The following is a 93,196-nucleotide window of genomic DNA, read 5'->3' as shown; positions in this document are numbered from 1 at the left end:
GGGGGTTTCCGAATGGGGAAACCCGGCAGTCGTCATGGGCTGTCACCCGCTGCTGAACACATAGGCAGTGTGGAGGGAACGAGGGGAAGTGAAACATCTCAGTACCCTCAGGAAGAGAAAACAACCGTGATTCCGGGAGTAGTGGCGAGCGAAACTGGATGAGGCCAAACCGTATGCGTGTGATACCCGGCAGGGGTTGCGCATGCGGGGTTGTGGGAGTTCTCTTTCATAGTCTGCCGGCTGTGAGACGAGTCAGAAACCGTTGGTGTAGGCGAAGGACATGCGAAAGGTCCGGCGTAGAGGGTAAGACCCCCGTAGCTGAAACATCAACGGCTCGTTTGAGAATCACCCAAGTAGCACGGGGCCCGAGAAATCCCGTGTGAATCTGGCGGGACCACCCGCTAAGCCTAAATATTCCCTGGTGACCGATAGCGGATAGTACCGTGAGGGAATGGTGAAAAGTACCGCGGGAGCGGAGTGAAATAGTACCTGAAACCGTGTGCCTACAAGCCGTGGGAGCGTCGCTGTATGTGCTTGCACATGCAGTCGTGACTGCGTGCCTTTTGAAGAATGAGCCTGCGAGTTAGCGGTGTGTAGCGAGGTTAACCCGTGTGGGGAAGCCGTAGCGAAAGCGAGTCCGAATAGGGCGTTTGAGTTGCACGCTCTAGACCCGAAGCGGAGTGATCTAGCCATGGGCAGGTTGAAGCGGAGGTAAGACTTCGTGGAGGACCGAACCCACCAGGGTTGAAAACCTGGGGGATGACCTGTGGTTAGGGGTGAAAGGCCAATCAAACTCCGTGATAGCTGGTTCTCCCCGAAATGCATTTAGGTGCAGCGTCGTGTGTTTCTTGCCGGAGGTAGAGCACTGGATAGGCGATGGGCCCTACCGGGTTACTGACCTTAGCCAAACTCCGAATGCCGGTAAGTGAGAGCGCGGCAGTGAGACTGTGGGGGATAAGCTCCATGGTCGAGAGGGAAACAGCCCAGAGCATCGACTAAGGCCCCTAAGCGTACGCTAAGTGGGAAAGGATGTGGAGTCGCAGAGACAACCAGGAGGTTGGCTTAGAAGCAGCCACCCTTGAAAGAGTGCGTAATAGCTCACTGGTCAAGTGATTCCGCGCCGACAATGTAGCGGGGCTCAAGCGTACCGCCGAAGTCGTGTCATTCACACACATAGGGCCAACGCCTGTGTGGATGGGTAGGGGAGCGTCGTGTGCCGGGTGAAGCAGCCGCGGAAGCGAGTTGTGGACGGTTCACGAGTGAGAATGCAGGCATGAGTAGCGATACACACGTGAGAAACGTGTGCGCCGATTGACTAAGGGTTCCTGGGTCAAGCTGATCTGCCCAGGGTAAGTCGGGACCTAAGGCGAGGCCGACAGGCGTAGTCGATGGACAACCGGTTGATATTCCGGTACCCGCTTTGAAACGCCCAGTACTGAATCAGGCGATGCTAAGTCCGTGAAGCCGGCCCGATCTCTTCGGAGTTGAGGGTAGTGGTGGAGCCGATGAACCAGACTTGTAGTAGGTAAGCGATGGGGTGACGCAGGAAGGTAGTCCAGCCCGGGCGGTGGTTGTCCCGGGGTAAGGGTGTAGGACGCACGGTAGGTAAATCCGTCGTGCATGAAGTCTGAGACCTGATGCCGAGCCGATTGTGGTGAAGTGGATGATCCTATGCTGTCGAGAAAAGCCTCTAGCGAGTTTCATGGCGGCCCGTACCCTAAACCGACTCAGGTGGTCAGGTAGAGAATACCGAGGCGTTCGGGTGAACTATGGTTAAGGAACTCGGCAAAATGCCCCCGTAACTTCGGGAGAAGGGGGGCCATTCCTGGTGATCCGATTTACTCGGTGAGCTGGGGGTGGCCGCAGAGACCAGCGAGAAGCGACTGTTTACTAAAAACACAGGTCCGTGCGAAGCCGTAAGGCGATGTATACGGACTGACGCCTGCCCGGTGCTGGAACGTTAAGGGGACCGGTTAGTGCACTTTCGGGTGTGCGAAGCTGAGAACTTAAGCGCCAGTAAACGGCGGTGGTAACTATAACCATCCTAAGGTAGCGAAATTCCTTGTCGGGTAAGTTCCGACCTGCACGAATGGCGTAACGACTTCTCGACTGTCTCAACCATAGGCCCGGTGAAATTGCACTACGAGTAAAGATGCTCGTTTCGCGCAGCAGGACGGAAAGACCCCGGGACCTTTACTATAGTTTGATATTGGTGTTCGGTTCGGCTTGTGTAGGATAGGTGGGAGACTGTGAAGCGGCCACGCCAGTGGTTGTGGAGTCGCCGTTGAAATACCACTCTGGTCGTGCTGGATGTCTAACCTGGGTCCGTGATCCGGATCAGGGACAGTGTCTGATGGGTAGTTTAACTGGGGCGGTTGCCTCCTAAAGAGTAACGGAGGCGCCCAAAGGTTCCCTCAGCCTGGTTGGCAATCAGGTGTTGAGTGTAAGTGCACAAGGGAGCTTGACTGTGAGACCGACGGGTCGAGCAGGGACGAAAGTCGGGACTAGTGATCCGGCAGTGGCTTGTGGAAGCGCTGTCGCTCAACGGATAAAAGGTACCCCGGGGATAACAGGCTGATCTTCCCCAAGAGTCCATATCGACGGGATGGTTTGGCACCTCGATGTCGGCTCGTCGCATCCTGGGGCTGGAGTCGGTCCCAAGGGTTGGGCTGTTCGCCCATTAAAGCGGTACGCGAGCTGGGTTTAGAACGTCGTGAGACAGTTCGGTCCCTATCCGCTGTGCGCGTAGGAATATTGAGAAGGGCTGTCCCTAGTACGAGAGGACCGGGACGGACGAACCTCTGGTGTGCCAGTTGTCCTGCCAAGGGCATGGCTGGTTGGCTACGTTCGGAAAGGATAACCGCTGAAAGCATCTAAGCGGGAAGCCTGCTTCGAGATGAGTATTCCCACCCTCTTGAGGGGTTAAGGCTCCCAGTAGACGACTGGGTTGATAGGCCAGATGTGGAAGCCCTGTAAGGGGTGGAGCTGACTGGTACTAATAGGCCGAGGGCTTGTCCTCAGTTGCTCGCGTCCACTGTGTTAGTTCTGAAATAACGAACAGCCGTGTCAACACCGGTTTTGTTCAAATTTTCATAGTGTTTCGGTGGTCATTGCGTTAGGGAAACGCCCGGTTACATTCCGAACCCGGAAGCTAAGCCTTTCAGCGCCGATGGTACTGCAGGGGGGACCCTGTGGGAGAGTAGGACGCCGCCGAACAATTATTGTGGGAAAGCCCCGTGCCTTATGGCACGGGGCTTTTCTGCGTTCCGGGCCCCTGGCAACCTCAGCCCCCTGCCCACCCCTGTGCTGGTGCCGGCGGAGGCTGAGGGTAAGGTCGGGGGGCATCATTCGCACGTTCTTCACAGGAGGCTCCCGGGTGGAGGTCCAGGAGACTCGGGTCCAGACGGACCGGGTCCTCACCATCCCCAACATCCTCAGCATGGCTCGCCTTGTCGGGGTACCGCTCTTCCTGTGGCTGATTCTCCGCCCCGTGTTCGGCGGCCCCAACAGTGACGGCTGGGCGCTGCTGGTGCTGATGCTCAGCGGCATCAGCGACTATCTCGACGGCAAGCTCGCCCGGCGTTGGAACCAGATCAGCAGTCTCGGCCGGCTCCTGGACCCGGCCGCCGACCGTCTCTACATCCTCTCGACGCTTCTCGGCCTCACCTGGCGCGAGATCCTGCCGCTCTGGCTCACCGCTGCTCTGCTGGCCCGTGAGCTGATGCTGCTCGTGATGGTGGCCATCCTGCGGCGCCACGGCTATCCGCCGCCGCAGGTCAACTTCCTCGGGAAAGCTGCAACTTTCAACCTGATGTACGCGTTCCCCTTGTTGCTGCTCAGCGACGGGAGTGGTTGGCTGGCTACTGTGGCCGCCATTTTCGGATGGGCGTTCGCAGGATGGGGTACAACGCTGTATTGGTGGGCAGGGATCCTTTACGTGGTCCAGGTCCGCCAGCTCGTCAAGGCGGATGCAGTAGCCGATTGAGCTCGTTGACGCGGTGCCGTGCAGTGTGGCCGGCCCGCGGTGTGATGTCTTGAACGTGATGCCCCGACGGGCGAACTCGGCTGACCGTCGCTTCTTCTAGGAGGACGTTTCCGACATGAAGGCCGTCGTGATGGCTGGTGGCGAAGGCACGCGCCTGCGCCCCATGACCTCGAGCATGCCCAAGCCGCTCCTGCCCGTGGCCAATCGGCCGATCATGGAGCATGTACTGCGGCTTCTCAAGCGGCATGGGCTCAATGAAACAGTAGTGACCGTCCAGTTCCTCGCCTCCCTCGTCAAGAACTATTTCGGGGACGGCGAAGAGCTCGGGATGGAGCTCACCTATGCCAACGAGGAGAAGCCACTCGGCACAGCGGGGAGCGTGAAGAACGCCGAGGAGGCGTTGAAGGACGACACCTTCCTCGTCATTTCCGGTGACGCGCTCACCGACTTCGACCTCACCGACCTCATCGCCTTCCACAAGGAGAAGGGGGGCCTCGTCACGGTCTGTCTGACCCGGGTCCCCAATCCGCTGGAATTCGGCATCACCATCGTCGACGAGAACGGCCAGGTCGAGCGCTTCCTGGAGAAGCCGACCTGGGGCCAGGTCTTCTCGGACACGGTGAACACGGGCATCTACGTGATGGAGCCCGAGGTCTTCGACTACGTTCAGGCCGATACCTCCGTCGACTGGTCGGGTGACGTCTTCCCGCAGCTGATGAAGGAAGGCAAGCCGATCTACGGCTATATCGCCGAGGGCTACTGGGAAGACGTCGGTACGCACGAGAGCTATGTGAAGGCCCAGGCGGACGTCCTGGAGCGCAAGGTCGACGTGGAGCTCGACGGCTTCGAGATCTCTCCCGGTGTCTGGGTGGCCGAAGGTGCTGAGGTCCACCCGGACGCCGTGCTCCGCGGGCCGCTGTACATCGGTGACTACGCCAAGGTCGAGGCGGACGTCGAGATCCGTGAGCACACCGTCGTCGGGTCCAACGTGGTCGTCAAGACCGGCGCCTTCCTCCACAAGGCCGTGGTCCACGACAACGTCTACATCGGGCAGCACAGCAACCTCCGGGGCTGCGTGGTCGGCAAGAACACCGACATCATGCGCGCCGCCCGGATCGAGGACGGCGCTGTCATCGGTGACGAATGCCTGGTCGGCGAGGAGTCGATCATCCAGGGCAACGTGCGGGTGTATCCGTTCAAGACCATCGAGGCCGGTGCGTTCGTCAACACCTCGGTGATCTGGGAATCCCGCGGGCAGGCGCATCTCTTCGGCGCGCGCGGCGTCTCCGGGATCCTGAACGTCGAGATCACCCCCGAGCTGGCGGTGCGGCTGGCCGGCGCCTACGCCACGACCCTCAAGAAGGGGTCGACGGTCACCACCGCCCGTGACCACTCCCGAGGTGCGCGTGCTCTCAAGCGGGCGGTCATCTCGGCGCTTCAGGCCAGCGCCATCGACGTACGCGACCTGGAGAACGTACCGCTGCCCGTGGCCCGGCAGCAGACCGCGCGAGGCAGTGCGGGCGGCATCATGATCCGTACGTCGCCGGGGGTGCCGGACTCGGTGGACATCATGTTCATCGACGAGCGCGGCGCCGACCTCTCCCAGGCGCAGCAGCGCAAGCTGGACCGCGTCTACGCCCGCCAGGAGTACCGCAGGGCCTTCCCCGGCGAGATCGGGGACCTGCACTTCCCGTCCAGCGTCTTCGACTCGTACACCGGCTCCCTGCTCCGCAACGTCGACATCGCGGGGATCGCCGACTCCGGGCTCAAGGTCGTCGTGGACGCCTCCAACGGCTCCGCCGGCCTCGTCCTACCGAGCCTCCTCGGGCGGCTCGGCGTGGACGCGCTGACGATCAACCCGGGGCTCGACGAGTCCCGGCCCACCGAGTCCGCCGAGACCCGCCGCGCCGGCCTCGTACGGCTCGGGGAGATCGTCTCCTCGGCGCGGGCGGCCTTCGGCGTGCGGTTCGACCCGGTCGGTGAGCGGCTCTCCCTCGTGGACGAGCTGGGCCGGATCATCGAGGACGACCGGGCTCTGCTGGTCATGCTCGACCTCGTCGCCGCCGAGCGGCGCAGCGGACGCGTCGCCCTGCCGGTGACGACCACGCGCGTCGCCGAGCAGGTGGCGGCCTACCACGGCACCCAGGTGGAGTGGACGACCACCTCGCCCGACGACCTGACCCGGGTGGGCCGCGAAGAGACCACCATCTTCGGAGGAGACGGGCGCGGAGGGTTCATCGTTCCCGAATTCAGCAGCGTCTTCGACGGGACGGCCGCTTTCGTCCGGCTCATCGGTCTCGTCGCACGGACCCAGCTCACCCTGAGCCAGATCGACGCCCGCATCCCACGGGCCCATGTCCTGCGCCGCGACCTCGCGACGCCGTGGGCGGTCAAGGGCCTCGTCATGCGTACCGTCGTCGAGGCGGCCGGGGACCGCAGCGTGGACACCACGGACGGCGTCCGCGTGGTCGAGGCGGACGGACGGTGGATCATGGTGCTGCCCGACCGTGCGGAGGCCGTCACCCATCTGTGGGCGGAAGGCCCGGACGACGCCTCGGCTCAGGCGCTGCTCGACGAGTGGTCGGCAGTGGTGGAGAGCGCGGGCGAGTGACCTCATGAGGCGGGTGCGCCGGAACTCCCTGTCAGGGAGTTCCGGCGCACCGGCCTCACCGGTGGGGCCATTCGGCGGTAGCTGTGGTGACGTGCGACGATGTGCGGCATGTCGCAGCAGCCCCCCGATCGGAGCACATCCTCGCCGCCCGCACGTCCCGACGCCTCCATGTCGCTGCTGAACAACGTGATGGACCACAGCCTCGACGAGGGGTACGCGGAAGCCTCGGCCCGCCGCAAGGCCGACGGGAGCGCCGGGCTGCCCCGTACGCTCAAGTCGAAGCTCTGGCTCGCCGCCGGTCTCGTGGTGGCCGCCCTCGTGGTGACCCTGGGTGCCGCCGAGGCGCGAGTGTCGGCGCCGGTCGTCGCCAAGGAGCGCGAGGAGCTGATCGACCGGATCAACGCCGAGACCCGGGCTGCCGACACCTTGGAGTCGGATGTCGACAAGCTCCGCAGCGATGTGAGCGAGCGGCAGCGCAAGGCCCTGGAAGAGCACGGCGGGGACCAGGGAGAGCTGGTGGCCCTGCTGTCCGGGGCGACGCCGGTCGAAGGGCCCGGGGTGAAGCTCGTCGTGGACGATGCCAAGAACACCGACCAGGGCGGCGGCGGGCCCCGTGAGTCGTCGAGCTTCTCCGACACGGGCCGGGTGCGCGACCGGGACATGCAGCGGGTCGTCAACGGCCTGTGGGAGTCCGGCGCCGAGGCCATCGCCATCAATGGGCAAAGGCTGACGGCACTGTCGGCGATCCGCGCCGCGGGCGACGCCATACTGGTCGACAACCGACCGCTGGTGCCGCCCTACACGGTGCTCGCGGTGGGCGACGGGAAGAACCTCGCCGCCGCGTTCCGGGACAGCGCCGACGGCCAGTACCTCAACGCGCTCAAGGAGAGCTTCGACATCCGCACCAGCTTGTCCGATCAGGCGAAGGTGCGGCTGCCTGCCGCGCCGAGCCTGATCGTCCGTACAGCAGAGCCGAAGGCCGCCGGCAGTGATGCGGCAGAATCAGGGAAGGGCACATCGTGATCGCCGTACTGGGCCTCGTCGTGGGAGTCGTGGTCGGACTGTTGGTCCGGCCCGAGGTGCCGGCGGTGGTCGAGCCCTATCTCCCGATTGCCGTGGTCGCCGCGCTCGACGCGGTCTTCGGAGGCCTGCGGGCCATGCTGGACGGCATTTTCGTCGACAAGGTCTTCGTGGTGTCGTTCCTCTCCAACGTCGTCGTCGCCGCGCTGATCGTGTTCCTCGGCGACAAGCTGGGTGTCGGCGCGCAGCTCTCCACCGGTGTGGTGGTCGTGCTCGGTATCCGGATCTTCTCCAACGCCGCCGCGATCCGCCGGCATGTCTTCCGGGCTTGAGGCCGATGAACAACGACGAGAACCAGAGCCGGTCCCAGCCGCTGCCCGAGCCTCAGCCGATGCCCGAGCCGGAGAAGCCGCACGCCCCTGTGCAGCCGCCCGCCGCCGAGGAGGCATCGGGGCGCCGGAGGCTGCTGGCGGGCCTGTGGCCGCCCCGGCTGAGCCGGGCTCAACTCATCGTCGCCGTCCTGCTGTTCGGGCTCGGTCTGGGCCTGGCGATCCAGGTGCGGTCCACCAGCGACGACAGCACGCTGCGCGGAGCGCGCCAGGAGGACCTGGTCCGGATCCTGGACGAGGTCGACGACCGGACGCAGCGCCTCGCGGACGAGAAGCAGCGGCTGGACGACCAGCGCACCGAGCTGGAGAACAGCTCGGACCAGGCCGAGGAGGCCCGGAAGCAGACGCTGGAGAAGGAACGCCAGCTGGGGATCCTCGCGGGTACGGTGGCGGCCCAGGGGCCTGGCATCACGCTGACGATCAGCGACCCGTCCGGTGCGGTCGCGGCCGACAAGCTGCTCGACACCGTCCAGGAGCTGCGCGCGGCCGGGGCCGAGGCCATCGAGGTCAACGGCGTGCGGGTGGTGGCCAATACGTACTTCTCCGGGGAGGGCGGTGACATCCAGGTGGACGGCAAGAAGATCGAGGCACCGTACGAGTTCCAGGTGATCGGCAAGCCGCAGGATCTGGAGCCCGCCCTCAACATCCCCGGCGGTGTGGTGCAGACGTTGGAGAAGGAGCAGGCCACGGCGGTGGTGGAGCGGTCCGACGACATCGTCGTCGACGCCTTGCGACCGGCGGAGCGGCCTGACTACGCTCGGTCGTCGTCCCCGTGATCGCGCCGGGCCGTAGGGCCGGTGGACGAGGGTACGAGGTTGCGGGGGGTCGGCGCACCGGATTGGTGGTGCGTGGTGGAAACTGTCGGGTGGATACGGACGTTGTGAAGATGTCCGGGTCGGCAGGTGTGTTCATTCAGGGTTCGTCCTGCCCCACGGGCGGGTCTATGTCGGTCAAGGGGAATCGCCCGTGAAGTTTTTTGCGAAGTTGTTCGGGAAGAGCGCGCGCGAGGACAGCAACAGTGCTGCCCGCCACCGTGCTCCGCGCCATGGCCAGGGCGCGGAGCAGGAGGCGGAGCGTCCGCTCTTCCGCGATGAGGTGTCCGGTGACGCCACTCAGACGGGTATCGACGTGTCGTCCATTGACCCTGCCGGTGCCGGCCGCATAGGTTTCGGCGAATCATCAACCTCAGGTTCAGGTGGAGGGTTCACCCCGGAGGGCTCGTCGATGCCGGTCTGTACGAGGTGCGGCCACCGCAATGCGGCGGACAGCCGGTTCTGCTCCAACTGCGGCGCGCCGCTGCGGGGCGGTGTCCCCGAGCGTGCCTCGGAGACGACGTCCACGATCTCGATCTCCGGTCTTGAGGCGTACGAGGCCGAGGCGACGGGCCAGACGGCTGCGCCTTCGCTCTCCCCGGAGGCCCAGGCCGCCGTCGACGCGCTGCCCGGAGGTTCGGCGCTGCTGGTCGTGCGCCGTGGCCCCAATTCCGGCAGCCGTTTCCTGCTGGACAGTGATCTCACGACCGCCGGCCGTCACCCGCAGAGCGACATCTTCCTCGACGACGTGACCGTGTCGCGGCGTCATGTGGAGTTCCGCAGGGGTCCGGACGGTAGCTTCACCGTGGGTGACGTCGGCAGCCTCAACGGCACCTATGTCAACCGTGAGCGCATCGATTCGGTCCTGCTGTCCAACGGCGACGAAGTCCAGATCGGAAAGTACCGCCTGGTCTTCTATGCGAGCCCGCGGGGCGTGTGACCAGCCCCGGATCCGTCCGGGGGGACCCCCAGGAAGGCCCATGCTGCGAACACCGACAGGCGGTGCCGGTGACGGTACCGCCACCGCGGACGCGCGCTGGGTGAGCATCGGTACGGTGCTCACCCGGCTGCGCGAAGAGTTTCCGGAAGTCACGATCTCCAAGATCCGTTTTCTGGAGGCCGAGGGGCTCATCGAGCCGCAGCGGACCCCCTCCGGGTACCGGAAGTTCGCTCCCGGCGATGTGGAGCGCCTCGCGCAGGTGCTCCGCATGCAGCGGGACCACTATCTGCCGCTCAAGGTCATCCGGGAGCACCTGGACGCCGTGGCCCGGGGAGAGCAGCCCGCGCTGCCCTCGCCGGGCGGTCAGCGCGACCTCGGCGACGGTGTGTGGGAGTCCGGCCCGGGTGCGGCGACCGCCGCGCGGATCGGGCGCGCCGAGCTCCTGGCGGCCGCCCAGGTCGACGAGGAGCAGCTGGAGGAGTGGGAGTCGTACGGACTCATCGTCCCGGCTCCTGAGGGCGGCTACGACGCCGAGATGGTGACCGTCGCCAAGCTGGTGGCGGATCTGGGGCGATTCGGCCTGGAGCCGCGTCATCTGCGCGCCATGCGTGCCTCCGCCGACCGGGAGGCGGGGCTGGTCGAGCAGCTGGTCGCGCCGCTGCGACGGCACCGCAATCCGCAGACCAGGGCCCATGCCGAGGCCACCGCGAACGAGCTGGCCGAGCTCTCCGTACGGCTCCACGCGGCACTCGTCCAGAGCGCTCTGCGCAGCCGTCTGCACTGAGCTCGGCGGAGCCCGACTACCCAAACATGGCGAGCACGTCCTAGGGTTGCTGTGTGAACGAGCTCGACGTTGTCGGTGTCCGGGTGGAAATGCCCTCCAACCAACCGATCGTTCTCCTGCGTGAAGTGGGAGGCGACCGGTACCTCCCCATTTGGATCGGTCCTGGGGAGGCGACCGCCATTGCCTTCGCCCAGCAGGGCATGGCTCCGGCCAGGCCGCTGACCCATGACCTGTTCAAGGATGTGCTCGAGGCCGTGGGCCAGGAGCTCACCGAGGTCCGCATCACGGACCTTCGCGAAGGGGTCTTCTACGCGGAGCTCGTCTTCGCCAGCGGGGTCGAGGTGAGCGCCCGGCCGTCCGACGCCATAGCGCTCGCCCTGCGGACCGGAACGCCGATCTACGGCAGTGACGGCGTGCTGGACGACGCGGGTATCGCGATCCCCGACGAGCAGGAGGACGAGGTGGAGAAGTTCCGCGAATTCCTCGACCAGATCTCACCGGAGGACTTCGGTACCAACAGTCAGTGACCGTCCCGCAAAGGGGCACCGTCAGCGCATCCGACAAGCCTTTCCCGGAAGCGAGACACGGGAAACCACCCTCAGGGTGATTATCACTCGGCGTGCCGAGTGTGGCGATCGTTGACGCACCCCCAGTGACTGCCTACCTTCGAGTGGGCAGGTCAAGGACGGAGGTCGGCGTGAGAAGCAGCGGCGACGGTACGGCGGCGGGTGGGCCGTATCCGCAGCACGGCAGTGGAGCCGACCACGCCATCAGGCAGCCGGTTCAACCGGCAGCGGTGGCAGCGGGCGGCGTGGCAGCGGCGAGCGATGCCGGCGACATCGGCTATCGCGGACCGACGGCGTGCGCGGCGGCGGGCATCACCTACCGCCAGTTGGACTACTGGGCGCGTACGGGGCTGGTCGAGCCGAGCGTGCGGCCGGCCTACGGGTCGGGTACCCAGCGTCTCTACAGTTTCCGGGACGTGGTCCTCCTCAAGATCGTCAAGCGGTTCCTGGACACCGGGGTCGCTCTGCAGAACATCCGCACCACGGTCCAGCACCTGCGGGCCCGGGGGTTCCAGGACCTTGAGCGGATGACGCTGATGAGCGACGGCGCGACGGTCTACGAGTGCTCGTCGCCGGACGAGGTCGTCAGCCTCCTCCAGGGCGGACAGGGCATCTTCGGGATCGCCGTCGGAGTCGTCTGGCGGGATGTGGACGCGGCGCTCTCCCAGCTCCACGGCGAGCGGGTCGACACCGGTGAGACCCTCATCGGCAACAACCCGGCCGACGAGCTGGCCCGGCGGCGCAACCGCGCCGGATGAGCGGCTGAGCGCACAAAGGCGGTTACCGACAACGGGGCGGCCCGGCACTCCACGGAGTGCCGGGCCGCCCCGTTGTCAGTGGCGTAGGGCAGCATCGGAGGTGTGAGACCCGCGCCGACCATCCTCCACCTGGACATGGATGCCTTCTACGCCTCGGCGGAGCAGGCAGCCAAGCCCAGCCTGCGCGGAAAGGCGGTCGTGGTGGGCGGCCTCGGCCCTCGCGGGGTCGTCGCCACCGCCTCGTACGAAGCACGGATCCTCGGCGTGCACTCCGCGATGCCGACGGCCCAGGCCCGGCGGCTCGCGCCGAACGCCGCCTACCTGGTGCCCCGCTTCCCGCTGTACCGGTCGGTGAGCGAGCAGGTGATGGAGCTGCTCGGGCGGCTCTCGCCGCTGGTGGAGCCGCTGAGCCTGGACGAGGCCTTCGTCGACCTGGAGGCGGGCGGGGTGGCGGACGACTCGGTGTCGGCCCAGGTGACGGGGGAGCGGCTGCGTACGGCCATCCGGGAGGTGACCGGGCTCAGTGGGTCCGTCGGGTTGGCCGGGTCCAAGATGCTCGCCAAGATCGCTTCCGAGCAGGCCAAGCCGGACGGGCTGGTGCTGATAGAGCCGGGCACCGAGCGCGAGCTGCTGGCCCCCATGTCCGTACGGACGCTGCCCGGCGTCGGACCCGCCACCGGCGACCACCTGCGGCGCGCCGGCATGACCACCGTCCACGACCTCGCGGAGGCCGGCGAGGCGGAGCTCGTACGGCTGGTCGGCAAGGCCCACGGCCACGGGCTCTACCGGATGGCGCTGGGGCTCGACGACCGGCCGGTGGTCGCCGAGCGGGACGCCAAGTCCGTATCGGTCGAGGACACCTTCGACGTGGACCTGCACGACCGGGTGCGGGTGCGCGCGGAGGTGGAGCGGCTGGCCGTGCGGTGTGTGGAGCGGCTGCGGTCCGCCGACCGGTCGGGGCGCACGGTGGTGCTGAAGGTGCGCCGGTACGACTTCTCCACCCTGACCCGCTCCGAGACCCTCAGAGGCCCCACGGACGACCCCACGGTGGTCCGTGAGGCGGCGGCGAGGCTGCTGGAGGCGGTGGACACCACCGGCGGCGTACGGCTGCTCGGCGTGGGCGTCACGGGGCTGGCGGACTTCACGCAGGAGGACCTGTTCGCGCAGGCCGCGGACGCCCGGGAGCTGGCGAAACGGGCGGAGGCGCCCGAGAAGCCGGTCGCGGACGAGGACAGGAAGCCGGTCGACGAGGAGCCCGAGAGCGCCGAGCAGCTCGCCGCCCGGCGCTGGCCCGCCGGACACGACGTCCGCCACGCGGCGCACGGCCACGGCTGGGTGCAGGGGAGCGGGGTGGGGCGGGTGACGGTGCGGTTCGAGGAGCCCGGCGGGCCGGTCGGCCGGGTCGTCACGTTCCGGATCGACGACCCGGAGCTGAGCCCGGCCGACCCGCTGCCGCTGGTCCGCGACCCGGTCGACTACTCCTCCTGGCCCGCCAGCCTGCCGAAGTCGCGGTCGGGGGCGGTCTCCGCGGCGGGCGGGGAGTCCAGCCCGTAATGGCGGTAGAGCTGCAGCTCCTGCTCCGGGGAGAGGTGCCGGCCGACGCCGAAGTCCGGGGCGCCCTTGATCAGCGCGCGGTCGAAGGGGACCCGCAGCGTGTCCTCGACGAACTCGCTGGGTTCCAGCGGGACGAAGGCGTCCCGGCTGAAGAGGCCGGTGCGTACGGCCGCCCACTCGGGGACGCCCGTCGCGTCGTCGAGATAGACCTCATCCACCGTTCCGATCTTGGCGCCCTTGCGATCGAACGCCTTGCGGCCGATCAGGCGGCGCGGATCGATATCGGTCTGCACGGTGCCTCCCACTGGTCGCTTCTGCTCAAGGGGTTTCCCCGGTCGCGTCACGAGGGTCCCTCTCGCTCCACCAGCACCAGACAAGTGCAGATCCGTGGCGTCGGCCACTCGAGGACTCCACGGGGATGGCCGCTGGTAGGCTGGCAAGTGGCTGCTGACCCCGTGCGGGAGAGTCCTCCGGTGCAGAATCCGGAGGCGCCGAAGGAGCAAATCCTCCCCGGAATCTCTCAGGCCCCCGTACCGCACGGACGAGGTCACTCTGGAAAGCAGGGCGGGTTCGTGCGGGCAGATGCCGGGACGGATCCGACCCTCACCGACGGTGAAAGTCGGCACGCCTCCGGGCGCGCCGGTGAAGCTCTCAGGTTGAGATGACAGAGGGGGAGGCCGTTCGGGCACCCGCGCCGTGGTGCCCCTCGCAGGTCGTGACAGACCAGGAGGCCTCCACCATGACCCCCCGTCGCACTCCGCTCTCCCAGCTGGAGCAGGGCATTCCGTTCGAGCAGCGCCACATAGGGCCCGACGCCGAGGCCCAGGCGAAGATGCTCGCCCAGGTCGGCTACGGCTCCCTCGACGAGCTGACCGCCGCCGCGGTGCCCGACGTGATCAAGAGTGCGGAGGCCCTGAACCTTCCCTCGGCCCGCACCGAGGCCGAGGTGCTCGCCGAACTGCGGTCGCTGGCCGACCGCAACAAGGTGCTCGCCCCGATGATCGGCCTCGGCTACTACGGCACCTTCACGCCGCCCGTCATCCTGCGCAACGTCATGGAGAACCCCGCGTGGTACACGGCCTACACGCCGTACCAGCCGGAGATCTCCCAGGGCCGCCTGGAGGCCCTGCTGAACTTCCAGACGATGGTCGCCGAGCTGACCGGGCTGCCCACCTCCGGCGCCTCCCTGCTCGACGAGGGCACCGCGGCCGCCGAGGCCATGGCGCTCGCCCGGCGCGTCGGCAAGGTCAAGAACGGCGTCTTCCTGATCGACGCCGACACCCTGCCCCAGACCATCGCCGTCATCCAGACCCGCGCCGAGCCGACCGGCGTGGAGGTCGTCGTCGCCGACCTCAGCGACGGCATCCCGGCCGAGATCGCCGAGCGCGGCGTCTTCGGCGTCCTGCTCCAGTACCCGGGCGCCTCCGGTGCCGTCCGCGCCATCGAGCCCGTCATCGAGCAGGCCCACGAGCTCGGCGCGATCGTCACCGTCGCGGCCGACCTGCTGGCCCTCACGCTGCTCACCTCGCCCGGCGCGCTCGGCGCCGACATCGCGGTGGGCACCACCCAGCGCTTCGGCGTTCCGATGGGCTTCGGCGGGCCGCACGCCGGCTTCATGGCGGTCCGTGAGAAGTTCGCCCGCTCCCTGCCCGGCCGCCTCGTCGGCGTCTCCGTCGACGCCGACGGCAACAAGGCCTACCGCCTGGCCCTGCAGACCCGCGAGCAGCACATCCGCCGCGAGAAGGCCACCAGCAACATCTGTACGGCACAGGTGCTGCTCGCCGTCATGGCCGGGATGTACGCCGTCTACCACGGCCCCGACGGGCTGCGCACGATCGCCCGCCGCACCCACCGTTACGCCGCGATCCTCGCCGAGGGCCTGCGTGCCGCCGGCGCCGACGTCGTGCACGGCGACTTCTTCGACACGCTGACCGTCAAGGTGCCCGGCAAGGCCGCGGACATCGTCGCGGACGCCCGCGAGCGCGGCGTCAACCTCCGCCGCGTCGACGCCGACCACGTCTCCATCGCCTGCGACGAGACCACCACCCGGGCCCAGCTCTCCGCCGTGTGGGCCGCCTTCGGCGCCGACGCCGACATCGAGGCGCTGGACGGTTCGGCTGCCGACGCGCTGCCCGAGGTGCTGCTGCGCTCCGACGACATCCTGACCCACCCGGTCTTCCACCAGCACCGCTCCGAGACCGCGATGCTGCGCTACCTGCGCAAGCTCGCCGACCGGGACTACGCGCTGGACCGCGGCATGATCCCGCTCGGCTCCTGCACCATGAAGCTGAACGCGACCGCCGAGATGGAGTCCATCACCTGGCCCGAGTTCGGCGCGCTGCACCCCTTCGCCCCGGCCGAGCAGGCGCAGGGCTTCCTCACGCTCATCCGCGAGCTGGAGGAGCGCCTGGCGGAGGTCACCGGTTACGACGCCGTCTCCATCCAGCCGAACGCCGGCTCCCAGGGCGAGTTCGCGGGCCTGCTCGCCGTGCGCGCGTACCACCGGGCCAACGGCGACGACCAGCGCACCGTCTGCCTGATCCCGTCCTCGGCGCACGGCACCAACGCCGCCAGCGCGGTCATGGCGGGCATGAAGGTCGTCGTGGTGAAGACCGCCGACGACGGCGAGGTCGACATCGCGGACCTGCGCGCCAAGATCGAGCAGTACCGTGACGAGCTGGCCGTCCTCATGATCACCTACCCGTCCACGCACGGGGTCTTCGAGGAGCACGTCGCCGACATCTGCGGCGAGGTGCACGACGCGGGCGGCCAGGTCTACGTCGACGGCGCCAACCTCAACGCGCTGGTCGGGCTCGCCAAGCCCGGCAAGTTCGGCGGCGACGTCTCGCACCTCAACCTGCACAAGACGTTCTGCATCCCGCACGGCGGCGGCGGCCCCGGCGTCGGCCCGGTCGGCGTCCGCGCGCACCTCGCCCCGTACCTCCCCAACCACCCGCTCCAGCCCGCCGCGGGCCCGGAGACCGGTGTGGGCCCGATCTCGGCCGCCCCGTGGGGCTCGGCGGGCATCCTGCCGATCTCGTGGGCGTACGTCCGCCTGATGGGCGGCGAGGGGCTCAAGCGCGCCACGCAGGTCGCCGTGCTGGCCGCCAACTACATCGCCAAGCGGCTGGAGCCGCACTTCCCGATCCTGTACAACGGCCCGGCCGGACTGGTCGCGCACGAGTGCATCGTCGACCTGCGGCCGATCTCCAAGGCGACCGGCGTCTCCATCGACGACGTCGCCAAGCGGCTGATCGACTACGGCTTCCACTCGCCGACCATGTCGTTCCCGGTGGCCGGCACGCTGATGATCGAGCCGACCGAGAGCGAGGACCTCGCCGAGCTCGACCGGTTCTGCGACACCATGATCGCGATCCGCGCCGAGATCGAGAAGGTCGCGTCCGGCGAGTGGAGCGCGGACGACAACCCGCTCGCCAACGCCCCGCACACCGCCGCCGCGCTGGGCGGTGACTGGGACCACGGCTACAGCCGCGAGGAGGCCGTCTTCCCGGCCGGTGTCTCCGCCGCGGACAAGTACTGGCCGCCGGTCCGCCGTATCGACGGAGCCTTCGGCGACCGCAACCTGGTCTGCTCCTGCCCGCCGCTGGAGGAGTACGACGGCTGACCCTCAGGGGCATACGGCTGACATGCGTCGGGGCCGGTGCGGGGAGTTCCCCGGGCCGGCCCCTTCTCCGTACAGCTGGTTCCTGATGTCCGCCCTCAGGCGGCCTTCACCACACGGCCTGCCGCCAACGGCCGGTGCGGTGCGATGATCTGCCCGTCCGGCAGCAGCTCGCCGGTGTCCTCGAAGAGCAGGACGCCGTTGCACAGAAGGCTCCAGCCCTGTTCCGGGTGGTGAGCCGTCAGGCGGGCCGCCTCCCGGTCGGGGGAGTCGGCGGTGGGGCAGGGTGGTTGGTGCTGGCACATGGATGGGTTCTTTCGCTGCGTCGAGTCGAGTGTCCTGCGGCTGGATGAGTGGTTCATGGCCGCCCCCGTATCAGTCGGTCCGGTCCCAGTGTTGCCCTACGGGGGTGATTCCGCAGGGATTTCGCGGCAGCTCCCGTACTCCTCTCATGACGCGTCACCCGCGCGGACGGTTCACCGCAACTGCACTGTCCCTTCGGGTGGTTCGGGGTGGCCGGACCGGGCTAGTCCGAGTGGGTAAGAGGGAGCCCCCGCGGTGGCCCGTTCCGCCGAGGGGCGTACGGGTCACCGCGGGGGCCTATCCCTCCCGGCCGCCGGTCAGGCCGAGCTGAGCAGCGGTCCGGGTGCCACGCGCAGGGTCATGACGGGCAGCAGATCGGCGACCCGGTGCGGCCGGTGCGCGGCGATGCCCGGAGGCGCCGGCGCCAGCGGCACCAGGACGTCGGCCGGGGCGAGCACCCCGGTGGAGGCGTCGTCCTCCGTGTCGTCGTGCAGCCAGAGGGTGAGCATGTACAGCTCCGGGATGGAGAGAAGTCTCGCCTGGTACGCGGTGGCGGAGGCCTCCGCCTGGCGGACCGCCAGCTCCGTCGAGGCGAGATAGGGGCCCTCGAAGAAGTGCGAGAAGCTCCAGCCGTCCGGCGTGAGCATGGTGTCCGCGGCGGCGATCGCCCGGCCCTCGCTCCGGATCAGGAAGCGCCAGGCCGCCAGTCGGGTTCGAGGTGCGGTTCTGGTCGGAGCGATCCGGTCCAGGACGTGCACGGGAAGCGGCAGTTCGGGGCTGAGTGGTCCCTGGGCGGACCGGAGGGCGGACGTGCGCGCCTGACGGACCGCGGTGGGGGAACCGAGGGCCGCGAGAACACTGCGCAGGGCGGGCGCGGGAGCCGGGGGGACATGCAGCGGCATAGTGGGTCGCCTCTCACTTGGAGACACGGTGATGCGTGGGCGGGTGCAGACGGCGCTGTCGGCGTGCGGGGCCAGAGGAGGCCGATGACGGGCGGGTTGCGTCAACTCTCTGCCTCGTCAGTCGGAGTTTATACGACACGTGTTCACACAGTGTTTCCGCTAGCTGCCGGGGATATTTCGCGCAAGGCGACATCCGGACTTCGGAATGCGGGTTTCCTGGTGATTTGATCGGCCGTTTTCCACCCCGGCCTGCGCCTCTTTCGGCGGAGCGGTAGGCCGAAACTCATCGGTCATTCCGCCACGCACTCTCCGGGCGAAAATGCCGCTCGCCGTGTGCCCCCGGAATGTGCCCCGGTCTCCTTCACCCAGCCTAGCGGGTTTCCGGAGGGCTGTGGGGCGTTACGGATCACTCCCGCTGGGCATTATCGATCGTGATGCGCGCGGCCCGGTCGGCGGGCCGACCACTGGAGGAGGGACCCCTCGATGGGGGAGAAGGTCGTGGCGGGAGCCGTTGACCTGTCCGATCGGCAGGTATACCGGACCAAGCTCAACCAGTGCCTGGAGGGGCTGGGCAGACTGCTGGAGGAGCGGAGGTTCGACCGTCCGCGAAACCTGATGGGGCTGGAGATAGAGCTGAATCTCGCCGGCTCCGACGGTCTGCCGCGGATGATGAATCAGGAAGTGCTCCAGCGCATCGCGAGCCGGGATTTCCAGACCGAACTCGGGATGTTCAATCTGGAAGTAAATATCGTTCCGCACCGGCTCGGCGGCCGGGTATTCGATCAGCTCTCGGAGGAGTTGCGGACCGGTCTCGCCTACGCCCACCGCAAGGCCGGTGAGGTGGACGCGGGGATCATCATGATCGGAATCCTGCCGACGCTCGGCGAGCACGACGTGGTCTCGGCGAATCTCTCGGACGTGGACCGCTACACGCTGCTCAACGATCAAATGGCGGCGGCCCGCGGCGAGGATTTCACCCTGGATATCGAAGGCGTGGACCACCTGGTCTGCTCCTCGCCCTCGATCGCACCCGAATCGGCCTGCACCTCGGTCCAGTTGCACCTGCAGGTGACCCCGGACCGGTTCGCGGACGTGTGGAACGCCGCGCAGGCGATCGCCTCCGTCCAGATCGCGCTGGGCGCCAACGCCCCGTTCCTCTTCGGCAAGGAGCTCTGGCGGGAGTCGCGGCCGCCGCTGTTCCAGCAGGCCACCGACGTACGGCCGCCGGAGCTGGCGAACCAGGGGGTGCGGCCCCGGACGTGGTTCGGGGAGCGGTGGATCTCCTCCGCGTACGAGCTCTTCGAGGAGAACCTGCGCTACTTCCCGCCGCTGCTGCCGATCTGCGAGGAGGAGGAGCCGCTGCGGGTCCTGGACGAGGGCGGTGTGCCGGAGCTGGCTGAGCTGGTCCTGCACAACGGGACGGTCTACCGCTGGAACCGCCCGGTGTACGACGTCGCCGACGGTGTCCCGCACCTGCGCGTGGAGAACCGGGTCCTGCCGGCCGGGCCCACCGTCACGGACGTCATCGCCAACGCGGCCTTCTACTACGGACTCGTCCGGGCGCTCGCCGAGGAGTCCCGCCCGGTGTGGAGCAAGCTGCCCTTCGAGGCCGCCGCCGAGAACTTCACCGAGGCCTGCCGGCACGGCATCGAGGCCGAACTCCTCTGGCCGCGCCCGGGCCGCGCCGGCGGACTGGCCAGGATCCCCGCCGTACAGCTCGTACAGGAGGAGCTGCTGCCGCTGGCCGCCGCCGGGCTCGACGCCTGGCAGATCGAGCCGGCCGACCGGGACCGGTACCTCGGGGTCATCGAGGAGCGCTGCAAGCGCCGGGTCAACGGAGCCTCCTGGCAGGTCGCCACCTACCGCCGGGCACTGGAGGCCGGACTCGGACGGGAAGCGGCACTGGCGGCGACGACCCGGCGCTACGCCGAGCTGATGCACGCGGGGGAGCCGGTGCACACCTGGGCGGTGGGGTTCCCGGCGCCCTGAGGCACGTTCGTACGGTGGCGTGCTTCCGTACGGGAAGGAGGGCGGCCGGGTCTCCGCGCCGCCCTCACTCCTGGGCGGCGCGGCCGTTCTGGCCGGCGGCCATGATGGCCTGGAGGATGACGGCCTGGATCTCCGCCGGGTCGCTCACCTCGTATCCGTCGCCGCCGGTGACCCGCGCGATCTCGGCGACCTCCTCGCGGTCGGCGTCCGGGCCCACCGCGATGGCGATGATCGGGACGGGGCGCTCGGGGTCGGCCAGCTCCTTGAGGCGGTCGATCAGCCCGCTCCGGGAGATGCCGTCGTCGTCCTGGTTGGAGCCGTCGGTGAGGATCACCAGAGCGTTGAACTTGCCCTTCACAAAGGTCGACCGGGCCTGTTCGTACGAGGCCAAGGTCGTGTCGTACAGCCCGGTCGCCCCACCCGGCACCGGCTGCAGCCCCGCGAACGCCGCCGACAGCTTCTCCCGGTGGGTCGAGCCGCCCTGGACCGGGTCGCCCAGCCGGCGGGTCTCCATGACCTTGCGGTAGTCCTTCGCACCGTCCAGTGTCGTGGCGAACTCCCACAGGCCGATCTCGTCGTCCGGGGTGAACTGGGCGAGCGCCTGGATGAGCGACTCCTTCGTGACGTCCATCCGCGACAGGCCGCGTCCCGGCACCGGCGTGGCCATGGAGCCCGAGGCGTCGACCACCGTGGTCAGCCGGGCGCTCTGGACGGTGATCGTCCACATCCCCAGCATCTCCTGGAGCTGCTTCGCCGAAGGCGGTTCGGCCGCCGAAGTGGCGTACGGCTGCGGTGACCTGCCGCCCGCCGACGCCACGACGGTGTCCTCGGCGGCTCCGCTCGGCGGCCGGAACCCGTGCCGGGCGAGGACGTTCCGTGAGCTCTTGTCGTTGAGCAGGGTCATGAAGCGCAGAGCCGCGCGGGACTGGGCGAGGGTCAGCTTCTCCTCGTCGACCAGCGTGTACGGGTAGTCGAGCAGCGGAGTGCCGTCCTCCGGGTAGAAGAGGTCGAGCTTGCCGCTGCCGGTGGCCTCCGCGTTGTGGGTGAAGGCGGCCTGCTCGGATATGAGGACCGCCTGGTTGCGTTTCGGATTGCCCTCCTCGGCACCCGCGCCGCTCCGCGCCAGCGTCTCCAGCACCTGCGCGTCACTGTCCGACATCCGCTCGGCCAGCACCTTCGCGGTCTCCGCGACCCGGGTGTCGCTGTCCCCGCCCTGCTGCGCGGAGGAGCCGCCGATGCTGGTGAGAGCGAGGAGGCCGGTGGCGCTGCGCGCCGGATCGGCCGCACCGAGGCGGACCTTGTCCGTGGTGAGGGCGGCGGTGACCACCTCGGCCCAGGAGTACGTCTTCTCCGGCCAGCCCAGCCGCTTCGACGCGGACGGCACCATGGCGAGGGCCACCGGCGAGGAGGCCACCGAGTCCGAGGGCGAGATCGGCGTGCCGGTGCCCAGCCCTTCGGCCCGGTCCAGCCACAGGTCGGAGTCGGGCAGCCAGACCTGGAAGTCCGGTGCCTCGGTGCCGCTCGCGAGGGTGTCGGCGACCTTGTAGGAGTCGCGGGCCACGACCTCCACGTCGAGGCAGTGGCCGTCGGATCTCACCTCGTCCGCCAGGGCCTGCTCGGCGATGTCCCGGACCGCCGGCGCGATGTCCGGTGAGGCGGCCAGGGACAGGCGTACGGCGGAGTCCTCGCACGACTCGGAGAACGACAGCAGGCCGCTGTTGACCGCCACCCCTGTTCCCGCCGCCACCGCGAGGACGAGCAGCGTGGCGATGGCGATGGTGCGACGCCGGCGCCGGGGAGACGTGCCCCCGCGTTCCTCCGGCGCGTGGGCGTCGGGCAAGCTGTGGCGTCCCATGTCGGTGGTGCCCCCCTGAAGACGAACGATGAACGGTGAACAAGGAAAAGGGGGACCGCACCATCGGCAATGGTGGTCGTCCCCCGGCCTGTCGCGCATGATCTTCGTACCTGCATTCGAGACCCTAGCGGGACGGTGGGCGGGATGAGACGCGATTGCAGAACAAAAGGCAGGTGGACCGGTGGAGGCGGGGCGCGTGGCTGATTCTTATCCTCAAGAGGGCGTATCACGAAGGATCTTGCGGTCGGAGACGGTGCTGGTCCTGGCACTCTCGCTGGGCGCGAGTGCGGTCTCCGCGCTCATCAGTTTTGTCGGATCGCTGACGAAACCGGGGGGTTTGAAGGACCAGGCGGCGACGCTGAACGGTTCGTACGCCCCGGGCCGTCCATGGCTGGATCTGGCTTGGCAAATGTTCGGAATCGCAACGGCCCTGGTGCCGGTGGCGCTGGTGGCGCACCTGCTGATCAGGGAGGGCGCCGGGCTGCGGACGATCGGATTCGACCGGACCAGGCCCTGGTTCGACCTCGGTCGCGGGACGCTGATCGCGGCGGGCATCGGCAGCGCCGGGCTCGCCTTCTACCTGATCGCCCGCGCGACCGGCTTCAACCTCACCGTCGTACCGGAGTCGCTGCCCGACGTCTGGTGGAAGTTCCCCGTGCTCATCCTCTCGGCGGCGGAGAACTCCGTGGTGGAGGAGGTGATCGTCGTCGCGTACCTGCTGCGGAGGCTGGACCAGCTCGGCTGGACCCCGATGGCCTCGCTGGTGGCCAGCTCGGTGCTGCGCGGCTCGTACCACCTCTACCAGGGCATCGGCGGCTTCATCGGCAACATGGTGATGGGCGTCGTCTTCGTCCTGCTGTACCGGCGCTGGGGCCGGGTGGGGCCGCTGGTCGTCGCCCATACGCTGCTCGACATCGGGGCGTTCGTCGGGTACGCGCTGCTCGCGGGGAAGGTGGACTGGCTGCCGACGCTGTAGGGACGGCCTGTTCCAGGGCTCAGAGGGTGGTGAGCAGTTCGCCGTCGATGACGGTGACCGCCGCGCCGGTGAGCAGGGTGCGCTCGCCGCGCAGGGCGGTGTGTACGAACCCCGAGCGGGCCGAGGCCTGCAGCCCGGTGAGGTCGTCGCGGCCGAGGCGGGCCGACCAGAACGGGGCCAGCGCGGTGTGGGCGCTGCCGGTCACCGGGTCCTCGTCGATGCCGACGCCCGGGAAGAAGCCGCGAGAGACGTAGTCGTAGCCGCGCGCGGGGTCCTCGGCGGCGGCCGTGGCGATGACGCCGCGCCGCGAGTGGGCCACCAGGGCGGCGAAGTCCGGTTGCAGAGCCCGTACGGTCGCCTCGTCGCGCAGCTCGACGAGCAGGTCGCCGATGTGTTCGCCGGTGTCGTGGACCGTGACCGGCTCCGCTCCCAGTGCCTCGGCGAGGCCGGGCGGCGCGGTCTCCTCACGCAGCGGTGCGGTGGGGAAGTCGAGGGTGAGGGAGCCGTCCGGGCGGGCGGTGGCGGTGAGGATCCCGCAGCGCGCGGTGAACCGTACGGTGCCGGTGGCCCGGCCGGTGATGTGCAGGACGTGCGCGGTGGCGAGCGTGGCGTGGCCGCACATGTCGACCTCGGTGGCCGGCGTGAACCAGCGCAGCGCCCAGTCGGCCTCGCCGCCGGGCGGCAGCGGGTGCGCGAAGGCCGTCTCGGAGAGGTTGACCTCGGTGGCGATCTCCTGGAGCCGTTCGGCGTCCGGGAAGGCGGCGGTTTCCAGCAGGAGGACGCCTGCGGGGTTGCCGGAGAAGGGGCGGTCGGTGAACGCGTCGACGATACGAATCCTCATGGGGCGACCGTAGAACGGCGGTGCGGCAGCGGACCAAGGCCAATCGCGGGTTCCTGGCCTCCTTGTCCGCCGGGCGCGCGTCGGCGGTTCTCAGGAGCAGGGGGTACGGCCCGGCCGGGTGTTCAGCGACCAGGTGTGCGTGCAGCCGGGGCACTGGAGGTGCAGGACCGGACCGTTGGTGGAGATCAGGTAGCGCCAGTGTTCGCCACAGGTGCGGCGGTCCGCGCAGGTCGCGCAGTGGCGGGCGTCGTCGCAGGCGGGGCAGGTCACCCAGGCGCGCCGGGCGGTGTCCGCCTGCGGATCAACGGGCAGCCGCACGGCCCGGATCCTCACCCGGCAGCACACCGGCGGCCACCAGCCGGTCGTAGGTGCGCTGCTGCTCGGCGTCGAGGCCCGAGTAGAGCAGGGCGTAGGCCTCGTCCTCGCCGCGGAGGGCGGCCATCGGCTCCCAGTCGGGCCCGAGCCCGGCGACGACCGCGGCCCGTCGCCGGGCTTCCTCGAAGGTCAGGTCGATGGAGAAGGGGACGAGGGCGGTGTTGCGGTCCTGGCTCATGGCGGTGCTTCCGGTGGGTGTCGGGGGAAACCTCACCATCTGTACCAGGCCCCCGTGGCGGCGGGGAAGGGTGACCTAAGTCGCCTGGTGGGGGGAGTCGGGGCGGCCGTCCGGGTGCGGTGCTCCCGGATCGGCGGGCGAGGGAGGGCGGTTGCCGGTACGGGAGCGCCGGCGCCGATCCCGTACCGTACGCGCGCCTGTGGCCCACCTCATACCGGGAGCTTCCGTCCCAGGCGTACGAGTGGTGACGCGGCCATGACGGCCGGGGACAGCATCATCCCCGCGGCCGCCACCAGGAGGCCGGTGCGCAGCCCCCACCCCTGTGCGAGGACACCGCCGAGGAGTGAGCCGAGCGGGGTGAGGCCCATGCCGGCGAAGGTGATCGTCGCGGCCGCGCGGCCCTGCATCCCGTCCGGCGTGACGGCCTGCCGTACCGACATGACGGTGACGTTCACCAGCTGGCCGAAGGTCCCGAACACGAAGTTGACCGCCAGGAGCGCCGGCACCGTCACCGCCGACGAGCCGTGCAGCGCGGGCACCCAGAGCAGGGCGCCGTTGCCGAGCACCGCGGCGGACACCAGCACCATGCCATGGCCGTACCGTCCGGGCAGCCGCGCGGCCAGGACCGACCCGAGGAGCGCGCCCGGGCCGGTCGCCGCGAGGGCGAGGCCGATGGTGGCGCCCGGCAGGTGCAGTTCGCGGGGGAGGAAGAGCAGGTAGACGGTCATCGTGGCGGCGAAGGAGAACTGGAAGGCCGCCGAGGCCAGGCACACGGCCCGCAGCAGGGCGTGTCCGGCGACGAAGCGGAGACCCTCGCGGATCCGAGGGGCGCGTTCGTGGTGGTGCGGTACGGACTCGGCCCGGCGGATCCGACGGAGGGATACGAACGACGCCGCGAAGAAGAACGCCCCTGAGGCCACGGCGACCGGCGCCGAGAGCGAAGACACCAGCGCGCCGCCGAGCGCGGGGCCGCCGATCTGCGCGGCCGACCGGCTGCCTTCCAGCGCACTGTTGCCTGGGAGGAGCTGGTCGCGTCCCACCAGCCGTACGAGAGAGGCCTGATAGGCCACGTCGAAGAGGACGGACAGTGCTCCCACCGTGAAGGCCACCACGAACAGCGCGGGCAGACCGAGCAGCCCGAGGAGGCCGGCCACGGCGGCCGCGCCCAGCACCACCGCGCGGGCGGCGTCCGTCAGGACCATCACCGTGCGGGCCCGCCACCGGTCCACCCAGGCACCCGCGAGGAGCGAGAGCAACAGGATCGGCGCCTGCCCCACGGCACGGAGGACGCCCAACTGGCCCGCGCCGGCGTGCAGCGTCAGGACGGCGACGAGCGGGAGGACGACGAGCGTCGTGTGTTCGCCGAGCTGGGAGGCGCTCTGGCCCGCCCAGAGTCTGCGGAAGTCGGCATCACGCCACACGCAGGAGGGCGCGGCGGAGGGTGGGGAGGAGGGTGGGGAGGACGGCACGGAAACCTCTGGAGTCGCCGGAACGAGGACCGCCGGCCCGGCGCGCGAAGGCGCACCCGGGCTTCGGGCGGGGTGGAGGGCTCGCTGTGCCGCGATCTCAGGGGCAGCACGCGATGACGGGCCGGATCCGGCCTACGACGTCAACGCGCGCTCGGACGACCGGGCATGCCTCACCGCTTTCCTCGTGGCCACTCGTGGCCCCGCACGCTAGCGCTCGACGGCGAGAGGCGAAAGGCGATTACGGCCGCCGCCCAGGGCGTGGGTACCCACCAGGGCAGCTCCTTGCCAGACGATAGCTTCCGATATATCGTTGAAGTATCGCGACAGGTCGACGATGAAAGGAGCGTAGCGATGCGTTCACACGGATACGAGCACGGGCATGAGCACGGACCGGGGCATTACGGGCCCGGTCATCACGGTCGAGGTGGCCACGACGGCCGCCGCGCCGCCTTCGGGCCGTTCGGGCCGCCGTTCGGCGGCGGGCCCTTCGGTGGCGGGCGTGGCCGGGGCGGCGGTCGGGGGAGGGCGCGGCGCGGTGACGTGCGGGCGTCGATCCTGGCCCTGCTGAAGGACCGGCCGATGCACGGGTACGAGATGATCCAGGAGATCGGCGAGCGCAGTGGCGGGGCCTGGAAGCCCAGCCCCGGTTCGGTCTACCCGACGCTCCAGCTGCTGGAGGACGAGGGGCTGATCGTCAGCGCGAGCGAGGGCGGCAAGAAGCTGTTCACGCTCACCGACTCCGGACGCGGTGAGGCCGAGTCCGGTCCCGAGGCGCCCTGGGAAGAGGCCGGGCGCGGAGCGGACTGGGAAGGCGTCAACGAGATCCGCCAGGCCGGATTCGGTCTGATGGAGGCGTTCGGGCAGGTCTGGAAGACCGGTTCGGCCGATCAGCGGCAGAAGGCGCTGACCGTCATCAACGACGCCCGTAAGAAGCTCTACCTGATTCTTGCCGACGAGCACTGAGCAGGCGTTGTGGCAGGGGTCCCGCTTCCGGCGGGACCCCTGCCACGTTCATGCGGTCAGGGCGTGACCAGGCCGTCGAGCTTGCGCAGGGACTCCTGGAGCGCCGCCGTCGCCGAGTCCTTGAGTTTGCCGCCCATCAGGGAGACCGCCGCGCCGGCGAACTCGCCCTCGATGCGGACCGTGGTGGCACCCCCGTCCGGCGAAGGCGCCAGGGAGTAGCGCATCGCCAGGTTGACCCCCATCGGGCCCTTGCCCCGGGTCGTCAGCAGCCGGCCGTCCTCCAGCTCCGCCACCGTCCATGTCACTTCGGCCGGGAAGCCCATGAGCTTCATGTTCTCCTCGTAGGTGGCCCCGGTCTCCAGTGCCGCCGGGCCGCCCTTGGGGAAGCTGGTGTGGGTGGCGTTCCACTCGCCGTACGACGAGAAGTCCGTCAGCTGCGCCCAGACCTTCTCGGCGGGTGCCTCGATGCGTGCCTCCGCGCTGACCTCGGCCATGCGACCACCTCTGCTTCCTCCGGTTACGGTGCGCGGAAGGTAGCGGCAGCCGCTCCAACATTCAATGCTGATGTGCCGTCAGGTTGGTCGGGGCCGCCGGTTCCGCCCGCCAGATCTCCGCCGCGTCGAACCGGTCCGACGCGCGCGGGTGCGGGCCCTCGTCATGGCAGTGGAAGGCGGTCCAGAACAGATCGGCGGGCAGAGCGTCGTCCGGTGCGTACACGCGGTAGACGTACTCCATCCCGTCCCGGGCGAGCAGAGCGACCATCCAGAACAACCGCCGTTCCCCTTCCGCCCGGAGCCGATGCGTGCTGATGCGTGCTGTCGTCTGAGGGACGTGTGCGCGGGCGCGGCGGTTGCCCGGGGGCGTGCGGCGCAAGGCGGCGCGCCCCCCTGAGGGTGATGGTTGTACGCCGTGGCCCGATCTCATCCGCAGGGATGAGGGGTCGCTCCGGTGTGCCCAACTTGGGTGGGACGCGCGAATGGGCCGCTCCGCCGATGCTTCGCCGGCCGGGGACTGATGGGGTGGAGTAGTGCAAAACCGGACGCCGCGGATCCCCGAACAGCCCGCCCCGAACCCCGTCGGACCCCACAGTTTCCACAGTCCCGACGGCCCCGACGCCAGATTCACCGTCGAACTGGCCTCGGTGGTGACAGGGGCGCGCAGGCGTGCGCTGCGGGACGGTGACCGGCAGATCGACACCGCCCATCTTCTGCACTCGCTCATCGAGAGCGATCCCGAGGTCCGCGAGGCCTTCGACGGCGGACCGCAGCTCGCGAAGGTGCTCGGCTACCTCGTGCAGCGCAGCATCGGTTACGGGCTCCGCTGGCAGGGCTCGGTGGAGGACTCCGGGGCCGTTCCCGTCGTACGGGATCCGGCTACGGAGGGCTGGTCGCCGGCGGCCGTGACCGCGATGGAGGACGCCCTGCGCCGGGCCGGACGGCGCGGGGAGCCGCGCGCCGGCGGGCTGGACCTCCTCGCCGCACTGGCCGCCGACGGCGAGTCCCGTGCGGTGGAGGTGCTGGGCCGGGCGGGCGTGGACGCGCGGTGGCTGTCGGGCCGGGCGGTGGAACGTACGGCGGAGGCGTCCCGGCTGAGGTGAGCCCCGGGTTCGACGTCGGCGTCTCGACAGGTGTCACGGAGGTGACGGTCCTGTCGGCTGCTGTCATGATGTGCCGATGCACGCGTCTCGGGGTACTCAGAAGCGGAGCGCCGGCCTGGGGCTCGCGCTCCTTTCGGCCTTCGCTTTCGGCGGCTCGGGGGTCGCCGCCAAGCCACTGATCGAGGCGGGGCTCGACCCGCTGCACGTGGTGTGGCTACGGGTGGCGGGCGCCGCCGTCATCATGCTGCCGGTCGCCTGGCGCCACCGGAACCTCGTACGTGAGCGGCCCGCGCTGCTGGCCGGGTTCGGGCTCTTCGCCGTGGCCGGGGTCCAGGCGTTCTACTTCGCCTCGATCTCCCGCATCCCGGTCGGCGTGGCCCTCCTGGTCGAATACCTGGCCCCGGCGCTGGTCCTCGGCTGGGTCCGGTTCGTCCAGCACAGGCCCGTCACCCGGGCCGCGGCCCTCGGTGTGGTCCTGGCGGTCGGCGGCCTCGCCTGTGTCGTCGAGGTCTGGGCCGGGCTCAGCTTCGACGCCCTCGGGCTGCTGCTCGCCCTCGGTGCCGCCTGCTGCCAGGTGGGCTACTTCGTCCTCTCCGACCACGGCGGCCAGGAGGGCAAGGGCGAGGACGGCCGGCGGGCCGAGCCTCCGCATCCGCTCGGCGTCATCTCGTACGGACTGATCGTCGGTGCCCTGGTCCTCACCGTCGTGGCGCGGCCGTGGGGCATGGACTGGTCGCTGCTCGGCGGTGGCGCCGGGATGGACGGCACCGTGGTCCCCGCCTGGCTGCTGCTCGGCTGGATCGTGCTGATCGCCACCGTGCTCGCGTACGGCACCGGCGTCGTCTCCGTCCGCAGGCTCTCGCCGCAGGTCGCCGGGGTCGTCGCCTGCCTGGAGGCGGTCATCGCGACCGTGCTGGCCTGGGTGCTCCTCGGCGAGCACCTCTCCGCCCCGCAGCTCATCGGCGGCTTCACCGTGCTGGCCGGTGCGTTCATCGCCCAGTCGGCCGCTCCGAAACCGCCGTCGGGGCCGGTTGCCGCGGGTACGGGCGCGGGTGCTGTGGCCGGGGCCGCCGAGAGTGAGTTGTCGGCCGGGCGGGCTTCGCATTAGTGTGCCGGCCATGCATCTGACTGTGCTGCCGCCGCCTGTCGCCTAGCGCGCGCGGCCGCTTCTGACGAAGACCGGGCTCGGGCAGTCCCCGAGCGGCTCGTCGCTGCCCGCGCGCGGAGCCGAGCGACCACCACCCTGTCTTCCTCAGGAGCAGTCCTATGTCCATGCCCGCTGTTTCCGCGCTGCCCGTCGGGCGGAGCCTGCTGTACCTCGTCGTCGCCGGAGTCGCCTGGGGCACCGCCGGTGCGGCCGCCTCGCTGGTCTTCCGGGTCAGCGATCTCGGCCCTCTCGCCCTCTCCTTCTGGCGCTGCGCCGGCGGCCTCGTCCTGCTGGCCGGCGCGCTCGCCCTGCGGCCCCGCCGCGCGCCCCGGCAGCCGGAGCCCCGGCGCCGCCGGCTGCTGCGCATCCTCGGGACCGGGGTGGGGCTGACCGTGTTCCAGAGCGCCTACTTCGCGGCGGTGGACCTCACCGGCCTCGCCGTCGGGACCGTCGTCACGCTCGGCGCCGGGCCCGTCCTGATCGCCGTCGGCGCGCGCGTGATGCTCGGCGAACGTCTCGGCCTGGGCGGTCTGGCGGCGGTGGCCGGTGCGCTGGCCGGTCTCGCCGTGCTCGTCCTCGGCGGTGAGGGCGGCGAGGTCATGCCGGCCGGAGTGCTGCTCGCGCTGCTGTCGGCCGCCGGGTACGCGGCGATCACCCTGCTCACCCGGTGGCTCGGGCGGGACGGCGGTGGCGGTGACGCGCTGACCACCAGCGCCTGGGCGTTCGGCATCGGAGCGGTCGGGCTGCTGCCCATGGCGGCGGCCGAGGGCCTCGTGCCGCACACCGCTCAGACGGGCCAGGTGCTGTGGCTGCTGGTCTACGTGGCGGCGGTGCCCACCGCGCTCGCCTACGCCCTGTACTTCGCCGGGGCCGCCGCCGTCCGCTCGGCCACCGTCTCCGTGATCATGCTCCTGGAGCCGGTGAGCGCCGCGCTCATCGCGGTGACCGTCCTGCGGGAGCGGCTGACGGCGGCCACCGTCGTCGGGACCCTGCTCCTGCTGACGGCCGTGGCCGGACTGGCGCTGGCCGAGGCGCGGGGCGCGGCGGTCGCGCGCCGGAGGCAGGCCGAGGCTCTGGCGGCGTAGCGCTGTCGCGGGTCGGGGCCCGGAGCCGGCTGCCGAGGCTCCGGGCCCTGACCGGTCCCGGGGTCAGAGCGCACGGAGATAGTCCGGTACGCCGACGGCCGGGTCGAGGTCGTCCGCCGGGACCGGCTGCGCGTAGCCCCGGGTGAGCGGCACGATGCCGGTCCAGTGCGGGAGGGCGAGGTCCTCCGGCTCGTCGTTGGGGCCGCCGGTGCGGACCTTGGCGGAGACCTCGTCCAGGTCCAGCCGGATCACCGCCGTGGCGGCCAGCTCCTTGGCGTTGGCCGGGCGCGCGTCCCGCGAGCGGCCGGGGACGGCCTGGTCCACGATCGCGTCCAGGGCGATGCGCCGCTCCTCGGGGTCGGTCACGGTGGTGGCGGTGGAGTGGACCACCACCGAGCGGTAGTTGAGCGAGTGGTGGAAGGCGGACCTGGCCAGCACCAGGGCGTCGACATGGGTGACGGTCAGGCAGACCGGCAGCCCCGGGTCGGCGGCGGCCCGGGTGCTCCGCAGCGGGCGGGAGCCGGTCGACCCGTGGACGTACAGCCGCTCTCCGACCCGTCCGAACATGGTCGGCAGCACGACCGGTGCCCCGTCCCGGACGAAGCCGAGGTGGCAGAGGTAGGTCGCGTCGAGTATCGAGTGGACCAGCTCGCGGTCGTAGGAGGCGCGCCCCTTCGCCCGGGTGGGGACCGTGCGGTCGGTGGCGGTGTAGGCGGCGGTGGCTGACATTGCGTACCTCATTGCACTAGTGCATACTGTTGTTTGTGCTAGGAGAGTATCGGATCAGTGGGCGGCGCGCATCGGAGATTGCCGCCAGTGTGGAGCGCGGGGTCGGTTCCGGAGACCTCCCGCCCGGTCATGTGCTGCCGCCCATGCGGGAGTTGGCCGCCCATCTGGAGGTCAACCCGAACACGGTGGCCGCCGCCTACCGGACGCTGCGCGAGCGCGGGGTGATCGAGACGGCGGGCCGCCGGGGGAGCCGGGTGCGGCCGCGTCCCGCGAGCACCCCGCGCGGTTCCCTGCGCATCGAGGCGCCGCCGGGCGTACGTGACCTCGGCGAGGGCAACCCCGATCCGGACCTGCTGCCGGCGCTCGGCCCGGCGCTCGCCGTGGCCGCCGCGGTCGACGCCGAGAACCCCGGCCTGTACGGGGAGGTGCCCGTGGTCCCGGAGTTCGCCGCGCACGCGCGTGGGGCGATGGACGCCGACGGAGTGCCCGACGGGCCGGTCGCGGTGACCTCCGGGTCGCTCGACGCCATCGAGCGGGTGCTGGCGGCGCACCTGCGGCCGGGCGACGCGGTGGCGGTGGAGGATCCCGGGTGGGGGAGCGTGCTCGACCTCGTACCGGCGCTCGGGCTGCGTGCCGTACCGGTCGGGGTGGACGACGACGGTCCGCTCGTCGCGGATGTGGAGCGGGTGCTGCGGGCCGGGGCGCGGGCGCTCGTCGTCACCGACCGGGCGCAGAACCCGACCGGCGCCTCGGTGAGCGCTGGCCGCGCCCGGGAGCTGCGGGCCGTGCTCGCCGGCCACCCGGACGTGCTGCTCATCGAGGACGACCACGGCCACGCCATCGTCGACCTGCCGCTGCACCCGCTGGCCGGCACTACCGGCCAGTGGGCCTTCGTCCGCTCGGTGGCCAAGGCGTACGGACCCGATCTGCGGGTCGCCGTCCTCACCGGCGACCCGGTCACGGTCGACCGGGTGGCGGGCCGGCAGCGGCTCGGGCCCGGGTGGGTCAGTCGGCTGCTCCAGCGCGCGGTGCTCCACCTGTGGACCTCGGACGCCGTCGACACCGCCGTCGTCGCCCGGTCGTACGGAGAGCGGCGGGACGCCCTGGTGCGCGCGCTGGCGGAGCGCGGCGTGGCGGCCCGTGGGCGCAGCGGGATGAACGTGTGGGTGCCCGTCAGCGACGAGACCGGGGCCGTCGCTCGGCTGCTGCACGCGGGTTGGGCCGTGGCCCCCGGGGCGCGGTTCCGGATGGGCACGCCTCAGGCGGTGCGGCTCACCGTCTCCCGGCTGACGGCCGAGGACATCGGGCCGCTGGCGGACGCGGTGGCGGCGGCGGCCGGCCCCGCCCGGCCGGTGACGTACGGCTGAGGTCTTCGGCGGAGCGCGTGTTCAGCCGTACGCGCCGGTCACGTACGGCTGAGACGCTTCGTACGGCCGCCCGCCGCACGGGGCCGTACGGCCGGCGGCCGGCTCTGCGTGAGCGCCGCCCCGGCCAGCACGATCACCGCGCCCACCGGCGTGTTCCAGGTCAGCTGTTCGCCGAGCAGGGTCACGCCCGCCGCCGTGGCGATCACCGGGATGAAGTACGTGACCATCTGCCCGGTCGTCGGGCCGACCTCCTGGACCAGGCCGTACTGGAGCAGCACCGCGAGCCCCGTGCCGAGTGCGCCGAGCGCCAGCACCGAGAGCGTGGGCAGCAGCGGGAAGGTGTCCGGGGCCGAGGTGAACACCGGGGTCACCACGGCCAGTTGCAGGGTGCCGACGAAGAGCTGGCTGCCGGTGAGCGTGAGCGTCGAGGAGCCGGTGGCCGCCAGCGTACGGCGGACGTAGATCCAGCCGACCGCGTAGCTGAACGAGGCCAGCAGCGCCATCCCCGTACCGGCCAGGTCCAGGCCGGAGAAGCCCTGCCAGGCGCCCAGGACCGTCAGCACGCCGAGGAAGCCGACGCCCAGTCCCGCGACGCGGCGGCGGGTCGGGCGGTCCTCGGAGAGCGCGACCACCGAGAGGGCCATGCCCCACAGCGGCGAGGTCGCGTTGCAGACGCCGGCGAGCGTGGAGGGGATGGTCAGCTCGGCGTAGGAGAAGAGCGAGAACGGCAGCGCGTTGAGGAAGAACGCCGCCACCGTGATGTGCCCCCAGGTCCGGGCCGAGCGCGGCAGCCGCTCACGGCGCATCGCCATCGCCACGGCCAGGACGGCGGTCCCGGCCAGCAGCCGGCCGAGCGTGACCTGGAACGGCGCGTACCCCTCGGTGCCCACCTTGATGAGCAGGAAGCTGAACCCCCAGATCAGCGAGAGCGCGGCGAACCGGATCCGCCAGTCGACGGCCGGGCGGCGGGCGGTGGTCGCGGGGGACAGGGGTACGGATGCGGGTGCGGCCGCAGGGGCGGCGGGCTGCTGGCAGGGGGCGCTCATGGCTCAACGATGACGAACAGCACTCCTTAGAACAAGCGAGAGTTTCTGTTCGTGTTCGCGTAGCATTGCTTACCATTCGAACTCCGGAGCGGACCTGGTGAACCCGGAGCGCCTACGTCGAACCTGGAGGGCACATGCTGAATCTGGAGCGGCTGCGCACGCTGGACGCCCTTGCCCGGCACGGTTCGGTGAGCGGGGCCGCCGGGGGGCTGCATGTCACCACGTCGGCGGTCTCGCAGCAGATGGCCAAGCTGGAACGTGAGGTCGGACAGCAGCTGCTCGCCAGGAACGGCCGCGGCGTCCGCCTCACCGACGCGGGCCGGCTGCTCGCGGACCACGCCGCGCGGATCCTGTCGCAGGTGGAGCTGGCCCAGTCCGACATCGAGGCCCAGCGCGGTGAGGTGGTCGGTGAGGTGACGCTCTCCGCGTTCCCCACCGCGGCGCGCGGACTGCTCCCCGCCACGCTCACCGCGCTGCGTGCGGACCATCCCGAACTGAAGGTGTACACACGTGAGTTGGAGCCGGAGCAAGGGCTCCAGGCCGTGCTGCGAGGCGATGTCGACGTGGCGGTGGCGCTCGACTGGAGCAACAAGCGGCTGCCCGTCCCCGGTGGCCTGTCCAAGGCCGAACTCCTCGACGACGCACCGGACATCGCCATGCCGGCCGGACATCCGCTGGCCGGCCGGTCCGAGGTGGAGCTGGAGGACTTCGCCAGGGACGAGTGGGTCTCCTGGCCCGAAGGCGAATTCTGTTACGAGTGGCTCATGTTCACCCTCCGCTCCCGAGGCATCGAGCCGCGCATCTCCCATCTGGCCGGTGAGCACCACACGCAACTCGCGCTGATCGCGGCCGGGTTCGGTGTCTGCGTGGCGCCCCGGCTGGGCCGCGGTCCCGTTCCCGACGGGGTCAGTCTGGTGCCGGTGCGGCAGACCATGCGCCGCCATATCCACGCCGTCTGGCGCACGGACGCCGACCGCCGTCCCTCGGTCCGGGCCGCGGTCGAAGCGCTGCGGACGGCGGGTGCACGGGTGGCGGCCGGAGCCTCCGCCGACCGGTGACTACCGCCCGAGCGCCGCGAGTTTGCGGAAGTCCCACGAGGTGATGGCATCCGGTGTGAGCCGCAGCCAGGCGTGCCGGCCGTCGTGCGGCATCTCCTCCATCCCGAAGTACTTCGCGGGGAACAGTCGCTCCGGTACGTCGAGTTCGGGACACGGCTCGCCCGTGCGCGGCGCCTCGCCGACGAACTCCGCCGTACCGGACAGCTCCACGCCGCGCAGCTCGTCGTACGCCTCCCCGTCGTCGACCACCACCGCGATCCTCGGGTCCTTGCGCAGCTGCGACCAGCGCAGGCTGCGGGTGATGGAGTACAGCCAGAGCGAGGTGCCGTCCCAGACGAACCAGAGCGCGCCGATGTGCGGAGGGCCGTCGGCGGCGAGCGTGGCGACCCGGCAGGTGCGCTGCTCGCCGAGGTAGGCGTCCCGCTCCTTGGGGGTCATCATGATCCGGCGGCCGCGTCGCTGGGTGTCGGTCATACGGGTCCTCCCCTTGTCATCTGCCGTGCTGTCCTTGCCATCTGCCTTGCCACTCTTGCCATCTGATGAGCCGTCAGAAATCATGGGGGCTCTTTCCCGCCGACGCAACGGGAACAGGCAGGAGGAGGAGCCGTGGTCTCCAGGCAATCGCAGGAACGGCTCGCCGCGCTGCTCGACCCCGCCACCACCGTACTGCTGACCGTCGAATGCCAGCAGGGGGTCGTCGGACCGGACAGCGCCCTGCCCGAACTCGCCGCGGCCGCACGGTCCTCCGGCGCCCTCGACAACATCGCCCGGCTGGTCGCCGCCGCCCACGAAGGCGGGGTCCAGGTCATGCACGCCGTCGCCGAGAGCCGCCCCGACGGACGCGGCGCCAACCGCAACGCCCGGCTCTTCCGCGCCGCCGCCCGCCTCCCGCTCCAGCAGCACACCGGCACCACCGCCGTACGGGTCGCGGCGCCCCTCCAGGTGGCTGACGAGGACCTCGTCGTACGACGGCTGCACGGGCTCTCGCCGCTCGCCGGGACCGATGTGGACGCCCTCCTCCGCAACCTCGGCTGCCGGACGCTCGTCGTCACCGGCGTCTCGGCCAACGTCGCGATCCCCAATGCCGTGTTCGACGCCGTCAACCTCGGCTACACGGCCGTCGTCCCGTCCGACGCGATCGCGGGGGTGCCCGCCGAGTACACCCCCGCCATGATCCGCAACACCCTCGCCCTGGTCGCCACCATCGCCACCACCGACGACATCCTGGGCCGCTGGAAGGCGCCCCGCAGACGGAGCGGCCGGCCGGGGGAGAAGCCTCCTACGCCAGCGTGATCGACCCGCCCTCCACCGAGATATCCCGCGCGGGCAGCGGCTGCGTGGCGGGTCCGCCGGTGGGGCTGCCGGTCGCCGCGTCGAACGTCGAGTTGTGGCAGGGACAGGTGATGACGTTGTCCGTGACGTCCTTGACCGCGCAGCCCTGGTGGGTGCACGTGGCCGAGAACGCCTTGAACTCACCCGCGCTCGGCTGGGTCACCACGACCTTCTGCGCCGCGAGGACGACCCCGCCGCCCTCGGGGATGTCGGCGGTCTTCGCCAGGACGGCACCGCCCGCGCCGCCGCTCCCCGGCTGCTCGACCGACTCCGCACCGCCCTGACTGCCCGACCCGTCCGAACTTCCGCACGCGGTGAGTGCGGCAGCCGCCCCGGCCGCTCCCACCGCCAGGACGACGGTGCGGCGTTCGAGGAGGTGGTGGCGCTCCTGCGCTGCGCTCATCGTGGCATTCCCTTCATCGGTGTCCATGGCTTCGGGCATGGGTACGGAGAGCGGGGCGCCGGTGTTCAGCGAAGAGGGCCGGGGCGCGCTCAGGTGCCGCGTCCCACGAGGCCGGTGCGCCAGGCCCAGGCGGCGATCTCCACCCGGTTGCGGGCGGTGAGCTTGGCCTGCACGTTGGTGAGATGGGTCTTGACCGTGCCCACGGTGATGAACAGGGCCGCGGCGATCTCCGCGTTGGTCAGCCCCTCGGCCAGCAGCACGACCACTTCCCTCTCGCGCGGCGAGAGCCGGTCGGCGGGCTCCTGCCGGGCGGAGACGGTACGGAGCCGTTGCAGAAGCCGCACGGTGATCGACGGGCTGACCAGGGAGTCACCGGCCGCGGCCGCCCGTACCGCCTCGGCGAGCAGCCGTGGACCGGAGTCCTTGAGGATGAACCCGGCCGCACCCGCCTCCACCGCGCGGGTCAGGTACTCCTCGTCGTCGAAGGTGGTTACCATGACGACCTGCGGCCGGTGCGCGAGGTGCGGGCGGGTGAGCCGGATCAGGGCGTCCAGGCCGTCCAGACGCGGCATCCGGATGTCCATCAGCACGACGTCCGGCCGGTGCAGGGCCGCCATCTCCACGGCGTGGACGCCGTCCTGGGCGTGGGCGACCACCTCGATGTCGTCCTCGGCGGAGAGGATCATGGCCATGCCGGTGCGGACGATCTCCTGATCGTCGGCGAGAAGGACCCGGATCACGGACGCTCCCCCTCCACGCTCTCGAAGGGAACCCGGCCCTCCACGCTCTCGAACGGGATCCGGGCGCTCACCCGCCACTCTCCCCGGCCGTCCGGGCCCGCACGGAAGGTGCCGCCCTCGGCGGTGACGCGCTCCTCCAGCCCGAGCAGACCGTATCCCGACCGCGCCGGCGCTCCCGGTCCCGGCCGGTCGTTGACGATGTCGAGTTCGGCGGTACGGGAGAGGACCGTGAGCGTCACGGTCACCTGCCGGGCCTCCGGCGCGTGCTTGCGCACATTGGTCAGCGACTCCATGACGACCCGGTGCACCACCGCCATGGCCGCCGCGGGCAGGCTGCCGACGGGCCCCTCCTCATGGAGGCGGGCCGACGGGCCGTTCTCGTACGGGGCGAACGCCGCCACCAGCGCGCGCAGCTGCTCCACCCCTCCCGCCGGTACGGGCGCGGCCTCGGTGCGCAGCCCGCTCACCATGTGCCGCAGCGCCTGGAGAGCCTCCGACGCGGCCCCCTCGATCTGCCCCAGCGCCGGTACGGTCAGCTCCGGCTTCGACGCCGCGACCACCTGGGCGCCCTGCGCCTGTACGACGATCCCCGTCACATGGTGGGCGACGAAGTCGTGCAGGTCCCGCGCGAAGGCCAGCCGCTGTTCGAGGCGCACCTGCTCGGCGTGCCGGCGGCGGTCGACCGCCACCAGCCGGGCCACGAGCGCACCGACCAGCGCGGCACACACGGCGAACGTGCAGAACAGCGCCACGATGAGACTGTTCTCGCTCGCCTCAACCGCCACCGGCCGCAGCACCACCGCCGCACACAGCACCAGGGCCGCACCGGCGGCCGGCCGGGCGGCGCCGTACCGGACCGTGATGACCAGCACCACGATGAGCGCGGCGATCTCGAACAGCGTGTAGGCGTCGGCCCGCCCGATCGACGACCCCGGCTGCTCCGCCTCCCGCCGCATCCACGCGCTGCACCCGAGCGAGACGGCGCCCGCGATCCCGCCGGCCACCGCCAGGGCCACCGGACCCACCCGCCGCCGGCGCACCGCCCAGGCGGGCACCATCAGGAACGGTGCCGCGGCCGAGAGGAGGACCTGGGGCGCGAGTGCCGTGCGGTGGACGCCGGTACGGAAGTCGGCGGCGAGCGCCAGCACCAGGACGGACCCCACGAGGGCGACGCCGAGGCAGACCAGCACGCCCCGCAGCCAGGAGGGGCCTCTGCCGAAGTGAGCGATGTACATACCCGCAGCGTACGGACCTGCCGCGGCGGGCTCCTCTGCCGAAAGTCGTAGAGCCCCGGGCCGGTCTCCGACCTTCGGCAGATCCGCGCGGGCACCCCGGACGGACACGATCGCCGAGACGATCGACCAGTACGCCACAGGAGCCCGCCATGACCTTCCAGACCCAGATCCCCACCGCCGCCGTTCTCGGGCCGGCGCTGGCGGTCTTCGCCGCCGTGGCGCTCGTACGCCGCCGAGGCGGTGCCCCCGGCTGGCGCGGCGGACCGCTGGCGCTCCGCGCCGTCACCGCGGTCTACGCCACGGCGGTCGCCTCCCTCACCTTCTTCCCGCTGTGGATCTACGGCGGGGACTACCGCAACCAGATGCCGTGGACCGGACAGATCCAGCCGGTCCCGTTCCTCACGGCGGACTTCTCCATGGTTCCCAACGTGATCATGTTCGTCCCGCTCGGCTTCCTCCTGCCGCTGCTCCTCTCCGGGATCGGCCGCGGCCGCACCGTCGTGCTCTGCGCCCTGGTCAGCCTCGGCATCGAGGTCGTCCAGCTGCTCCAGTACATCGCCTTCGGCAACGGCCGTTCCGTCGACGTCAACGACCTGATCGCCAACACCCTCGGCGGCCTCCTCGGCTACGTCGTCCTGCGCGCCGCACAGCGCTCGGCGGCCACGCGCACCGTGCTGGAGAAGGCGTCCCCGGCGCCGAGCACGGTCTGACCGGCCGCCCACAGCGAGGGCCCGGGGGAATCCCCCCGGGCCCTCGCTCATCGGTTCGTCATCCGCCTACCAGCGGACCGCGTCCAGCGCGTCCACCACTCCGGCCCCGTAGAAACCGTTGTAGCTCGTGCCGCCCTCGCAGACCGCGTCGATGACCCCGTCACCGTTGTAGTCGTACGGTGCGCCGCACGCCTTGGCGTCCGCCTGGAGGCCCAGCAGCACCTTCACCGCCGCCGGTGAGGCGTACGGGTGGCGGGACTTGATCAGGGCCACGACGCCCGCGACGTGCGGGGAGGCCATCGACGTACCGGCCTTGTAGCCGAACCGGCCGCCCGGCAGCGTGGAGAGGATCAGCCCGCTGACGGCCGGCGGCTCCGGCGTCTGGAAGACCGTCGAGTCACCGCCCGGAGCGGCCACGTCGATGACGCCCTTGCCGTAGTTCGAGTACGAGGACTTCCATCCCTTGGCGCCCGTCGCGGCGACCGTCACCACGCCCGGCAGCATGGTCGGGATGTCCGGGCAGACGCGCGGGTCGACCGTCCGGGTGACCGGCTCGGTGTCGTTCGGGCTGGACCGGTCCTCGATCGTCCGGGAGGCCAGGTCGTGGCGGGCGTTGCCGGCCGCGGCCACGTTGACCGTGCCCTTGCGCTCGGCGTACTTCACCGCGCGCGTGAGGGACTCGACCAGCGCGCCCTGGTCCGGGTCGTTCTTGCACGCGAACAGCCACGGGTCGGTGTAGTAGCTGTTGTTCGTCACGTCCACGCCGCGCTCGGCCGCCCACAGGAAGCCGCAGACCACGGCCTCGGTGTAGAAGTAGCCCTCCGGCGTGGAGACCTTGATGCCGGAGACCTTCACACCCGGCGCCACGCCCGTCACGCCGACCCCGTTCTTCGCCGCGGCGATGGTGCCCGCCACATGCGTGCCGTGGTCGCTCTCGCCCGCCGCCGGGCGCCAGGAGCCGGCGGTGGTGTCCGGTGCGCCGGTCACACAGTTGACGGAGGCTTCGCGGTCGAAGTTGGGTGCCAGGTCCGGGTGGGTGTCGTCCACGCCGGTGTCGATGACGGCGACCGTGACCCGCTTCGAGCCGAGCGACTTCTGGTGGGCCTTGTCCGCCTTGATCGCAGCCAGCGACCACTGCAGCGGCTCCAGCGGGTCCTCCGCCGCCGTCGCCTGCGCGGCGGCGGCCGCCGCCTGAGCCTCCGTCAGCGGTTGCGCCATGGCACCGACGTCCTTGGTGGCCTGCGGCACGATGGGGTTGGTGCGGGTGGCACCGGCGGACTGCACGCCCCGTACGCGGCGGATCGTTTCGCCGAAGGCCGGGTCCTGCGCGTGGGCGACGATGACGCCGATCTGCTCGTACGAGATGACGACCGTGCCGCCGGCCTGCGTGATGGCCTTCTCCACCTGCCGGACGGCCGCGCGGCCGCTGCCGGTGTTGACGACGTAGCTCAGTTTCGGTCCGTCGGTGCGCGGGGTCGCGGTGGCCGGTGCGCCGGTGGGCGCCGCCGTGGCCGTGGTCGCCGGGAGGAAGCCGAGCGAGGCGACGAGCGCGAGTCCGACGGGCAGCGCGAGAGCGCGGGTCCGTCTCGATGCCAGATGAGCCATGGGTTCTCCACATCATCCGTGCCGGTCGACCGGACACCTGGCGTGTTCGGTCGCGTACATGACGAGTGAAGCTATCGCCGATCTTCCCGACCCATCAACGCCTAGGGGCAAGTGGGTTCGAAGAGTGCACCTGTGCGGCCGCATGCGGACGCCGGTCCGAGGCGCGGCTCGGGCGCTCTTCGCCGGTGATCACCCCGGTCACTATGCTCACTCCATGCCGCCGGTCGTCGACCGGCGGCACAGGACGGACGGCCGGCGGCCGGGAGAAGCAAGGCGGAGAAGATGGGTGGCCCAGGAAAATGCTGAGAGAGGTCACCGCGACCCGCTATGTCACGCCCTTGCGTGAGGGCGGCTCGCTCCCGGGGATCGTCGAGGCCGACGACCTCGGTACGTACGTCATGAAGTTCACCGGCGCAGGCCAGGGCCGCAAGACGCTCGTCGCGGAGGTCATCTGCGGCGAGCTGGGCCGCCGGCTCGGGCTGCGGGTGCCGGAGCTGGTGACCATCGAGCTCGACCCGGTCATCGGGCTCGCCGAACCCGACCAGGAGGTGCAGGAGCTGCTCAAGGCGAGCGGCGGCCTGAACCTCGGCATGGACTACCTGCCGGGCTCGCTCGGCTTCGACCCGCTCGCCTACGAGGTCGGCGCGGCCGAGGCGGGCCGGGTCGTCTGGTTCGACGCGCTGATCAACAACGTCGACCGCTCCTGGCGCAACCCCAACATGCTCGTCTGGCACGGAGACCTCTGGCTCATCGACCACGGCGCCACCATGATCTGGCACCACAACTGGCCGGGCGCCGAGGCCTCGGCCGCGAAGCCGTACAACGCCTCCGACCATGTGCTGGCCCCCTTCGCCCCGGACATCGCCGCCGCTGCCGCCGAACTCGCCCCGCTGATCACCGAAGAGCTGCTGACCGAGGTGGCCGCCGAGGTGCCGGACGCCTGGCTGGTGGACGAGCCCGGGTTCTCCTCCACCGACGAGCTGCGCCGCGCCTACGTGACGCCGTTGCTCGCCCGGGCCGCCACCATCCATGAGCGGATCACGCTGGACGCGCCCGCCCCGAACCGGCCCTCGCAGGCCCCGGGCTGGCTCACCGACCGGCTGCCGCCCCGGCACCGGCCGTCCTCCGGCGACGGAGCCGCGGCAGCCGCCCGTACCGGCCGGGAGGGTGGCCGATGACGCGCCGCGATGTCTTCGAGTACGCGCTCCTGCGGGTCGTCCCGCGGGTCGAGCGCGGGGAGTGCTTCAACGCCGGGGTGCTCGTCTACTGCCGGGCGCACTCGTTCGTCGCCGCCCGTACGCATCTGGACGAGGCGAAGCTCAAGGCCCTGGACCCGAACGCCGACGTGGTGGGCGTACGGGCCGCTCTCCGCGCGGTCGAAGGGGTCTGCGGCGGCGGTGAAGGAGCCGGTCAGGCGGCCGGCGACGATGCCGGGCGGCGCTTCCGCTGGCTGATCGCGCCGCGCTCCACGGTCGTCCAGCCCGGTGCCGTGCACAGCGGCCTCACCACCGACCCGGCCGGTGAGGTGGAGCGGCTGCTCGACCTGCTGGTGCGCTGACTTCCGGTACGAGGGGGCCGCCGCCGGGTGTGACGTGCGGCCTCCCGGGCCGTACGCCGTTGACACCGGGTGCCAGGGCTTCTAGCGTCTCGTCTGCTGAAGGTACTAAGCGGTTGCTCAGTCATCGGGGTCTCTCTGCTGGGACTGTCAGGGAGACGCTCCGACGTCCGCTGAGCCGCGATTCCAAGGGCGAGGAGAACCAAGCATGTCCACCACCGAGCAGCGCGTCGCCATCGTGACGGGAGCGGCGCGGGGCATCGGCGCCGCCACCGCCGTACGCCTGGCGGCCGAGGGCCGCGCCGTCGCCGTACTCGACCTCGACGAGGCGGCCTGCAAGGACACCGTCGAGAAGATCACCGCCGCCGGAGGCACCGCGCTCGCGGTCGGCTGCGACGTGTCGGACAGCGCCCAGGTGGAAGCCGCCGTCGCGCGGGTCGCCGCCGAGCTGGGTGCCCCGACGATCCTCGTGAACAACGCGGGCGTGCTCCGCGACAACCTGCTGTTCAAGATGAGCGAGTCCGACTGGGACATCGTGATGAACGTCCACCTCAAGGGCGCGTTCCTGATGGCCAAGGCCGTCCAGGCGCACATGGTGGAGGCCAAGTTCGGCCGGATCGTCTCGCTGTCCTCCTCCTCGGCCCTCGGCAACCGCGGCCAGGCCAACTACTCCGCCGTCAAGGCGGGGCTCCAGGGCCTCACCAAGACGCTCGCCAAGGAGCTCGGCAAGTTCGGCGTCACCGCCAACGCCGTCGCGCCCGGCTTCATCGTCACCGAGATGACCGCGCAGACCGCGGCCCGCGTCGGCATGGGCTTCGAGGAGTTCCAGGCGGCCGCCGCCACCCAGATCCCGGTCCAGCGCGTCGGCCGTCCCGAGGACGTCGCCAACGCCATCGCCTTCTTCGCCGGTGACGACGCCGGCTTCGTCTCCGGCCAGGTCATCTACGTGGCCGGCGGCCCCCTCAACTGACCCGAAGGGCAGCGAACGACATGACGGTGCAGGACAGCGGAAAAGTCGCGCTCATCACGGGCGCCAGCCGGGGCATCGGCTACGGGGTCGCCGAGGCGCTCGTCGCGCGCGGCGACCGGGTGGCCATCACCGGACGGGGCGAGGACGCCCTGAAGGAGGCCGTGGAGCGGCTCGGCGCCGACCGGGTCATCGCCATCCCCGGCAAGGCCCACGACGAGGCCCACCAGGCGGCGGCGGTCGAGCGGACCATGGAGGCGTTCGGCCGGGTCGACTACCTGGTGAACAACGCGGGCACCAACCCGGTCTTCGGCCCCATGGCCGAGCTCGACCTGAACGTGGCCCGCAAGGTCTACGAGACCAACGTGATCTCGGCGCTCGGCTTCGCCCAGCAGACCTGGAAGGCCTGGCAGAAGGAGAACGGCGGGGCGATCGTCAACATCGCCTCCGTCGCCGGCGTCGCGCCCTCGCCGTTCATCGGCGCGTACGGGATGTCGAAGGCGGCCATGATCAACCTGACCGCCCAGCTGGCGCACGAGTTCGCGCCGGTCGTCCGGGTCAACGCGATCGCGCCCGCCGTGGTCAAGACCAAGTTCGCCGAGGCGCTCTACGAGGGCCGCGAGGCGGAGGCGGCGGCCGCCTATCCGCTCGGCAGGCTCGGCGTTCCGGAGGACATCGGAGGTGCCGCGGCCTTCCTGACCTCGGCGCAGTCGGACTGGATCACGGGGCAGACCCTGGTGGTCGACGGAGGAATTTTCCTCAACGCCGGTGTCGGCTGAGAGTGGCCTGAACCGGTTTGGCCCTGATTGACTCAAGTGCCCCGCTGGACCGACGGATTGTTCCGGCGGGGCGCTGCGGTATGGTCTGCCGACCCATGGCTGATCGAGGAGCGTGCACGTGTTCTACCGGGCCAGTCTGCAGGCCGCTGCAGCCCTAGCATCCCTTTCTCTGCTGGCAGGCTGCGATCTTCTCTCCGACAGCGGATCGGAAGAGAACCAGAAGATAACCGTCGGGACGACGAGCTCCCCGTCCACGCTGGATCCCGCGGCGGCCTGGGACGGCTCCTGGGAGCTGATGCGGAACATCTACCAGACCCTGGTCAGCTTCCCCACCGGCAGTACGAGCCCCGAACCGGACGCGGCCGACACCTGCACGTTCACCGACGCCACGAGCATGGCCTACCGGTGCACGCTCAAGAAGAACCTCAAGTTCTCCAACGGCGAGAAGCTCGACGCCGAGGCCGTCAAGTACTCCATCGACCGGGTCGTGGACATCCACTTCAAGGGCGGCCCGGCCGGCATGCTCGGCTCGCTCGACCGGATCGAGACCAAGGGTGACGACACCGTCATCTTCCACCTGAACAAGTCCGACGCCACCTTCCCGTTCATCCTGGCCACGCCCGCCATGTCCCTCGTCGCCCCCGGCGACTACCCGAAGGACAAGATCCGCGACGACGGCAAGATCACCGGCTCCGGGCCCTACCTCCTGGACTCCTACGAGGCCGGTGTCTCCGCCGAGCTGACGAAGAACCCCGACTACAAGGGCTTCGCCAACCGGAAGAACAACGCGGTCACCATCAGGTACTTCGAGAAGTCCAACGAGATGGTGGAGGCGCTCAAGACCAAGGAGATCGACGCGACCTACCGCGGTCTGACCGCCGAGGAGGTCGTCGGCCTGGAGGACAAGAAGGAGGGCAACGACGGCCTCCAGATCATCGAGACCACCGGCGCCGACATCCGCTTCCTGGTCTTCAACCCGAAGGACCCGGCCTCCGCCAAGCCCGCCGTCCGCAAGGCCATCGCGCACATCGTGGACCGCGACGCCCTGGTCGCCAAGGTCTACCGGGGCACCGCCGAGCCTCTCTACTCGATGATCCCCAAGGGCATCTCCGGGCACACCACCAGCTTCTTCGACACCTTCGGCGACCCGGATGTGAAGAAGGCCAAGGAGATCCTCACCGAGGCCGGGATCACCGAGCCGGTGAAGATGACCTTCTGGTACACCTCCGACCGGTACGGCTCCTCCACGCAGCCCGAGTTCGAGGAGCTGGAGCGGCAGCTGGAGAAGTCGGGCCTCTTCGAGATCACGCTGGAGAGCGCGCCCTGGAAGACCTTCCAGGAAGGCTTCACGCAGGGCGACTACCCGGTCTTCGGCCGTGGCTGGTTCCCGGACTTCCCGGACCCGGACAACTTCATCGCCCCGTTCGTCGGCGAGGAGAGCGTCACCGGAACCCCGTACCGCAACAAGGAGATCACCCAGCAGCTGATCCCCGCCACGCGGCAGGAGAGCGACCGGGGCGCGGTCAGCAAGCAGTTCGAGCGGGCCCAGCAGATCCTCGTCGACGACGTCCGGCTGCTGCCGCTCTGGCAGGGCAAGCTGTACGTCGCCTCCGGCGAGGACATCGGCGGCGGCGAGCGCGCGCTCGACCCGCAGACCGTCATGCAGATGTGGGAGCTGTACCGCAAGGCCAGCTGGTAGCAGGTAGCCGGTGGCAGGTGTACGGGCCCGGGGAGTTCGCCTCCCCGGGCCCGTTGTCAGTGGCGGGCGGTAGGTTCGGGGATCAAGAACCTGTTGCTCACCGGAGGTTGTGGACGTGACCGATATCGACCTGCTGCCCGAGTCCTGGCGCGGCGTCCTCGGCGAAGAACTGCAGAAGCCGTACGTCAAGGAGCTGGCGGACTTCGTCGAGGAGGAGCGGGCCAAGGGGCCCGTCTATCCGCCGCGCGAGCAGGTCTTCGCCGCCCTGGACGCCACACCGTACGAGAAGGTCAAGGTCCTCGTCCTCGGCCAGGACCCGTACCACGGAGAGGGCCAGGGACACGGGCTCTGCTTCTCCGTGCGGCCCGGCGTGAAGACGCCGCCCTCCCTGCGCAACATCTACAAGGAGATGCAGCAGGAGCTCGGCCTGCCGATCCCGGACAACGGCTATCTGATGCCGTGGGCCGAGCAGGGCGTCCTCCTGCTCAACGCGGTGCTCACCGTGCGCGCCGGCGAGGCCAACTCCCACAAGGGCAAGGGCTGGGAGAAGATCACCGACGCGGTGATCCGCGCCGTCGCCGACCGGCCCGACCCGGCCGTCTTCGTCCTCTGGGGCAACTACGCGCAGAAGAAGCTCCCTCTGATCGACGAGGAGCGCCATGTCGTGGTCAAGGGAGCCCACCCCTCGCCGCTCTCCGCGAAGAAGTTCTTCGGTTCCCAGCCCTTCACCCAGATCAACGAGGCCGTCGCCGCCCAGGGGCACCAGCCGATCGACTGGCGCATCCCGAACCTCGCCTGAGGCCCGACCGGGCCGTGGAGCCCGTGCCTGAGCGGTATTGACCGGGACCGGCGCTAGCGTCGGGAAGGACCGGGACCGCGACCGGCCGGGATGGGACTGAGGAGACCGCAGTGGTGGAGCAGCAGGAGGCGTCCGAGGACGCCGTCATGACCAGGATCGGCCAGGCGGTCATGCTGCTCCACGGCGGTGACCGGGAGGAGGCCCGCAACCGCTTCGGCCTCCTCTGGTCGGAGCTCGGCGCCGACGGCGACGCCCTGCACCGCTGCACCCTCGCGCACTACATGGCCGACACCCAGGACGACCCCGGGGACGAGCTGGCGTGGGACCTGCGGGCGCTGACGGCCGCCGAGGGGCTGAGCGGTGACCGGCCCGACGGGCATCGGGACTCGCTGGCGGTCCAGGCGCTCTGCCCTTCGCTCCACCTCAACCTGGCGGCGGACTACCTGAAGCTCCAGCGCCCCGACGCGGCCCGCATCCACCTGCGCCAGGCCCGCGACGCGGCGGACCGGCTGGAGGGTGGCGGGAGCGGGGCGCAGGGCGCGTACAGCGGTTACGACGGGGGAGTGCGGGCGGCCATCGAACGGCTGGAGCTGCGGATGCGGGGGATGTGAGGGCCCCGGGGGCGCCGGGCCGGCCTGCGGGCCGAGGGGCCGGGGCGGGCTGTGAGGCCGGGGGGTGCCGTGGCGGGCAGGAGGCGTGCCGTCCCGGTTCCCGTCGGCTCTCAGCGGCCGTACGTGTCCTCGCAGATCCTGGCCTCCGCGCTGCCCGCCGGCCAGCCGCCGTACCCCCGGCCGAGCGCACACACATCGTGCGGGCCGCCGCCCCGGGCCTGTGGCAGGGGAGGCAGCACACCGCGCGGGACGCCGGGGAGTCGCTGGGGCGGTGTCCGGCGCGGCGGTGGCGTGGTCCGCTCCGGTGGCCGGGGCTCCGGTACGGGTTCGGCCCGGCGGACCTGCGGAGGCGCGGTGGACGGAGGCGCGGGAGAGGCGGGCCGCCCCGGTGACGGGCTCGGCTCCACGACGGCCTCCAGCGCCTCGCGGCCGGGCGGCTGCACGACCTGCGGGAACACGTCCTGGGCCGGCCCGCCGCGCTCCGCCTTCACAGGCCGGTGCGGGTCCGCCTGCGGGGCGACCGTCACGCACCCGGAGACGGCGGTCACGGCCACCCCGACCAGGAGTTTCGTGGTGAATCTGGTTCGCTGCACGCGGTAACTCTGCGGTGCGGGCGACCGGCGCGGCAGCCCGTGGGCGAGGAATGGCCCGCACGAGTGACCCGGTCAGCACAGCGCTACCGGGTGCGGTCAGCTGGAACGGTCAGTCGCCCGTAGCGCCGTCGATACGCTCCCGCACCAGGTCGGCGTGGCCGTTGTGCCGGGCGTACTCCTCGATCATGTGCGTGTAGATCCAGCGCAGGCTGAACGGCTCGCCCGCCGAGCCGACGCCCTGCGAGAACTCGTCCAGGCCGTATCCGGCGGCGCTCTTGCGGGCCGCCGCTATCTCGGCCCGCCACACGGCCTCCGTCCCGGCCCAGGTGGTGGACTCCGTGACCTTGAAGTCCCCGTCCGGGTCCTCCTCGGTGGAGTAGAGATCCGGCAGCTCCTCGCCCGCCAGGATCTCGCGGAACCAGAAGCGCTCCACCTCGGCCAGGTGCTGTACGAGGCCGAGCAGGGTGAACGCGGAGGGCGGCACGGACGCCTCGCGCAGCTGCGCGTCCGTGAGCCCCTCGCACTTCATGGCGAGCGTCTCGCGGTGGTAGTCCAGCCAGCCCTCCAGCATGGGGCGTTCGGCTGCGTCGAGGGCGGGTTCGGATCGTTCTGCGGAAGTCATCCGGTCATCCTGGACCGTGATCACGATCCTGGCCAGGTATTTCTTCCCCGACCGGCCACCGGAAGCGGCATCGCGGCGGCCCCGTATGCTGCCGGGCAACGGAACTTTCGGAACGTCTGCACGGCGAGAGGGAGACCCCTGTGAAGGTCGGTTGCATCGGGCTCGGCGACATCGCGCAGAAGGCGTACCTGCCGGTGCTGAGCGCCGTCCCAGGGGTCGAGCTGCAGCTCCAGACCCGTACGCCGGCCACGCTCGACGCGGTCGGCGACACGCACCGCATCCCGGCCGGCGCCCGCCACACGACCCTGGACGCGCTGCTCGCCGAAGGGCTCGACGCGGCCTTCGTGCACGCCCCGACCGCCGTCCACCCGGAGATCGTGGAGCGGCTCCTGGACGCCGGGGTCGCCACCTATGTCGACAAGCCGATCGCGTACGAGTACGCCGCGTCCGAGCGGCTGGTGAACCTCGCGGAGGAGCGCGGCGTCAGCCTGGCCGTCGGCTTCAACCGCCGCTTCGCGCCGGGCTACTCCCAGTGCGCCGAGCACCCGCGCGAGCTGATCCTGATGCAGAAGAACCGCGTCGGCCTGCCCGAGGACCCCCGCACCCTGGTGCTCGACGACTTCATCCATGTCGTCGACACCCTGCGCTTCCTGGTCCCCGGACCCGTCGACCACACCACCGTGCGCGCCCGGATCGTCGACGGGCTGATGCACCACGTGGTGCTCCAGCTCTCCGGCGACGGCTTCACCGCGATCGGGATGATGAACCGGCTGAACGGCTCCACCGAGGAGGTCCTGGAGGTCTCCGGCCGGGACACCAAGCGCCAGGTCCTCAACCTCGCCGACATCGTCGACCACAAGGGCCAGCCCAGCGTGCGCCGGCGCGGTGACTGGGTGCCGGTGGCCCGGCAGCGCGGCATCGAGGCATGCGTCCACGCCTTCCTGGACGCGGTCCGCGCGGGCGAGGTGCTCAGCGCCCGGGACGCTCTGGCGACCCATGAGCTGTGCGAGCGGATCGTCCGGGACTCCCTGGAGCAGGCCTCCTCCTGAGCGCCCGCACCCCTTCGGCGGCGCACAGGGCGGCCAGCGCCGCCAGCGCCCCGTACACCGCCCAGTCGCCGAAGCGGGTGTAGAGCGTGGTGCCGCGGGTCAGCGGTACGTCGTACACGGCCGCCGCGCTCTCGTCCGTACCGAGCGGCTGCCCGATCCGCTCGCCGCGCGGCCCGTACACGGCGCTGATCCCGGTGAGCGTCGCGTGGACCATGGGCCGGCCGTTCTCGGCGGCCCGCAGCGCCCCGAGCGAGGCGTGCTGGGCCGGGGCCCAGCTCTGCTGGAAGGTCGAGGTGGCGGACTGCGCGACGAGGATCCGGGCGCCGTCGCGGGTCAGCCGCCGGCTCATGTCGGGGAACGCGGACTCGAAGCAGACGAGCGGCCCGATCCGCAGTTGCCGGTCGCTGTCGGGCAGGGCCATCACCACCTGCCGGTCGCCGCGCAGCCGGTCCTCGCCCGCCGCCTTGCCGACCGAGGTGGCCCAGCCGAGCAGCGAGCGCGCCGGGACGTACTCGCCGAACGGCACCAGCCGCATCTTGTCGTACCGGTCGCCGGTCGGCCCGTCCGGTCCCACGAGCACCGCCGACTTGAAGATCCCGCTCCGGCCCGACCCGTCCGTCTGCCGGGCGTCCACGTTGACCAGCAGATCGGCCCCGGTCTCCCGGGAGAGCGCCGCCAGCCGCCGCGCGGTCTCCGGGGCCTGCCAGGCTCCCGCGCCGATGCTGCTCTCGCCCCAGACGACGAGGTCGACGTCCCGGCCCGCGACCGTACGGGTCAGCTCCTCGCCCCGGGCCAGGCGCCGCTCGACGCTGTCCGGGCCGGCGATGACACCCGGCTGTACGACGGCGATCCTGGCCGTCCCGGCGGCGGGCTGCGGCGCCCAGGCCCACGCCCCGGTCACGGCCAGGACGCAGACGACCAGCAGCACCCCGGCCGTCGTCCGGGCGGAGGCGCGCGCGGTCGCGGCCAGCACCAGGGCCGTGTTGACGGCCACCACCAGCAGGCTCACCAGCCACACCCCGCCCACCGACGCCACCCGCAACGCCGGGCCCACCTCCCACTGACTCGCCCCGAGCAGCCCCCACGGCCCGCCGAGCCCCTCCCAGGAGCGGACCAGCTCGATCACCAGCCACCCCGAGGGCACGGCCACCACCGCGGCGGCGGCCCGCAGTGGGGAGGGCGCACCGCCGAGCAGCCGTCCGGCCAGTACGCCCCACGGGGCCCACAGCAGACCGAGCAGCGCGGCCAGCAGCACGATGAAGACGTGCAGGCTCGGCACCAGCCAGTGGTGCACGGCGATGACGAAGCCGATGCCACCGATCCAGCCGTCCAGCGCCGCCCGCCGTGCCGTCGCAGCCGAGCGGATCAGGAGCAGCCAGGGGACGAGTGCGACATAGGCCAGCCACCAGAGCGAGGGCGCGGGAAACGCGAGCGCGGGCAGCGCCCCGGCGAGCAGCGCGGCGGCTCCCCGGAGCCAGCCGGACGCGGGAAGCGACGGGCGGGCGGGCGGCTCTCCGGCCGGTGGCCGACCGCCGGACGCCGAACCCTTGCTCGGTGGCCGACCGCCGGACGCCGGGTCTCCCGCGGGTGGCTGCCCGTCGGACCCCAGGTCTCCCGCGGGTGGCTGCCCGTCGGACGCCGAACCCTCGCCCGGCGGCTGCCCGTCGGACGCCGGAACCCCTCCGCCCCGCATCCGCATGCCGTGCCCTCCTCGTCCCACCGGGGTGAGCAGCCGCGTGGTCCGCCAGGTCAGCTCTGTACCCAGTGTGGGGGAGGTGATCCCCACGGGACACCGGACACCCCCGGCCGGGGGGTGCGGTTCAGGCCGGGCCGGGAGTGCGGCGCCACTTCTCGTGGACGGCGACCGAACGGATCCGCCAGCCCGGGTCCGTACGGTGCAGCTCGAAGGTGTACCGCCCGCCGGAGACGAAGTCCGGCGCGGTGTCACCGGTGCCGGAGGCCTCTCCCTCGCGCGCCAGGCGCATCGGGTTGAGGTAGTCGGCCCGCACCTGCGCCCGGTCGCCCGGGTAGCCGCCGAGGTCCTGGAGGTCGATGCGCCGGTTGACGATCAGGTGCTGGCGGATCGCGAAGAGGCGCATCGTCCCGGTGAGCCACCGCGCTATCTCGCCCGCCGGGCCCTCCACGCCGCCCGCGCCCGTGTAGTCCGCGCGGCCGTCCGGCGTGAAGAGGGCCTCGTACGCGGGCCAGTCGCCGTCGTCCACGGTCACGGCGTACCCGGTGATCACATCATCGATGGCGAGCCGGTCCATCACGGTTGCGAGTGCCACACGCTGTGTCATCGGTCAAGTCTCGGTCAAGCCGCCCGCCACGCCAAGGGGCCTGCGCGAGCGGGCAGCTGACCACCCGCCCGGTCAGCAGGGCACCACCGCGACCGGACCCAGCGCATGCGTGACCGTCGTCTGCGCCACCGGCGAGAGGCCGAGACCGAGCGACTCCCCGCCCTTGCGGCGGCCGATCACCGTCAGCGCCGCCGTCGCGGAGGCGGTGACCAGGGTGCGTGAGGCGGACCCGTTGACCGGCTCCCGTACGACCTCCACCCGCGGGTACCGCGTCTCCCAGCCGGCGGTCACCTCCGACAGGCTCCGCTCGGCCGAGCCCGCCGCGCTCTCCCGGTCGAAGACGGGCCCGCCCGAGAGCATCGAGGAGAACATCGTCCAGCCGTGCACGATCCGCAGCCGCGCACCCGGCCGGGCGGCCGCGGTGGCGAAGGCGAACTCCAGGACGGCCTCGCTGCTCTCGTCGGCGGCCACGCCCGCCACGATGTCGGTGCAGGCCGCCCCGTCGTCCTGCGGCCGGTCGTCCTCCTCCGAGCCGCTGTCCTGCACGATGACGACGGGACAGCTCGCCATCGACGCGGTCGCCAGGCTGTTGGATCCGATCATCAGCGACCGGAAGCCGCCGAGCCCCCGCGAGCCGACCACGACCAGCGACGCGTCCCGGGCCAGCGAGACCAGGGCGGCGGCCGGGAAGTCCAGCGGGGCCAGAGTCGCTGGGCGCAGCGCCGGAGCGATCAGCTCGGTCCGGCGTACGGACGCGGCGAGGAGCTCGTCCGCCTCACGCTGCCGGGTCTCCTCGTCGACGTTCCGGGTGAGCGGCATGACGTGGACGATCAGCAGCGGCAGCCCGCGCCGCACGGCCTCCCGCGCGGCCCAGTCGAGCGCCTGCCGGCTGTGGGTGGAGCCGTCGACGGCGGCGATCACGGGAAGATCATGGGTGGTCATGGACCCGAGCGTACGTCGCCGGGCCCACGCGGCCGGCGAGGGTGCCGGTCAGTCGTGGTTGTGGGTGGAGGAGGTGTCGTCCGGTGGTACGCTCCGCCCGCCGTCGTTGCCGCTGACCACCACCACGACCAGCGCCACCATGACGCCGACCACCGCGAGCCGGCCGCCGAGGCGCAGCGCCCAGCCGGTCCGGGAGGCGGTGGCACCGGGCGAGAGGGGCAGCTTCTCGGAGCGGCGGGCCGGGCGCAGCAGGCGGACGAGCAGCAGCGCGGCGATCGGCAGCTGGAGCAGCCAGACGCTGGTGCGGAACCAGCCGTCGTACCAAACGTTCGTGCCGTACAGCAGGGTGTGCCAGACGCTCAGCACGTAGACCACGATCACGAACCGGTGCAGGACCCGCCAGGTCTTCGGGCCGATGCGGTGGCGTACGTAGAAGAGCAGGCCGAGCGGTATCGCGAGGTACAGCGCCGCCTGGCCGATCGGGATGGCGATCTGGCCGGTGCCCGAGGTGTAGCCGCCCGGGACGAACGTCTCGATGAAGGCGGTCGTCAGCGCGGAGTTCCACGAAGCGGTGGAGTGGCGCACCAACTCGGCACCGAACAGCAGCGCGTGGGCCGTGATCAGCGCGATGGTGTTGAGGCTCGTGGTGCGGTGCAGGCGCTCCAGCCGCGGGCCCGAGAGCGGGAGGCGAGAGGGGCGCCGGCCGGAGAGCAGGAGGCCGAGGATCACCGTTCCCCAGGCCCAGAGCAGCGCGGACCAGCCGAACGCCTGGCTCAGGAAGTACATCCAGAAGCCGCCCGCGTCGGCCATGAACGGCATGACGGAGACCGTGGAGGAGGTCTTGTTGCGGATGCGTACGTAGAGGAGGGCGAAGACGGCCGCCGTCACCAGGAGTGCCACCAGACCGTCGGGCCAGGAGGCGCGCAGGTCGGAGCGGAGGGTGGTGCGCCGGGTCGGTCGTGGCGCTCGGGGGCCGGGGAGTTGGGGGTCCGCTGCGGTGATCTCGGAGGAGTCCGTGGGGAGTTCGGCGGCCGCTGCCGGTTCGGGTGCGGGGGGCTGGTTCGTCATGCGGCCTCTTCGGGGGCGTCGGCTGGCGGGGCGGATGCGTCGGCCCCGGGCCACGAGGCATATGCGAACGCGTTGTTGGAGCAGTCGGTGGGGGAGAGGCGAAAGTTCCACCGCAGGTTGTGTGACATGAATCACAGAGGTGGCGGCTGGGGCAAACGGGGTGAACTCCCGTTGTTTCCGCATCTGCTGGTCTTCACCGCGAGGCGGGTGCTGCTGGCACGATGGCCGCCATGGGAGCCGGAACCGCACTCCGCCTCGCCCGCACCGCGCTGTTCGCGGTCGTGTGCGTCGCCGTGTCCGGGCTCGGCCATGCCCTGATGTCCGGCGGGCCGCTGCCGCTGCCGCCCCTGCTCGCCGTCCTGGTACCGGTCGCCGCCGCGGGCTGGTGGCTCGGCGGCCGCGAACGGAACGCCCCGGTCACCGTATCGGCCCATGTGCTCGGCCAGTTGGGGCTGCACGCCTACTTCGCCGCCGCCACCACCGGAGGCGCGCACCACGCGCACGGTTCGATGCCCCACGCCTCCCACACCGGCCCGGCCGGCGACGTCCCGCACCGGATGGAGCTGCTGGCGGCCTTCGACGCCTCGGTGTTCACCACCGGCATGGCCGCCGCCCACGCGGTCGCCGGGCTGGTCTGCGGCTGGTGGCTGTGGCGCGGCGAGGTGGCGCTCGCCCGGCTGGGCCGCTGCCTGGCCCTCTTCGTACGGGCTCCGCTCCGCACGGCCTGGCGCCTCTGGTCGGCGACACCGCTCGACGGAGGCCCGCCCGCCCGGCCGCGCACCAGCCGCAGGACACGCCGCCGCCCTCAGGACCTCCTCGCCCTGCACGCCATCTCCCGGCGCGGTCCACCCCTTCCCGTCCCCTCCCTGTGACCTCCAGCCGCCCACCCGGTCCCTGAGACCCGGCGGCGGTACGGGTGTGCGCTCGCGCCCACACCCGTGACAGGCATGCCGGTACCGCCGGACCGCTCTCCGGGCGTCCGCGCGCCCGGCCCCGCGGAGCCGGGCGCCGACGACCGCGCCACGGCTCCGCCAGGACGCGAAGGACTGCTGTGACGCCTATTGCCACCCCCCTCCCCGCCGGGCCGCCGACCACCCCGGCGCCCCGGCACCGGGTGTACGCCACCCGCCAGAACGACGTGCAGATCACCGACTGGGCGCTGGCCGCCGGCGGCGGCGACCGGGAAGCCGCCGACCGCTTCGTCCGGGCGACCTACGAGGACGTCCGCCGGTTCGTCGCCTACCTCAGCGCCGACGTCCCCGGCGCCGACGACCTCGCGCAGGAGACCTATCTGCGGGCGATGAGCGGACTGGCCCGCTTCGCCGGACGCTCCTGCGCCCGCACCTGGCTGCTCTCCATCGCCCGGCGCGTCGTCATCGACCGCCACCGCACGGCCGCCGTCCGCCCCAGGACCGCCGACACCGCCGACTGGCAGATCGCGGCGGAACGGGCCCAGCCGCGCCACCTCCCCGGCTTCGACGAGTCGGTCGCGGTCTTCGACGCCCTGGCCCACCTGGACCCGGCCCGCCGCCAGGCCTTCGTCCTCACCCAGGTGCTGGGGCTCTCCTACGAGGAGGCGGCGGACGCGGCGGGCTGCCCCGTCGGTACGGTGCGCTCCCGCGTGGCCCGCGCCCGCCGCGAACTGGCCGGGCAGTGGCGTACGGAACCGGGGGAGCGGGCGCCGGTGGCCGCCGGATCAACCACGGCCTAGGGTGTGTCCGGCGGATCAGGGCCGGATAGGCCGCGGCGTCTGGTGCGGTGCATCGCAAGGCGCTGGAACGTCCTCATCGCGGAGCGATTCGGGCGTTTCGGCAACGCCGCGAGGTGCCGTGCCAGGCGTCGTGGACCCGGTCATGATCCGCCGGACCCGCCCTAGCTCGGATGCCGTCTCCGCCCGGGGCTCCGACCGGCCCCGGGCGGTACGGCGGGCCAGCAGGAAGACCGGCAGCAGCAGGCACTGGAGGCAGACCACCACCCAGAACGCCCGCGCCGAACCGGCCGACTCCGCCGCCGCGTACAGCTGACCGCCCACCACCCCGCTGGCGAACGCCCCGATGCCCGCCGCCAGCCGCTGCCGTCCGAACACGGTGGCCGCAGGCGCGGAGCTGCGTTCCAGGGCCTCCAGGTCGTTCTTCAGGAAGAGCACGATCTCGCCCACGCAGAGCAGCGCCCCGCCCACCGCGATGCCCACGTGCCCGCCACCGGCGATGGCCGCCATCCCCGCCGCCATGGCCCCGAACCCCCACCGCAGCGCCGCCGGATAGCTCAGAGCGGCCACCCACTCCGCCAGCAGCGGCTGCGCGACGACGAGAAGGGCCGCGTACCCCATGAGCACCACGCCGTAGAAGCCGGCCGACGTCCGGGGGACCGCGTACAGCGCCAGGTAGTGCTGGAAGAACATGAACGCGTAGACGCTCACCACCGTGACCAGGAACGGCGAGAGCCCGGACCGCCGTTCGCCGGACGGGGACTCCTGCGGCGCGACCGCCTCCGGACGCACCTCGCCGCGCGGCAGGAACGCGTGCCCCACCGCGACCAGAGCGAACAGCCCGGCGACATACGTGAAGAGCGCGCCGGGCGAGCCCATCACCAGCGGCGCGGCGGCAGGAGGGCCGAGCGCCATGCCCGCGTTGAACGCCGAACTGCTCGCCGACAGCAGTCTCGGCCGGTCCTCGTCAGGTGAACCGGACACCAGATAGGCCTTGTTGGCGGGCAGGTAGAGCGCAGCGCCCGCCGACACCAGCAGCAGCGCGCCGATCGCCGGCACGGGACTGGTCAACCCCGGTACGAACGCGGCGAATCCGGCCGTCCGCAGCGCCAGCGCCAGCAGCATCGACCGCCGCAGCCCGATCCGTGCGGCCACCGGACCCGCGACCACGCCGCCGGCGAACTGGATCAGCGAGGCCACCGCCAGCACGAAGCCGACCGTGCCGAGCCCGAGACCGAGCCGCTGGTGCAGCAGCACCGACACGTACGGCAGCACGGCGAAGCTGCCGAGCGTGATGAGGAAGGAGCCGGCCAGGAGGAAGACCTGGGAGCTGGTGAACCGCCCGTGCTTCCCGGTCCGTTCCGCGCTCACCCGGCCCTCCGGCCGAGCCCTGCCCTCACGGCGTGTCCGCCATCACCGGCCGCACCCGGACCGCCGCACTCCACGCCCGGTGCTGCGCCAGCTCCGCCGTCGCCGCCTCGGCCAGCACCATCCCCGTGCACCCGCGCTGATCGCCCACGTGCGGCAGGTGCTCACCCGGTTCGCGTACCGGAAACCACTCCACGGACCCCGGAAAGGCGGCGAGTTCACCGAGACCGTGCCAGCCCTTCAGAAGCCCGGGCCGGTCCGCGTAGACGAGGACGAAGCCGTACGCGGGCCCCCGGCCGTCGAGTTCGGCGTCGAGCAGCCCCGGGCGGCGGCCCAGCGCCTCGTCCATCATCGCCGTGTACACATTGGTGCCCAGCGTCCGGCAGAGCACCTCGCCGACCAGCGCACCGCCGATCCGCCGGTTGATCTCCACCAACTCCGGCCCTTCGGCGGTCAGGATGAACTCCACATGCGCGAACCCGCTGCGGTGGCCCGCCACTTTCAGCACCCGGCCCACCCACGCCTCGATCCCGTCCCGCTCCTCGCCCGGCAGCGCCACCGGGAACGCCGCGACCTCCTCCCGTACCACCGCCGACCGGGACGTCTGCCGGCTCAGCACGCCGAGCAGCCGCGTGGTCCCCTCCCAGCTCAGCGTCTCCGCGCTGTACAGCGGACCCGCGAGGAAGGATTCCGCGAACAGGCCTCCCTTCAGCGGCTGTTGCTCCGCCTCCGCCAGCGCCCGGTGCAGCTCCTCCTCGTCGTGCACGATCCACACCCCGCGCGAGGAGGTCCCCGCCGAGTCCTTCAGGACGGCAGGCAGCCCGACCGTACGCAGGACCGCTTCCGCACCCTCCGGTCCGCGCTGCACGGCCACCGCCGCCGACCGGCTCAGTCCCTGTGCGTACAGCGTCTCCCGGACCCGCCGCTTGTCCCGCAGCAGCCGGACCGCCTCCGGGTCCGGGCCCGGGAGGCCCAGTTCGGCGGCCAGTTCGGCGGCCGGGACGCTCCAGGTGTCCGTGGTGTTGATGAGCCCGGCGAGCGAGGGCACGGCGGCCAGCGCGCGGCGGACCGCAGCCGGGTCGTCGGTGTCCACGTCCACCACGTCCAGCGCGCCGGGCGGCAGGACGGCCAGCTCGTGCCGGTACACCGAGCGGTCGCCGGTCAGCAGGCAGAGCCGGTGGCCGGTCTCCTCGGCGGCCTCGGCCATCCGGCCGAGCCCGAAGGACAGGGACTCCAGGGCGGCGATCGTCACGGCAGCAGCTCCACGGTCGGTACGGAGGCGGGGGAGGCCTGTTCGGGCAGGCGGGCGGCCTTCGGTGCGGCGCGCCGGCCCCACTCCATCACCGACCACGGCGGCCGCAGCGCGTCGAGCGACTCGATGGGCCGGGGACGCAGCGAGGCCGGGTCCAGCGCCTCGGTGTGCCGGGTGAACACCCGCTCGGCGTAACGGTGTCCGGTGTCCGCGCCCAGCACGAGGTGCAGCCGGTCCGGGTCCCGCGCCGCCTCCCAGGAGGCCGCCAGGTGCGCCGCACCGGTGGAGAGACCGGCGAACACCGCGTGCCGGCGCAGCAGTCCGACCGCACCGGCCATGGCATGGCGGAAGTCCAGCCAGTGCACGGTGTCGTACAGCTCGTGGTGGACGTTGCCGAACGGGATCGAGCTGCCGATGCCCGCGATGATCGCCTCCGGGTCGCTGAACTGCTCGCTGCCGAAGGTGACGCTGCCGAACGGCTGGATCCCCACCAGCCGGACCGCCCGCCCCGACTCCCGTAGCGCACGGGCCAGTCCACCGGTCGACGCACCCGTGCCCACCGCCCCCACCACGGTCAGCGGGCCCTCGGGCAGTGAGGCGGTGAGCAGCTCGGCGAACTCCCGGTACCCCTCGTGGTGCACGGCGTCGTGGTACTGCCGCATCCAGTGGAAGTCCGGCCGTTCGGCGAGGAGTCGGCGCACATGGCGGACGCGCAGCTCCTGGTCCAGGCGCAGGCTCTGCGACGGCGGCATCTTGTCCACGGTCGCACCGAGGATCTCCAACTGGGCCAGCATCGTGGCGTCGACGGTGGTGGAGGCCACGATGTGACAGCGCAGCCCGTAGCGGTGACACGCCATGGCGAGCGCCACCGCGTAGATGCCGCTGGAACTGTCCACCAGCGTCTGCCCCGGCACCACCCGGCCCCGGCGCAGCAGCGAACGGACCGCGCCGAGCGCCGCGTACACCTTCATCGTCTCGAACCGCGCGAGCACCATCGCGTCGTCCAGCCGGATCAGATCCGGGGTCTTCACGGCGTCGGTGATGTGCTCGTGCACGGTCGCGGTGGCGGCCGACTGCCGCTCCTGGGACCTCACTTGCGCCGCCCTCGGACGATGAGCCGGTCGGAGTGCTGGTCGTAGCCCGAACCGTCGAAGCCGCCGAAGCACTCCACGTCGGTGAAGCCCGCCTCCGTGAACAAGGCGTGCAGCTCTGCGGCGGAGTAGAGCCAGGAGTGGATGGAGGCCGTACGGGCCGAACCCCCTTGCACCAGAGTCCAGTCGGTGCGCAGCCGCCGCCAGCTGTCGAGGACCGTGTCGCGCTGGACCACGTACGCGCCGTCCGGCAGGTCCACCACCTTCGGCCGCCCGATCCAGCCCGCCAGCACCTCCTTGCCCATCACATCGACCAGCAGCTGCCCGCCGGGCGCGAGGCTCTCGTAGGCGTTGCGGAGCACCTGGAGGTTGTCCTCGGCGTCCGCGAAGTAGCCGAACGAGGTGAAGACGTTCAGCACGACGTCGAAGGCGCCGGGCTCCGCGTACGTGAGCATGTCGGCCCGCTCCAGCCGGACCTCGGCGCCCGCCGCCTCGCAGACGTTCCGCGCCCGCTCCAGCATCGACGGCGAGAGGTCGACGCCCGTCACCGTGTACCCGCGCGCCGCCAGCGGCACCACGAAGAGGCCCGGACCGCAGCACAGGTCCAGCACCCGTGAGCCCGGTGGGAAGTCCAGCAGGGGCGAGGAGGCGACGAGGGCGGCGGCGGACTCGGCCCGGGCGGGCGGGAACATCGTCGAGGCGAAATCGGACCAGAGCGCGTCGTCCTCGTACCAATGCATGCCTGTCGGCCTCCTCCCGGCCCTCGTGGGGCCGCCGTGCCGCCGCGGCTGTTCCGCCGGGCCTCGTTCTCCAGTAGTCGGCGGCCCGGGCCGGGAAGTTCCCGCCTGGGCGGTGTCATACGATCACCGGGCCGAGGCGGGCCGGACCGCGCGCGGAGGAAGCTGGGGACGATGAGCTGGACCGAGGTGCCGGTGGACACCGCACCGGCGGCGGGAGCCGTGCTGCTGAGCGGTATCCCGGGCAGCGGCAAGTCCACCGTGGCCGCCGCGCTCGCCGCCCGGTTCACGGCCTCGGCCCACATCGAGGTCGACGCCCTCCAGGAACTCATCGTCACCGGCGGGCGCTGGCCCTCACCGGAGCCGGACGCGGAGGCGGACCGGCAGATCTTCCTGCGGGCCCGCAACGCCTGCCTGCTCGCGGACAGTTTCGTCACCGCCGGCTTCCTGCCGGTCATCGACGACGTGGTCGTCCGCCGGGCCCATCTCGACTTCTACCGGCGGCAGATCGCCGTCGGACCGCTGCACTGTGTGGTGCTCGCGCCGGGCGCGGCGAAGGCGGGGGAGCGCGACCGCGCCCGGGACAAGACGCTCACCACGGACTGGTCGTTCCTGGACACGGCGATGCGTGACGAGCTGACCGGCGAAGCCCTCTGGATCGACAACGCCGAGCTGACGGTCGCGGAGACGGTGGACGCGGTGCTCGCGGCGACGGGGCTCACGGACCGCTGAACCGGCGTTGTCAGACCCCCGCCCTACGGTGGTGACATCTATCCGCGCTGCTGGCTGCTGCGCTGCTGGATCGGCCCCGCCCGGCTGCTCCCGGGCGGGGCCGTACGACCGAAACCGTCAGCCCGCGGACTCACCCGCGTGCGGGCTCAGCACACCGGTGGAGACGAGGATGAAGATGAGGATGCCGAGCGCCACCCGGTAGTAGACGAACGGCATGAAGCTCTTGGTCGTGATGAACTTCATGAACCACGCGATGACGGCGTATCCGACGAAGAACGCCACCACGGTCGCGAAGATCGTCGGCCCCCACGACACATGGCCCTCGCCCACGTCCTTCAGCTCGTAGGCGCCCGAGGCGAGGACGGCGGGGATGGCCAGCAGGAAGGAGTAGCGGGCGGCCGACTCGCGGGTGTAGCCCATCAGCAGGCCACCGCTGATGGTCGCGCCCGAGCGGGAGACGCCGGGGATCAGCGCCATCGCCTGGCAGAACCCGTAGATGAGACCGTCCCGGATGCCGAGGTCCTTGAGCGTCTTGCGCTCCTTCACCGCGCGGTGCTTGCCGCCGTCCTCGTCGCGGGCGGCCAGCCGGTCGGCGATGCCGAGGACGATGCCCATGACGATCAGCGTCGTCGCGATCAGCCGCAGGTCGCGGAAGGGGCCCTCGATCTGGTCCTTGAGCGTGATGCCGAGCACGCCGATGGGGAGCGAGCCCACGATGACCAGCCAGCCCACCTGGGCGTCGTGATCGCTGCGCATCTCCTTGTCCGTCAGCGAGCGGAACCAGGCCGACACGATCCGTGCGATGTCCTTGCGGAAGTAGATCAGCACCGCCGCCTCCGTGCCGATCTGACTGATCGCGGTGAAGGCCGCCCCAGGGTCGTGCCAGCCGGCGAACGCGGCGGTCAGCCGCAGATGGGCGCTGGAGGAGATCGGCAGGAACTCGGTCAGTCCCTGAACGAGTCCCAGGACGAATGATTCGAACCAGCTCATGGGGCTTCGGCCATCCCGGAAATGATCGTGCATCGGCCAGGGACGACGGGGCCCATCGGCTGAGTGCGGCGTACGGAGTGCTGACTACGGAGTGCGGCCGCGGACATCGCGGACATCGAGGTCGCGGGAAGCGTATCGCCTGGAGATGAACGCCAGGATGACCGCAGCGGTCATCCACGTGCCGTCGTCCGCTCAGTCGTTCGACGTGTCCCGGCCGAGCCGGTGGCGCTTGCGCCAGGCCACCAGCGCGCCGCCGAGACCGGACACCACGATGAACCCCATCGCCGCCAGGAACAGGGGCGAGGTCGGCGAGGCGGCCTCGCTGCCGGCTATGACGTACGCCGCCGTGTTCGGGATGGAGCCGAGCCCGGTGGCCAGGAGGAAGGGCGGGTAGCCCATGCGTGAGGTCGCCGCGCAGTAGTTGGCGGCGGCGAACGGGACCCCGGGGAAGAGCCGGAGCGCCAGCACCGAGCGGAAGCCGTGCCGGCTCAGCAACCCGTCGGCTGCGGTGAGCACCTTCCCGCGCAGCAGCGTGCGCAGCGCGTCCTGGCCCAGCACCCGGCCCAGCAGGAACGAGACGCCCGCACCGAGCACCGTCCCCGCCAGGGCCGCCGCGAGGCCCAACTGCGCCCCGAACAGCGCGCCCGCCGCGAGGTTGAGGAGCGGACGCGGTACGAACGCCACGGTCAGCGCCCCGTAGGCGAGCGCGAACAGCATCGCCGCACTGCCGCCGGTCAGCTGCTCCGGCCAGCCCGACGCCAGCAGTCTCTGTGGCTCGAACAGCAGCATCGTCGAAGCGGCACCGAGCAGCACGGCGACGAGCAGCGAGAACCGGGACCACGGGGAGAGCAGCCCCTTCGAACGACGAAGGGCCGTGGCGCCGGCGGGCCGGGTGGTGCGGACAGGGTCGAACATTCGGGGAGAGTAACCGAAAACGGTGTCGGATCGCCGTAATGTGCGTCGCGTGGACCCCGCAGCAGCCCCCGCATCCGCCGCACCTGACGGCCCGCTTCCCGATGCCGCGGCGGACGCGTCCGCCGTACCGGACAGCCCGCTCGCCGACACCGTCCTCGCCCGGCTGACCGAGCTGTACGCCCCGGCCGCCGACCCCGGACGGGCCGAGGGCGCCGCCGCGTACATGAAGCACATCGCCCCGTTCCTCGGGATCCCGACCCCCCCGCCGCCGGGCCCTGTCCAAGGCCGTACTGGCGGGCACCGGGCGGCCGGACGAGCGGGACTGCACGGCGATCGCGCTGCGCTGCTGGGAGCTGCCGGAGCGGGAGTACCAGTACTTCGCCGTCGACTACCTCCGCCGGTACGTCTCCTCCTGCTCCTCCGGCTTCCTGCCCGTCCTGCACCACCTCGTCACCGCCGACGCCTGGTGGGACACGGTCGATCTGCTCGCCGCGCACGTCGCCGGGCCGCTGGTCACCGCCGACCCGGCGCTCGCCCGGGCGATGGACCGCTGGATCGACGACGAGAACCTGTGGGTCGCCCGGACCGCCCTGCTGCACCAGCTGCGCTACAAGGACGCCACCGACACCGACCGGCTGTTCGGCTACTGCCTGCGCCGCGCGGACCACCCGGACTTCTTCATCCGCAAGGCGATCGGCTGGGCGCTGCGGGAGTACGCGAAGACCGCCCCCACCGCCGTACGCGACTTCGTCGACGGCGCCCGGGACCGGCTGTCACCGCTCTCGGTGCGTGAGGCGCTCAAGAACCTCTGAGAGGCGCACGGAAAACCGTTCGACGCCACCGCCGCGCCCGGCGATGATCGGAGGCATGTTCCGGTACGCCTTCCTCGCAGCGCCGTCCGCAGTCGCGGACGCGCCGAAGGCTGCCGTGAACGACATGGCCGCAGCCGCCACCGCAGCCTTCACCGCTGCCGCAGCGCCCATCGGCGGCGCCCGAAGCTGACCCTCCCCCGACAGTCCGGCGGACCCCGCAAGGGGAGGGTCGGCGGGGCCCTGGGGTCTTCTCTCTTCTCAGCTTCGAGTTCTTCAGAAGGAACGAGCCATGTCCAAGACGGCTTACGTGCGCACCAAGCCGCACCTCAACATCGGCACCATGGGCCACGTCGACCACGGCAAGACCACCCTCACCGCCGCCATCACCAAGGTCCTCAGCGAGCGCGGGGGGCAGCTCCACCTCCTACGTCTCCTTCGACCGGATCGACCGGGCCCCCGAGGAGGCTCAGCGCGGGATCACCATCAACATCGCGCACGTCGAGTACGAGACCGACACCCGCCACTACGCGCACGTCGACATGCCCGGTCACGCGGACTACATCAAGAACATGGTGACGGGCGCGGCGCAGCTCGACGGGGCGATCCTCGTCGTCTCCGCGCTCGACGGGATCATGCCGCAGACCGCCGAGCACGTCCTGCTGGCCCGTCAAGTGGGCGTCGACCACATCGTCGTGGCGCTCAACAAGGCCGACGCGGGCGACCCCGAGCTGACCGACCTGGTCGAGCTGGAGGTCCGCGAGCTGCTCTCCGCGCACGGGTACGGCGGCGACACCGTCCCCGTGGTCCGGGTCTCCGGGCTCAAGGCGCTGGAGGGCGACCCGCGGTGGACGGCGGCGATCGAAGGGCTGCTGGACGCCGTGGACACGTACGTACCGATGCCGGTGCGCTACACCGACGCGCCGTTCCTGCTCTCCGTGGAGAACGTCCTGACCATCACCGGCCGCGGCACGGTCGTCACCGGTGCCGTGGAGCGCGGCACCGTCCGCGTCGGGGACAAGGTCGCGGTGCTCGGCGCGGAGATCGAGACGGTCGTCACCGGCCTGGAGACCTTCGGCAAGCCGATGGAGTCCGCCGAGGCCGGGGACAACGTGGCGCTGCTGCTGCGCGGCGTGGAGCGCGACCGGGTCCGCCGCGGCCATGTCGTGGCCGCGCCCGGCAGCGTGGTGCCCAGCCGCCGGTTCACCGCGCAGGTGTACGTGCTGTCGACGAAGGAGGGCGGCCGGTCGACCCCGGTCACCACCGGCTACCGGCCGCAGTTCTACATCCGTACGGCGGACGTCGTCGGCGATGTCGACCTCGGTGAGAGCGCGGTCGCGCGCCCCGGCGACACGGTCACCATGACCGTGGAGCTGGGCCGTGACGTCCCGCTGGAGTCCGGCCTCGGCTTCGCGATCCGCGAGGGCGGCCGCACGGTCGGCGCCGGCACGGTCACCGGCCTGCTCTGAGGGCTCGCGCGGCCCGCCACCTCTGGACCTCAGGGGTGGCGGGCCGCGCGACAATGGAGAGGTGAACGAGCCGATACCCGTCATCCGCGACACCGACTGCGGCACCGCCCGGCTGCTGCCCGATGTGGACCGCGACCGGGCCTGGCTGCTCACGGTCGACGGGGCACCGCAGTCCTACGTGGACCTGGACGACCCGACGTACCTGGAGTTCGAGTACGTACGGCGCCTCGCGCATGTCCTGGACTGCGCCGCGCCCGAGGACGCCCCGCTGGACGTCCTGCACCTCGGCGGCGGGGCGCTGACCCTGCCCCGGTACGTCGCCGCCACCCGCCCCGGCTCGCGGCAGGACGTCGTCGAGGCGGACGGGGAGCTGCTGCGGATGGTCCGGGAACACCTGCCGCTGCCCGGCGGCAGCGGTATCACCGTGCACGCCGCCGACGCCCGGGCCCGGCTGGAAGCGGCACCGCCCGGGTCCGCCGATGTGATCGTCGCGGACGTCTTCGGCGGATCGCGCGTCCCGGCCCACCTCACGTCGGTGGAGTACGCGCGGGCCGCCGCGCGGGCGCTGCGGCCCGACGGGATCTACGCCGCCAACCTGGCGGACAGCGCGCCGTTCGCGTTCCTCCGCACCCAACTCGCCAACTTCTCGGCCGCCTTCGCGGAGCTCGCGCTGATCGGTGAACCGGCGGTGCTGCGCGGACGGCGCTTCGGCAACGTCGTCCTGCTCGCCTCGCACACCCCGATCGACACGGCACCGCTCATCCGCCGCTGCGCCGCCGACGCCTTTCCGGCCCGGGTCACCGACGGCTCGGCGCTGGTCCGGCTGATCGGCGGTGCGCGCCCGGTGGTGGACGCGGACGCCGTCGCCTCGCCGGAACCGCCGGACGGGGCGTTCAGCATCGGCTGAGCAGTACGGTGCCCTCCGGTCCGGGGGACAGCGATCCCGGGCCGGAGGGCAGATGTCAGCCGTGCTGTCGCGTCAGCCGGTCGGCTTCTCGGCGGAGAGGCGGACCGTGCTCAGGATCTGCTGGATGGTGGTCTCCGGCAGCTCGCCCTCGACGCCCTTGGGACCGTAGAGGACCCAGGTCGAGAACTCGTCGTTGCCGTTCTTGAACGAGAAGGCGATCGACTTGCCGTCGGTGTCGCACTTCTCCTTCTTCGCCAGTCCGGTCGCCGTGGCGGTCACGACGCTGCCGGAGAGACCCGACTTCGTGGTGAACGGCTTGGCCGGGGCGATCTTGACCTTGTTCTTCGAGTCGGTCTGCCCATAGGCCGCCCACACCCAGGTCCCCGCCTCGGCGCGCGCCGCCTCGTCGGAGTTCTTCGCCCCGCGTGCGCCCTTCGTGCCGACGCCGGCCAGCTCGGTCTCCTCCTCGTTGCCGTCCTTGTCGGAGTCGTCGACGCACCACTTGCTCTTGTAGTACGCGGGCGCCGAGAAGCCGGCGACGGGCTTGCCGGTCGGGTTCTTGGCGTCCTCGAAGCCGGCGAACGTACCCGAGCTGGAGACCTCCCAGTCACCGGGTACGTCGAACTGCGTGCCCCACTTGGGGTTGGTGACGACCTTCCAGCCCGGGATGAGCGGCTTGGGGTCGCCCTCGGAGCCGCGCGGGTTCTCCTCCGGCGCGGAGCTCGTGTCCTCCGAGGCGCTCGGCTTCGCGCTCGGGGAGGCGGACTTCTTGTCGTCGGCGACGGTGGATCCGTTGTCGTCGTCGTCATTCAGCAGGACGACGCCGGTGACGACGGCGGCCACGACGACGGCGGTCGCCGCGACGATGGCGATGACGGTCGTCTTCTTCTTGTCACCGTCCGGCTTGGGCCCGCCGGGCGGACCCGGCACCGCGTACTGCGGGACGGTCGGCTGCTGGTACGGATTGGGCTGCCCGTAACCGGGCTGTCCGTACCCGGGCTGCTGTCCGTACCCCGGCTGACCGTAGCCGGGCTGTCCGGGCTGGCCCTGCTGACCGGGCTGGCCCGGCGGGTATCCGGGCGCGCCGGACTGGCCCGGTTGCTGACCGGGCTGCTGGCCCTGCTGCGGATATCCCGGTTGCTGATAGGGATTCGGCTGCTGGTACCCCGGCTGCTGGTACGGGTTCTGATTCGGGTCCTGCGGGTTCTGCTCGCCCCCGGGCGGCTGCTGTCCTGGCCACATGGCCAGTAACCATAGATGGGTGACGTGTGCACTGCTACGGCCGCCCCTGTCCCAGTGCTGTCCCGGTGCCGTAACAGGGGGATGGTCAAACATCCCTACTCATGAGTAACCTTCGGTCCATGAGCGCTGAACAGATGACCGTCGGCGAGATGCTCGTCGCGACGGTTCCGATGGCCCGGACCCTCAACCTCGAATTCCTGGAGACGACCCCCGAGCGCGCCGTCGTCCGGCTGCCGGACCAGGCGGAGTACCACAACCACGTCGGCGGGCCGCACGCCGGAGCGATGTTCACGCTCGCCGAGTCCGCCAGCGGCGCCATCGTCATCGCCGCCTTCGGCGACCAGATGAACCGGGCCGTACCGCTCGCCGTCAAGGCCGAGATCGGCTACAAGAAGCTCGCCATGGGCGAGGTCACCGCGACCGCCACCCTCGGCCGCCCGATCGCCGACGTCGTGGCCGAGCTGGATGCCGGACAGCGCCCCGAGTTCCCGGTGGCCATCGAGATCCGGCGCGCGGACGGCGCGGTCACCGGCGAGATGACCGTCGTCTGGACCCTGCGCCCCAACAGCTGACGCCTGCGGGCGTACGTTCCCGGGGCCGCCGCCCCCTCCGGTCGGGGAGGGTGCGGCGGCTTCGGTATGTGCGGGTGCCGGGGCTCAGGCCTCGTGCGCCGCGCGGTGGGCCTTGGCCAGCTCCACGTAACCGGCCGCGTTGAACCGGATGCCCTCCAGCTCCTCCGCCGTCAGCGGCCGCTTCACCTTGGCGGGCACGCCCGCGACCAGCGACCCCGGCGGAACCTGCATCCCCTGCGGTACGAGCGCCTGGGCGGCGACCAGCGACCCGGCGCCGATGTGCGCCCCGTTGAGCACCGTGGCGCCCATCCCCACCAGCACGTCGTCCTCGATGACACAGCCGTGCAGCACCGCGTTGTGGCCGACCGAGACCCGCGCGCCCACGGTGAGCGGGAAGCCGGGGTCGGTGTGCACGCTGCAGTTGTCCTGGATGTTGCTGTCCGGGCCGAGCGTGATCGGGCCGCAGTCGGCGCGCAGGACCGCCTGGTACCAGACGCTGGAACCGGCGGCCAGCGTCACCTCTCCGATCACCACGGAGGTCGGAGCCACGAACGCGTCCGCGTCGATGTCCGGCTCCTTGCCGCCCATGCCCGTGATCAACGCCTGCTCCGCCATGGCCTGCTCCTCGGTGGTCCGGTGTGCTGATGCGCTTGGGGCCTTCGATCGGGATCGGGCCGCCTCACACGGTAGGCGACGGCTCGCCGCGTACGCCGGTGGGTAGGGCGAACATCACAGGTCACCGCGCGGATCGCCGCCCGCCGTGCCGACTACCGTGAGCCCGTGCCGAAGAACCGAAACACGTTCTCCTTCCTCGCCCGCCGGCGCCGCCGCGCCGCCTCCTGGCTGGTCCACCGCGGCTGGGAGTGGGCGCGGGAGGCGGGCGCCGTCACCGCCGAGCACCCGGGCCGGCTGCGTTTCGGCGCGATCGGTGAGGGGACGCGGCTCGCCTTTCCGCAGGGCACGGTCTTCGGGGAGCGGTGGATCGAGCTCGGCGGGCAATGCATCATCGGCGAGCAGGTGACCCTCACGGCCGGGATGATGCCGGACCTGGACCTGGGGCCCGACCCGATCCTCACGCTCGGCGACGGCGTGGTGCTGGGACGCGGCAGCCATGTGATCGCGGACACGACGGTGACCATCGGCCCGGACACGTACTGCGGTCCGTACGTCTACATCACCTCGACCAACCACAGCTACGACGACCCGCACGAGCCCGTGGGCAAGCAGTGGCCCCGGATGGAGCCGGTGGAGATCGGCCCCGGCTGCTGGATCGGCACCGGCGCGGTGATCCTGCCCGGCGCCCGGCTCGGCCGCAATGTGGTGGTGGCGGCAGGCGCGGTCGTACGAGGTGAGGTCCCGGACCACGCGGTGGTCGCGGGAGCGCCGGCCCGTGTCGTACGGAGCTGGGACCCGGAGAAGGGCTGGCAGCCGCCCCTGCGCACGCCGGCGCCCGTGCCGATCCCGAAGGGCGTCACTCCGGAGCAGCTGCTCGCGCTGGCCGAGCTGAAACTGGAGCAGGAGCCCGACGCCCGCTGACGGTGGTCCCCGGCTCAACCGACAGAGAGCGTGTTCGATTGCTTAGCCGTCAGGTCGCCGGTGGTCCGTGAGCCACCCGGTGGCGAAGTCGACGGCCGCCCGCAGCCGGAGCAGCCTGCACGGTGCGGACCCGAGCAGACCCGTCCGTACGCCACCGGGGCCGGCGGCCTCCTCGAACGCGGCGCCCAGGGCCGCGAAGTCGCCGTCGTCCAGGGCGACATCCTCGTACGCCCACCACTGCCGCACGCCCCGCAGGGTCACCACACAGCGGTAGGTGCGGAGGGGAGGGCCGGGTCTGCGGTACTCGCCCAGGTGGAAGGCGGTGCAGGTGGCGTAGCCGGTGCCGAGCAGGAGGATCCTGGCGTCGGCCTCGTACAGCCGGGCGAGCGGGGAGTCCTCGCCCAGGTGGCAGTCCGGCCGGTGCCCGGCGAGCAGCTTTCCCGCCGCCGGGCCGATCGCGGCGAAGGAGGTCTGCGGATGGCCGCTGCGCTCGGCCCCCGCCGCCGTCCGTACGGTCTCGGCCAGAGCGCCCACCGACGGGGCGGGGGTGGTCGCCGGATCGAACGGCTCCATCGCCGTGCGGACGGCCTCGCGCGCGGCGGCGTCCAGTCCCCGCACACGGGCACGGTAGTGCGGTGACGTGTCCGAGTTCTCCGGGGTGAACGAGGGGACCACGACGGTCCCGTCCCGTCCCACGGCCCGGCGCAGGGCCGCCAGCGCGGCCTCAGGCCCGCCGTGGACCGGCCCCACCGCCCGCAGGGAGGCGTGCACCAGCAGCACATCGCCCGGGTGCACGCCCAGCGCGGACAGCGCGGCGGTCAGCTGGTCGCTGTCGAGAGGGTCCCTCACGGCCGGGATCCCTCCCCACCCCGAGCGGCCCGCACACCCTCACCCCAGCTGCGGAATCTCGATCGCCGGGCACCGGTCCATCACCATGTCCAGCCCCGCCGCCCGCGTCCGCTCGTAGGCGGCCGCGTCCACGACATCGAGCTGGAACCACACCGCCTTCGCCCCCACCGCCACCGCCTCGTCCGCGACCCCGCCCGCCAGCTCGCTGTTGACGAACACGTCCACCACGTCCACCGGGAACGGGATCTCCGCCAGCGAGGCGTACCCCTGCTCGCCGTGCACCGTCTCGGCCTTCGGGTGCACCGGCACCACGCGCTTGCCGAAGCGCTGGAGCACCTGCGCCACACCGTAGGCAGCCCGGGAGCGGTTGTCGGAGAGGCCGACCACCGCCCAGGTGTCGCCCGTGTCCTGGAGAATCCGCCGGATCGTCTCTGTCTCGTTGTCCATGCCGGGACAACCGCTGGTCCCGGCCCCGTCATTCCCGCCGGAACGCGCTGCCGTCGCGGCGCATAGGGTGGACGGATGCAGGAGCAGTACCGGACCGTCGCCCGCGCGGGTGTGCACGAGAGCGAGATCAACCGATCGCGTTTCCTCTGCTCCCTCGCCCCCGCCGCCACCGAGCAGGAGGCGCAGGACTTCGTCGCACGCGTCCGCAAGGAGCACCCGGCCGCCTCCCACAACTGCTTCGCGTACGTGATCGGCGCCGACGCCTCCGTACAGAAAGCCAGCGACGACGGCGAGCCCGGTGGCACCGCGGGCGTCCCGATGCTCCAGATGCTGACGCGCCGCGAGGTGCGGTACGTCGCGGCGGTCGTCACCCGCTACTACGGCGGGGTCAAGCTCGGGGCCGGCGGGCTGATCCGTGCGTACGGTGGAGTGGTCGGCGAGGCCCTCGACGCACTCGGCACGATCACCCGGCAGCGCTTCCGGCTGGCGACCGTCCGCGTCGACCACCAGCGGGCGGGCAAGCTGGAGAACGACCTGCGGGCCACCGGGCGGGACGTGCGCGAGGTGCGGTACGCGGAGGCCGTGACCATCGAGATCGGGCTGCCGGACGCCGATGTCGCCGCCTTCACCGCCTGGCTGGCCGACGCGACCGCGGGCACGGCCACGCTGGAGCTGGGCGGCGAGGCGTACGGGGACGTGTGAGCGGCTCGCCAGGGAGTGAGACCGGTCCCACGGGCGGCGAATTCTTGATCGATGCGGGATCGGCGGCCCGGCGGCGTTAGCGTGGTCGGAGCCGGCGGCGGGATCACGGGCCGCTCCGGCGGCGGCCCAGGGGTGGAGGACGAGGTACATGCGGCTCGGAACAGGCGGAGCGATCGCGTGAGGATGCTGCACACCTCGGACTGGCACCTGGGCCGGTCCTTCCACCGCGTCCCCCTGCTCGACGCCCAGGCCGCCTTCCTCGACCACTTGGTGGCCACGGTCCGCGAGCGGGAGGTGGACGTGGTCCTCGTCTCCGGCGACGTCTACGACCGGGCCGTCCCGCCGCTCACCGCCGTCGAGCTGTTCGACCGCGCGCTGCACCGGCTCGCCGCCGCCGGCGTCCCGACCGTCATGATCTCCGGCAACCACGACTCGGCCCGCCGGCTCGGCGTCGGCTCCGGCCTCTTCGAACGCTCCGGGATCCACCTCCGTACCGACCCCGAAGGCTGCGCCACCCCCGTCGTCCTCACCGACGACCACGGCGAGGTCGCCCTGTACGGCCTCCCGTACCTGGAACCGGCCCTGGTCAAGGACACCCTCCGCGCCGCCAAGGCCGGGCACGAGGCGGTCCTCACCGCCGCCATGGACCGGGTCCGCGCCGACCTCGCCGCCCGCCCCGCCGGAACCCGCTCCGTCGTCCTCGCGCACGCCTTCGTGGCTGGCGGCGAACCCAGCGACAGCGAACGCGACATCACGGTCGGCGGGGTCGCCGCCGTCCCGGCCGGGGTCTTCGACGGCGTCGACTACGTGGCCCTCGGCCACCTCCACGGCTCCCAGCGCGTCACCGAGCGCGTCCGCTACTCCGGCTCCCCGCTCGCCTACTCCTTCTCCGAGGCCGACCACCGCAAGACCATGTGGCTGATCGAGCTGGACGGCAGCGGCGCCATCGCCGCCGAGGAGCGGATCGACTGCCCGGTGGAGCGCCCCCTCGCCCGGCTCCGCGGCCGCCTGGACGCCCTGCTGGAGGACCCGGCCCTGGACCGCCACGAACACGCTTGGGTCGAGGCCACCCTCACCGACCCCGTCCGCCCCGCCGACCCCATGGCCCGCCTCAGCGCCCGCTTCCCGCACACCCTCAGCCTCGTCTTCGACCCCGAGCGGCCCCCCGAGGACCCGCTCGCCTCCTACGCCCAGCGCCTCCAGGGCCGCGACGACCACCAGATCGCGGAGGACTTCGTGGCCCACGTACGCGGCGGCAGCGGACCCAGCGACCCCGAACGCACCGTGCTGCGGGCCGCGTTCGACGACGTACGGGTCGACGAGAGCGTGCGCGAGGTGTCCCGATGAGACTGCACCGCCTCACCCTCACCGCCTTCGGCCCCTTCGGCGCCACCCAGGAAGTCGACTTCGACGCGCTCTCCTCCGCCGGCCTCTTCCTCCTCCACGGCCCGACCGGCGCCGGGAAGACCTCCGTCCTGGACGCCGTCTGCTACGCGCTGTACGGCGCCGTCCCCGGCGCCCGCCAGAGCCCCGGCGCCACCCTCCGCAGCGACCACGCCTCCGTCGACCTGCCCACCGAGGTCCAGCTGGAGCTGACCGTCGGCGGCCGCCGCCTCGAAATCACCCGCAGCCCCGCCCAGCCGCGCCCCAAGAAGCGCGGCGGCGGGCTCACGCAGGAGAAGGCGCAGAGCCGGCTGCGCGAACGTGACCCCGAAGGAGGCTGGCAGGCGCTCAGCAAGTCGCACCAGGAGATCGGCGAGGAGCTGGCCCAGCTGATCGGCATGAGCCGGGACCAGTTCTGCCAGGTCGTGCTGTTGCCGCAGGGCGACTTCGCCCGCTTCCTGCGCTCCGACGCCGAGGCCCGCGGCAAGCTCCTCGGCAAGCTCTTCGACACCCGGCGCTTCGCCGCCGTCGAGGAGCGTCTCGCCGAACTGCGCCGGGCGGCCGAGGCCCGCGTGAAGTCCGGCGACGAACAGATCCTCGCCCTTGCCCAGCGCATCGCCCAGGCAGGCGGCCCGGCGGCCACCGAGGCGGCAGCGCCGACCGTGCGGGCAGGCGAACCGGGCCTGGCCGAAGCGGTCCTGGAGTGGGCCGCGATCGCGCGCAGCGCCGCCCGGGAACACCTCGACATCGCCGGTGCGGTGGTCGCGGCCGCCGAAAGCCGTCAACTGGCCGCCGCCCGGGCTCTGGAGGCCGAACGCGAACGGGACCGCCTCCAGCAGCGGTACGCGGAGACCCTGCGCCGCGCCGAGGCGCTGGAGGAGCGCCGACCCGAACACGATCGCTGCCAGGAGCAGTTGGAGCGCGCCCGCAAGGCCGACCGGGTCGCGCCGGCGCTGGAGCTGCGCGAGGAGGCCGAGCGGGCCTACCGCGTGGCGGGCGAGGCACTCGACCGGACCAGAGGGCTGCTGCCCGCCGAGCTGACCGGCGCGGGAGCCGACCAACTGGCCGAGCTGGAGCGGAAGTTCCAGCAGGAGCTGTACGCACTCGACGCGGCGCGCGAAGCCGAGGAGCGCAGCGCGAGGATCGACGAGGAGCGCGTCCGGCTGAACCGGGAGGCGCAGGCCGACGACGAGTTGATCCGCGAGGCCGACGTGTGGCTCGCCGGCTGGGACGCCACCCGTTCGGGGCTCAAGGAGCGCGTCGACGCCTCGCAGGAGGCCGCCACCCGCGCCGAGCAGCTCGCCGGACAACTGGCCCCGGCCCGCCGCCGCCTGGACGCGGCGCACCGCCGTGACGCGCTCGCCACCGACGTACAGCGGGCCGAGGAACAGCTCACCGCCGCACGGGAACAGGCGCTGGACGCCCGGGCGTTCTGGCTCGACGTGCGTGAGCGCCGGCTGCGTGGCATCGCGGCGGAGCTGGCCGCGGAGCTCGTCGCGGGCGAACCCTGTACGGTCTGCGGCTCGGCCGAACACCCGGACCCCGCCAGCCCCGGTGACGGCCATGTCGACCGGGACGCGGAGGAGAAGGCCCTCACCGTCCAGCGGTCCGCCGAGGAGGCCCGCGCCCATGCGGAACAGCATCTCGGCCTCGTGCGCGAACGGCATGCGACGGCGGAGACGGAGGCCCGTGGCGGCGACGCTTCCGCATCCCCTGCCGTGGCCGAACTACTCGCCCTCGTCGATCGGTTGACCGTCGAGCACACCGAGGCCCACCGCCTCGCCGCAGACACACACGCCGCGCGTGAAGCGCTCACCGCAGCCGAGCGCGAGCACGCCGAGCGGATGGCGCAGCGACAGGAGGCGCACGGCAGGATCTCCGCCCGTACCGCAGCGCGCGAGGCTCTCGACCGCGACCAGGCCCGCCTGGCGGAGCAGATCGCCGCCGCCCGGGGCGAGTCGGCGTCCGTCGCCGCGCACGCGAAGGAACTGACCTGCCGGGTCGCGCTCCTCGCCGACGCCGCCGAGGCCGTACGCGCCGAACAGGACGCGGCGCAGCGCCGGAAGGAGGCCGACGACCGGCTCTCCGACGCGGCCTTCAAGGCCGGGTTCGTCACGCCGCGGGCCGCTGCCGCGACGCTCCTCGACGCCGCCGCGCAGCGCGAACTCCAGCACCGTATCGACGCCTGGCAGGCGGAGGCGGCGGCGGTCGCCGACCGGCGCACCGAACAGGACGCGCGCGCGGCCGCCGAGCGGCCGGCCGCACGGCCCGAGGCGGCCGAGAGCGCCCACCGGACGGCGGAATGGCTGCTGCGCGAAGCCTCCTCGGCCCTCGCGGCCGCCCGCGACCGGTGCGCCGAACTCGACCGGCTCTCCGGACAGGCGGCCGATGAGGTCCGGCGGCTGGGACCGGTGCGTCAGGAGTACGAGCGGGTCGCCCGGCTCGCCGGCCTCACCGCAGGCACCTCGGCCGACAACGAGCGCAAGATGCGCCTGGAGGCGTACGTTCTCGCCGCCCGCCTCGAACAGGTGGCGGCCGCGGCCACCGCCCGCCTGCAGCGGATGTCCTCCGGCCGCTACACGCTCGTCCACTCCGACGCCCGCACGGGCGGCCGCCGGGCCGGGCTCGGACTCCATGTCGTGGACGCGTGGACCGGCAGCGAACGGGACACGGCCACGCTCTCCGGCGGGGAGACGTTCTTCGCCTCTCTGGCCCTGGCGCTCGGCCTCGCCGATGTCGTCACCGAGGAGGCCGGAGGCGTACGCCTGGACACGCTCTTCATCGACGAGGGCTTCGGCAGCCTGGACGACCAGACCCTCGACGAGGTGCTCGACGTGCTGGACTCCTTGCGGGAGCGGGACCGCAGCGTCGGGATCGTCAGCCACGTGGCCGATCTGCGCCGCCGCATCCCGGCCCGGCTCGAAGTGGCCAAGGACCGGAACGGATCGACGGTGCACCACCGCGTCTAGCTCTTTCAGGGGGCCGTCCGGGCGCCTCAGCGGCCGATCGCGCGGCGGGGGAGCGGCGAGGAGTAGACGACGCTGGTGGTGACCGAACCGAGCGCGCCGATCCGGCCGGTCACCTCCTCCAGGTGCCGCATCGACCGGGCCGTCACCTTGAGGACGAAGCAGTCGTCACCGGTGACATGGTGGGCTTCCACGATCTCCGGCGTGGTCTCCAGGAGGTCGTGGAACGGCTTGTAGTTCCCGTTCGGATAGCGCAGCCGTACGAGGGCGAGCATCGGCAGCCCGAGCCGTTCGGCGTCGACCACCGCCGCGTAACCGCTGATCACGCCGGTCTCCTCCAGCCGCCGCACCCTCTCCGTCACGGCGCTGGGAGACATGGCGACGGCGCGGGCCAGCTCGGCGAAGGTGGCGCGGCCGTCGCGCTGGAGGACATCGAGAATGCGCCAGTCGGTGGCGTCCGGGGAATAGTCGGTCACGTCCGCGAGACAACAGGGAAATCCCCGGCGAATCAAGAGGAGTGCCGTGGGATCCCTCTTCCTGGTCCCGGTCGACGGTCGTAGATTCATGATCATGACATCTCGGACCACGGCTCCCGCTGCCTCTGCCACTCACCCCGTCCTCCGCGTCCCGCCCGCCTCCCCGGCCGTGGCGGCCGCCTACTTCGGCGCCTCGCTCGCCTTCCACGCCGATGTCTCCGACGTCGCCTCGGCACTCGCCGCCGGCGGCGACCCCGGGTTCGTCGTGGTGGACTCCCGCTCCACCGCCTCCTGGGACCAGGGCCACCTCCCCGGCGCGGTCCACCTGCCCACCGCCCTGATCCCCGAGCAGGCTCCACGGCTGCTGGACCCGGCCGTCCCGGTGGTCACGTACTGCTGGGGCCCGGGATGCAACGGCGCCACGCGTGCCGCCCTCGCGCTCGCCCAACTCGGCTACCAGGTCAAGGAGATGCTCGGCGGCTTCGAGTACTGGGCGCGCGAGGGCTTCGCCTTCGAGACCTGGCAGGGCGGTGAGCGGCGCGCCGCCGACCCGCTCACCGCTCCGGCCGACGCCGACGCCGCCGACTGCGGCTGCTGACGGCGGGTGGGCGGCGCCCGTCGCGGTGGGGGTGACGGGCACGGTGGGCGGTGTCCGCCACGGTGGGGTGCCCGTCACGGTGGCGGTGCCCGTCACCGTGGGCGGCGACGGGCACCGGTCCGAGGCGGCCGGAGCAGGGCCGCTCAGAGCCTGGACAGCTCGTCCACCAGATCGTCCAGGCCGAGCGACCCCTGCGAGAGCGCCGCCATGTGCCAGGCCTTCAGGTCGAAGGCGTCACCGTGCGCCGCACGCGCGTTCTCCCGGCCGAGCAGCCAGGCCCGCTCACCCAGCTTGTAGCCGATGGCCTGGCCCGCCATCGAGAGGTAGCGGGTCAGCTCGCTCTCCACGAAGTCCGCCGGCCGGCCGCTGTGGTTGCCGAAGAACTCCTGCGCCAGCGCGGGCGTCCAGCGCTCGCCGGGGTGGAACGGAGAGTCCGCCGGAATCTCCAGCTCCAGGTGCATGCCGATGTCCACGATCACCCGGCAGGCGCGCATCATCTGCGCGTCCAGATAGCCGAGCCGCCGCTCCGGGTCGGGCAGGAAGCCCAGTTCGTCCATCAGCCGCTCCGCGTACAGCGCCCAGCCTTCGGCGTTCGCACTGACCATGCCGACCGACGCCTGGTAGCGGGAGAGGCTCTCGGCGACATGCGCCCACTGCGCGAGCTGCAGGTGGTGGCCGGGAACACCCTCGTGGTACCAGGTCGAGACCAGGTCGTACACCGGGAAACGGGTCTCGCCCATGGTCGGCAGCCAGGTGCGGCCGGGGCGCGAGAAGTCCTCGGAGGGGCCCGTGTAGTACGGAGCCGCCGCGCCGCCGGGCGGGGCGATGTGCGACTCCACCTTCCGGACCCGCTCGGCCAGGTCGAAGTGCGTGCCGTCCAGCGCCTCGATCGCCTCGTCCATCAGACCCTGGAGCCACTCGCGTACCTCCTCGACCCCTTCGATGTGCTTGCCGTGCACATCGAGATGGGCCAGCGCCTCCCACGGGCCGGCGCCGGGAAGGATCTTCGCGGCTTCGGTCTTCATCTCGGCCAGCAGGCGGTGGTACTCGGACCAGCCGTACGCGTACGCCTCGTCGAGATCCAGATCCGTACCGTTGTAGTACCGCGACCAGCGCGCGTACCGCTCCCGGCCCACCGTGTCCGGCGCGCCCTCGATCGCCGGGGCGTAGACGTCACGCACCCAGTCCCGCAGAGCGGTGAGGGCGGCGGAGGCGAGCCGGGCGGCCTCGGCCAGCTCCTCGCGGAGCGGCTCCGGTGCCGGTGCGACGAACTCCGGGAAGAACCCCGTGCTCCCACCGTCGCCGCTCCACTCCGTGAGCTGCCCGACAAAGGTGGCCGTCGCGCGCGGGCCGCCGTACAGCTTGCGCTCCAGGCCGAGCCCGAGCGAGGACCGGTACCCCTCGACGGCGGCCGGGACCGCGCGCAGCCGTTCGGCGATCGCGGCCCAGTCCTCCTCCGTCCCGGCCGGCGTGACGGTGAAGGCCCCGATGAGGCTGTGGACGGGGGAGCTCAGGTTGGAGACGGCGCGCAGCCCCTCCTCGGCGTCGTGCACGGCGAGTTCCGCCGTCAGCCGCTCGCGCAGGAGGCGTCCGCACCGGCGTTCCTCATCGCTCTCGGCACCCGGCAGCCGCTCCGCGTCGTCCAGCTTCAGCAGCGTGGCGCGGATGAGGTCGGCGACCGCCTCCTGACCGGCCGGTGAGAAGTCGGGCAGCCGGCGCGAGCTTTCACGGACGCCCATATAGGTGCCCGTGATGGGGTCGAGTTCGATGATGGCGTCGACGTAGGCGTCGGCGACCTGACGGGGCAGCGCGCTGCTCGAAGTGTCTGACATGCGGACATCCTCCAACGGCGGGCCCCTCCCCGTCACCACCGTTCAGCGGCCCGCGTCCGAAAGGCGATCACGGGCGGCCGCTCGCCGGTGGTCAGCCGCAGGCCGTGCGCCGAGTGGTCAGCCGCGGGCCGGTTCGCCGGGCGGCAGCAGCGGCCCGCACTCCCACTGCTGGAAGATCAGCCGGGTGTCCACCCGGGCCACCTCCCGGCGCGAGGTGAACTCGTCCAGGACCAGCCGCTGGAGATCCGCCGCATCGGCCACCGCCACCTGCACGAGATAGTCGTCGGGGCCGGTGAGGTGGAAGAGCGCGCGGGACTCCGGCAGGGCCCGGATCCGGTCGACGAACGGGCCGATCAGCTCACGGCGGTGCGGCCGGACCTGCACCAGCAGCAGCGCCTGGAGACCCCGGCCGAGCTTCGCCGGATCCAGCCGGAGCTGATCACCGAGGATGACCCCGGAGCGGCGCAGCCGGGCCACCCGGTCCAGACAGGTCGAGGCCGCCACGCCCACCTCGGCCGCCAGCTCCCGGTAGGTGGTCCGTGCGTCGTTCTGCAGCAGCCGCAGAATGTGCAGATCCACCGGATCCAGAGCGACAGAATCAGCCATACGGCGAACGTAGCACGGTCTTTTGCCGCTACGAGCCGGTAACTGTTCAGGCTGTTGTCATGGACAACGAAGTCTCGACGACGCCCCCTGCCCCCACTCCGTCCAGGGCGCTGGCCACCGAAGCCGTGCACGCCGGACGCGACGACCTCGCCTCCCTCGGCCTGCACGCCCCGCCGCTCGACCTGTCCACCACCTACCCCTCCTACGACTCGCGCGGCGAGGCCGAGCGGATCGACGCCTTCGCCACCACCGGCGCCCGGCCGGACGGCCCGCCCGTCTACGCGCGGCTGGACAACCCGACCACCGGCCGCTTCGAGACCGCGCTCGCCCGGCTGGAGGGGACCGACAGCGCCGTCGCGTTCGCCAGCGGCATGGCGGCCCTCACCGCCGTCCTGCTGGCCCGCGCGAGCATGGGGCTGCGCCACGTCGTCGCGGTCCGGCCCCTCTACGGCTGCAGCGACCACCTGCTGGGCGCCGGACTGCTGGGCACCGAGGTGACCTGGACCGACCCGGCGGGTATCGCCGACGCGATCCGCCCGGACACCGGCCTGGTCATGGTCGAGACCCCGGCCAACCCCACCCTCGCCGAGATCGACATCCGGGCCGTCGCCCACTCCTGCGGCTCCGTGCCGCTGCTCGTCGACAACACTTTCGCCACCCCGGTGCTCCAGCGGCCCGTCGAACACGGCGCCCGGATCGTCCTGCACAGCGCCACCAAGTACCTCGGCGGACACGGCGACGTGATGGGCGGAGTCGTCGCCTGCGACGAGGAGTTCGCCGCCACGCTGCGCCAGGTGCGGTTCGCCACCGGCGGAGTGCTGCACCCGCTGGCCGGATATCTGCTGCTGCGGGGGCTGTCCACCCTTCCGGTACGCGTCCGGGCCGCATCGGCCTCCGCCGCCGAACTCTCGCGCAGGCTGACCGCCGACCCGCGGATCGCCCGGGTGCACTACCCGGAGATCGGCGGCGCGATGGTCTCCTTCGAGGTGTACGGGGACCCGCACGCCGTGATCGCCGGCGTCCGGCTCATCACGCCCGCCGTCAGCCTGGGCAGCGTGGACTCGCTGATCCAGCACCCGGCCTCCATCAGCCACCGCATCGTGGACGAGGGCGACCGGCAGGCGGCCGGGGTCGGTGACCGGCTGCTGCGCATGTCGGTGGGGCTGGAGGACGTCGAGGACCTCTGGGCCGACCTGTGCCAGGCGCTCAGCGACGGGCCCGTTCCGCGGAGCCGGAGCGCTGAGCGGGACGTCCATCCGTCGGCTGAGCCGTCCGCTCGTCCGGCCCGGTCGGCAGCTCCGGCTCCGGCGCGGTAGCCGGTGCCGTCGCACCCGTCCGGTCCGTCGTGGTCGCCGGCTGTGCCGCACTCGTCAGCCGCGCGGTGATGACCAGGGTGCCCTCCTCGATCTGGTAGTCGAGAGGCAGCTCCAGGGCGCGCATCGCCGCGACCATGCCGGTGTTACGGGACTGGGTGACGGCGTACACGCTCTCGCACCCCGCCTCCTCCGCGAGCTGCACCAGCCGGCCGAGCAGCTCCGCACCGATGCCCCGGCGCTGCCAGGCGTCCTCGACGAGGAGGGCCACCTCGGTCTCGTCGCCGTCCCAGAGGAGGTGGCCGAGCGCGACCAGCTTGCCGGAGGCGGTCTGGACGGCCAGGGTCCGGCCGAACCGCGGGCTCAGCAGGTGGTCCAGGTAACGGTCCGCGTCGCCGACGGGTCCGTGGTAGCGCAGGCTCAGGGTGCCGGGGGAGCAGCGGTCGTGCATCGCGCGGGCGGCGGCGAGGTCGCTGCGGTCCGCGCGGCGCACGGTGATCTCGTTGCCTTCGGGCAGCGTGAGGACGGACGCGCTACGGGGCACCCGCGGGCCGAGCCGGGCGTCCAGCTCCACCAGGGCGCGGGCCCGGGCGAACTCGGTCGGGGTGAACGGCAGATGGGGCCGCTCGACGGAGATGACGCCGCCGGACGGGTCGCGCAGCCGCATCACCGTTTCCTCCAGCACGCCTTCGACCGGGGCGCTCTGTCCGGTCGGTCGGCCGGTGATGGAGACGGCGGGCAGCGAGTGGATGGTGCACCGGCCGAGCAACTGGCGCAGCGCGAGCGGAAGTTCGGCGGCGTCCAGCGCTGTGCGGGTGGCCAGCGAGAGCACCCGGGTCGGGGTGTCGACCAGATCGTGGGTGTCCGCGCGCTCGATCCAGGTGGAGGTGCCGCCCGCGGCCGAGATCTGCCGGGTCAGCTCCTGCGCCGGGAACGCGGCGGGCGCCCGTAGCAGGAACTCGTCGACCGTGCCGTCCGCCAGCGGGTGGGTCTGCAGGGTCAGGATGTCGATACGGAGCCGGGCGAGCACCAGGCACAGCGCGGCCAGACTGCCCGGCGCGTCCCGCACGGTCGTCCGCAGCCGCCACAGGACCGTCTCGCCGGCACCTGCCCCGTCGATCGGGCCGGTGGCCGTCTCCGGTGCCGTATCGGAGGGGCCGGCTTCCCCCGGCTCCGGCGGGGGATCGTTGCTGTGGCGCTTGGCCCACCAGGTGGCGAACGCCGCCGTGGCCACCAGAGCCACGGCGGACGCGATGAGCAGGTAGGTCACATCGGAACGCTGCCCGAGCACATGGGGGATCGCATCTGTCACATCAGTCATATCCTTACTGTGAACGGCTGGTGTTGCCTGATCACGAACACCTTGTGACTGATGGGTTAAGTATGGATCTGATCACCTATCGTCGGTTTTCAGCCGTATTCTTCACTCCTTGAAGGTCTTCAGCAGGCGTGCGGCCTGCCGGACGGTCTGCGAGGACCCCTTCCGCCCGGACGTCGCGGCCAGCCCGGCGATCGGCCCGATCCCTTCCGTACCGCAGTGCTCGGCGCACTCCGCCGCCACGGCCAGCAGGTCCCCGAGGCCCCGGGGCGCCTTCTCGTACGCCAGCAGCGTGGGCAGCGCCGCGGCGAGCACGCCCAGCACGGTCCGGTACGCACCGGTGGCGGACGCCGTCCGGGCGGCGTCCGCCAGCCGGTTGACCTTGACCAGGTCGTGGTCGACGAGGACCCCCAGCTCGCGCCCGAGCAGCGCGCAGTCCAGCCGCCGCTGAGCGGCCAGCACGAGGAGCGCGTCCACGGCGGATATCCGGTCCTCGGGATGACGTGCGCCGAGCCCGTAGGCCAGCGCGAGGTGCAGGGCGACACCGGCCTCGCCGCCGGTCTCCACGAGCGCCGGGAGGAACCAGGCCCCGCCACGCGGGCCCTCGTCGGCGGTGTGGAGCAGATCCGTCATCAGCCAGGCGGCCAGCGTGTCGCCGTCCTCCGGCAGCGTGGCCGGCCAGTGCGGGCACTGCTCGGCGCCCCAGTGGTAGCAGGAGCGGGAGGCGGGCACATGCGGGCGGCCCAGCCAGTGGAAGGAGCGCGGGAACTCCTGCTGGATGACCGGCCGTTCCCTGGTGGCGAGCAGCACGTGCCGGACGCCGGACGCCGACCGCTGCCACCAGTTGCCGGCCGAGGGCCGGTCGCCGGTGAGCCCGTGCCGATGGACGGGCGCCACCGGCTCGTCGGCCCGTATCCAGGCGGCCAGCCGGTCGCCCTGCGGCGTGCCGAGCGCCGCCGCGGCCTCGGCGGCCACCGACGCGTCCTTCCGGCGCACACGCAGCAGCGCCTGCGCGAAGTCGGCGGGCCCCGGGGCGACGCCGAGGCGCTGGTACGTCCGCAGCCGCTCGACCAGCTCCGCCGCGTCCAGCGCACCGGTGTGCCAGGTCGGCGTGGCGAGCAGGAAGGGCACCCGGTCGGTCGCCACATCACCGGCCGCCTCCCACGCCCGGGCGAGCAGCACGCCGTTCAGCGCCGCGTGGGCACACGCCCCGGTCCCGGTCCACCGGCTCTTCCCCTCGACCACGGCCTGGTACGAGACCCGGCCGAGGAGTGAGCCCACCACCAGCGCCAGCGCGTCGCCCGTCGTCACGTACGACGGCTCGGGCTGCCGGTCGGTCCCGTGCTCCAGGAACCACGTCCCGGCCAGGGCCTCCCGCAACGCCTCCGTCAGCCCGGCCCGGTCGGCGCGGGCCACGCGGACCAGCCCGTCCAGCGCGCGCTCGAAGGCGGAGATCCCGGACGCGGCGGCCAGGGCGCCCGGCGTGGAGCTTTGCCAGGAACGGGACTTCAGCTGGGCCGCCACCTCCTCGACCAGCTCCGCCACGCTCCCCGGCGCCGGGCCGAGCCGGACCGGCTGGGGCACGGGCGGCAGCAACTCCTCGTACGGACCCTCCACCGCACCGCCCTCGTCCACCTCCCCGAACAACGCGGTGACCGCCTCCCGGTGGACCGGACCCAACCGCGCCGCCGCGAAGGACAGCTCCTCCCGCAACGCCGCGTCCCCGGCCGGAAGATGGCGTGCGATCAGCTTCAGCGCCCGCTCCTGGAGCGCCACGTCCTCGTTCCCGAACGCCTCGGCGACCACCGGAAGCAGCTCACCGGCCGTCGAACCGTCCCGGCCCAGCACCTTCCCGAGCAGGATCAACTGCCCGCGTACCAGCTTCTTCTCCCGGCGGAAGAGCACCGAGCCCGACACCTCCGCCAGCTCCCGCGTGGGCAGCTCGCCCCGCGCGTCCAGCCGCGTGAGCACGTCCTGGGCGTGGGAGGCGACCACCGGGACGGCGTCCGCCGCCATCCCCGTCCAGTCGCGGAGGTGGGCTCTCTCCTCGTCCTCGGTGAGGCCGAGATGCTGGAGCACGGTGAGGAAGAACCGCTGGTCACCCGTCTTGCCGCCGCGCACCAGACGCGTCACACACCGCTCGACCAGCTGCGACCGGTCGAGCACGCCGTCCGCCGCCAGCGTGCCGAGCGCGGCCGGCCAGTGGTCGGCGGCATCCGGTGTGTCGTACCAGCCGACCTGCGCCGGGAGCTCCTGCATCTCGAAGAGCCGGGGCGCGAGCACGGCGACGTGCGGGTCGGCGCGCAGGATGCCGACCAGCGGTACCCGGCCGCCCCGGCCGTGCCACCGCGCGGTGCTGATCCGCTCCGACCAGCCCTCGACCAGACTGTCCGTCGTCGGTATCGGACACGCGGCCATCCGGGCCAGCTCGCTGATGAACGTGTACTCCGCCTCGGAGTTGAGCGACTTCGCCGCCAGCCGGTGCGCGAGATCGCCGAGCCAGGCCGGATCGCGGTCGCCCAGCGCCACGAGGATCAGCGGGTACGGAGAACGGGACCAGCCGCGCAGATCGCGGCCGCCGATCCAGCCGGCGCAGCCCGCCGCCCCGGTGTGGCACCCGGCCCCGGCCACATGGAGGGCCTTGCGGATCTTGTCCTGGCGCTGCCAGTCCCAGCCCCTGGCCTCCTTGCGCAGCTCCTTCAGCTCGGCCAGCGCCGCCCGGCGGCCGGCCCCGTCCAGCCGGAGGACCAGCGCCGGAACCTCGCGGTGCGCTCCCGCGCGTACGGCAGTGAGCAGGTCGTTCATCGCACGCCTCCGGCGACCGTCGCCCCGCGCCGGACCATCGTCACGGCCAGGGCGTGTTTGCACGGGCCCCGCTTTCCCCGGTAGTCCGCCCACCACTGGCAGGTGCAGGTGAGCCGCCCCTCGCTCTCGCGCACCTGGTAGCGCCGGTCACCGGAGGCCACCGACGCCAGCGCGCCGTCCAGCGACACCGCTCCCGCACCCGCCAGCTCGCGGGCGGCGACCAGCCGCGGGTTGTGGCGCTCGGCCCGGTCCGCGTCGTACGGCAGTTCGCGGTGGAAGTAGGCCACGTCGGCCAGGTCGTAGCCGACCCGGCCCGCCGTGCCGAGCCGGGTGAGCGCGGCCCGCACCCGCTCGACGCTCAGCCCCGACCGCTCGGCCAGCGTGGCCGGTTCGATCGTGGGCTCCCAGGCGAGCAGGACGGAGACCAGCTCGGCGTCGGCCGCCGCCTCATCGGTGGCCAGCGCCTCCAGCACCCCGCCCTCGCCCGAGAACCCCCGCGCGGCGTCCGGCGACAGCGTCAGCGTGAGCCGCATGCCCGGCAGCACCACCTCCCAGGCGCTCGCCACCGGCGCACCGTCCACCACCGGAGGCCCGTACACGCGCAACGCCGTGGCATGGCGCAGCACCCGCTGCAGAGCCACCAGCCGCTCGGGCCCCGGCAGGCACACCGCACCCGGCACCGGCCGGGTCGTCGGCCGCAGAGCGGAGCCGGACGCCACCACCCACTGCGCACCCCGTGCCGCGTTGCCCGAGCCGCGCGGCAGCGAGCGCAGGAACGCCACCGCCCGCGCCGCCGACAGCTCGGCCCGCAGATCGAACCCGGCCGAGGCCACCTGCGCCTCCGCGAACCCCCGCAGCCACCGGTCCGGCAGCGGCACCTTCTTCTCCACCACCGGCCCGTCCAGCGTGGTGACCGCCAGCTCCTCCGGGCCCACCCGCAGATGCAGCGGGTCGTCCGCCGTTATCCGGGAAAGGGCGTCCCGCAGCGGATTGTTGACGTCCACATTGGTCGTACCGTGGCCCGTCCGCTCGCCGTCCAGCCCTTCCTGGAGCACATCGAGGCGCGCGTACACCCCGCAGCAGCCGGAGAACGACTCGAAGCGCAGCCGGTCCCCGTTCCCCGTCACCACCGGGTCCAGCGAGGCGGCCAAGGTGCGCTGGTAGTAGCGGGCGGCGGCCACATCGGCCACCGCCAGCAGACCTCGCGCCGCGATGCGCGGGGCGGAGAGGAATCCGGCGAAGAACCGGGGATGCGCCTCCGCCCCGCGCGGGGTGAGGCCGCCCGCGGTCTCCAGGCCGAGGGCGGCTCCCACCTGCGAGGACTCCAGGGCGGACGGGCGTGCGTAGGCCAAGGCCTGAACGGATCGGGTCATGAGGAAAACGGTAGGACCCACCACTGACAACGGGCCCAGGACCAAGGCTCGGAGGAGGCCCCAGCCAGCCCCGGAGCAGCCGTCCGCGCAGGTCAGCGGCGCTCCACCGCTGACCTGTACACGCAGGTCAGCGGCGCCCTCTCACTGACCGACACGCCCCGGCCGCAGCACCTTGCTGAACAGCACCGCACCGCCCTCCGCCCGCAGACGCACCGTCAGCTCCGCACTGTCGCCGTCGATCTCGACCTCTCCGAAGAACTGCGGCGACTCCATCGGCGACACATTGGCCCGGTCCGGCGCCCGCACGAAGACCCGGTCCGGCCCGAACGTGCCGTCCAGCGCGTTGGCCGGAAACCCTCCTGCGGCCAGCGGGCCCGAGACGAACTCCCAGAACGGCGCGAAGTCCTTGAACGCCGCCCGCTCGGGCGCGTAGTGCTGCGCCGAGGTGTAGTGCACATCGGCCGTCAGCCACAGCGTGCCGGTGACCTTGCGGTGCTTGATGAACCGCAGCAGCTCCGCGATCTGCAGCTCCCGCCCGAGCGGAGCGCCCGGATCGCCCTGGGCCACCGCCTCGAAGTCCGTCGCCCCGTCCGGGACCACCAGGCCGAGCGGCATGTCGGCCGCGATCACCTTCCACACCGCACGGGACTGCGCGAGGGAGCGTTTCAGCCAACTCAGCTGCTCGGCACCGAGGATGCCGGTCGTGTCGTCGGCCTGCCGGTTGGGCGAGTTCCGGTTCCGGTACGAGCGCATGTCGAGCACGAAGACGTCCAGCAGCGGCCCGTGGTGGACGGTGCGGTACATCCGCGAGCGCCGCGAGGACGAGCCGTACGAGCCGTACGGCGTCGACACCGGGAAGTACTCGTGGAAGGCGCGCGCGGAGCGGGCCGCGAGGATGTCGACGTTCTTCTCGGTGTAGCGGTCGTCGTCGAGGATCTGGCCGGGATACCAGTTGTTGCGCACCTCGTGGTCGTCCCACTGGACCACGGACGGCACCTGCGCGTTGAACCGCCGGACGTTGTCGTCGAGCAGGTTGTAGCGGAAGTTCCCCCGGCACTCGTCCAGCGTCTCGGCGACCTTGGCCTTCTCCTCGGTCATGACGTTGCGCCAGACCCGCCCGTCGGGCAGCGTCACGCTCGGCCGGAGCGGCCCGTCCGCGTAGACGGTGTCGCCGCTGCACAGGAAGAAGTCCGGGTCGAGGCGGCGCATCTCCTCGTACACCCGGTAGCCGCCGATGTCCGGGTTGATGCCCCAGCCCTGTCCCGCGATGTCCCCGGACCACAGGAAGCGCACGCCGTCCCGGCGCCGGGCCGGAGCGGTACGGAAGGTTCCGTACACCGGTTTTCCGGTACGGCGCGGATCGCGCGGGTCGGCCAGCGTGACGCGGTAGTGCACCTGCTCGCCCGCCGGAAGGCCGTACAGCGGAGTGGTGCCGGTGAAGTCCGACCCCGGGCCGATCAGTGGCCCGTACCAGCGCCGGGCCCGCCGGAAGGACTCGGTCGACGCGGTCTCCACCAGCATCCGGGCCGGCCGGTCGGAGCGCACCCACACCAGCGCCGACGAGGCGGTGACGCTCCCCACCTGCACGCCCCACGTCGCCTCCGGCCGCCCCGCCAGCGCCAGGGCGGGGGCCGCTCCGGCGGCCGTGGGCAGGGCGGCGGCCGGGACGAGCAGTGAGCCTCGCAGGACGGTACGGCGGCCGGGCGAGGGGATACGCGGGCGGTGCGGCATCGGAGTGCCTCCGGGGCGGTGGGCGGTACGGGCGGACGGAGGCCGCGCGACGCTCCGTCGGGCCGGAGCCGGTCTCCGCCTCCATGCCTAGTGGTACGCGGAGGCCGCCGCCCGAACGCCGGGTGAACGGGGCCGGTCCAAGGCGCCGTCAGACCCGGGCGCCCGGCTCCCAGGCGGCCGCGAGCAGCGCGAGGCCCCGGGCGATCTCACCGACGCCCAGGTGCGCGTAGCCGAGCACGAGCGCCACCGTGCCGTCCTCGGGCCCCGTGTCCCCGCAGTCGCTCAGTGGCCGCAGCGCGATGCCCGCCCCGGCCGCGCGGGCCAGGAACGCGCTCTCGGGGCCGAACCGTTCCGGCAGCCGCGCGATGATGTGCAGGCCCGCGGCGATACCGGTGACCACCGTGCCGGGGAAGTGCTCGGCGAGCGCGGCCACCATGGCGTCGCGGCGCTCCCGGTAGGCACGCTGACAGCGGCGCAACTGGCGGTCGTAGGCGCCGCGCGCGATGAAGTCGGCCAGCACCGACTGGTCGATGGCGGGATTGCCGAGGTCCATGGTCCGTTTGCGGGCGACGATCCGGTCGGTCAGCGCGGCGGGAGCGATCAGCCAGCCCAGCCGCAGGCCCGGAGCCAGGGACTTGCTCACCGACCCCGTGTACACGACACGCTCCGGGTCGAGCCCCTGCAAAGCGCCCACCGGGGCCCTGTCGTAACGGAAATCGCCGTCGTAGTCGTCCTCCATGATCACGGCGTCCGCCTCGCGCGCCCAGTCGAGCAACTGACGGCGGCGCTCGGCGGAGTAGGCGATTCCGGTGGGGAACTGGTGCGCCGGCGTGGTCACCACGGCGCGCACGCCGGAGCGCCGCAGCGGCTCCAGTACGATCCCCTCGGCGTCGAGCGGCAGCGGCGTCGCGTCCAGCCCGGTCGCCGCGAACAGCGAAGCGTGCTCCGGGCTTCCCGGGTCCTCCACGCCGACCGAGGCCAGTCCCTGCTCCCGGAGGACGAAGCCGAGCAGCGTCGTCGCCTGCGCCACCCCCGAACAGACCACCAGCCGCTCCGGATCGGCCACCACACCGCGCCGCCGCGCCAGCAGACCGGCCAGCGCCTCCCGCAGCTCCGGCAGCCCGCGCGGATCGGGGTACCCGAGCGCCGCGTGCGGCAGCCGGCCGAGCACCGTCCGCTGGGTGGCGGACCACGCGGCGCGCGGGAAGAGGGAGAGGTCGGGGACGCCGGGCCGGAAGTCCACCCGTGCGCCCGGCGCACGCGGCGCCAGATCCCGTACGGAATGCGCCGCCGCGCGCACGCCGTCGCTCACCCAGGTCCCCGCGCCCTGCCCGCTGCGCAGATAGCTCTCGGCGGTCAGCTGCTCGTACGCCTCGGTGACCAGCCCGCGCGACACCCCGAGATCGGCGGCCAGTTCCCGGCTGGACGGCAGCCTCGTCCCCGCGGCGAGCCGGCCCGAGCGCACGGCCTCCCGCAGCGCGGACCGGAGCGCGCGCCCTCGCCCGCGCGCCGGGGCGGCAGCGGCGGGCAGCAGCAACTCCCAAGCGGGAGAAGTGGAATCAAGACCGCCGCCTCCACCGTGGCTGCTTCCACCGCTCGCATTGGTCCCCGAAGACGTCATGGAAGTGGACCTTAAACCGGTCCGCTCCGAAACCTAGCGTCACCGTCATGAACGCGAACTCCTTGCGCGGAGCCCTCCTGGCGGCCTTCGCCTGTGTCCTGGTGGGGGCCTCCTTCACCGCCAACAGCGTCCTCGGCGACTACCCGTACGCGGGCGGCCAGGCGCTCCGCTACGGTCTGGCCGCCCTCCTGCTGGCCGCTCTGCTGCGGCGCGGCCCCGACCCCGTCGCCGGCCCGCTGCGAAGCCTCTCCGGGCGCCACCGGCTACGGCTCTGTCTGCTCGCCGCGGTCGGCATGGTCGGCTTCAATCTCTCGGTCCTGGCAGCGGAACGGACGGCGGAACCAGCCGTTCCGGGCGTCTTCGTCGGCTGCGCGCCCATCGTCGTCGGCGTCCTGGTCCCGCTCCTCGAGCGCCGGCGCCCGTCCCGTACCACCTTGTACGCGGCCGGCCTCGTCGCCGTCGGAGCGTTCACGGTCCAGGGGTGGGGCCGCACCGACCTGGCGGGCATCGGCTGGTCGGCCGGCGCGCTCGCCGGCGAGGTCGGGTTCGCCGTCCTGGCCGTACCGGTGCTGCGACCGCTCGGCCCGAAGCTGCTCGCGGCCACCGTGTGCGCGATCGCCGCCGTACAGTCCGCGCTGCTCGGCGTGGTGATGGACGGGTTCGCGTTCCTGCGGGTGCCGACCTCGACCGAGACGACGGCGCTGCTCTGGCAGGCCGTCGTCGTCACCGTGATCGGCTTCGTCTGCTGGTACATGGGCATGCAGCGCATCGGCGCCGAACGCGCCACCCTCTTCTCCGGCCTCATCCCGGTCTCCGCCGCGCTGACCGCACCGCTCGTCGGAGCCGGGACGTACGGCATGGCGCAGGGCGCCGGGAGCTTCCTGGTCGGCGCCGGGGTGGCGCTCGGCTCAGGGGTCCTGGCGCGCCGCGGCCCGTCAGCGGCTGGTGTCGAGGATGACGCGCGCCACCAGGGCCGGGTCGTCGTTCATCGGGACGTGCCCGCAGCCCGGCAGCCGCACGAGCCGGGCCTCCGGGATGACGCGCTTGGCGCGGACCCCCTGCCTCCGCAGCAGGATCCGGTCGCGGGTGCCCCAGGCGACGGTGACGGGAAGGCCCTTCACGTCCTCGGTGAAGGTGACGCTCCCGCCGGCGGCCAGCGTCTGGTGGAAGCCGGTCGCTCCCCGCAGCGCCAGGGTCTCGGCGACGACCGCCTCGGGTGAACGCCGTCCGGGCCGGGCGTAGATGGTGCTGGTCAGCGCCGTACGCCCGGCCGCCGTACGGGAGAGCCGCTCGATCGCCGGTACCGGAAGTGCCAGCGCGGCGCGGCGCATCGCCCGCAGGGTCGTGAAGGCGTAGCGGCGCTCCGGCTCGTTCCAGAAGCCCGCGGGCGACAGCGCGGTCACCGAGCGGACGAGCTCCGTGCGCCCCAGCTCCAGCGCGAAGAGACCCCCGAGAGAGTTCCCGGCCACATGCGGGCGGTCCAGGCCCAGCGCGGTGAAGAGGGCTCCGAAGATCGAGGGGACCGCCTCCAGGGTGTACGGAACTCCGTCCGGCAGCCCGGGAGAGGCGCCGAAGCCGGGCAGGTCGACGGCTATCACCTCGCGCTCGGCGGCCAGGACGCGCGTCACCGGCTCCCAGGCCTGGTGGTGGTGGCCGATGCCGTGGAGCAGGACCAACGGCTCTCCCGTACCGGTCCGTTCGTACGCCACCGAGACCGGGCGGGGGCCGTACGCCGCATCGACGGTGAAGGAGACCGTGGTGGTCATGGAGCCGCTCCCTGGAGTGGGTAGACATCGCGTCAACAACAGTTGTCAACAACAATTACCGTCCGGTAGCTTGGAGTTCAAGGGCTCCGGCGATTCCCGCTGGACAGCATCGGGCGGGTCGGCTGGGATGGGCCGGTGACAGCCGACCCCGCCACCGACGTCTTCGAAGAGCACCGGCCGGTCCTCATCGGCGTCGCCTACCGCATGCTCGGCCGCGTCACCGACGCCGAGGACGTGGTGCAGGAGGCCTGGCTGCGATGGTCGTCCGCGGCCCGGGACGGCATCCGCGAGCCGAGGGCCTTCCTGGTGCGGATCACCACCCGGCTTGCCATCGACCGGCTGCGCCACCTGAAGTCGCGCCGGGAGGCGTACGTCGGTCCGTGGCTGCCCGAACCGATGGTCACCGACCTCGGGGCGACCGTGCCCGACGCGGCGGAGCGGGCCGTCCTCGCCGACTCCGTCTCCCTCGCCGTGCTGGTCGTCCTCGAATCGCTCTCACCGCCGGAGCGCGCCGTCTTCGTACTCCGGGAGGCCTTCGGCTTCCCGTACGCCGAGATCGCCGCCGCCCTGGACCGCACCGAGGCGGCCGTCCGGCAGCTCGCCGGGCGGGCCAGACGCCATGTGGACGAGCGCAAGCCGCGCTACGACGTCGATCCGGCCGAGCGCCGCGACCTCACCGAACGGTTCCTGGCCGCCGCGTCCGGCGGCTCCATCGAGCAGCTGATGGCTCTGCTGGCGCCGGACGTCCGGCTCGTGAGCGATGCCGGAGGCAAGGCGAAGGCGGCGCTGCGGGCCGTCGAGAGCGCCGGCAAGGTCGGCCGGCTCCTCGCCGGCGTCGGCCGGGAGGTCGGGCCGGACTGGGACCTGCGCATCGCCGAGTTCAACGGCGGGCCCGCCGTGGCGTGCTTTGTCGGAGGAAAGGCGGACACTTTCTTCCAGATCGATGTGCGGGACGGCGTCATTCAATGCATCTATATCGTTCGCAATCCGGACAAGCTCGTAGGGCTGTCCGCCGTGTAGCCGCCCGCACTTTCCGGCCAACGTGAATCCGGATGATCTCCTCCCGCGACCGACCCGCCGAAGCCCCGCCACCGTCCCGGTGGCGGGGCTTCGTGCTGCGCGCGGCTCACGGCACCACGAACGTCTTGTGAACGCTCTACGCCAAAGTCCCGTTTCGTTCCGTTACGGAATAAGGATTGGTCTTGACCAAGGGGGTGCGCCGCCTTAGGGTCGCCTTAAGGCAGGAACCTTTAATAAATAGCGTCGCGGAAAAGCCGCTGGGCGATTGCGGAGGACTTGGTGGGGACCACGCAGCTGGAATCGGTGCAGGAGCCGAAGTACTGGCACCTCAAGACCGTGCTCAGTGAGGCACTCGACTCGGACTTTGCGGTGGGTGAGATCCTGCCGAACGAGCGGGACCTCGCGGCACGGTTCGGAGTCGCGCGCGCCACGCTCCGACAGGCTCTGGAGCAGCTCGAACTCGAAGGCAGACTGCAGCGCCGCCGAGGCGTCGGTACGACCGTCGCGCCGCCGCGCGTCGGCGTGGCCGTCTCCACCGCGCAGCACGAGTGGGCGGGCGGTGTGGCCGGCGAGGCGTGGCAGCCGGTCGACTGCGCCCATGAGGCGGCCCCGGCCGCCGTGGCCGCCATGCTCTCCACCGGCACCGAGCCGGTCCACGTGGTGCGCCGCATCCGCGACACCCACGGCCAGGCGGTGGCCGCCGAGCTTCTCTACGTACCGGCCTCCTCGGTCCCCGACCTCTCCGCGATCGACGCGCCGTCGGGCACCGTGCGCGCCCGGGCCGTGCTGCGCGAGCTGCACCGGCTGGGCCTGGAGGGCCAGGACCGCTCCGTGGAGCTCGGCTCGGCACGCGCGGACGACGCCAGGGAGCTCGACCGGCTCCCCGGCGCACCCGTCCTCGTCGTCACCACCCGGTACTTCGCCGCGGGCGGCACGGCGGCCGTCTCCATCGCCACCTACCGGGCGGACACCTGCCGGCTCACCTTCGGCGACTCCGGCGCGCTGGAGATCAGCCACGACGAACAGCAGGAGCGCCGGGCGTCCTGAATCCTGAAGGCGTCCCCGTACGCCTTCCGTACGCCGTTCGTGCCGCGCCTGCGAGAACAGCGCCACCTCATGGCGGCCCACCGGG

At 71.7% G+C, this 93,196-nt stretch carries 85 protein-coding genes, 2 rRNA genes, 3 pseudogenes and 1 riboswitch (1 of these 91 running past the window's edge); of the genes and pseudogenes, 48 read left to right on the top strand and 42 right to left on the bottom strand.

Going from position 1 to position 93,196, the window contains the following annotated elements:
- The 12 genes from ACQP09_RS03350 to ACQP09_RS03295 form a co-directional block, all read left to right on the top strand.
- Positions 1 to 3,019 (top strand): 23S ribosomal RNA (locus ACQP09_RS03350) (it extends 106 nt beyond the left edge of the window).
- An 80-nt stretch (positions 3,020 to 3,099) separates the two neighbouring features.
- Positions 3,100 to 3,216: ribosomal RNA gene (gene rrf / locus ACQP09_RS03345) — 5S ribosomal RNA — on the top strand.
- A 160-nt stretch (positions 3,217 to 3,376) separates the two neighbouring features.
- On the top strand, positions 3,377 to 3,985 hold the full coding sequence (locus tag ACQP09_RS03340) for a CDP-alcohol phosphatidyltransferase family protein (protein WP_433395858.1): 609 nt from the start codon (positions 3,377 to 3,379) through the stop codon (positions 3,983 to 3,985).
- Positions 3,986 to 4,100: 115 nt separating this feature from the next.
- Positions 4,101 to 6,596: a mannose-1-phosphate guanyltransferase gene (locus ACQP09_RS03335; protein ID WP_364789014.1), complete on the top strand. Its 2,496-nt coding sequence runs from the start codon at positions 4,101 to 4,103 to the stop codon at positions 6,594 to 6,596.
- Positions 6,597 to 6,704: 108 nt separating this feature from the next.
- Positions 6,705 to 7,619, top strand: a complete 915-nt coding sequence (locus ACQP09_RS03330) for a DUF881 domain-containing protein (RefSeq protein WP_433395857.1) — start codon at positions 6,705 to 6,707, stop codon at positions 7,617 to 7,619.
- Positions 7,616 to 7,948, top strand: coding sequence for a small basic family protein (locus tag ACQP09_RS03325; protein WP_003970459.1), 333 nt, complete (start codon positions 7,616 to 7,618; stop codon positions 7,946 to 7,948). The genes ACQP09_RS03330 and ACQP09_RS03325 overlap by 4 nt, the downstream gene beginning before the upstream one ends.
- Positions 7,949 to 7,953: 5 nt before the next feature.
- Positions 7,954 to 8,781: a DUF881 domain-containing protein gene (locus tag ACQP09_RS03320; RefSeq protein ID WP_433395854.1), complete on the top strand. Its 828-nt coding sequence runs from the start codon at positions 7,954 to 7,956 to the stop codon at positions 8,779 to 8,781.
- 190 nt (positions 8,782 to 8,971) lie between these two features.
- Positions 8,972 to 9,757 (top strand): FHA domain-containing protein, encoded by a 786-nt coding sequence (locus ACQP09_RS03315; protein WP_432152825.1) that lies wholly within the window; start codon positions 8,972 to 8,974, stop codon positions 9,755 to 9,757.
- A gap of 40 nt (positions 9,758 to 9,797) precedes the next feature.
- Positions 9,798 to 10,541: a transcriptional regulator FtsR gene (ftsR, locus tag ACQP09_RS03310; RefSeq protein WP_404070415.1), complete on the top strand. Its 744-nt coding sequence runs from the start codon at positions 9,798 to 9,800 to the stop codon at positions 10,539 to 10,541.
- 53 nt (positions 10,542 to 10,594) lie between these two features.
- Positions 10,595 to 11,068: a bifunctional nuclease family protein gene (locus ACQP09_RS03305; protein WP_006123076.1), complete on the top strand. Its 474-nt coding sequence runs from the start codon at positions 10,595 to 10,597 to the stop codon at positions 11,066 to 11,068.
- Between the two features lie 170 nt (positions 11,069 to 11,238).
- A complete protein-coding gene (locus ACQP09_RS03300) occupies positions 11,239 to 11,865 on the top strand; it encodes a MerR family transcriptional regulator (protein WP_433395851.1) in 627 nt (208 codons plus the stop codon).
- Between the two features lie 102 nt (positions 11,866 to 11,967).
- Positions 11,968 to 13,419, top strand: coding sequence for a DNA polymerase IV (locus ACQP09_RS03295; protein ID WP_433395849.1), 1,452 nt, complete (start codon positions 11,968 to 11,970; stop codon positions 13,417 to 13,419).
- Here the strand turns inward: ACQP09_RS03295 and ACQP09_RS03290 are convergent.
- Positions 13,341 to 13,712 (bottom strand): PRC-barrel domain-containing protein, encoded by a 372-nt coding sequence (locus ACQP09_RS03290; protein ID WP_432152633.1) that lies wholly within the window; start codon positions 13,710 to 13,712, stop codon positions 13,341 to 13,343. The genes ACQP09_RS03295 and ACQP09_RS03290 overlap by 79 nt on opposite strands.
- Before the next feature lie 155 nt (positions 13,713 to 13,867).
- A riboswitch (glycine riboswitch) is annotated at positions 13,868 to 13,965 on the top strand.
- Positions 13,966 to 14,158: 193 nt separating this feature from the next.
- Here ACQP09_RS03290 and gcvP point away from each other — a divergent pair.
- Positions 14,159 to 17,044, top strand: a complete 2,886-nt coding sequence (gene gcvP / locus ACQP09_RS03285) for an aminomethyl-transferring glycine dehydrogenase (protein ID WP_433395847.1) — start codon at positions 14,159 to 14,161, stop codon at positions 17,042 to 17,044.
- A 95-nt stretch (positions 17,045 to 17,139) separates the two neighbouring features.
- Here the strand turns inward: gcvP and ACQP09_RS03280 are convergent, their stop codons facing one another.
- Positions 17,140 to 17,346: a DUF5999 family protein gene (locus ACQP09_RS03280; RefSeq protein WP_007452228.1), complete on the bottom strand. Its 207-nt coding sequence runs from the start codon at positions 17,344 to 17,346 to the stop codon at positions 17,140 to 17,142.
- Positions 17,347 to 17,661: 315 nt separating this feature from the next.
- On the bottom strand, positions 17,662 to 18,246 hold the full coding sequence (locus ACQP09_RS03275) for a hypothetical protein (protein WP_433395845.1): 585 nt from the start codon (positions 18,244 to 18,246) through the stop codon (positions 17,662 to 17,664).
- 483 nt (positions 18,247 to 18,729) lie between these two features.
- On the opposite strand from ACQP09_RS03275, the gene ACQP09_RS03270 reads away from it, so the two are divergent.
- Positions 18,730 to 20,235 carry a glutamate--cysteine ligase gene (locus tag ACQP09_RS03270; protein ID WP_433395843.1) on the top strand — a complete coding sequence of 502 codons (1,506 nt, stop codon included), beginning with the start codon at positions 18,730 to 18,732 and terminating at the stop codon, positions 20,233 to 20,235.
- 64 nt (positions 20,236 to 20,299) lie between these two features.
- Here ACQP09_RS03270 and ACQP09_RS03265 read toward each other — a convergent pair whose 3' ends face one another.
- Complete coding sequence (locus ACQP09_RS03265) at positions 20,300 to 22,090, bottom strand: substrate-binding and VWA domain-containing protein (RefSeq protein ID WP_433395842.1); 1,791 nt, start codon at positions 22,088 to 22,090, stop codon at positions 20,300 to 20,302.
- 196 nt (positions 22,091 to 22,286) lie between these two features.
- On the opposite strand from ACQP09_RS03265, the gene ACQP09_RS03260 reads away from it, so the two are divergent.
- The gene (locus tag ACQP09_RS03260) at positions 22,287 to 23,066 is read left to right on the top strand and encodes a CPBP family intramembrane glutamic endopeptidase (RefSeq protein WP_404070431.1); all 780 of its coding nucleotides are present in this window, start codon (positions 22,287 to 22,289) and stop codon (positions 23,064 to 23,066) included.
- 19 nt (positions 23,067 to 23,085) lie between these two features.
- Here the strand turns inward: ACQP09_RS03260 and ACQP09_RS03255 are convergent, their stop codons facing one another.
- The 4 genes from ACQP09_RS03255 to ACQP09_RS03240 all read right to left on the bottom strand — a co-directional run bounded on the left by ACQP09_RS03255 (position 23,086) and on the right by ACQP09_RS03240 (position 25,929).
- Positions 23,086 to 23,907: a PhzF family phenazine biosynthesis protein gene (locus tag ACQP09_RS03255; protein WP_433395839.1), complete on the bottom strand. Its 822-nt coding sequence runs from the start codon at positions 23,905 to 23,907 to the stop codon at positions 23,086 to 23,088.
- A 90-nt stretch (positions 23,908 to 23,997) separates the two neighbouring features.
- The gene (locus ACQP09_RS03250; protein WP_433395838.1) at positions 23,998 to 24,225 is read right to left on the bottom strand and encodes a hypothetical protein; all 228 of its coding nucleotides are present in this window, start codon (positions 24,223 to 24,225) and stop codon (positions 23,998 to 24,000) included.
- The gene (locus ACQP09_RS03245) at positions 24,209 to 24,460 is read right to left on the bottom strand and encodes a DUF6400 family protein (RefSeq protein ID WP_433395836.1); all 252 of its coding nucleotides are present in this window, start codon (positions 24,458 to 24,460) and stop codon (positions 24,209 to 24,211) included. The genes ACQP09_RS03250 and ACQP09_RS03245 overlap by 17 nt, the downstream gene beginning before the upstream one ends.
- A gap of 209 nt (positions 24,461 to 24,669) precedes the next feature.
- The gene (locus ACQP09_RS03240; RefSeq protein ID WP_433395834.1) at positions 24,670 to 25,929 is read right to left on the bottom strand and encodes an MFS transporter; all 1,260 of its coding nucleotides are present in this window, start codon (positions 25,927 to 25,929) and stop codon (positions 24,670 to 24,672) included.
- A 351-nt stretch (positions 25,930 to 26,280) separates the two neighbouring features.
- On the opposite strand from ACQP09_RS03240, the gene ACQP09_RS03235 reads away from it, so the two are divergent.
- On the top strand, positions 26,281 to 26,892 hold the full coding sequence (locus ACQP09_RS03235; RefSeq protein ID WP_432152626.1) for a PadR family transcriptional regulator: 612 nt from the start codon (positions 26,281 to 26,283) through the stop codon (positions 26,890 to 26,892).
- Between the two features lie 56 nt (positions 26,893 to 26,948).
- On the opposite strand, the gene ACQP09_RS03230 is transcribed toward ACQP09_RS03235, so the two are convergent.
- Entirely contained in the window at positions 26,949 to 27,386 is a 438-nt protein-coding gene (locus tag ACQP09_RS03230; protein ID WP_433395832.1) for a type II toxin-antitoxin system Rv0910 family toxin, read from the bottom strand.
- Positions 27,387 to 27,447: 61 nt separating this feature from the next.
- Positions 27,448 to 27,663 carry a hypothetical protein gene (locus ACQP09_RS03225; RefSeq protein WP_404070441.1) on the bottom strand — a complete coding sequence of 72 codons (216 nt, stop codon included), beginning with the start codon at positions 27,661 to 27,663 and terminating at the stop codon, positions 27,448 to 27,450.
- Between the two features lie 256 nt (positions 27,664 to 27,919).
- On the opposite strand from ACQP09_RS03225, the gene ACQP09_RS03220 reads away from it, so the two are divergent.
- The 3 genes from ACQP09_RS03220 to ACQP09_RS03210 all read left to right on the top strand — a co-directional run bounded on the left by ACQP09_RS03220 (position 27,920) and on the right by ACQP09_RS03210 (position 30,721).
- Positions 27,920 to 28,489, top strand: coding sequence for a Clp protease N-terminal domain-containing protein (locus tag ACQP09_RS03220; protein ID WP_433395830.1), 570 nt, complete (start codon positions 27,920 to 27,922; stop codon positions 28,487 to 28,489).
- Positions 28,490 to 28,565: 76 nt separating this feature from the next.
- Positions 28,566 to 29,597, top strand: coding sequence for an EamA family transporter (locus ACQP09_RS03215; RefSeq protein WP_433395828.1), 1,032 nt, complete (start codon positions 28,566 to 28,568; stop codon positions 29,595 to 29,597).
- 158 nt (positions 29,598 to 29,755) lie between these two features.
- Positions 29,756 to 30,721: a DMT family transporter gene (locus tag ACQP09_RS03210; RefSeq protein ID WP_433395827.1), complete on the top strand. Its 966-nt coding sequence runs from the start codon at positions 29,756 to 29,758 to the stop codon at positions 30,719 to 30,721.
- Positions 30,722 to 30,784: 63 nt separating this feature from the next.
- Here the strand turns inward: ACQP09_RS03210 and ACQP09_RS03205 are convergent, their stop codons facing one another.
- Entirely contained in the window at positions 30,785 to 31,450 is a 666-nt protein-coding gene (locus ACQP09_RS03205; protein ID WP_433395825.1) for a pyridoxamine 5'-phosphate oxidase family protein, read from the bottom strand.
- A gap of 35 nt (positions 31,451 to 31,485) precedes the next feature.
- Here ACQP09_RS03205 and ACQP09_RS03200 point away from each other — a divergent pair, with 35 nt between their 5' ends.
- The gene (locus ACQP09_RS03200; RefSeq protein WP_433395823.1) at positions 31,486 to 32,817 is read left to right on the top strand and encodes an aminotransferase class I/II-fold pyridoxal phosphate-dependent enzyme; all 1,332 of its coding nucleotides are present in this window, start codon (positions 31,486 to 31,488) and stop codon (positions 32,815 to 32,817) included.
- 38 nt (positions 32,818 to 32,855) lie between these two features.
- On the opposite strand, the gene ACQP09_RS03195 is transcribed toward ACQP09_RS03200, so the two are convergent.
- Positions 32,856 to 33,863, bottom strand: coding sequence for a DMT family transporter (locus ACQP09_RS03195; RefSeq protein ID WP_433395821.1), 1,008 nt, complete (start codon positions 33,861 to 33,863; stop codon positions 32,856 to 32,858).
- A gap of 134 nt (positions 33,864 to 33,997) precedes the next feature.
- On the opposite strand from ACQP09_RS03195, the gene ACQP09_RS03190 reads away from it, so the two are divergent.
- Positions 33,998 to 34,921 carry a LysR family transcriptional regulator gene (locus tag ACQP09_RS03190; protein ID WP_433395819.1) on the top strand — a complete coding sequence of 308 codons (924 nt, stop codon included), beginning with the start codon at positions 33,998 to 34,000 and terminating at the stop codon, positions 34,919 to 34,921.
- Here the strand turns inward: ACQP09_RS03190 and ACQP09_RS03185 are convergent, their stop codons facing one another.
- On the bottom strand, positions 34,922 to 35,395 hold the full coding sequence (locus ACQP09_RS03185) for a pyridoxamine 5'-phosphate oxidase family protein (protein ID WP_432152617.1): 474 nt from the start codon (positions 35,393 to 35,395) through the stop codon (positions 34,922 to 34,924). It abuts the gene before it with no gap.
- A 132-nt stretch (positions 35,396 to 35,527) separates the two neighbouring features.
- On the opposite strand from ACQP09_RS03185, the gene ACQP09_RS03180 reads away from it, so the two are divergent.
- On the top strand, positions 35,528 to 36,214 hold the full coding sequence (locus ACQP09_RS03180; RefSeq protein ID WP_433395817.1) for a cysteine hydrolase: 687 nt from the start codon (positions 35,528 to 35,530) through the stop codon (positions 36,212 to 36,214).
- On the opposite strand, the gene ACQP09_RS03175 is transcribed toward ACQP09_RS03180, so the two are convergent.
- From ACQP09_RS03175 to ACQP09_RS03165, 3 genes are all read right to left on the bottom strand, one after another.
- Positions 36,201 to 36,656, bottom strand: coding sequence for a Rieske (2Fe-2S) protein (locus ACQP09_RS03175; protein WP_433395815.1), 456 nt, complete (start codon positions 36,654 to 36,656; stop codon positions 36,201 to 36,203). The genes ACQP09_RS03180 and ACQP09_RS03175 overlap by 14 nt on opposite strands.
- 89 nt (positions 36,657 to 36,745) lie before the next feature.
- Entirely contained in the window at positions 36,746 to 37,396 is a 651-nt protein-coding gene (locus ACQP09_RS03170) for a response regulator (protein WP_433395813.1), read from the bottom strand.
- The gene (locus ACQP09_RS03165; RefSeq protein ID WP_433395811.1) at positions 37,393 to 38,631 is read right to left on the bottom strand and encodes a sensor histidine kinase; all 1,239 of its coding nucleotides are present in this window, start codon (positions 38,629 to 38,631) and stop codon (positions 37,393 to 37,395) included. The genes ACQP09_RS03170 and ACQP09_RS03165 overlap by 4 nt, the downstream gene beginning before the upstream one ends.
- A 149-nt stretch (positions 38,632 to 38,780) precedes the next feature.
- On the opposite strand from ACQP09_RS03165, the gene ACQP09_RS03160 reads away from it, so the two are divergent.
- A complete protein-coding gene (locus ACQP09_RS03160; RefSeq protein WP_433395809.1) occupies positions 38,781 to 39,341 on the top strand; it encodes a VanZ family protein in 561 nt (186 codons plus the stop codon).
- Between the two features lie 66 nt (positions 39,342 to 39,407).
- Here ACQP09_RS03160 and ACQP09_RS03155 read toward each other — a convergent pair whose 3' ends face one another.
- Complete coding sequence (locus ACQP09_RS03155; RefSeq protein ID WP_433395807.1) at positions 39,408 to 40,946, bottom strand: S8 family peptidase; 1,539 nt, start codon at positions 40,944 to 40,946, stop codon at positions 39,408 to 39,410.
- A 299-nt stretch (positions 40,947 to 41,245) separates the two neighbouring features.
- Here ACQP09_RS03155 and ACQP09_RS03150 point away from each other — a divergent pair, with 299 nt between their 5' ends.
- The 7 genes from ACQP09_RS03150 to ACQP09_RS03120 all read left to right on the top strand — a co-directional run bounded on the left by ACQP09_RS03150 (position 41,246) and on the right by ACQP09_RS03120 (position 47,356).
- Positions 41,246 to 42,124 carry a HipA family kinase gene (locus ACQP09_RS03150; protein ID WP_433395805.1) on the top strand — a complete coding sequence of 293 codons (879 nt, stop codon included), beginning with the start codon at positions 41,246 to 41,248 and terminating at the stop codon, positions 42,122 to 42,124.
- Complete coding sequence (locus tag ACQP09_RS03145) at positions 42,121 to 42,504, top strand: DUF3037 domain-containing protein (protein WP_404070499.1); 384 nt, start codon at positions 42,121 to 42,123, stop codon at positions 42,502 to 42,504. Before ACQP09_RS03150 ends, ACQP09_RS03145 begins: the two co-directional genes overlap by 4 nt.
- Positions 42,505 to 42,709: 205 nt before the next feature.
- On the top strand, positions 42,710 to 43,471 hold the full coding sequence (gene fabG / locus ACQP09_RS03140; protein WP_015607234.1) for a 3-oxoacyl-ACP reductase FabG: 762 nt from the start codon (positions 42,710 to 42,712) through the stop codon (positions 43,469 to 43,471).
- Between the two features lie 20 nt (positions 43,472 to 43,491).
- Positions 43,492 to 44,247 (top strand): SDR family oxidoreductase, encoded by a 756-nt coding sequence (locus tag ACQP09_RS03135; RefSeq protein WP_404070501.1) that lies wholly within the window; start codon positions 43,492 to 43,494, stop codon positions 44,245 to 44,247.
- Between the two features lie 118 nt (positions 44,248 to 44,365).
- The gene (locus ACQP09_RS03130) at positions 44,366 to 45,946 is read left to right on the top strand and encodes an ABC transporter substrate-binding protein (RefSeq protein WP_433395802.1); all 1,581 of its coding nucleotides are present in this window, start codon (positions 44,366 to 44,368) and stop codon (positions 45,944 to 45,946) included.
- 115 nt (positions 45,947 to 46,061) lie between these two features.
- On the top strand, positions 46,062 to 46,745 hold the full coding sequence (locus tag ACQP09_RS03125; protein ID WP_356751214.1) for a uracil-DNA glycosylase: 684 nt from the start codon (positions 46,062 to 46,064) through the stop codon (positions 46,743 to 46,745).
- Positions 46,746 to 46,855: 110 nt separating this feature from the next.
- Positions 46,856 to 47,356, top strand: a complete 501-nt coding sequence (locus ACQP09_RS03120) for a hypothetical protein (RefSeq protein WP_433395800.1) — start codon at positions 46,856 to 46,858, stop codon at positions 47,354 to 47,356.
- A 110-nt stretch (positions 47,357 to 47,466) separates the two neighbouring features.
- Here ACQP09_RS03120 and ACQP09_RS03115 read toward each other — a convergent pair whose 3' ends face one another.
- A complete protein-coding gene (locus ACQP09_RS03115) occupies positions 47,467 to 47,949 on the bottom strand; it encodes a hypothetical protein (protein WP_433395798.1) in 483 nt (160 codons plus the stop codon).
- A 109-nt stretch (positions 47,950 to 48,058) separates the two neighbouring features.
- Positions 48,059 to 48,571: a DinB family protein gene (locus ACQP09_RS03110; protein ID WP_433395797.1), complete on the bottom strand. Its 513-nt coding sequence runs from the start codon at positions 48,569 to 48,571 to the stop codon at positions 48,059 to 48,061.
- A gap of 140 nt (positions 48,572 to 48,711) precedes the next feature.
- On the opposite strand from ACQP09_RS03110, the gene ACQP09_RS03105 reads away from it, so the two are divergent.
- Positions 48,712 to 49,620 carry a Gfo/Idh/MocA family protein gene (locus tag ACQP09_RS03105; RefSeq protein ID WP_433395795.1) on the top strand — a complete coding sequence of 303 codons (909 nt, stop codon included), beginning with the start codon at positions 48,712 to 48,714 and terminating at the stop codon, positions 49,618 to 49,620.
- Here the strand turns inward: ACQP09_RS03105 and lnt are convergent.
- From lnt to ACQP09_RS03085, 4 genes are all read right to left on the bottom strand, one after another.
- Positions 49,541 to 51,319: an apolipoprotein N-acyltransferase gene (gene lnt, locus ACQP09_RS03100; RefSeq protein WP_433395793.1), complete on the bottom strand. Its 1,779-nt coding sequence runs from the start codon at positions 51,317 to 51,319 to the stop codon at positions 49,541 to 49,543. The two genes, ACQP09_RS03105 and lnt, sit on opposite strands and share 80 nt — an antisense overlap.
- A gap of 121 nt (positions 51,320 to 51,440) precedes the next feature.
- A complete protein-coding gene (locus ACQP09_RS03095) occupies positions 51,441 to 51,920 on the bottom strand; it encodes a nuclear transport factor 2 family protein (RefSeq protein ID WP_433395791.1) in 480 nt (159 codons plus the stop codon).
- A 72-nt stretch (positions 51,921 to 51,992) separates the two neighbouring features.
- On the bottom strand, positions 51,993 to 52,862 hold the full coding sequence (locus tag ACQP09_RS03090) for a universal stress protein (RefSeq protein WP_433395789.1): 870 nt from the start codon (positions 52,860 to 52,862) through the stop codon (positions 51,993 to 51,995).
- A 48-nt stretch (positions 52,863 to 52,910) separates the two neighbouring features.
- Positions 52,911 to 53,930: a ferric reductase-like transmembrane domain-containing protein gene (locus ACQP09_RS03085; protein ID WP_433395787.1), complete on the bottom strand. Its 1,020-nt coding sequence runs from the start codon at positions 53,928 to 53,930 to the stop codon at positions 52,911 to 52,913.
- A gap of 221 nt (positions 53,931 to 54,151) precedes the next feature.
- Here ACQP09_RS03085 and ACQP09_RS03080 point away from each other — a divergent pair, with 221 nt between their 5' ends.
- Together ACQP09_RS03080 and ACQP09_RS03075 are read left to right on the top strand one after the other, a co-directional pair.
- A complete protein-coding gene (locus tag ACQP09_RS03080; RefSeq protein ID WP_433395785.1) occupies positions 54,152 to 54,802 on the top strand; it encodes a hypothetical protein in 651 nt (216 codons plus the stop codon).
- A 179-nt stretch (positions 54,803 to 54,981) separates the two neighbouring features.
- Positions 54,982 to 55,641 (top strand): sigma-70 family RNA polymerase sigma factor, encoded by a 660-nt coding sequence (locus tag ACQP09_RS03075; protein WP_433395783.1) that lies wholly within the window; start codon positions 54,982 to 54,984, stop codon positions 55,639 to 55,641.
- A gap of 15 nt (positions 55,642 to 55,656) precedes the next feature.
- On the opposite strand, the gene ACQP09_RS03070 is transcribed toward ACQP09_RS03075, so the two are convergent.
- The 4 genes from ACQP09_RS03070 to ACQP09_RS03055 are packed head-to-tail and all read right to left on the bottom strand — an operon-like array spanning position 55,657 to position 60,089.
- Complete coding sequence (locus ACQP09_RS03070; protein ID WP_433395781.1) at positions 55,657 to 57,009, bottom strand: MFS transporter; 1,353 nt, start codon at positions 57,007 to 57,009, stop codon at positions 55,657 to 55,659.
- Between the two features lie 25 nt (positions 57,010 to 57,034).
- On the bottom strand, positions 57,035 to 58,258 hold the full coding sequence (locus ACQP09_RS03065; protein WP_433395779.1) for an ATP-grasp domain-containing protein: 1,224 nt from the start codon (positions 58,256 to 58,258) through the stop codon (positions 57,035 to 57,037).
- Positions 58,255 to 59,352, bottom strand: a complete 1,098-nt coding sequence (locus ACQP09_RS03060) for a pyridoxal-phosphate dependent enzyme (RefSeq protein ID WP_433395777.1) — start codon at positions 59,350 to 59,352, stop codon at positions 58,255 to 58,257. The genes ACQP09_RS03065 and ACQP09_RS03060 overlap by 4 nt, the downstream gene beginning before the upstream one ends.
- Complete coding sequence (locus tag ACQP09_RS03055) at positions 59,349 to 60,089, bottom strand: class I SAM-dependent methyltransferase (protein WP_433395775.1); 741 nt, start codon at positions 60,087 to 60,089, stop codon at positions 59,349 to 59,351. Before ACQP09_RS03055 ends, ACQP09_RS03060 begins: the two co-directional genes overlap by 4 nt.
- A gap of 171 nt (positions 60,090 to 60,260) precedes the next feature.
- On the opposite strand from ACQP09_RS03055, the gene ACQP09_RS03050 reads away from it, so the two are divergent.
- Entirely contained in the window at positions 60,261 to 60,818 is a 558-nt protein-coding gene (locus ACQP09_RS03050; RefSeq protein ID WP_433395773.1) for an AAA family ATPase, read from the top strand.
- Between the two features lie 117 nt (positions 60,819 to 60,935).
- Here the strand turns inward: ACQP09_RS03050 and ACQP09_RS03045 are convergent, their stop codons facing one another.
- Positions 60,936 to 61,808, bottom strand: a complete 873-nt coding sequence (locus tag ACQP09_RS03045) for an undecaprenyl-diphosphate phosphatase (protein WP_433395771.1) — start codon at positions 61,806 to 61,808, stop codon at positions 60,936 to 60,938.
- A gap of 192 nt (positions 61,809 to 62,000) precedes the next feature.
- Complete coding sequence (locus tag ACQP09_RS03040; protein WP_433395769.1) at positions 62,001 to 62,723, bottom strand: TVP38/TMEM64 family protein; 723 nt, start codon at positions 62,721 to 62,723, stop codon at positions 62,001 to 62,003.
- 49 nt (positions 62,724 to 62,772) lie between these two features.
- Here ACQP09_RS03040 and ACQP09_RS03035 point away from each other — a divergent pair.
- The 4 genes and pseudogenes from ACQP09_RS03035 to ACQP09_RS03020 all read left to right on the top strand — a co-directional run bounded on the left by ACQP09_RS03035 (position 62,773) and on the right by ACQP09_RS03020 (position 65,908).
- Positions 62,773 to 63,535, top strand: a pseudogene (locus ACQP09_RS03035) (DNA alkylation repair protein).
- A gap of 55 nt (positions 63,536 to 63,590) precedes the next feature.
- The gene (locus ACQP09_RS03030) at positions 63,591 to 63,725 is read left to right on the top strand and encodes a hypothetical protein (protein ID WP_433395768.1); all 135 of its coding nucleotides are present in this window, start codon (positions 63,591 to 63,593) and stop codon (positions 63,723 to 63,725) included.
- Between the two features lie 99 nt (positions 63,726 to 63,824).
- Positions 63,825 to 65,001: pseudogene (gene tuf, locus ACQP09_RS03025) on the top strand (elongation factor Tu).
- Positions 65,002 to 65,062: 61 nt separating this feature from the next.
- Positions 65,063 to 65,908, top strand: a complete 846-nt coding sequence (locus tag ACQP09_RS03020; protein ID WP_433395766.1) for a spermidine synthase — start codon at positions 65,063 to 65,065, stop codon at positions 65,906 to 65,908.
- A 72-nt stretch (positions 65,909 to 65,980) separates the two neighbouring features.
- On the opposite strand, the gene ACQP09_RS03015 is transcribed toward ACQP09_RS03020, so the two are convergent.
- On the bottom strand, positions 65,981 to 67,150 hold the full coding sequence (locus ACQP09_RS03015; RefSeq protein ID WP_433395764.1) for a hypothetical protein: 1,170 nt from the start codon (positions 67,148 to 67,150) through the stop codon (positions 65,981 to 65,983).
- 134 nt (positions 67,151 to 67,284) lie between these two features.
- Here ACQP09_RS03015 and ACQP09_RS03010 point away from each other — a divergent pair, with 134 nt between their 5' ends.
- Positions 67,285 to 67,722, top strand: a complete 438-nt coding sequence (locus ACQP09_RS03010) for a DUF4442 domain-containing protein (protein ID WP_433406477.1) — start codon at positions 67,285 to 67,287, stop codon at positions 67,720 to 67,722.
- 84 nt (positions 67,723 to 67,806) lie between these two features.
- Here the strand turns inward: ACQP09_RS03010 and ACQP09_RS03005 are convergent, their stop codons facing one another.
- Positions 67,807 to 68,337, bottom strand: coding sequence for a gamma carbonic anhydrase family protein (locus ACQP09_RS03005; protein ID WP_432149995.1), 531 nt, complete (start codon positions 68,335 to 68,337; stop codon positions 67,807 to 67,809).
- A 165-nt stretch (positions 68,338 to 68,502) separates the two neighbouring features.
- Here ACQP09_RS03005 and ACQP09_RS03000 point away from each other — a divergent pair, with 165 nt between their 5' ends.
- Positions 68,503 to 69,258 (top strand): acyltransferase, encoded by a 756-nt coding sequence (locus tag ACQP09_RS03000; RefSeq protein ID WP_433395763.1) that lies wholly within the window; start codon positions 68,503 to 68,505, stop codon positions 69,256 to 69,258.
- Positions 69,259 to 69,300: 42 nt separating this feature from the next.
- Here the strand turns inward: ACQP09_RS03000 and ACQP09_RS02995 are convergent, their stop codons facing one another.
- Complete coding sequence (locus tag ACQP09_RS02995) at positions 69,301 to 70,107, bottom strand: aminoglycoside N(3)-acetyltransferase (RefSeq protein ID WP_433395761.1); 807 nt, start codon at positions 70,105 to 70,107, stop codon at positions 69,301 to 69,303.
- A gap of 39 nt (positions 70,108 to 70,146) precedes the next feature.
- Complete coding sequence (locus ACQP09_RS02990) at positions 70,147 to 70,554, bottom strand: CoA-binding protein (protein ID WP_433395760.1); 408 nt, start codon at positions 70,552 to 70,554, stop codon at positions 70,147 to 70,149.
- Between the two features lie 75 nt (positions 70,555 to 70,629).
- On the opposite strand from ACQP09_RS02990, the gene ACQP09_RS02985 reads away from it, so the two are divergent.
- The 3 genes from ACQP09_RS02985 (at position 70,630) to ACQP09_RS02975 (ending at position 75,608) form a co-directional block, all read left to right on the top strand.
- A complete protein-coding gene (locus tag ACQP09_RS02985; protein ID WP_433395758.1) occupies positions 70,630 to 71,256 on the top strand; it encodes a YigZ family protein in 627 nt (208 codons plus the stop codon).
- Between the two features lie 177 nt (positions 71,257 to 71,433).
- On the top strand, positions 71,434 to 72,603 hold the full coding sequence (locus ACQP09_RS02980) for an exonuclease SbcCD subunit D (RefSeq protein ID WP_433395756.1): 1,170 nt from the start codon (positions 71,434 to 71,436) through the stop codon (positions 72,601 to 72,603).
- The gene (locus tag ACQP09_RS02975) at positions 72,600 to 75,608 is read left to right on the top strand and encodes an AAA family ATPase (protein ID WP_433395754.1); all 3,009 of its coding nucleotides are present in this window, start codon (positions 72,600 to 72,602) and stop codon (positions 75,606 to 75,608) included. Before ACQP09_RS02980 ends, ACQP09_RS02975 begins: the two co-directional genes overlap by 4 nt.
- 26 nt (positions 75,609 to 75,634) lie before the next feature.
- Here the strand turns inward: ACQP09_RS02975 and ACQP09_RS02970 are convergent, their stop codons facing one another.
- The gene (locus ACQP09_RS02970) at positions 75,635 to 76,081 is read right to left on the bottom strand and encodes an Lrp/AsnC family transcriptional regulator (RefSeq protein ID WP_433395752.1); all 447 of its coding nucleotides are present in this window, start codon (positions 76,079 to 76,081) and stop codon (positions 75,635 to 75,637) included.
- An 88-nt stretch (positions 76,082 to 76,169) separates the two neighbouring features.
- Here ACQP09_RS02970 and ACQP09_RS02965 point away from each other — a divergent pair, with 88 nt between their 5' ends.
- Positions 76,170 to 76,679: a rhodanese-like domain-containing protein gene (locus ACQP09_RS02965; protein WP_433406476.1), complete on the top strand. Its 510-nt coding sequence runs from the start codon at positions 76,170 to 76,172 to the stop codon at positions 76,677 to 76,679.
- Between the two features lie 143 nt (positions 76,680 to 76,822).
- Here ACQP09_RS02965 and ACQP09_RS02960 read toward each other — a convergent pair whose 3' ends face one another.
- Positions 76,823 to 78,511, bottom strand: a complete 1,689-nt coding sequence (locus ACQP09_RS02960; protein ID WP_433395751.1) for a DUF885 domain-containing protein — start codon at positions 78,509 to 78,511, stop codon at positions 76,823 to 76,825.
- A gap of 117 nt (positions 78,512 to 78,628) precedes the next feature.
- A complete protein-coding gene (locus ACQP09_RS02955; RefSeq protein WP_404070569.1) occupies positions 78,629 to 79,117 on the bottom strand; it encodes an Lrp/AsnC family transcriptional regulator in 489 nt (162 codons plus the stop codon).
- Positions 79,118 to 79,176: 59 nt separating this feature from the next.
- Between ACQP09_RS02955 and ACQP09_RS02950 the strand changes: the two genes are divergently transcribed.
- Complete coding sequence (locus tag ACQP09_RS02950; RefSeq protein WP_433395748.1) at positions 79,177 to 80,433, top strand: trans-sulfuration enzyme family protein; 1,257 nt, start codon at positions 79,177 to 79,179, stop codon at positions 80,431 to 80,433.
- On the opposite strand, the gene ACQP09_RS02945 is transcribed toward ACQP09_RS02950, so the two are convergent.
- The 5 genes from ACQP09_RS02945 to ACQP09_RS02925 all read right to left on the bottom strand — a co-directional run bounded on the left by ACQP09_RS02945 (position 80,324) and on the right by ACQP09_RS02925 (position 89,278).
- On the bottom strand, positions 80,324 to 81,751 hold the full coding sequence (locus ACQP09_RS02945; protein WP_433395747.1) for a GNAT family N-acetyltransferase: 1,428 nt from the start codon (positions 81,749 to 81,751) through the stop codon (positions 80,324 to 80,326). The two genes, ACQP09_RS02950 and ACQP09_RS02945, sit on opposite strands and share 110 nt — an antisense overlap.
- Positions 81,752 to 81,853: 102 nt before the next feature.
- Positions 81,854 to 84,553, bottom strand: coding sequence for a DUF6493 family protein (locus tag ACQP09_RS02940; RefSeq protein ID WP_433395745.1), 2,700 nt, complete (start codon positions 84,551 to 84,553; stop codon positions 81,854 to 81,856).
- Positions 84,550 to 85,926 carry an SWIM zinc finger family protein gene (locus ACQP09_RS02935; protein ID WP_433395742.1) on the bottom strand — a complete coding sequence of 459 codons (1,377 nt, stop codon included), beginning with the start codon at positions 85,924 to 85,926 and terminating at the stop codon, positions 84,550 to 84,552. The genes ACQP09_RS02940 and ACQP09_RS02935 overlap by 4 nt, the downstream gene beginning before the upstream one ends.
- 141 nt (positions 85,927 to 86,067) lie before the next feature.
- A complete protein-coding gene (locus ACQP09_RS02930) occupies positions 86,068 to 87,657 on the bottom strand; it encodes an alkaline phosphatase D family protein (RefSeq protein WP_433395740.1) in 1,590 nt (529 codons plus the stop codon).
- A gap of 148 nt (positions 87,658 to 87,805) precedes the next feature.
- Positions 87,806 to 89,278 (bottom strand): PLP-dependent aminotransferase family protein, encoded by a 1,473-nt coding sequence (locus tag ACQP09_RS02925; protein ID WP_433395738.1) that lies wholly within the window; start codon positions 89,276 to 89,278, stop codon positions 87,806 to 87,808.
- Positions 89,279 to 89,325: 47 nt separating this feature from the next.
- Between ACQP09_RS02925 and ACQP09_RS02920 the strand changes: the two are divergent.
- Positions 89,326 to 90,171: pseudogene (locus tag ACQP09_RS02920) on the top strand (DMT family transporter); the annotation flags it as partial.
- Positions 90,172 to 90,213: 42 nt separating this feature from the next.
- Here ACQP09_RS02920 and ACQP09_RS02915 read toward each other — a convergent pair.
- Positions 90,214 to 91,044 (bottom strand): alpha/beta fold hydrolase, encoded by an 831-nt coding sequence (locus ACQP09_RS02915; RefSeq protein WP_433395736.1) that lies wholly within the window; start codon positions 91,042 to 91,044, stop codon positions 90,214 to 90,216.
- 135 nt (positions 91,045 to 91,179) lie between these two features.
- On the opposite strand from ACQP09_RS02915, the gene ACQP09_RS02910 reads away from it, so the two are divergent.
- Complete coding sequence (locus ACQP09_RS02910) at positions 91,180 to 92,064, top strand: RNA polymerase sigma-70 factor (RefSeq protein WP_433395734.1); 885 nt, start codon at positions 91,180 to 91,182, stop codon at positions 92,062 to 92,064.
- Between the two features lie 279 nt (positions 92,065 to 92,343).
- Positions 92,344 to 93,111 (top strand): GntR family transcriptional regulator, encoded by a 768-nt coding sequence (locus tag ACQP09_RS02905; protein ID WP_433395732.1) that lies wholly within the window; start codon positions 92,344 to 92,346, stop codon positions 93,109 to 93,111.
- Positions 93,112 to 93,196: the final 85 nt, after the last annotated feature.

The sequence above is a fragment of the Streptomyces sp. CA-146814 genome, from assembly GCF_050942385.1.
Taxonomy (GTDB): Bacteria; Actinomycetota; Actinomycetes; order Streptomycetales; family Streptomycetaceae; genus Streptomyces.
This window is presented reverse-complemented; position numbering and strand designations above follow the sequence as displayed.

Excerpts from the sequence above, each read along its gene's own strand:
- ACQP09_RS03335 (WP_364789014.1), top strand. The coding sequence starts at position 4,101 with ATGAAGGCCGTCGTGATGGCTGGTGGCGAAGGCACGCGCCTGCGCCCC.
- ACQP09_RS03330 (WP_433395857.1), top strand. The coding sequence starts at position 6,705 with ATGTCGCAGCAGCCCCCCGATCGGAGCACATCCTCGCCGCCCGCACGT.
- ACQP09_RS03320 (WP_433395854.1), top strand. The coding sequence starts at position 7,954 with ATGAACAACGACGAGAACCAGAGCCGGTCCCAGCCGCTGCCCGAGCCT.
- ftsR (WP_404070415.1), top strand. The coding sequence starts at position 9,798 with ATGCTGCGAACACCGACAGGCGGTGCCGGTGACGGTACCGCCACCGCG.
- gcvP (WP_433395847.1), top strand. The coding sequence starts at position 14,159 with ATGACCCCCCGTCGCACTCCGCTCTCCCAGCTGGAGCAGGGCATTCCG.
- ACQP09_RS03280 (WP_007452228.1), bottom strand. The coding sequence starts at position 17,346 with ATGTGCCAGCACCAACCACCCTGCCCCACCGCCGACTCCCCCGACCGG.
- ACQP09_RS03275 (WP_433395845.1), bottom strand. The coding sequence starts at position 18,246 with ATGCCGCTGCATGTCCCCCCGGCTCCCGCGCCCGCCCTGCGCAGTGTT.
- ACQP09_RS03270 (WP_433395843.1), top strand. The coding sequence starts at position 18,730 with ATGGGGGAGAAGGTCGTGGCGGGAGCCGTTGACCTGTCCGATCGGCAG.
- ACQP09_RS03265 (WP_433395842.1), bottom strand. The coding sequence starts at position 22,090 with ATGGGACGCCACAGCTTGCCCGACGCCCACGCGCCGGAGGAACGCGGG.
- ACQP09_RS03255 (WP_433395839.1), bottom strand. The coding sequence starts at position 23,907 with ATGAGGATTCGTATCGTCGACGCGTTCACCGACCGCCCCTTCTCCGGC.
- ACQP09_RS03245 (WP_433395836.1), bottom strand. The coding sequence starts at position 24,460 with ATGAGCCAGGACCGCAACACCGCCCTCGTCCCCTTCTCCATCGACCTG.
- ACQP09_RS03235 (WP_432152626.1), top strand. The coding sequence starts at position 26,281 with ATGCGTTCACACGGATACGAGCACGGGCATGAGCACGGACCGGGGCAT.
- ACQP09_RS03230 (WP_433395832.1), bottom strand. The coding sequence starts at position 27,386 with ATGGCCGAGGTCAGCGCGGAGGCACGCATCGAGGCACCCGCCGAGAAG.
- ACQP09_RS03215 (WP_433395828.1), top strand. The coding sequence starts at position 28,566 with ATGCACGCGTCTCGGGGTACTCAGAAGCGGAGCGCCGGCCTGGGGCTC.
- ACQP09_RS03210 (WP_433395827.1), top strand. The coding sequence starts at position 29,756 with ATGTCCATGCCCGCTGTTTCCGCGCTGCCCGTCGGGCGGAGCCTGCTG.
- ACQP09_RS03205 (WP_433395825.1), bottom strand. The coding sequence starts at position 31,450 with ATGTCAGCCACCGCCGCCTACACCGCCACCGACCGCACGGTCCCCACC.
- ACQP09_RS03195 (WP_433395821.1), bottom strand. The coding sequence starts at position 33,863 with ATGAGCGCCCCCTGCCAGCAGCCCGCCGCCCCTGCGGCCGCACCCGCA.
- ACQP09_RS03190 (WP_433395819.1), top strand. The coding sequence starts at position 33,998 with ATGCTGAATCTGGAGCGGCTGCGCACGCTGGACGCCCTTGCCCGGCAC.
- ACQP09_RS03185 (WP_432152617.1), bottom strand. The coding sequence starts at position 35,395 with ATGACCGACACCCAGCGACGCGGCCGCCGGATCATGATGACCCCCAAG.
- ACQP09_RS03175 (WP_433395815.1), bottom strand. The coding sequence starts at position 36,656 with ATGAGCGCAGCGCAGGAGCGCCACCACCTCCTCGAACGCCGCACCGTC.
- ACQP09_RS03165 (WP_433395811.1), bottom strand. The coding sequence starts at position 38,631 with ATGTACATCGCTCACTTCGGCAGAGGCCCCTCCTGGCTGCGGGGCGTG.
- ACQP09_RS03160 (WP_433395809.1), top strand. The coding sequence starts at position 38,781 with ATGACCTTCCAGACCCAGATCCCCACCGCCGCCGTTCTCGGGCCGGCG.
- ACQP09_RS03155 (WP_433395807.1), bottom strand. The coding sequence starts at position 40,946 with ATGGCTCATCTGGCATCGAGACGGACCCGCGCTCTCGCGCTGCCCGTC.
- ACQP09_RS03150 (WP_433395805.1), top strand. The coding sequence starts at position 41,246 with ATGCTGAGAGAGGTCACCGCGACCCGCTATGTCACGCCCTTGCGTGAG.
- ACQP09_RS03145 (WP_404070499.1), top strand. The coding sequence starts at position 42,121 with ATGACGCGCCGCGATGTCTTCGAGTACGCGCTCCTGCGGGTCGTCCCG.
- fabG (WP_015607234.1), top strand. The coding sequence starts at position 42,710 with ATGTCCACCACCGAGCAGCGCGTCGCCATCGTGACGGGAGCGGCGCGG.
- ACQP09_RS03135 (WP_404070501.1), top strand. The coding sequence starts at position 43,492 with ATGACGGTGCAGGACAGCGGAAAAGTCGCGCTCATCACGGGCGCCAGC.
- ACQP09_RS03110 (WP_433395797.1), bottom strand. The coding sequence starts at position 48,571 with ATGACTTCCGCAGAACGATCCGAACCCGCCCTCGACGCAGCCGAACGC.
- lnt (WP_433395793.1), bottom strand. The coding sequence starts at position 51,319 with ATGCGGATGCGGGGCGGAGGGGTTCCGGCGTCCGACGGGCAGCCGCCG.
- ACQP09_RS03095 (WP_433395791.1), bottom strand. The coding sequence starts at position 51,920 with ATGACACAGCGTGTGGCACTCGCAACCGTGATGGACCGGCTCGCCATC.
- ACQP09_RS03090 (WP_433395789.1), bottom strand. The coding sequence starts at position 52,862 with ATGACCACCCATGATCTTCCCGTGATCGCCGCCGTCGACGGCTCCACC.
- ACQP09_RS03085 (WP_433395787.1), bottom strand. The coding sequence starts at position 53,930 with ATGACGAACCAGCCCCCCGCACCCGAACCGGCAGCGGCCGCCGAACTC.
- ACQP09_RS03080 (WP_433395785.1), top strand. The coding sequence starts at position 54,152 with ATGGCCGCCATGGGAGCCGGAACCGCACTCCGCCTCGCCCGCACCGCG.
- ACQP09_RS03055 (WP_433395775.1), bottom strand. The coding sequence starts at position 60,089 with ATGCATTGGTACGAGGACGACGCGCTCTGGTCCGATTTCGCCTCGACG.
- ACQP09_RS03050 (WP_433395773.1), top strand. The coding sequence starts at position 60,261 with ATGAGCTGGACCGAGGTGCCGGTGGACACCGCACCGGCGGCGGGAGCC.
- ACQP09_RS03045 (WP_433395771.1), bottom strand. The coding sequence starts at position 61,808 with ATGAGCTGGTTCGAATCATTCGTCCTGGGACTCGTTCAGGGACTGACC.
- ACQP09_RS03040 (WP_433395769.1), bottom strand. The coding sequence starts at position 62,723 with ATGTTCGACCCTGTCCGCACCACCCGGCCCGCCGGCGCCACGGCCCTT.
- ACQP09_RS03030 (WP_433395768.1), top strand. The coding sequence starts at position 63,591 with ATGTTCCGGTACGCCTTCCTCGCAGCGCCGTCCGCAGTCGCGGACGCG.
- ACQP09_RS03015 (WP_433395764.1), bottom strand. The coding sequence starts at position 67,150 with ATGTGGCCAGGACAGCAGCCGCCCGGGGGCGAGCAGAACCCGCAGGAC.
- ACQP09_RS03010 (WP_433406477.1), top strand. The coding sequence starts at position 67,285 with ATGACCGTCGGCGAGATGCTCGTCGCGACGGTTCCGATGGCCCGGACC.
- ACQP09_RS03005 (WP_432149995.1), bottom strand. The coding sequence starts at position 68,337 with ATGGCGGAGCAGGCGTTGATCACGGGCATGGGCGGCAAGGAGCCGGAC.
- ACQP09_RS02990 (WP_433395760.1), bottom strand. The coding sequence starts at position 70,554 with ATGGACAACGAGACAGAGACGATCCGGCGGATTCTCCAGGACACGGGC.
- ACQP09_RS02985 (WP_433395758.1), top strand. The coding sequence starts at position 70,630 with ATGCAGGAGCAGTACCGGACCGTCGCCCGCGCGGGTGTGCACGAGAGC.
- ACQP09_RS02975 (WP_433395754.1), top strand. The coding sequence starts at position 72,600 with ATGAGACTGCACCGCCTCACCCTCACCGCCTTCGGCCCCTTCGGCGCC.
- ACQP09_RS02965 (WP_433406476.1), top strand. The coding sequence starts at position 76,170 with ATGATCATGACATCTCGGACCACGGCTCCCGCTGCCTCTGCCACTCAC.
- ACQP09_RS02960 (WP_433395751.1), bottom strand. The coding sequence starts at position 78,511 with ATGTCAGACACTTCGAGCAGCGCGCTGCCCCGTCAGGTCGCCGACGCC.
- ACQP09_RS02955 (WP_404070569.1), bottom strand. The coding sequence starts at position 79,117 with ATGGCTGATTCTGTCGCTCTGGATCCGGTGGATCTGCACATTCTGCGG.
- ACQP09_RS02950 (WP_433395748.1), top strand. The coding sequence starts at position 79,177 with ATGGACAACGAAGTCTCGACGACGCCCCCTGCCCCCACTCCGTCCAGG.
- ACQP09_RS02945 (WP_433395747.1), bottom strand. The coding sequence starts at position 81,751 with ATGACTGATGTGACAGATGCGATCCCCCATGTGCTCGGGCAGCGTTCC.
- ACQP09_RS02940 (WP_433395745.1), bottom strand. The coding sequence starts at position 84,553 with ATGAACGACCTGCTCACTGCCGTACGCGCGGGAGCGCACCGCGAGGTT.
- ACQP09_RS02935 (WP_433395742.1), bottom strand. The coding sequence starts at position 85,926 with ATGACCCGATCCGTTCAGGCCTTGGCCTACGCACGCCCGTCCGCCCTG.
- ACQP09_RS02930 (WP_433395740.1), bottom strand. The coding sequence starts at position 87,657 with ATGCCGCACCGCCCGCGTATCCCCTCGCCCGGCCGCCGTACCGTCCTG.
- ACQP09_RS02925 (WP_433395738.1), bottom strand. The coding sequence starts at position 89,278 with ATGACGTCTTCGGGGACCAATGCGAGCGGTGGAAGCAGCCACGGTGGA.
- ACQP09_RS02915 (WP_433395736.1), bottom strand. The coding sequence starts at position 91,044 with ATGACCACCACGGTCTCCTTCACCGTCGATGCGGCGTACGGCCCCCGC.